This is a genomic window from Nitrospira sp., assembly GCA_029194665.1.
Classification (GTDB): domain Bacteria; phylum Nitrospirota; class Nitrospiria; order Nitrospirales; family Nitrospiraceae; genus Nitrospira_D.
Window position 1 is genome coordinate 284255 of record JARFXO010000004.1, and the last position, 115343, is coordinate 399597.

A 115343-nucleotide genomic window follows, 5' to 3' on the forward strand; every position below is an offset into this window, starting at 1 on the left:
TATTTGCGTTGGAGATCATCGAACATTTGACGTCACCGTTCCATTTGCTATCGGAAGCCTATCGCATATTGGGATCGGGCTGTCATGTGGTGCTTACGACTCCGAACGTGACGCGGATCGGGAACGTCTTCAAGCTGTTGATTGGTCGGACGCCGAACGACCGGCTTGCGCCGCCTGGTTATCACAACCTCGATGATGAATGGCGTCCGCACGCTCGTGAATACGCCATGCATGAATTGGTCGACATGCTGCGCCAAACCGGCTTCGGCATCGCGGAAACACGGTTTTTTCTCGGTGAGGACACACAAGAGTGCCATCAGCCATGGAGTCAGCACGGAATCGATTGGGCTAAATGGCCGTTCTACGTCGTACCCCATTTGCGCGGGAGCCTGTTGATTGTGGGGAGGAAACCGTGAAGCCGGTCGTTCTCGCAGAGCTTGCCGGCTCAGCCGGATACGGGGGAGGAGAACGGTACTTGGAATTGCTGTTCGACCGATTGGACCGCAGTCGATTTTCTCCGCTCCTAATTTGTCCGGAGCCTGGCCCATTCGTGGGGAAGATGAAAACAAGAGGGATTCCGACCAACGTGGTGCATTTGACGCCGCTTTTCAACCTCGTGGCGCTCCTACGTCTGGCACAGGTATTAAAGCGGAACGAGGTGACGGTTCTCCAAACTCACGGCCCTCGGGCGAACGTGTACGGGCGCTTTGCTGCCTGGTTGGCCGGAGTCCCTTGCGTCGTGTCGACCATACACAACTCCATCAAGGATTATGAGGTCAATTCCATCCAACGATATGTCTACCGCACTATTCTGCGCGTAGTGCTGCCGCTGACAGATCGAGTGATTTGTGTTTCGGAGGCGTTGAGACAAGACGTCATTGCCGACTGTCCCAGCGCGGCACCGAGGACGACTACGGTGTGGAATGGAATTGACCCCTCGCTCTTCTCCAGACGCGGAAATCGCAACAAGATCAGGTGGGAATGGTGTCGAGGCAGCGGACCAGTACTTCTCACCGTTGCCAGACTCACGGAACAAAAGGGCCATCGGTTCTTAATCGAAGCGCTGCCTGGGCTTCTTGCAGAATGGCCATTACTCGTCTGTTTGTTTGTCGGGGAGGGTGAATGTCAAACATCGCTTCGGGCCTTGGCAAGAGAGAAGGGCGTTGAACAATGCTGTCGCTTTGCAGGAGTACGGAATGACGCGGTCGATTGGTATGCGGCGGCAGATGTGGTCGTGTTGCCTTCTCTCTCTGAAGGATTTCCTTTTGTGGTTCTCGAGGCCTTGGCCATGGCTCGGCCTGTCGTTGCAACCAATGTCAACGGTGTCTCGGAGGTCATCCGTAATGGCATGCATGGTTTGTTGGTACCGCCGCGGAATCCCCAGGCGCTGCAAGAAGCGATTCGGACATTGCTTCATGATCCCTGTTTGGCTGCATGTCTAGGAAAGACGGGGCAAAGAGAGGTCGCAGCGCGTTTTACGTCGGAGAAGATGGTTCGGGGCACGGTCAAGGCAATCGAAGAAGCGATGCCGGTTTTGCGTGCTTCGCACAGCGTCACCCAGGGACATGTCCAGAAAAAGGCGGCATGACTACGGAAATTGCAAGCTACGGAACGGTTGTCGGCTGTCCTTGCGGAGCTATTCAGCCGGCCGTTGAGGCGTTTCATACCCCAACGCGACGATACGTTCGCTGCCCCGCGTGCGAGCTTGTGTTTCTGCATCCTCGCCCGACTCGCGAGTCGGTGGAAGACTATTTTCGTGAATCCTACGACGGCGACTACGGGGAGGTTGAAGCCTGCGCTGATCGGCAGCCGGTGTACCAGAGTGTGTTAAGGCATCTGTCCTCGCATCGGTCATCGCCGAGGACGTTGCTTGATGTTGGATGTGGAGACGGAGAGTTCTTGCTGCTCTGTCGACGAGCCGGATGGGACTGTTCGGGAATCGAGTTGTCGGAACGGGCTGCGACTCGTGCCGCTCGGAAAGGATTGACGATATTGTCGCCGCACGCGCTTGAGAGTGGTGAAGCGGTCCGGCATTTTGATGTGGTGGCCTTGATCAATGTGTTGGAAACCGTGGCGGATCCGTTGACCATGCTCCGGCAGGCGGTCGATCTCCTCGAGCCCAGAGGCTTGGTGATTGTACGAGCCACAAACGGACTGTTCCACCTGCCGATGAGGACCCCCGCTCGCTTGATCGGTTCGCGATATGACCAGGCGTTTCACTGGTATCTGTATACGGACAAGTCCTTGAAGATGCTTATGGAACGTGTCGGGCTTAAGATCGTCAGTCTGCGCAATTCCAGACCCAGTCGAGGACCTCTTTCGCCCATGCATCCTTGGTTCAGTCGATTAAAATGGACGGTAAGCCGCGCATTGCTGTGGCCGCTCACCCAGACTGTGTATTACGCAACGGGCGGCCGCATCGTCTGCGCTCCGTCGTTTGAAATCGTTGCTCAACAACCAGGAAATGGGTGATGAGTCAAGATCTCACGTACCGTCGGTCTTGGAAACGCACCCTGCGCGCGTGGGGCACGATTCTCTTTCTTTGTCTCCTGGGAGCAGTGGCGGCGCTCGGTGTGCGGGCTCTACTCGAGTCAGTTGGAAGCGCCAGGCATACTCGGTACGAGCCAGTGGACGTTCCACCTCAGTCGGTTTCGCCCCGTCATGAACGGGAGCGAGAAGAATTGGAACGTCGGGACCGTCTCGTGCTTGAAAGGGAGAAGTAGTGGAATGTGCGGCGTTTGTGGAGTCATAGGAGATGATGACGGTTTGGCACTCCAACCCATGCTGCGTCGCCTGATCCATCGTGGACCGGACGAAGAGGGAATCTATCGTCAGACTGGAGTCGTGCTTGGTGCTCGGAGGCTTCGGGTGATTGATCCGGTCGGAGGACGGCAACCGGTTCGCAATGAGCGAGGCACTGTTTGGGCCGTCATGAACGGTGAAATCTATAACTATCGAGAATTGACTCATGAACTCGTGGGCAGAGGGCACCGACTTGCGACACGCTGTGATACCGAGGTCTTGGTCCACCTGTATGAGGACGAGGGATTTGAGGCCTTTCGTCGATTGCGAGGAATGTTTGCGATAGCGCTGTGGGATCAGGAGCGCCGTTCTGCATGGTTGGTTCGCGATCGTCTTGGTATCAAACCGCTGTACTATGCGATCCGTCAAGGCCAAGCCGGCAGGGGGCGTTCCGTCATATTTTCCTCGGAGATTCCGTCGTTGCTCGAGGCCTTGCCGGATTGGCAGCTCCGGCCGGAAGGGATCGCCGAGTATCTGACGCATTTGTATGTACCGGGGCCTGCCACGATGATTGCCGACGTGCATCAACTGTGTCCTGGCGAAGCAATGAGCGTATCGGACGGACGGGTGGAGTTATTACGGTATTACCGTCCCGAAGAAACGCTCCGCATTCACGACCGATGGACCGCTGAAGAGGCAAGAGAAGAAGTATTGCATACGTTTGAAGAGACCGTGCAAACCCATCTGGTCAGCGATGTCCCATTGGGGCTTTTTCTCTCCGGCGGTATCGATTCGGCGTCATTGTTAGCCATGATGGCCAAGTCACAGAGCGGGCCGGTCAAGACCTTCTCGGTCGGCTATGAGCATCCTTCCGACCAATCATTCAGCGAACTGGAATCGGCTCGATTTTTAGCTGATCACTTCAAGACCGTTCATTCGGAGACGATGCTGAGACCGAATGCGGTCGCGCTGATTGAGAAAGTGGTGGAGGGCATGGGGGAGCCGTTTGCCGACTCGTCGGCTATCCCCACGTATCTCGTATCGGAGGTTGCGCGACAGACCGTCACGGTTGCGCTGTCGGGCATCGGCGGGGATGAGCTCTTCGGTGGATATCCTCGCTATTTGGGCCTCCGCACCGCAGCCCAGTATCAACGAATTCCTTTGGTGCTCCGTGAGCATATGGCTCAATGGAGCAGACGGATCGGCGAACATGGAAACGGTCGTGACCAAGCAGCCCGCATGAAACGATTTCTCGGGGATGGACATTTGTCGCTTCCCGAGCAATACGGTCGCTGGACTACGTTCATTCCCGCCGAATGGGACGGCATCCTCTGGGGAGAGCGATTGGCAACGATGTTTGTCAACGAGAGACCGCTTGGAGCTGGTGCGGATCTGTTCAACCAGTGGCCGTCGTCCGACCCGGCGGACTGTGCCATGGGTGTCGACCTGCAGAGTTATCTGCCTGACGATCTCCTGCGCATGGCCGACCGTATGAGCATGGTGCACTCGCTCGAGTTGCGTGTCCCGTTTTGCGATCATCATCTCTTGGCCGCAGCGCTACGAATTCCCTCGCGGGTGCGTCTGAGCGGTTGGCAATTGAAAGGGTTTATGCGGCGACTGTTGCGGGGTCTTTTGCCGGAGCGAATTCTTCGTGCACCCAAGCAAGGATTCATGGTGCCCATGGCTCGATGGCTTCGAGAAGACCTTCGCGAGATGGCACACGATCTGTTAACGGACGATGTGATCAAGGGCCGGGGGTATGTCAAACCGACGTACGTGCGGTGGTTGCTGGAACAACATGAGAGAGGCCGCCGAAACTTTTCAGATCAATTGTATGCGCTGATCGTGCTGGAACTTTGGCAGCGGGGTTTGCGCGCCGATTCTTCTGAACGAACGGCAGCAATGGCGAACTCATGAATATTCTATTGTTGGCTGAAGTGTCGGCGGAGCGAGTCATCGGTGGGGCGGAACGGGTTCTTCGCAACCAAGCTCTTGGATTGGCGAGGCTCGGTCATCACGTGAAACTGTTGACGCGGGCCCCTGAGCATGCTTTGGCGGACGTGTTGGAGATGAGCGGCATCAGCGAGTGGCGCTATTCGGTCAGTCGCAAGCACGAAGCGGCGTTTCTCTGGTCTTCAGTGCGCCGATCGGTTGAACAGTTCGATCGCTTATGTGCGATCGAACCGCCGGATGCCGTCATCATTCACCAGGCGCTGGCAGGCCTCGGGCCGATTCTGGCTCGTTATTATGCGGCATCCCGATGGATCTACATGTGTCATTCTCTCGCTCATGAAGAATATGAGACGAGGCAAGGGCAGACTTCTTCGACTCTGGCAAGCTTACGCCGACGTGCTAATCTTCGGGCAAGGCGCTCAGTAGAACGAGCGGTGATGTCTCGATGTCACCACGTGGCCGTCCTCAGTCAATTTATGCGTCAGCGTGTCATCGGCGGGCATTGTATTTCAGTCGATCGCCTAGCGGTCATCCCAGGGGCGGTTGATCCTCATGCCTTTGTCCCAATTGAGGATCGTCGATTTGCAAAGGCAGCGCTCAACCTTCCGGTCAATCGTAAGATCCTCTTTACAGTTCGAAACCTTGTGCCGAGGATGGGGCTCGACAATCTGTTGCGCGCGATCGAGATGCTGGACAGGGCACAGCACGAGCTGATGCTGGTAATCGGTGGGGAAGGTCTCTTGCGTGAACAACTCCAAGCAGACATCCAACGGAAAAGACTCAGCGATGTCGTGCGGCTGATCGGGTTCGTTCCCGAATCCCGGCTCGGTCAATACTACCAGGCTGCGGACCTTGTCCTGATGCCGAGCCTCCAGTTAGAGGGGTTCGGTCTGGTGATGGTCGAAGCAATGGCCTGCGGGACACCAGTGCTCGGGACGCCGATTGGGGCGATTCCGGAGATCTTGAACCAGGTTGATCCGATCCTGATCGCTGAAGGAGTCGATGGTCGGTCGATCGCACGGGCGCTTGAACGGGTCTTGAGGCGGCTACAGGAGCCAGGAGAGGCCAGCCGGCTGGCGAGGAAGGGCCGCGCGCTGATTGAACGCCGGTACAATTGGACACAACATTGTAACGAGCTGGTCGGCTTGTTGGAGGGTCCAAGGCAAGTTCGGCTCGCGGCCTAGCAGGCCAGAAAAACTATGATGGCTGTTCGAAAGGTCGTCCATATCATCACTCGGCTGGACCACGGTGGCTCTGCCCGGAATACCATGCTCACAGTGTTAGGACATGATCGGACTCAATTTGAGCCGGTCATGGTCACAGGACAAGCTGAAAGCTGGAACGCGCAGGGGGGACTCATCGCAATAATGGAAAATCTTCGGTTCTTGGACAAGGAGGCGATCCGTTACCACCTGGTTCCGTCGCTGGTTCGTCGTATCAGCCCGAAGGGTGATCTGGCGGCGCTGTGGAAGCTGGTTGCTCTATTGCGACAGGAACAACCCGACATCGTCCATACGCACACATCCAAAGCCGGGGTCCTAGGCAGGTTGGCCGCGTGGATCACGGGTGTTCCCAAGATCGTTCATACACCACACGGGCACGTCTTCTATGGTCACTTCGGTTCGATACGCTCGTGGATATTTTTGCAGATCGAGCGGGGATTGGCATGGATCACCGATGAGTTGATCGCACTGACACCAGTCGAAAGAACCGAGCATCTTGAGCGGGGAGTCGGGCTTCCTGATCGGTTTGCCGTCATACCAAGCGGTATCGATATCGATCGTTTCAAGCAGGCTCGGACGGCCGGAAAGGTGATGCCGGAGTGGTTCGACTGCCCACCTGACGCGACAGTCATCGGCTCCGTCGGCTGGTTGACGGGTATTAAGGGGCATCGGTTTTTGGTCGACGCCGTTGCTCAATTGAAGCAGGAGCATCCTCATCTGCACCTCGTTATTCTCGGCAGCGGAGATCAGCATGATGCCCTGCTACGCCAGGCAGGCCAAGCAGGAATCACTCAGGCCCTGCATCTGGTAGGTCGTCGAGAGGACGTCGAGCTTGCTTTGGCTGGGATGGATTGCTTCGTCTTGCCGTCGCTCAATGAGGGGATGGGGCGGGCCTTGATCGAAGCCATGGCGGCGGGACTTCCGGTGATTGCCAGCCGAACTGGGGGAATTCCTGCTCTGATCGAGGATGAGAAGAACGGCCTTCTTGTTCCACCAGGAGACAGTCTCGCGCTAGCCGTGGCGTTGCGACGGATACTGTTCGATCCTACCTGGGCCCGGACATTAGGACAGCAGGCGATGCTGAGCATTGGAACGGACTACGGCGTCCCTGCCATGATTCGAGCCATTGAGTTGATCTACCGAGAGGCAGCAGTGAGACATGCGTAGAGCCGGCCGTAGAATTGCGACCGGGCTATTTGTTGCCGTGATCGGCCTGGCAGAGGTTGTAGCTGGTTTAGCTGCTACGCCAGCCACGGGAGTGTATTCACTGCGGGCCGCCATTCATGTACACAGTACGATGAGTACGGGATCGCTCAACCTGGAATCGTTGGTCAGAAGAGCCGAGGACCAACAGCTGGATGTCTTGATTCTGTCCGAAAATTTCACGTTGCGATATGACTATGGACTTCGGCCGTTTGAAGGATTTCTGAAGTACCACGTCACATTGCCCTCGGTCATGGAGTACGGCGTACAACGATTTCTCGATGAAGTTCGAGCCGTGCAGCACCGCCATCCAAATCTGATTATTATTCCAGGGGTCGAGGTTGCCCCACATTATTACTGGACCGGTTCGCTGTTGCACGGGGACCTCACCATGCACAACGCCCAGCGGAATCTCCTCCTCATCGGGCTGGAAAAGGCCGAGGATTACGAGCAGCTTCCGGCTCGGGGGAACGCTAGCTCGTTTGTGTGGGGCCTGCAGAGCCTGGTCAATGGACTCCCACTGTTTCTATTGGTTCCAGCCGTCTGGTTGTGGAAACCTCATGGCTCACGATGCCTTGACTGGAGAGGGTCCTCCTCTCGCCAGCCCGTTCTCCTCATCGTCCTCGTGATCACCTGCGTCGTTCTGATGGCCAACGCATGGCCGATGAAGATGCCCGTGTACAGCTCTCATGACGGCACGGCTGGCTACCGGCCTTATCAAGCCTTGATTGATCGGGCAGTTGAACGGGGCGCGTTGGTGTTTTGGTCGATGACAGAGGCTCGCGATTTCAGCCGCCATTCATTCGGTCCGCTGGGAATCATAACGATCAAGACGGAACCCCACCCCGAAGCGTTGATCTTGACAAGGGGCTATACAGGCTTCGGCGGATTGTACCAGGACGCCAGGCGAGTGGTAGCGCCGGGTGGCGTATGGGACCAACTGCTGAGATCAAGGTCGGTATACGATCAGAGCGGGTTTCCCACAGTGATCGGGGAGGTGGCATTCCATGGAACTACGGATGCCGGAAAGGATTTGGATCGGGTGTATACGGTCATCCAGACATCCGAGCGAACTCCTGCCTCCATCATGGCTGCACTCAAAAGTGGTCGAACCTATGCGGTCGCGAGAGGTGACCAGAATATTCTGCTCCGGCTCGACGAGTTTCGCCTGTTGAACAACGGGCAGTCCGCTGGAATCGGCGAGACTCTTCGCGGAAACGGGAACGGCGACATCATCGTCCGTGTCGGAGTGTCCGCCATTGATGGGAAGCCGTATGCGGCAAAGCTTCGTGTCATTCGATCCGGTCAGGTCATCCGACAGATCGAAGGCCAGACTCCCATGCGGATAGAGCTTGCGGATCGTGAGGCTCAGCGGGGAGAGTGGCTAAATTATCGAGTGGAAGTAGTCGGCAAGGGAGGGGAATTGCTGACCAATCCGATCTATGTGTCACCGGCGGACGGCTCAAATACAAAAGTCCCTCGACGAATGGCCATTCGTCCAGGAACCATCACTCAGGAACAGACCGCAACAAGCTGAAAGCCGGAGTAACGCATGCGCGTGACGATTCACCAACCGCAATTCCTGCCGTGGCTTGGGTATCTCGACAAGATCGATCAGGCCGATGCGTTAATCATGCTGGATACCGTCCAGTTCAAGAAGCACGAATGGCAAAATAGGAATCGCATCCGGACCGCCAAGGGATGGCAGTGGTTAACGGTTCCGGTACTGCAACATTTTGGTCAACGTATCGATGATGTGCTGATTAATCCAACCACCTCATGGAAAACGCAGCATCTCCGAGCACTGGATATGCATTATGCTCGGGCACCGTACCGCGACCTGTATCTTCCGGAGTTGCGCGAACTGTACGCTCGGCACTGGTCTAGGCTGAGTGCTCTCAACAGGGCGATCGTACAATGGTTGCTCGATGCCTATGGCATCACCACACCGGTCCATAGCGCCGCTGAATACGCGGCTCGCGACGAGCCGACTGACCGGTTGAGCGATCTCTGTCGGGCGGTCGGGGCCACAGGGTATCTTGCCGGGCCGGGTGCTGAGCACTACATGGATAGGCCGCGATTTGAGTGCTCTGGCGTCCGGTTGGAAATACAGGTGTTCCAGCACCCCATCTATCGCCAGGTGTACGAGCCGTTTGAACCAAATCTGTCTGCGCTGGATCTCTTGTTGATGCAAGGACCCGACGCGCTCTCGACACTGCGCCGGGCGCGATCAAGGGATTGTTCGATGACCAGCGTCTAGGGGGATCAGGTATGAAGAGCGCCACCGTCACAGAACGCATGCGCATTCTTGCGCTGGGAGCCCATCCGGACGACATCGAAGTGGGGTGTGGCGGAACATTGATCAAGTATGCGGAGAACGGCCATCGCATTTTTCTTATGGTCATGACAGAGGGCGGAGCGGGCGGCAATGTCTCGGTTCGCAGGAGAGAGCAAGAGCGGTCAGCCGAACTCCTTCAAGCCGAAGAAGTATTCTGGGGAGGGTACCAAGACACGGAAGTTCCTCTTGGACGAGATCTCATCCAAACCGTCGAGGAGATCGTGCGGAAGATCGAGCCGCATTTTATCTTCGTTCACTATCATGATGATACCCATCAAGACCACCGGCATTTGGCCACGAGCACGATTACCGCCACGCGTTACACCAAAAACGTGCTGTTTTATGAAGGACCAACCACGCAGAACTTTGCTCCCACGGTTTTTGTGGATATCCAGCAGGCATTGGACCGAAAAATTCAGGCATTGGAAGCGCATGCCTCCCAGGTGAGGAAAACCAATATCGAAGGGATCGACATCGCGGACCTGGTGAAGTCCTCCGCACATTTTCGTGGGATTCAGGGCAGGGTGAAAACCGCAGAAGGCTTTGTGCCCTTACGATTGTTCATCAATATCGGAGTATAACGACGGTTGCCATGCTGGTTCCTCACTCGCGCCCCTTTATCGAAAGTGATGAACTCCAGGCGGCGATCGAAGTATTGCGATCCCGCCGGCTGGCCCAAGGTGGTATGGTCGAGCAGTTTGAGCGTGGAATGGCGGCCTATTTTGGCCTGGCCGGCGGAGTTGCCGTCAGTTCCGGAACGGCGGCGCTGGAGGTCACACTCCGAGCATTGGGAATCGGACCAGCCGATGAGGTTGTACTTCCAAGTTATGTCTGTGTCGCACCGCTGTTGGCCATCCAGCGTGTCGGAGCCATCCCACGAGTCGTCGATATCGATCTGGAGTCGTTTGCGATCGATCCGGAAGCAGCGCGACAAGCCCTCACCTCAAAGACTAAGGCCATGATCGTCCCTCATCTGTTTGGCCTTCCCGCTGATTTGACGGCTCTGGAACAGTTGGGAGTGCCAATCATTGAAGACTGTGCGCAGACGTTGGGCGCGATAGAACAGAGCAGAGTCGCAGGATCAGTCGGGCTGTTAACTATTTGCTCATTTTACGCGACCAAGTTGCTCTGTACAGGTGAAGGAGGGATGGTGCTGTCCCGCGATGAAAGTTTGTTGGAACGAGTTCGTACGCTGAGGGAATACGACGAGGCGCCGTCCCTCCACCCGGGGGCGACGAATCTCAAGATGACCGATCTCCAAGCCACGATCGGTTTGGCGCAACTGAATCGGCTGGCATCTTTCCTCGAACGACGAAGCTCTATCGCGGATGAATACCGAACGACACTGGACGGTACTGGACTTGTGCAGCCGATCGTACCGGCCGGCCGCACGCACGTGTACTACCGGTTCGTGGTGCGCATGCCGGACCTGCACAACCAGGTGAACGGCGTGAGTAGTGTGATCGCACGATTTGAAGGCCGCGGGGTTCAATGCCGGAAGCCGGTGTTCCGGTCGCTCCATCGCTATTTGGAATTGGACGGTTTCCCCGCGTCGGAAGAAGCCGAGCGCACCGCGCTCTCAATCCCACTATTCCCGTCGCTCACAGAGGAAGATGTGGCACAGGTGCATGTGGCCCTGCGTTCGGAGTGGGCGTGAAGGCACTGGAGACGGAACTCGCTCCGCGGTTCTACGCCACGACGTGGCGCTGGATGACTCCGGTCGTGTCCGCCCTGGCACTTGGGACCATCGTTCTGGCCATTCCGGCTGTTCGAGACCTCTTTCAACTTGAAGGTCTGCGATGGCTACATGTCTTTCTCTTTGCGTTTCTTGGTACCGGAGCCCTGACCCCGCTGATGGTCAGGATCGGCCATCGATGGAACCTTGTCGACATTCCGGCCGATCGTAAGATCCATGTTTTCCCCACTCCACGGCTCGGCGGTCTCGCTTTCTATGCCGGCTTCCTCGGATCGTTGCTGCTGAACTCCATCATACCCGATTGGATGGTTGCCGTTCTGGTGGCCGGCTCTCTCCTGTTGATCATCGGCGTCGTCGATGACATTCGAGAGCTGCCGGCCTGGACAAAACTGTTTGGACAATTGCTGGCAGCGGGTATTGTGATTGCCTCGGGCAAGATCTTGACATTGTTTCCGCTCGGACCAATTGGAGATGCGGCCAACATTGTTCTGACTCTTTTTTGGATCGTCGGTATTACGAACGCGTTCAATTTCTTCGACGGCATGGACGGACTGGCTGCGGGCCTGGCCGTTCTGATGGCAGGGTTCATGAGCGTCGTGGCGTTTGAAACGAATCAAGCTGGGTTGGGTTGGCTGGCGATCGCCATGATCGGAGCTGGTCTCGGGTTTCTGCCGTATAATTTTCGCGGCAGAGGACCGGCCGTCATTTTTCTGGGCGATGGCGGTTCGACGTTCATTGGATTCACGCTGGCCTGTCTGGCGGTGAAGGGGAACTGGGCGGATTCCAGCCCGATCGTGTCTTTCAGCAATCCGTTGCTGATCTTCGGAGTCCTGATCTATGACATGGTCCACATCACCGTCGAACGGGTTGCGAGCGGAAAGGTCAAATCCGTGAAGGAGTGGCTGGATTATGTTGGAAAGGATCATCTTCACCATCGCCTGGAGCGGGCCCTTGGTTCACGGCAGGCCAGTGTTGCCATGATTTTTCTCTTCACGATCTGTCTCGGACTGGCAGCGCTGGCGCTCCGACAGGCCGGGACCATGGAAGCCCTGCTGCTCCTCCTTCAGGCCGGCCTGATTGCCGCGATGATCACGGTACTGGAAATCAGCGGTCGCCGCCGATAAGGACTTGCACTCCTGCTCTATTCCCGCTAGAAGATCCCACCATGGTTCCCACCGTTGAATGGAAAGACGGCGCCGTTCGCCTGCTCGATCAGAGCCGGCTGCCAGAAGTAGTGGAATTCCTCGACTGTCGAGACTACCTCACTGTGGCGGAAGCGATCCGCACTCTGAAGGTTCGCGGAGCGCCGGCAATCGGGGTGACGGCAGCGATGGGTGTTGCCTTGGGTACTCATGCGATCAATGAGACCGAGTATTCTTCCTTTGCCTCGGCAGTTTTCAAAATCTGTGATGAGCTGGCGGCAACCAGGCCAACTGCGGTGAATCTCTTCTGGGCTCTTGAGCGAATGAGGCGGAAGCTTGAGTCCTTACGAGATCAGCCGGTCCCAGCAATCAAGCAGGCTCTTATAATAGAATCTCAAGTCATACTTGAGGAAGATATTAATCTCTGTAAAACCATGGGGCGCCATGGAGCGGAATTGATTGGGGACGGGCAGACGGTTTTAACTCACTGTAATGCTGGCTCACTCGCAACGGCAGGTTATGGGACGGCACTAGGCGTCATCCGTGCTGCATGGGAACAGGGCAAGAAAATTAAGGTGATCGCCGATGAAACTCGTCCTGTGCTTCAAGGTGCGCGGCTCACGGCTTGGGAGCTGATGCAGGATCAGATTCCCGTCACCCTCATCACAGACAACATGGCCGGCTCACTCATGAGGCAGGGGAAAATTCATCTCTGTGTTGTTGGCGCCGATCGGATCGCAGCGAACGGGGATGTCGCTAATAAGATCGGCACCTATTCCGTGGCGGTCTTGGCAAGAGTCCACAACATTCCCTTCTATGTTGCGGCCCCCTATTCGACCATCGATCTCAAGACGAAATCCGGTGAAGATATTCCGATTGAACAACGGAATCCATCCGAGGTGACGACTATCCATGGAAGTCATCCCCTGGCTCCCAACGGTGTGTCCGTCTACAATCCAGCCTTCGACGTGACGCCGGCCGAACTTATTACAGGAATCATCACCGAGCGAGGCGTTTTCAAGCCTGGTGACATCGCATCACAGTTTCAATCCAGGTAGTGTGAGCTTGTCCGTATGTTGCTGTTCTATGCATGCGGTGTACTTCGGCTCTCGCGACCTTGACTTTATGACTACTCTTGACTAGTATGTGACCATGAGTAACGTACGGGTGGCAGACTTAAAAAGTAGGTTAAGCCAGCATCTCCGCAACGTGCGGGCTGGACGGCCCATTACTGTTTTGGATAGAAGTACGCCGATCGCGCGGATCGTCCCTTACGAAGAAGAGGGGGCATCATTGACGATCCGACAGCCACTACTTGGGGCTCCATCGCTCAAGCAGATCTCGCTGCCTCCACCGCTTAAACTCCGTCGAGATATCGTCGCGCTTCTGTTGGAAGAACGTCAAGGCGAACGGTGATCGCATACCTCGATTCCTCGACAATTTTGCGGATCATCCTCGGCCAAACCAATGCGTTACAAGAATGGCGGTCGATTACTCAAGGAGTCGCGTCTGCTCTGGTTGAAGTGGAATGTCTGCGGACATTAGATCGATTGCGGTTGGCCGAAGATTTGAAGGATGCTGTGATTGCCGACAGACGGGAGACGGTGTTTCGATTGCTGGAGGCGATTGAAGTGGTCGAGCTGACGAGACCGATTCTCTCACGGGCGGCACAACCGTTGCCGACCGCGCTGGGAACGTTGGATGCGATTCACCTCGCAACGGCGTTGCTCTGGAAAGAGCGTACGAGAGCGGATCTTGTGATGGCAACGCATGATGAAGGATTGGCGACGGCAGCTCGGGCCAGTGGACTTCGAATCGTCGGTGTGTCGGCTTCTGCCTAGCCCAGCCGTCAAGTATTGGCACAGTGCACATCGACCCCGCCTCTGATACGACCTCGTTCGCGCCCGTTCCAAAGTGGCACACAATTCGATCTCCTTCCTCGTTCCCACTCTGAATCTTTTTCGATTCAGTCAGACCATATTTGGCCCGGACTCCGCAGTTGATCGGTTTTGCTGTAGAGTAGGCGGTCAAATTCTCCTGTAGGGATCGGAGGTTTGGCATGCGCGCTCGTCAGCCCCCCGCATCACTGCTCTACCCGAAGATTCGCTTCGCCTTCACCGATCATCCGATCACCGTGTGGGCGGGGCCATTCTGCTGCGGCTGTACTTCGAACTGATGGGACTGCGTGCCACGCTGGCCCCACTGCTGGTCCCTTTTGCGAAGACGTCCAACAATCAGATTCCCGCCGTGGACGTGCTATTGGCCTGGTGGTATGGGTTGGCGCTGGGTGCCGAACGGTTTGAACATCTGACGCGCTATCGCCGTGATCCGCTGCTCCCGCGCCTGCTGGGCCTTCCTCGGTTCCCGTCCCCCGATACGCTGCGGCGGTTCTTTCAGGGCTTCACGTACCGACGGACCACCGAGGTGGCAGAGGCCCTGATGCGGATGTCGTTGGGGGCGATGCGGCCGATTCAGCTGGGCATACCCTGGATCTGGATTCCACTGTCTGTGCTAGGCTCGAAAAAGTGGACGCCTTCAACCTACAATGAGAGGTCTGGAGGTGTGAGATGGAACAGGTGCCGCGACAGCAGTATACAAAGGAATTCAGGGAGCAGGCAGTGCGGCTGGTCCTGGAACAGCCGTTGACGATTCCGGAGGCCGCCAGACGCCTGAGCATGTCGGGCAGGACGCTCGAGGGCTGGGTGTGTCGAGCTCGGCAGGGCCAGCTCGCGACGCTGGGCGAGAGCCGACGGCCCGTGACGGAGCTGGAGGCCGAGGTGTCTCGGCTCAAGCGCGATCTCGCTGAAGCGCGGATGGAGCGGGACATCCTAAAAAAAGCCACCGCGTACGTTGCGAAGGCGCAGCTGCCCGGTACGCGCTCATGAGGACGCTGCGTCTCCACTACCCGCTGAGTCTGTTGTGTCGAGTGCTGGAGGTATCCCGAAGCGGCTACTATGCCTGGCAGCATCGGCGGCCGTCGAAACGCGCCCAGGAGAATGTGCGGCTAGAAGTGGCGATCCAAGCTGCCCATGTGCGCACCCGGCACACGTATGGCCCGGAGCGCCTCCAGGCGGAATTGCGTGCGGACGGCTTCCCCGCCGGGATTGGGCGCATCAAGCGGCTACGCAAGAAACTGAGCCTCCGTTGCAAGCAGGTGCGCCGGTTCACGACCACGACGGATTCGAAGCACGCGCTGCCGGTGGCGGAGAATGTCTTGGCCCAAACGTTTGTCGCCACGCGCCCGAACGAGACCTGGGTCACCGATATCACATATATCCCCACGGCAGAAGGGTGGTTGTATGTGGCGGGGATCAAAGATCTGTATACCTGTGAGGTAGTCGGGCATGCGATGGAGGGCCGCATGACGACGGACTTGGTAAGGCAGGCGCTGGTCATGGCACTGGGGGCGAAACGTCCGCGCCCGGGACTGATCCACCACTCCGATCGTGGCTCGCAGTATTGTGCCCAGGACTATCAGGATCAGCTGCGGCAGTTCGGCCTGATCCCGTCCATGAGTCGGAAGGGGAACTGCTATGACAACGCCCCGATGGAGAGTTTCTGGGGGACGCTGAAGAATGAACTGGTGCATCATCGTCGCTACGAAACCCGTGAGCAGGCTCGGCGCGAGATCACGGAGTATATCGAGCTATTCTCTAACCGGCAGCGGCGACATTCTCGACTCGGGAATTGCTCGCCCGCGGCATTTGCCCAGCAGTGGGCCCGTCAGCAGTCGGCGGCGTGAGGCTGCGACTCATGGCGTCCACTCTTGACAACCGGGGTCAACCTGCTCATGGGCTTTCGGAAGACCGTGCTCCCGTCCTGCTGGTTTGAGCGGCGGCTGCGGGCCGTGCGGGATGGGGTCTTTCTGGTCGGCGCCGATCTGATCCCGAAAGCCCGACGGCTCCGGGTCCGGTTCGCGGTGCCCCCGGAGGAGCGGGCCGCGTTTCTCCATCGTCTGCGGATGCTCTCAGAGGGCCTGCCGATTGCGGCGCAGTTGGACGGGGAGCTCAGCGAGGCCGACGATGCCCGTCAGCCTTCACCGGAACAGGCTGGCCCCCTCGTGCCAGCCCTCCATTCCCGCCGCACAATCCTGGCGCCTCCCCCTGACCGTCATTCAACTGCGGAATCCGGGTTAATGGCAGCTTCGGGGGGCGCAAGGTCACTTCGAGACTCGGTAAGGTCAGCGACTTGACCGCGAGGCATGCGTGGTATGACGCACCTGCAAAAGGTGGCACACACAAAATAGGGTCACCCATTAGAAGGCTCTGGTCAAGTGGGCACACATCGCCCCTGGTTCTAAGCGTTCTCCTGTGCTCCGACAACGTCCCCTCACGATCACCCACGACCCCCTGCGTCTTCGATTTCTTCCGCTGATAAACGCGTTGAATGTCAGGATCATACCGCACCGCGAAATTGGCCGCTTCAATAGATGCCCAGGCCAAATACGTGTTGCCATTCTTGGTATTGCCCTGGCCCTTGCGTTTGCCATTGCTGCGCGTGGTGCTGTTCACGCAACGACAAGAGGAGGCCCATTGGCCCACGGTGGGAAAGCGGTGCAGGTCACCGGCTTCGAGCATGATGGTCAAGGCCCAAGTTTGGCCCATCCCGGCCACGGTGAGTAACTGCCGAACGGTCGGGCGCAGGGCGACGCGTGCCTTGATCGCGTGTTCTATTGCAGCAATCTGTTCGGCCGCACCGCGCATCACCGCGAGGCGACTCGTGACCGCCAGGGCGAGGTCCGGGGTGGGCAGCACGTCGTGAACTGTCTCTGCCGTCAGGGTCTTGATGGGATTGCCGGTGGGCGCTGTGCCGGTGTTGCGTGTCACGAGATTGTGAATGCTCAGGAGATTACTCGTCTTCTGTCTCACCAATTGACTGCGTTTCCGCAGCAAGTCACGGATCGCTCGTTCTTCTTTCGGATAGATGGAGCCCGTGGGGAGAATGCCCACGCGAAGGAGCTGGGCTCACCACTGCGCATCGCTGTGATTATTGGTCTGTTTCAGACCTTCGTATTGTTGAATCGCAGCGGTGTTGGCCAAATGCACCGAGTAGCCGGCTTCCATGAGCCCATCAACCAGCACGATCACACTGTTGTTGGCATGGAGGTCAATCCCACCGTACAATTTCGTCAGAGCTCCTCCTTGGGTTGGAAAGGTTGAGAGATTCTTAACCAGTCTCCCACCTGTACTGCCCAGGCGGGGAGCCTTCTAGATGATCATCGGATCTTGAACTGTGCATTCTCGGATTCCTGAGAAACGAAGGAAACAGGCAAGGGTGACAGTTGTGAATCTCCCCTGCCTCACGTGCTTGAGTTGGACCGCACGGATACGCGCACGGAGCGAATCTCCTCAGCCATCTCTCTCGGCAACATCGCCGGGGGACTGTCGCTGCGCGCCATCCGATCCATCGTTTGAAAAGGGGCTGCGGCAGTCACGCTGCACCTAGAATGGAGAACGCGTGCGATGTGCCGGCCGTTTACATATCGCATTTATTGGATGAGGGATGCGCTACGCGGTTATTTGACGTGAGGATCTGTGTCGAGGCGGCCGCTAGAGCCAGCAAACGTTGGGCATTGGGAAGGGTGGGCAATAGCGTCGGGTACTGCCAGGGAGGGTGGAGTCCGGTCTTGATATCTCGACCAAACGTGAGATCGAGATATCGTGAGAGAAAAACAAACGGGGCATGGTTAGGGCGCCACAACTTTGAGACCTGGGATTTTCCCTGCGATGCGGCGGAATTCCAACACGTTACTGGTGATCACGGTGGCGCCGATTTCTCTTGCCGTCAGGGCAATGAGCATATCATTCATAGGCCCGAGGCGGTCGCGGAACCCGGGGGCGGTGCCATGCACGGCTCGAAAGAGTCGTCCGGCATGGTCGAGGATCGAGGGTGTGAGGCCGAGGGTGCGCCCACCTTGAAAGGCTTGTTGAATCCGGTCAACGGCTTTCTTGCGTTTGGGCGAGTCAGCGCCGAGTCGGAGCTCCAGTAGCACCACAGCCGAGATGAACCGCACGACGGGCCCATGGCCACCTAAGACCCACTCTGGGTGCATACCTGCGCGCAAAAAATCGATGAGGACATTGGTGTCGAGGAGAACCTTCCCGCCTATTGGTAGGGCCATGGTTTCTCATCACCCCTCAAGATCCCCTTCAGCGGCCGCAACGCTTTGCTCAGCCTCTGTTCCTCGATGAGCAGCGACAGGGCTTTGTCGATGGCTTCTTGCTCAGAATCCACTCCGAAGTAGCGCTTCGCTGCGTCGATCTTCCGTTGATCCAGCACGAGATGTTTATGCTTCAGCGCGGTACCCATTATCCCCCCATGTACATAGAATGTACATAAACTATAAACGGATACCTATAGGAATGGCAAGGGCTGCTTTTCGTTTCGGTGGGATCAGTTCACAGGGGGCCGGTGGGGCTGCGAGGACTGCAAAGGCGTCGGAAGTCTTTACGTGACCGTGAAGCAGACAAGAGGACGCTGAGCCCAGGGGGTAAGCAGGTTTGCCGGAGCGGCAGAGCCCCAGAGTGCGTTCAGTTGTGCGGCGCTTTGGGGGGCGCAGGGTTGATTCCCGCCTCGGCATGGCGGGCGACTTGATCACGAGGCATGCATGGTATGACGCACCTGCAAAAGGTAGGGATGACGGATAGCGAGCACGCAAAAGAGAAGTTCTGTCGCCTACTTGAACAATGTGGCGAGCGGCAGGCTCAGGGTTGGCAGCAGTGGCGTGGCGAGCTGCTCTTGGGCTTCGAGGCTGAGGACCGAAGCTTGGCCATAGCGCCCATCGGTGAGGCGGTAGATTTTGATCTGCTCCAGCTCCGGATCGATGATCCAGTATTCCGGGATACCGTAATGCTCGTACCGTTGGCGCTTGATGGTTTCGTCCAGCTTCCGGTTGCCTTCGGACAGAATTCCAACGGGGGGTCTGAAACAAAGGGGTCGGATGTCTTTATCTGCAAAGCAACGCTCGATGCCGTACGACCATGCCCTTCCCAATCCACTCTTGTCCTCGTCGGGCCTGCGCCTGTACTGTTAATTCCTCCGCACATCCGCTACAATACCGGCATCGTGAACCGGCGGGATTCGATGCGGCAGGCCAGGATCGAACTCGAACTCCGAGCCATGACGGTGGACGCGAACCCATCCGCACCGGACTTCGGCCGGCGCGTCATCAGGTTCGAGGAGATGCGTCGTGAGCCAGAGGTGGCGATCGAAAAGAGACAGTGCAATGGGAACGACAACGACGGGCGTGGTGTCGCAGGCAACCTTGAAGGCGATTGCGGACCGATTGCGGGATCGCTATGGGGCACAGCGGGTGCTCGTGTATGGATCCATGGCACGCGGGACGTCGACGGAGAACAGCGATATTGATCTCTTGGTGGTGGCGTCGACGACGGAACGTTTTTACGAACGGATGGGGTCGGCGCTGGCCGTGGTCAGAGACATCAGCCGGGGGCTGCCGCTGGCTCCGCTCGTCATGACGCCTGAAGAGCTCTCGGTCCGTTTGGCTCGTGGAGATCAATTTATTCAGGAGATCGTTGAGATCGGGGTGGACTTGTGACAGACCGAGCAGATTCGCTCTATGCCGAGGATTGGGTGAAGGTCGCTCGCCGAGATTGGCGCCGCCTCCATGTGCTGCTCAATGACGGCGATGCCGACGGAGCCGGGTTCTTTTTGCAGCAAGCGATGGAGAAGTATCTGAAGGGGTTTTTGCTGACGCATGGCTGGAAGCTCAAGAAGGTGCACACGCTGCAGAGCTTGCTCGATGAAGCGGCGGCTTTCGCGCCGCAAGTGGCTGTCTTTCGTCCGGTCTGTGAACGAGTGTCCGGGTTTTACATCGGGGATCGCTATCCGAGCGTTGGGGCGGAAGGGTTGCAAATCGAGGACATTCGGCGCGAATTGTCCGACGCCCGATTATTGATCACGGCGATATTCTCAGATGAACGATTGAAATAGACAAGAGGGGGAAAAGGAGGACTGGCAACTTAATTTTGGCAGAACGGCCTCGGGAAGTAGGCTCAACAAAGCCCGGTGAACAGCTGGTTCATCAGGCCCGACGCAGGAGCTTATTTGAACAATGTGGCTAGCGGCAGGCTCAGGGTTGGCAGCAGTGGCGTGGCGAGCTGCTCTTGGGCTTCGAGGCTGAGGACCGAAGCTTGGCCATAGCGCCCATCGGTGAGGCGGTAGATTTTGATCTGCTCCAGCTCCGGGTCGATGATCCAATATTCCGGGATACCGTAATGCTCGTACTGTTGGCGCTTGATGGTTTCGTCCAGCTTCCGGTTGCCTTCGGACAGAATTTCAACGACCAAGGTCGGAATCCCACGAATGTTTGCCTCGGTCACGATTGCAGCTTGTGCCGTAGCGACAAAAATCAGATCGGGCTGTACGACATCGAAGTCGGAGAGAACGACATCGCACGGCGCGACGAAGATTTCTCCCAGCCGATGCTCTTGAAGAAAACGGTGCAGCGCATGGGACAACCTCAGAGAAATACGTTGATGCTTAATGCTGGGCGAAGGCGAGATAACATGCTCTCCGTCGATCAACTCATGGCGTTTTCCGTCGTCCGGGATAAGCCGGTAGTCCTCGTACGTCAGTCTCAGATGCCCGGTCTGGGTTGCCATGTGCACCTCGCGCCCTATTCCACTGGTTTCTGGCCCACCTTAACAAGGAGAAGGGCAGATCGCAAGGTTCGCTCAAGACTGGAATGCCTTGATCACCCTACCAATCCATCATCCTTTCCCGCAGGCCGCCTCCCACAAGCTTTGATTGAGGGTTCCCGATTCAATGGCAATCCAGTGGCCTTCGCTTGTGTAGCCACCGCCACCGATCACTTCGCCTGTTCCCATGTGGCCGTAGAAGTCCGTGGCCGCCAGCGTCCGAACCAGCTTTTCCGTACAATCGAATTGCTTGGTAACTTTGGTGGAGTAAAAGCGGATGGGTGCCCGCCCTCCCTGCATCGCTTTCCAGTCGATCAGGGCTGAGAGCGCAACCAGATTACCCTCTCGGCGGATACTGTCGGGGTTGATGTATGCCGTTTGCAGTGGATGCGTCTGATACCGAGCTTCAATGGCTACCCATTCCGCTCGTACTGGTCCATGTGCCAGGATCAGCAGGGCAAACAAAATCCAGGGACCAACTCGATACGCAAGCATGGCCGCTTCCCCATCGAGGAGCATATTGTACCAGCCACACCCTTACGCGTGAAATAGGCACCCAGGCTCCTTCGGGACTGTCGATCAGCCCGGAGCAGCCTGCGGCTGTCTCAGCATTTATTGATCCTCGGTCTCGGCTGCATCTTTGAACGGATCTGGTCCAATCGATCGGTGATAAAGCTGAACCGTTTCTTCGGCGGATAGGGGAATCGATAGGCGATTGGTTCCGCTTGCGGCGGCAAGTGGTTCATGTCGCGATAGACATTGACCGGCGCCGAATCTGCCGCCAGGTGAAACATGGAGCGGTAGCCCAGTCCACAACCGGTAATGTTGAGCAACTCGCCGAACCCGTTTTGAGAAGCCCGCTGAATCGCCCGCTGTCCGATGGAACGATACGAATAGAACTGTCCCTTAGCCCACTTGTGCCCCCAGTATAATTGCTCAACGGTCATTTTGGCCGGCTTGTACACGACATGCTCGCCGGTGTAGGCGGTCCAATTCTCCGTGAGGATCCGTCCGGCCGCCTTGAGTTCCGCAAACTGCTTGGTGCCGGGATAGGGGGTCATAATGCGCCAGAGCGCTCCTGCTATGCCCATCTTCGTCGCCCATTCGGCAGTACGTTCGAAGTCAAAGACATCTTCATGGTCCAAGCCGCAGATAAATCCTGCATGAATATCGATTCCTTGGTCGTGAATGCGCTTGATCATCTCCTCATACAGCTTCGCCTGATTTTGTTTGTCGACGGACTTGAGCGAATCTTGATTGATCGATTCGATGCCCATGAACATTGCCGAGCAACCTGACTCTTTCAATGTCTTGAGCAACTCGGGATGATGAGCGACGTAGGTGGCGCTCATTTGGCTCATCCATTTCTTGCCGAGCGGCTTCATGGCCTGGCAGAGGTCCCGCGTATAGGCCGGGTCCGACAACAAATCGTCGTCCCAAAACATCACCATCGGCCCGTTCATTTTCTCGACCAGTTTGACCACGTCCGCCGGTGGCTTCTTCCGGAAGCCGTATGCGCCGCCTCCCAAGGCCAAATGAATCGAACAGAATGTGCAGCGATAATTACATCCTCTTGTCGCCGTCAGCGCATCCCGAAACATGTAGCCCGGCGGCAACAGATCCCAGCGTGGAGGTTTTTCGTCCCATTTCTCGACCATATGCGGCATGCGATACTGCGGTTGCATCTTGCCTTTCTTGAAATCTTCGATCAGCCGTGGCACGGTCAGCTCTCCTTCCCCTATGACGACTGCATCGGCATGTTTGATGGCTTCATCCGGCATGGTCGAAGGGTGAATACCGCCGAGCACGACCTTGGCGCCGCGTTCGCGGAAGAGACGAGCCACCTCGTATGCCCGCACAGCCACGACCGTGGTCACAGTGATGAACACCAAATCATAGTCACGCGTGAAGTCCAGAGGCCCGACGATTTCGTCTTGGATTTCGATGTCCCATTCGTCCTCGGGAATAAGAGCGGCGAGCGTTGGGAGGTTTAAATTGGGCGTACGGAATAGTTTCCAGACCGAATCCCATTTCTGATCTTCAGGATGTGGAATAATGAGACCGATCTTGTGATGCCCCATAGTGACCCTCCTAAAGTGGTTAGATGAATGTCTTGGTCTGAATGATGCCCCTACTAATTCATGCGTACACTAGCTTGTAGCGTCAGCGTTGTGCGTCCACGATCTGGCAATTCTCCTCGTGACTCGGCTTGTGCCATGTGGGGAAAGATGATCAAAGATACCGGCGAGTAGAAGTCTCATCATGCACCAGCCTCCTCCCGCATAAATTAGCCTGTTCGCTCGACCACAATCAAGAGTTTCGACGGCGACAAGCAGCCGACTACGTAAGAATGCGATAGGCCATTTGCGAAAAAAGTGACGGCGCTACGGAAAGTCTCCGAGATGGACACATCTACTGCGCCCCTGAATTCCTGTGATGCTCTGTTCGCCCCTGAGCGCTCGAGTGGTCCCGCACGAATGGAATGTCAGGACGCAATCCTACCTGACTTCATGCAGTTTGATGAGGTTGGTCCCGCCCGGTTCCCCCACGCGCGTCCCCGACAAGATCACGATTTTCCCTCCTGTCTTGGCCAGCCCCTCTTGCTTCAATCGTCGTTCCGCTTCATCCACGCGAGCATCGGTCTGCTCGATCTGCGGCATGGTGTACGGACGCACGCCCCAGTAGAGGGCCATCTGCTGCCGGACCCTCTCGAAGGGAGTAAAGGCGATGATCGGCGCCGTCGGTCGCTGCTTGGAGATCAGCCGGGCGGTCGCACCTCGCTCACTGAACGCCACGATAGCACCGGCGTCGATGGCTCTGGCGGCGGATGAGGCGGCGTTGCAGATCGCCTCAGAAAAGGACGCATTGGGGAGGTCGGTGTAGCGTTTGGGCACGATGCCTGGCTCGGTGCCATCCTCCGCCGCGCGAATGATGCGGTCCATGACTTGAATGGTGTCGATGGGATGGAGGCCGACGGCGGTTTCAGCCGAGAGCATCAACCCATCGCTGCCGTCGAACACGGCGTTCGCGACATCGGAGGCTTCCGCTCTGGTCGGACGCGAAGCCTTGGTCATCGACTCCAGCATCTGAGTGGCCGTGATGACTAGGCGACGCCGGCGATTGGCTTCCACGATGATGCGTTTCTGGAGAATCGGTACCGCTTCAGGACCCATTTCCACGCCAAGATCACCGCGCGCGATCATCACGCCGTCCGCCTGTTCCAGAATGTCGTGTAATGAAGCGATGGCTTCGGCCCGCTCAATCTTGGCGATGATCGGGAGGTGACCGCCATATCCCGCCAAGACGGTCCGCGCGGCCTCGATATCCTGTGGGCCTCTCACGAACGAGAGAGCGACATAGTCCACGCCCTGTGTGACACCGAATCTCATGTCCTCCCGATCTTTTTCCGTCAGGGTCGGAGCGCTGATGTGAGTGTCCGGCAGGTTAATGCCTTTGTGCGAAGTCATGTTGCCGCCGATCAGGACCGTACAGTCGATGGCATCATCTGTGACACGATCGGCGCGCAGTTCAATGAGTCCATCGTTGATCAACACCCTGGCGCCTGCACGAACATCGCGAGTCAAGAATGCGTAGGTCGTCGGTACTTCAGGTATGCCGGCGGATTTGGATTGAAGGTCGAACGGCCTCGAAGGAGACGACGAGGACAGCAGGCGTACCACCTGCCCGGCTGTCACGTCGATTCCTTCACTCGGCAAGAGCCCCACTCGAATCCTGGGACCTTGCAGGTCCTGGATGACCGCCACCGCGGCACCTCTGCGGGATGCCGCTCGACGAATCTCAGCGATGGCCGCAGCGTGAAATTCATGGGTGCCGTGAGAGAAATTCAAGCGAGCGGCATCCATGCCGTTTTCAATCAATCGGTCCAAGAGCGTCGGCGAACTGCTCGCCGGCCCGATGGTGCAGACGATTTTGGCCTTTCGCATGTTCATGTGGGAGGGCCTCCATGCTGTTGATCTGGAAGAGGGGAAAGAGGATATCACAGATCCATTCATCGAATACGTACAAGGCAAAGGTTGTCGGTAAGGACTTGTATGGTCAGTTGTGGCCAGCGTGGAATGATAATCGAGTTGTCCCGAACGGAATCCTCCATTTCCCTTTGTTTGTCCACAAGCCAGGGCAATGACTTCATCACGAGAGTCTGCTCCCTTCGGATTCTGCCTTCGATAATAGGCACTACTCTCCCGCAGCGAAAGGAAAGCGGTCATGGCAACCTTGATTCAGTGGCATCCGGCAAAGGCGCGTGGGCAAGAGTGTGGTGTCAGCCAATCTTGCGTTGGCGCCGGTGAAAAGCGGACGACAGGTCTTCCTTGTGGATAACTGGAGGAGGGTGTGGCCTTTCGGGTGCTGGCGGCGAACCAGCGGCCGGATTTCCGGACGCTCAGTGACCTTCGCAAGCAGCATCTGACGGTGCTGGCCGATCTATTTGTGCAGGCCTGCAACTGATGTCGATGGGCTCCTAGGCGGTCAGCAAGAGCAAAGGGCCTCCCAGACAAGCGTGCCGACATCACAAGCGAAAACGTTCCCGGTAGGCGGCATATCTCTTCTCTTCTTCTTGAAGATCCAACCCAAAGTCATGGAGGTGATACCGATGTTCCCCAAAACGGTTCTTCGGGTTCCTGGTGATGGATTCCCGAACCTTGTCCCGAAGTCCGTCGGGCAGGGGCAGGTCAAAATGTCCATAGACTCGTTCCACAGCTGCCACCGGGTCAGCGACTAGGTCGGTGTAGTAGAGATCGAGAAAGCGCTCCGAGGGAGCGCAGCCGCGCTCCCTCGAACGCAGAGCCCTGCTGACAGCTTCGGCCCACCTTCGAGTACACTCTCGTCCTACTTCAACAGGATCAACCTCGTCGCTGAAGGCAGATCTGAGGGTTGCCGTCAGACTGGCGTGGGAGGCGGTCACCTCTAGTGGCTCGCGGTGTGTCATCACGACACAGGCGTCAGGGTAGGCCCCAAACATCGCCTCGAAATCGAACATGTGAGCAGGTGCCTTCAACACCCAACGCTCCCCCGGACACCGCCACTGCAACTGCTGCAAGAATCTACGGTGCATCTCGTATGAGGGGCGGAGGTCCTGAGATTCAAGCCAGTCAAGATAGGACGGCACACGGTGGGTCGACGCGAACTGGTAGCTCATGAACGAATGGCTGAAGATCACCAGGCACTCCTCGGGAAGCCGTGCGCCGACGGGGTGAATACGGTTGAAATCCTGAACCATTCGATGGAACCAGCGGATCTCACGATCAACCAGGGCAATGCGCCGGTCAACGTGGTACGTCTCTGCCTCTGGCGGCGGGCTGGGGTATAGGGTCTCCCAGGTGCGTGGAACCCGGTTGGCTGGGTCAAGGGCAAGCAGGCCATGGAGAAACGTCGTCCCGGTGCGGGGCAGGCCCGTGATGATGATCGGTTGTCGAATTTGTTGCTCAGCGATACCGGGATGACGCCTGCGATCTTCCTGCAGCCGCAAGCGGTTGACGAGGAGCCTGGTCAGTTCGCGACGAGCGGCCAGTTGCCCTAAAGGGTGAAGATGAGCTTCCGCCTGAAGTGCCGAAAGGAGACGGCGGAGAGGTTCTCGAAAGGATGCGTCACCAAAGTCGTCATGGCCGGCCCGGTGGCATGCCGCCCTCATGAGTTCCTCTTCCTCAAGGCTTGCCGACGTTGCCGGACTGACAATGCCGCCCAGCCCGTTGGCTGCGTGGATGAGGAAAGAGCGTCTCACCCTCCAGCGCTGTCGGGGGGGTGCTGGCCAACCGCCGTCTGTTGGAGGGAGGACCGTGGGTCCCAGCGGATACGCGTCGACTTCTTTTCCCTGAGTCTCATTCATTAGTAAGCCCTGTTGATGCGCCGGAAGTGTAAGGATACCCCTGTCCCCGGCGCGCCGGACAACAGGGCCCACAGACCCATTCGATGAGAGATGGAACAGGAACCGATCCACAATTGAGGTTTTCCATGTGGCACTTTTTCTTCGTGAGATCGTTCAGGAGCATGGACAGGCCTTCACCGAGCGTCTTGGCGCCTGTTTCCAGAGGCACATCGGAGGCGAAGGTTTTCGTAGGGTGCTGAAGCCGAGATTTCTGTTCAGGTCGCGGCGTATGCTGTCATCGTCCAGCACAGAACAGTTGATCACGGCCTCTTTGTAACACGTTCCCTAGGGAGTTAACTAGGGCCATTTTCCCGTAGCGGACGAGTCAGTGAATCAGATCACACAGCTCTTGTACCCGTCCTCACCTGCCGGTTCTCGGCTGATCCTGGCCGCTCATGGCGGTAGAGGTTACTTTCTCTGCGTCTCATCAAAGCCTCGGTGCATCGGTGGTATTGAGTGGGACGCCGAGCCACACCGATGCGGCGGCCGTGAGAAGGAAGGCGAGCCCCTGGGGGTGAGTATCAGAAGAGCCTTGGACCTGCTTCAGAGACCGACTCTCTGGTGAAATCTCGAAGTCCGTTGAGATGGTTCTTGAGCGACCGCTCTAGCAGAAAAACCCGGGTGATGCCGACAATACAGCTGAAATGTTCCGTCCGGTGCGAATGCCAGAATAACTTCAGGATGCTCAAAATGGCTGCTGATCTCACCCACCCAACCCCGGCGCACCAAGGTGCGCCGTTCCACGGGCAAGGCTGCAGCGAGCGAAACGGCGAGGCGTACGCTTCGGTACGTTGAGCCTCTGAGCGATGCGAGAACGTCGCAGGCAGCTTTTTTTGAGCATCCTGTGAGGAGTTTCGGTTTGAGAAAGAGGGTCAGCTCAGGGCGACCCCTTTTCTATCCACTGTCCAGTCTTGGTTGTGCCCGCCAAATGAGCCAGAGATTGATCTTTGGCTCATTTGAATCTATCATTCCCCGCCGCTCGCTGCGGGCAAGTGATGCATAGGATTAGCTGCGGGTGATGGGTGGGTGGAACTTCAATTTATTAACCATTCAAATCGCGCTGATTGCGACCAGCACGGCAAAGTGAAATTCTTCAGATCGTTCTGATGGTCTGGGATCGGATTGGCCGGAGCGACGGTCGGAGGTTGGCTTGATTTGAGCTGGCTCGCGGCCCTCGGTATGGGCGGGCTCGCTTGTCACTATTGGCACGATGGGCGTGTATCTGGACACGACGAACGGTTTATAATCACGCGGCTCACGATTGCCTAGGAAGCTATCCGAATATCTATGGGCTCGGAATCGAAGCGTTAGGTAGGTAAAGGAAAATGACCGATCATCTATCGAACAGGGTCTTCGTGGTGGGGGCGGGCGGTATCGGATGTGCCCTGGGCTACGCGTTGCGCGCGGGCGGTATCGATGTAATCTTTGTCGAGGCCGACCCAGCCAAGGTGTGCTGGGGGCGCTCTCATGGCGTGGGTCTTGATGGGCATCCCTTGCTTCCGGCAAAGTTCGTCCATTTTGCGGAGTGGCAGCCGCCGCAAGAGGGCGTTATCCTGCTTTGTACGAAATGCTATGACAACAAGGCGGTGCTGAATCGACTGCCCTCGACAGTTACCGTCATTCCAGTTCAGAATGGCTTTGATCCCGACCTGATCGAACGCAGTCATATCGAAGGCATCGCCTCGTTCGTCTCCGAGTGTTTTCCTCAAAAAACGCACACGCGAATCACCCGAGGGGGGAGTCTGCATATTGGGCACACTGCCTTGAGCGAGCACCGCCGAGAATCTACCTCGGTGGAATTGCTGATCGAAGTACTGCGGCGACACGGTCACTTTCGGGTTCGGACAGTCGTAGAGATCTTGCCCTACAAGTATGCGAAATTGATGTATAACTCCGCCATCAGCCCGCTCGCGGCGGCTGCGGGACTTGATAACAGCCAGCTGTTGATCAATCGCAGGGCGCGGCAGCTGTTCTTTGCCATGTTGAGCGAGAATTACCGGATCCTAAAAGATGCCCGGGTGCCTTTGGGTAAGATCGGACCATTTCACCCCGACACAGTCAACCGTATTCTGCGCTTCCGAGCGCTCGCCTGGGCGCTCGCCTGGCCGTTTTCCGTGAGCTTGCGCAACACGTATTGTTCCATGTCGGGGGACGTTCCCAAAGGTCGCACCGAGATCGACAACTACAACGGCCATCTTCTGCACCTGGCGGGTGATCGTCCCTGCCCCCTCAATCGTCGCGCCTACGCGCTGCTCAAACGCATGGAAAGTGAAGCGCTCCAACCAGCTCTGGAGAGGTTGGAGGAGCTGATCCTATGAAGCCCTGCAGGGTCCTCGTCACGGGCGGCGCGGGATTCATCGGCTCGCACCTGGTGCGGCAGCTCGTCGCTGCGAATCATGCGGTGCTTGTGCTCGAGAAGCCGGGAGCGCCGGTCTCGCACTTGCCGCAAGACCAGATCGAGATAGTCTTCGCCGACATCCGCGATGGAGCGGCTGTGGCGCGGGCGACGGTCGGCTGCGACGTTGTGGTGCACCTGGCGGCTAATCCCAACCTGTGGGCGCGTAACCCGGCTGACTTCGAGCAAGTCAACCACCAAGGGACGCGCCACGTGCTCGAAGCTGCCCGGATGGCCGGCGCCCGCCGCATCGTTCATGTCTCCACGGAATCGATTCTCGCGACGGCGCATGGTCAGGAAATGATCACGGAAAAAACCCAGACCTCACTGAGCGATATGATCGGGCCGTACTGTCGCAGCAAGTGGCTCGCCGAACAGGCTGCCCAGGAAGCCGTGGAAGCCGGACAGCCGGTGGTGATTGTTCGACCCACCATACCTGTTGGTCCGGGCGACGTGAACTTGGGGCCACTCTCCCGTTTGATCTGTGATTTTTGCAACGGTCAGGTCAAAGGCTATCTGGACGGCGGTCTCAATCTCATCGACGTTCACGACGCCGCTGCCGGCATCTGGGCTGCTGCCGAGCACGGCGAGATTGGCCGTCGCTATCTGCTGGCCGGTGAAGACTGGAGTATCCTTGGCCTTTTGAGTTTATTGGCCAAGCTGAGCGGTCGGTCCGCGCCCCAATGGCGAGTTCCCTACGCGATTGCCCTCGCCTTTGCGTATTTCGAAGAACAGGTTTGCCGTCACTTCGCCGCAACTGTGCCCATGGCAACGGTCACGGGGGTTCGACTGACGCAGAGACACTTTCGCTTCGATGGACGTCAGTCGGCGCGGGATTTGAGATTGGAACCCATGCGTGACTGCGGCGACGCTGTGGGAGCAGCCCTGGGCTGGTTTCGGGCTGCCGGTTTGATCACGACGTAGGCCTGAGGCCGGCAATCGAGTCAGGCGAAGCTGAGACCATCCGATTCGGGGCGGAGAAACAATCAACACACCAGCGGGCTAGAGGAAGGTGTGGAGATCATCAACATTTGCTCTTGAGCGATCGTGTTTTTCCCTCCGCATATCTGTGACGCAGTTTGATCGGTGGAGCGGTACGCGCTCGGATTCGTAGGTTAACCATCTCAACTGCGACGGAAAATGCCATCGCGAAATAGATATAACCCTTAGGCACATGGACATCGAAGCCCTCCACCATCAACGTTACCCCGACAAGGATAAGGAACGAGAGCGCTAAGATTTTAACCGTCGGATGGGCATCGACGAAATCGCCGATGGGCCGAGCGGCGACCATCATGACGATCACGGCCGCGATGATCGCCGTCGCCATGACGGACACCTCATCCACCAACCCGACTGCAGTGATGACGGAATCCAACGAGAAGACGATATCCAGCAGCGCGATTTGAAGCAGCATCATTCCAAGGCCGGCTGGAACGGCCGAGAGCTCCTGTTCGTCCGGCCCTTCCAGGCTGTTATGGATTTCGTGCGTGGCTTTCGCGAGGAGAAACAGTCCGCCGATGATGAGAATCAGATCCCGCCCCGAGAGGGCTTGGTTCAGCACCGTAAACAGTGGAGCCGTGAGTTCCATCATGAGTGAGATGGAAAATAACAAGCCCAGCCTTGTGACCATCGCAAGGCCGAGCCCGAGGCGTCGCGCCAGATTCCGTTGGTGCTGAGGAAGTCGCCCCACAAGGACCGAAATAAAAATAACGTTATCGACCCCGAGGACGATTTCGAGCGCCGTCAGGGTGCCCAGCGCGATCCACATGTCTGAATGAGTCAGCCAATCGAACATGCGATTCTCCAGGTAAAGAACGGATAGTGAACTTCGGAATTTTCCTCAGGGTAAGTACTCTCTTTCATCGCGATAGGTCAATCAGGGAGGTCAAGACGATCTGGACTTGATCTGCCATGGCACCGCATGATCAGCGACAAATCAACTTGTGAACCGATCCCTATTCCTTCTCGGGTATCTGATGCTCCTTGTCCAAATATTGATCGAACGGTGCACCAAGATCACCTGTGTCTAAATGGTTAGATTCGTATGGCCCTAGCCGAGAGCCATCGAGAGGGGCCATTACGCACTAACCGTTCCTGTGAGCGTAATGCTACTTATAGGGAGAAATGCCTGGAATCCGGTCAAACAGAACAGAGTCATCCAGAGAATTCCAGTACATGCGGAACGGTTCAGGTAGTTTTACTAGATCCGTCATGTCGATTCGTGATATACGTATAAAGCCGTCTGTAGGGCGCAATGTCCTCATTCACGCGGCATGACACTATGCCTGAGCGAGGCCTCTATTGGAATGGGGCTTTCAAGACTGTTGAACGCAGAGTCACGTCCGATCGTCTAGCGGACATACACTTCATGCAACCCAAGGTCCCAGGGACGGCACTGTAGGAATCTACACCAGGGAGGTACCTGTGGGAACCGGCGACGAAATGGTGGGAGCGAGTCCCTCCATCCGCGCAGTCTTTGATTTGGTTCGCAAAATGGCGAGCACCGAGATGCCGGTCCTCATTACCGGTGAGACAGGCACCGGGAAGGAATTGACCGCGCGAGCGATCCATGCGCGAAGTCCCCGGAAGCACGGGTCGTTTGTCCCGATCAGTTGTGGAGCCATTCCGGAAACCTTGTTGGAATCGGAACTGTTCGGTCATGAACGTGGCGCCTTCACAGGGGCCGTTCAACAAAAGAAGGGTAAACTGGAAGCGGCGGCCGGCGGCACATTATTCCTTGATGAAGTGGGCGATCTGTTGCCCGCCCTACAGGTCAAGCTGCTGCGATTTTTACAGGAGGGCACGTTCGAACGGGTCGGAGGACAAGAGACGCTCCATGTCGATGCGCGTGTCCTCGCCGCGACCAATGTCGACCTGAAAACGGCGATCGAAAAGAATCTCTTTCGGGAAGATCTCTATTACAGGCTCGACGTGTTGCATATTCATCTGCCGCCGCTGAGGGACCGAGGCGAGGACACCTTGCTCATGGCCATGGTCTTTCTCAGGCAGGCCGCGACGACCTATCGCAAGCAGATCCGAAGCTATACGCCCCAGGCCGTCGATGTGTTGCGTGCCTATTCTTGGCCAGGAAATGTGCGAGAGCTGAGCAATCGGGTCCGACGCGCCGTGGTCATGGCGGAGGGAATGGACATTACTCCGTATGACTTAGACCTGCCCGTTGAGAAGCTCCAAGCCGTGGATTCATTGGATTCTCTGCGGGCGGCTCACCGACGGATTGAGATGGAGTTGTTGGTGAAGGCGATCAGTTTACATCGAGGGAACTTAACCCGGATGGCCCGAGACTTGGAGGTGAGCCGCTCGACGTTGTACCGTAAACTTCGAGCCTATGGGCTTGAAAAATTTGTGCCCGCCGCGACGCCGTTGTTATTCGGCTCCAGATCCGAGTCCAAAAAGTCGGCAAAGCTCCCCTCTCAGGATAACCAGGGCGGGATCTCGCCTGAACCTACAGTAGGGAACCTTCCCTCGGAGCCGTTGCATCAATTTCCCCAATCGGTCGAGCCACCGGTTTCGTTATGAACGAGTCTTTCCTGAGAATACCCTTTACCACACCTATGACATCTATCTCGAAAATCGACGGCAACTGAAAGCGGCGTGTATCGGTGAAGAAGCGGAAATACTCCGAAGGGCAGACCGTCGAATCTCTCGATGAACGAGCTGTGCCAGCAATACAGGATTGCCTGGTAGACCTTTTATCCCGGGGAAGGGAGTAGCCGCATCTGGGATCGAGCGAGCACATCCGTTCGCGCACATGAGAGAAACGTTTCATCATGAAACACCATAATAAAACAGAAAACTGCGCCAAGCATATATATAAGTATTCAAGATGATTCGTATTCAATCTGAATCTCATGCTGCATCGATCGAGACCGGGCGGTCGTAGCACGTTCAAGAAATCGGGTCATGGTGTCTAATGATAGGACATCTTGCGATCAATCACACTCATCATGCATGGTGAAGAATAACCCTTCAGATTGTCGAAATTCCGTGCAATTCAACTATTGTTTCCGCGTGCGTGGTCTGTTCAAGCAGGAGAGGGGAGTGTTACTGGAACATGATCCCTGTTCCAACATAAGACAAGTGAAGACGATTTCATACAATCGAGCCACTCGGCCATCACGAAATGTTTCACAACGCATCAGCAAATAACAATATTGTCTCCGGGGCACCCGAATTGCGCATGTTGCTCATGAGGAGTTGCTTGAAACCGGAGTAGGCCAATACCCCGTATGGGATGAGGGACATAGTGGAGAACTTAAAGCGGAACGAGCAAGTCTGCATGCTGCATCAACGGACGATACCTGGGCGTCGTCAGATGGATTGTAGACCAATGAGACAGCTTCAGACGTTACCGGAGTCATTCAAGAGATGCGCAGAAGGAGAGCATGCACCAGACTGGTGGTTTCATAGATTTGAGCCGGTATGGGGATCGTTTATTCGTCGACTTTGTCGTCAGAGGGCTGTGAGTTTGTTCGAGTTCGAGCGAGCCGCTTCTCAAGCTCCTGGTCTGACAGCTATTGAGAAAGCAATTGCCGTCTCCGCGTTCCGTCAACAACAAAAGCGGGGACTGGTGCCTCGCTCGAATACGACCGCGTTCCGCAGTGAACACAACCTGTCCGCCGTTTGACCCACTCTCGTTACTGATCTGCAACGAGTATCTAGATCTTAGCCCACACTGACCTTCTCATATCATCGCCTGCCGGCCCGTCGCTCCATTGATCGCGGAATTCAATTCTTCGCTTTCTCTTCGGCTGCTCGGGCGATGGTGTTAGGCTGTGTTTCAGCCTATGCCTCTTTCATCTCTTCAACCTCCAATCGCTGAAGCCCCGACTGCTCCTCCGCTGCACCCTGCGGTCTCACAAGCGGCTGCGACAGCACTTGTGAGAGGCCAGATTGTCGATGCTATCAAGTTGGTTCGCTTGGAGCAGCACATCGGTTTCAATGAAGCCAAGGACTTGATCGATACGTATCTTCGATCACAACCGAACCTCAAGATTCGAATCGACGAAGCTCAAGCTGATGCGCGAGAGGGATTGCTCCGCTGGCTTACCTTTCTGCTGGCCGGCGGTGCGGGGCTTGCTTATTTTCTGATGTGAGGAATGGGAGTCCGCCGGCACAATGGATGCTGATCAAGTCCTGCTGGCATTGATCGGGGTTGGCGCATCATTCGTGACATTTTGTCTCATGCGGTTTCCGCGGATTCGGCGACCTCAGTTCCAACCATACGGTCCTTTCTCTCTCTCAGCCTCTCTCTTCGGTGCCTTGATGATTCTCCTCATCTCCGCCTTGACCGTTTACGCACAAGCTGTTTGGCCCTGATTTCTCCTTCTCCGACCTGGTGTGCAATTCCAAAACAAGTCGTTGCTTCTCGATAGACAGCCATGTTCTCCACGTCAGATAATTGGTTCGGTATGGAAATCGCCATGCTGATCGTTGTAGTTGTTGTGGCGCTTGCAACCTGTCTTGGGAAGGCAATCATCTGGACTGACTCAACGACTCGACCTATTCACCACGTGAGAATCATTCCTCTTGACGCCCGATATGATATGCTGCATCCCGCCCCATGACGACTGAGACGACTCTACTCGGCGAGCTCGCCGCCGCTACCGCGCGGAGGCGGACCTTTGCCATCATCAGCCACCCGGATGCCGGGAAAACGACGCTGACCGAAAAGCTTCTCCTGTACTCCGGCTTGATCCGAACCGCAGGCATGGTGCGTGGACGCAAAGGCGGTAAAACCACCGCCTCGGATTGGATGGGAATGGAACAAGAGCGCGGCATTTCCATCACCGCTTCGGCCATGCAGTTTCCCTATAAAGAGACCGTGGTGAACTTGCTGGATACGCCCGGCCACCAAGATTTCTCCGAAGATACCTATCGCACCTTGACGGCCGCCGACAGTGCCATCATGGTCATCGATGCAGCCAAAGGTGTGGAAACCCAGACTCGGAAACTCTTTGCCGTCTGCCGCATGCGGCGGATCCCTGTTCTGACGTTGATCAACAAGATGGACCTGCCGGGGCGTCCGCCGCTCGACCTGATGACCGAAGTAGAGCAGGCATTGGACATTCACGCCAGTGCGATCAACTGGCCGATCGGGTCCGGCAGTGACTTCGTGGGCATTGTCAGTCGTGCCGACAGCCGGGTGCAGCTGTTCAGCAAGACGATGCACGGTGGGGCGACGAAGGTCGACACGGACACCTTGCCGCTGACGGAGCTTCACTCAAATGGCAGAGTGTCCCAAGATACGATGGCGGAAGTCCAACATGATCTGGAGCTTTTGGACATTGCCGGGAATCCCTTCACGCGTGAGCAGTTTCTCCAGGGGGAGGTCACCCCGGTCTTTTTTGCGTCGGCACTCACGAATTTTGGGATTGAAAGCTTTCTCGACGCGTTTGTGAATCTCGCGCCAAGTCCCGGCATGCGGGCTGCTGACCGCGATGACGGATCCGAGTTCTCTGTGAATCCGATCGATATGCCGTTCAGCGCCTATGTATTCAAACTGCAGGCGAACATGAATCCCAAACATCGAGACAGCACCGCCTTTCTTCGGATCTGTTCCGGACGGTTCGAGCGAGATATGGTGGTCAAGCATCATCGGTTGGCTCGGGATATTCGATTGGCAAGGCCGCACAGTCTGGTGGCGCAGGAACGCAGTACGGTCGAAGAAGCCTATCCTGGCGACATCATCGGAATAATCAACCCTGGGGTCTTCGCCATCGGCGATACGGTATCATTAACAGGGGGCTTCAATTTTAAACCGCTGCCGCAATTCCAACCGGAAATATTCGCGCGTCTCAGACCAACGGACGTCGGCAAACGCAAAGCCTTCGATAAGGGCCTATTCCAGATGGCACAAGAGGGGACCGTGCAGATCATGAAAAGCTTCAACGACCAGGAGGCTCTGATCGCTGCGGTCGGTCGTCTCCAGTTCGATGTGCTGCAATATCGACTCCGCCAGGAATATCGCGTGGAAACCATCCTCGACGCGCTGCCCTTTACGTGTAGTGCGTGGCTGGATGGGGATCCCTCTACCTTCAAACCGCCATCGGCTTCGATGCTGGTGAAGGATCAACGGGACCGAGTCGTTATCCTATTCGGCGATCCGCTCATGAAGACCATCGCACGTGACCGGAATCCCGATCACAAACTACGTGAAATGGGATAGGCCGGAAGCCCATAAGACTCTCACCATGACAACGTTGCAAATCGGTTCGAGCGGTCCCGATGTCATGAAGCTTCAACAAACCCTCAAGGAGCGGGGGGTCGATCCGGGCAACATCGATGGTTAGTTCGGGCGTGGAACGGAAGCGGCGGTGCTTGCGTTCCAGAAGAGCGAAGGGCTTTATTCGGACGGCGTTGCCGGTCCGCGTACGCTTGCGCTGTTGGGATTGGCGGAACCGGCGGATGTGGTGAGCGCAGTTCCTGACGTCACCGTCACGGTGGTGTCGGAAATGTTCCCCCTACGCAGATCGGCAACATCAAGGCGAATCTTCCGCCTGTCCTCCATTCCCTCGTAGACCGCGAGCTGACGGACAAACCCATGGTGCTCGTTGCGCTTGCGATCATCCGGGCAGAGACGGAGAGCTTTGAGCCGATCGCGGAAGGCCGATCACGCTATAACACCTCGCCCAATGGTCATCCCTTCGACCTCTACGATTATCGCAAGGACTTGGGCAACCAAGGCCCTCCGGACGGCGAACAATATCGTGGACGAGGGTAGATTCAGCTCACAGCGCGCCTGACCTACGGCAAATACGGGACGACGATCGGTCTCGGCGATCGAATGACTACGTCGGCATGGCGCTTTTCTCGACGATGAGTTTGGGAGTACCATGAAATCTCCCTTAGAACGTAGTGCGTCCTTTTTTTCCTGTTTGCTTTTCCCCCGGTTGGTATCCTAGACTCCTCAAGTCAAGGCCGGCGAGGAGCGTTACTTCTTCGAACAAATGTCGTGTTGCGCATGAGCCGGATTCTCCTTGTCCCACTCCCCCTTGCCTGGTTTCTGCTCGGTGTGACGTGTTTGTCTGCTCTTGCGAAACCTCTCCTTGCAGCACCAGGGGGAATGACAGAGACCTTCCCTGTTCAGAAACCCGCACCAGTCGCGGTTGTGATTGAAACAACCGGGAGCGAGGCCGAACTGCGGCAGCAGATGCGTGTCAAGAATCATGTCGGTGAACTCTCGGCGGGAACCATCCGGTTTTCAGAGGCACCGATCGGAAGCTTCGGCTTCATCGCGCCACAGTCTCTCGGAATGGCCTTGGTCACGCAAAGTCCCGATCTTGAATTGGATCGGGTGGCTTCAACAGCTAATGCCTATGAAATCCATAAGGTCTCGGATGGCAACGGATTGTTGGTTGGATTCATGACTAGGGAAGCGGCATCGCAGATTTCCCCCAGCGAACGGCCTAAGAACCTGCGCATTGCGCTCTGCTCCAACTCCGTGGAGAAGGCGTCCACCATCGTCGCGGTCCCTTTAAGTAAGTTGATGGTAGACCGAATGCCGATCAGGCTTGACCCCAAAGAATCAGAGAGTCCGGTAATGCTGAGCATGGATTTGCTCACTACGGCCAACCGGAAGTCGACCACCGGACGATAGCCAAATGAAAATGTGCAGAGAGGCAGTGCTCCGTAAACGTATTGACAGTCCATGCGGAGTTGAGTATCTTGCGACTCTTACTATCGACGAATAGCGAACGTGAACATCACATCTTTCGGTCAGGTCGGTTGGTTGTTACCGAAACTATTTTGTCTTCTTGCACATGGTTGATGGAGGCCGGCTGAGTAGCCTTCGCTGCTCACTTACACTTAATGTTATGAAGGAGGGTCGGTTCATGTCTCACCGTCATTACACATTCACCCGAGTCTTGAGTGGACTCGCCGGCATCGCGCTGTTCGTGGCGCCGTCGGCCCTGCTCGCTGAGACTCCATCGCATGTGGCGATGAATCATCAACAGGCAGGTTGGGCCGAACAACTGAAGGGGCAGACGATCATTGAAGATACAATGGAAGGCCGACCGGAGCGTACTTCCATGGTCGAGCGGCAACACCAGCGCATCATGGAACAAATGGACCATGACGCGACCGTGCAACGCACCGGCGGGTATTACAACGATCTGAACATGATGCACCAGTACGGCGCCGGAAATCAGGACGTGCTGCTCATGTCGAACTCCGGCGTCGAACCGGTGTCGATGTCGGGCGGGCGCTGTCCGGCATCCGCGCCGGTCCGGAAGTACGACGTCTCGGCGATCAACGTCGAGATTTCGCTCAACATGTGGCTCGACTTCTACCCTGGGTACATGTACGTCCTGACCGAGAACCTTGAAAAAGTGCGGGCAGAGGAAGCGGCGAATCGAGCGGCCCGCGAGAAGGAAGGTTATGATCCCGGAGCAGTCAAGAACGGATTGCAGAGCCAGTGGATTCAGCCGTTGGTGATCCGAGGCAATCAGGGCGATTGTGTCAAGTTGACGCTTCGTAATCAACTGGAGGGCGGCGAGGAGGTCAGTCTCAACATTCATGGCTCCAGCATGATCGTCGCCTCCACGGGCAAGCCGGCGACAACCACGAATCCGGACAGCATCGCGGCCAAAGATAAGTCCGTGGATCTGGAGTGGTACATTCCGCCGAGCCAACAAGAGGGCGGCCGGCAGTTTCACTCCTACAGCAACGATCGTGAGCTGACGGTCATGGGCCTGTTCGGGACGTTTGTCGTTGAGCCCAAGGGGTCTGAATATCTCGACCCGTTGGGAACCGGCGAGCCGACGCAGATGGCCAGTGGGTGGCAGGCCATCATCAAGAACGGGGCAGGGCCTGACTTCCGAGAATTCGTGATTTTCTATCACGAAGTCGGAGACGAGGCGTTTCGACCGCTGAACAAGAAGGGCGATTTCATTCCCCAGCGTGATCCCTTGACCGACGTCTATCGGCCGGTGGCCCGTGCCTTAAATTACCGGAGTGAGCCCTTCGGCGTCGACAACATGCAAACGCAGCACGAGTACTTCGGGTTCGAAGACGAATCCATGGCCTACAGCGCCTATACGTTCGGTGATCCGGCGACGACTATTCCTCGCAGCTATCTGGGTGATCCGGCAAAGTTTCGCCTCGTGCACGGGGGGTCTGAGGTGTTTCACTCTCACCATCCGCACGGAGGATCGATTCGTTGGCCGCGGAGTCCGCGCGCCATCGACGAAATGCCTCTGTGGCATACAGCCAAGAACGGGCCGGTCAAATATCCCGTGATTCGGACCAAGTCCGACCGCGTGGACGTGGAAGTCATCGGACCGTCCGAGACCATGGACCTGGAAACCGAATGTGGCTCCGGCCTTTGCCAACAGTTGGCCGGGGACTTTCTGTTCCACTGTCACGTCGCTCACCATTACATCGCAGGGATGTGGGGCTATTGGCGTGTGTACAACACGCTGCAACAGGGAACGTATCATAATGACGTGATGCCGGATCTGCGTGAGCTGCCGGACCGGGCCGGCCGTATTCAAAACGGTATTACTTCGGACCAGCTCATCGGTCGCACCGTGGACTGGTTCGGAAAGACCTTCACCATCGTCAAGGATGGGAAGACCAACTGGAAGGCGTCGCCTGCCGTCGTCAATCTGAAGGACTGGGTCAACATGCAGCTGCCGCCGCAGGGACAGCCTGGACACCAGAAAGATGAGCGCGCCCAGACCCGTTCCTACGACGCAAGCGTGCTGGATTGGGCTTGGCAGGGTGATCGTGCAATGACCGAACGCGAAAACACTGTGGACAATCCGCGGTACAAATCGCCGTCCCCCGGCAACCGGCTGCCGATTCTTTTTGAGAGCGCCACCGGAAAAATTGCCTGGCCGCATTTGACGCCCCATTTCGGGCGCCGTGTGATCTTCTCTCAGAATCACAATCCTGCTCCATGGTTGGATATGATCCATCTTGAGGAGGACGGTTTGCCCAGTTCCTATCCGGCAAAGCCTGGAGAGAATGGGCGATGGAGCATGTGCCCAGAGAATGCCGGCTCCAAGAAATACAACGTGCATTTCATTCAGACACCGATCACGTTGTCCGATAAGCAGGGCGATACGCCGGCTATCGTGGACAAGGACGGGCTGATTTACGTGCTACATGAGGAAGAAGCGCAGACCAGGAAGAGCGACATCAAGTATCCGCTGGTGGTGCGCGCCAATATTTATGATTGTATCGATTGGATGTTGACCAGCGAGTGGCCGGACGATGACCATGTCAACTTCCAGGCGTCGAAGATCAATACACATTGGCACTTCTTGCAGTTCGACAATCAATCGTCCGACGGCGTCATCAGCGGCTTTTCGTATGAGCAATCGGTGCGTCCGTTCACGATGCTGGAGAAGAAGTTGAAAAAGGGCCTGCCTGTGCCGATGAATACGGTTTTCACCAAACCGGCGAAGAAGGGCGAGCGGGTCATTACGGTCAAGAACGCCGCTCAATACCATCCGAACGTGGAACTGCTGATCGGAGCAGACAATGTCGAAGGTAACGAGATCGGTCGGGTCAAGTCGATCCAAGGCAATCAGATCACCCTCTATCGTCCGCTGAAAAATGCTCATCCGGCCAACGACATCGTGACGGTGGAATTCGTCCGGCAGCGATTCTGGGTGGATTCCGACGTCGGGACGGTCTTTTGGCACGACCATGCGTTGGGCCGAGTCACATGGCCTCACGGAGGGTTCGGCACGATCATCATCGAGCCGGTTGGTTCGACCTATCATAATCCAAAGACCGGCAAGGAGGTCCGGAGCGGCCCGCTTGTGGATATTCGAACAGCGGAGCCGGTTGGATATGGGGTGAACGGCAGCTTCCGGGAGTTGCTGGTGCAGCTCAATGACACCGTGCCTCATACGGTGAACATCGTGACGGCTGGCAATCCTCCGGGTCAGCCGATTGAAGTGGCATTGGAAGCCGGGAAAACAGTATCTTTCCCCATGCCGGAAAAAATGCCGATGGTGCCGATGTCCTTCCTCAACGGAGGAACCCATACGACAGGTGGTGGGCTGAATTTCAAGGCCGAGCCCATCGCGAGTCGTTTGGCCGCCAATCCTGATTCATCCAAGTTGTTCAGCAGCGCCGTCCACGGCGATCCCTATACGCCGATGGTACGAGCGTATTTGGGCGATACAGTGGTGTTCCGGTTGCTTCAGACCATGGCGAACGAGACGATGGTATGGACGGTTTCAGGCCATACCTATTTAACAGAACGTTATGCGGGCGATGCGAACCGGAAGAACTCGATCCATATCGGCATTGCCGAACGGTACGATCTGGTGGTGCCGCAAGCAGGTGGACCACGGCTGCAACCTGGAGACTACATCCACTTCAACGGTCGCGGGTCGAAGTTCTCGGAGGGTGCCTGGGGCATCATGCGGGTGTTAGACAAGGAGGCGCCAGACCTCCAAAAGCTCCCAGCCGGATACAGCCGTCGCAATGAGATTCCGAAGCCGATGGCGGTCTGTCCGGCAGAGGCTCCGGTGAAAAATTTCAACGTTGTGGCATTGGATTATCCTTCGATGAAGTTGAACCCGAAGGCGCCTGATTCCATCGAAGTCGACTTCGAACGGACGATCCAGATGGTCAATCCGAACGCCAAGATTTACGCGTTGGAAGAAGATGCCACGAAGGTGGCCGCTGGTGCCCAGCCGATGCCACTGACCTTGCGGGCGAATGTCGGGGATTGTCTCAAGGTGAAGCTGACCAACCGGATGAAGGAGAGCCGAGCCTCGTTCTCCGCCATCGGATTGGTGTTCAACCCCAAAGATTCGCTCGGTGCAAACGTCGGGAACAATCCCGGCGATCAGACCATCGCGCCGGGAGAGAATCGTACCTACACTTACTACGCGGATCCCTTCCTGGGAGAGACCGCATCATTGGTGTGGGACTGGGGCAATGTAGTCACCAATCCACGGAACGGCCTTTATGGAGCAGTGGTGATCGGCCCGAAGGGGGCCCAGTATCGCGATCCGAAGACCGGCGCGGATATTTCAACGAAGAACAGCTGGATAGCCGATGTCATCGTTGATCGGACGATTCAGGGTTATGAACATCGCGTGAATTACCGCGACGTGGCCCTGTTCTTCCAGGACGAGGACAATATCATCGGGACCAGTTTCATGCCCTATGTGCAAAACACCGCGGGCTTGACGGCCGTCAATTATCGAGCGGAGCCCTATAAATTCCGCGAAGAGAAGGGCTGCACCCTCGGGAAGGTGTTCCAGCCTTGTGTCGTCGACAAGCCGGAGGATCCGGCGACGCCGATCATTGAGGCGCATGCAGGGGATCCCGTTAGAATCCATGTGTTCGGTGCGAGCAACGAACAGAACGGTATGTTCAGTGTCGAACGCCATGAGTGGCCGATCGAGCCGTTCATGCGCGGAGCAGACATGATCAGCGTGGTGGAGTTCTCCGGGTCGGAGACGCTGGATGCGTTCCTCCCGAGCGCCGGGGGGCCGTTCCGCATGCCGGGTGATTATGTCTGGAGCAATCAACGGTTACCCTACTCGCAGTCGGGACAATGGGGCTATCTGCGGGTGTTGCCGACTGGAGATCAACGGGTATTGCCGCTCTCCGGTGCTGTGACAGGAACGAAGAGTGCTGCTGTTGGTGAACCGGTACAGGTCGTTCCGGTAGCAACAAGGTAACTTGATTGCCTCTCGGAGAGGCAATCACAACTTCGAAGAGGGGGAGGCCTGCGCTCCCCCTTTTCCTTTATGACAGGCATCTGGTAGCATCAGAGAAACTGATCTGAATTGAAAGCGAGAATGCCATGAAAACCACGTTGGTTTCAGCCTTGCTCGTGATGGCCTGTGCTTCTACGGCCTGGTCCTATCAAGAAATTGAAGTGAAAGATGGAGGAACCGTCGCAGGAAAAGTGAGAATGACCGAAGGAAAGCCGATCCCCAAAGGGTTCAACCTTGTCACCTTTCCGGATCCTGTCTATTGCGGAAGAATTTCCACAGGGACCGGGTGGAGGATTTTGGACGAGTTCAGCGTTTCGGCAGATCGAGGCCTCAAAGACACAGTTGTGTTGCTGGTCGATGCGGAGAAAGGAAAGCCGTTTAAGTTCGTTCCGCCCACCATCGAGGCCCGCGACTGTCGGTTTTTGCCTTTTGTCAGTGTGGTGAAAGACCGAGCCGAGGTTCGAGTCGTCAATATGGATCCGGTGTTTCATGATATTCAGGCGTATGAAACGTCGGATCTTGGTCCACGTGTGTTATTCAACACACCGCTTCCGATGAATCCCCTGCACGTGCGGGATGCCGGGTCCGAGAGTCATGAGCATCTGGCCGGACAACCGATGGTCGAAGTCGTCAAGATGACGAAGAACCGTCGGTTTTTCGTCATGCAGTGTGGGTTTCATGCCTACATGGAAAGCTGGGGGTTCGCCGTGGACAATCCCTATTACACGGTGACCGACACGGAAGGACGGTTTTCGCTGTCAGATGTGCCTGCCGGCGAGTATACCTTGATGGCGTGGCATCCTGGAGTAGGGACGGTGCTAGAAAAGAAAATATCCGTGTCGCCGAAACAGACGCATCAAGTAGATTTCACGTTTGAATCTCCCAAAGGACGTCGAAGTGTCCATGAAATTGCAGAAAATCCGCATTACGGGTTGGAGGTGCTGGGAAAATCCGTGGAGATTCGTCCGACTCTCCAACTGCAGACCCCGTAACGCCGTTCGGTGGAATAGGAGCATGGCCTGTGAGTAGAGTCGCCTGCATGTCCGGCTTGACCGCAGCCCTTGTCTTTGCTGTAGCCATTCCAGCACTCACGCCGGCAAGCGCGTATGATGTGGTAACGGTACGGCAGGGAGGAACCATCGAAGGGACGGTGACGCTCGATGGACCGGTGCCGGACCCGAAGGCGTTCAGTCTGATCACGTTTCCGGATCCCGCCTATTGCGGCCGGATCTCCAATGGCAGCGGGTGGCGCTTGCTGCATGACTTTGTTGTCGGTCATCAGGGAGGACTGAAGGATGCCATTGTGCTCCTGGAAGGGGTCGAAGCTGGAAAACCGTTTGATGTTTCTGTCCCGTTGATCGAAGCCCGCGACTGCATGTTCCAGCCGTTCATGACCATTGTCCGTAATGGGCATGCGGTCGAGGTCATCAATATGGATCCCGTGATGCACGATATTCAGGGCTATGAGACGTCGCTGGAAGCGGGTGCGCGAGTCTTGTTCAATAGCCCGTTAGTCATGAATCACCAGCATCGTCGAGGGGATATCCATGCAACGCACGACCATGCTCCAGGTGCATCGTTGGTCGGGCCGATTTATTTGAACAAGGGGCGACGTACGTTCTACATGCAATGTGGCTTCCATGCCTACATGGAGAGCTGGGCCATGGCCGTGAACAATCCCTACTATGCGCTGACAGATGCCGAGGGGAAGTTCTCGATCACCGGCATTCCTCCCGGCACCTATCAGTTGGTGGTATGGCACCCGCAGACAGGACCTGGAACGACAAGGACGGTTGTGGTGCAACCGGATGGAAAGTTGCGTGAGCAACTGTCGCTACCCGCTCCCAAGGGGAATCGAACCGCGTATAAGGTCATGGATAGCCCTCGGTTCGCCCCTGAGTCGTTAGGGTACCCTGTTGACATCCAGCCGTTCGTCGAACGTCAACATTGATAGTCATGCACTTCTCTACTGTGAAGCGGCCTTGCCGATCCGTATCTCTCGGCTTCCTCGGCGTTGTTTCAATAGATACCCGGATCAAGTCTGAAATGCGACAACCGCCCATCCCATGAGCCGGAATTCTCCGGCACGTCCGTCAAACGGGTAACAGATAAATACGATCACACAGGCATGAGTGCAACCGGCCGGCGGCGCGAAGGGTAGAGGATGAATCCGCTGAACATGCGTCAACGTGCGATTGTCTTGGTTGCCCTTGCCTGCTGTATTTCTCTGGCTGGGCCTGCGTTTGGCGGAACGGCATCGCAGATTCAGCAGGTTCAGGCACTCTATGACAAGAAGGAGTATCAGAAGGCTCTTGAAGGGCTGGACAATCTCGATTCTCAGACGTTGGGCGTAGTGGATGTTCGTCGACTCAAGATTCGCACACTTCTGAGACTGGGCAACCCGAAGAATGCCCTTACAAACTATGACGAGCTTGTGCAGGTCTTGAAGCATGAGGATCCGTCGATCCTTCGTGAGGTCTCACTCGGATTTGTTCTTGTCCTGACGAAGGATATGCGCGAGCAAATGCGTGGTGCGGCCTATACTGCCCTCAAGGAATGGCACAGTCCTGAGTCGATTCCATTCTTGGAAGATGGGCTCAGCGACGGATCCGGTCTTGTCCGAGCCTTAGCGGCTGAAGGGCTTGCGAAGCTGGACGAGGGACGCCGTTCGTCCCGATTCCGGCAGGCCTTGGACGATCAGGCGGCGTTGGTGAAGGTGGCGGTACTCAAGGGTTTTGCAACGTCCGGTGATCCTTCCGTCATCCCGCTCGTCGAGCCCCTACTGAGTGATTCCGAGATACGGGTGCGAGTCGCAGCCGCCGAGGTGCTCTGTAATTTCAAACGACCCAGGGGCTGTGAACTGCTCTTTCAGTATGCGAAGGCACCAAATCCAGATGGGCGGGCCTCGGCGATTCGTGCCCTGGTTGATCGGCGGTCGACAGAAGTTTTGCCGATTCTCATCGAGTCGAGTGAAGACAAGCAGCCATCGGTACGGGGGGCTGCCGCCACAGGGTTGGTCCATGTGCCTACTGCCGAAGCAGTCACTGTTCTGACCAGACTGCTGAGAGACCCCCTCCCACCAGTGCGGATCGCTGCAGCCGTCAGCCTGGGGCAGCTGCGCGGATTTGATGTACGCGCGCCTCTGAATAGGGCTCTCGATGATCGTGACCCGGCAGTCAGAGCCTTCGTCATCGGCGCGTTGCTGGAGCAGGGTGAACGCTATGAGATGGTAGCCGGCCCTGTGCAGGCTCTCAGGAACACGAATGAGCCGGCCGTTCGCGCTGCCGTGGCACGAGCCTTGGGGCATGCCGGAGAATCGAATCGAGAGCCGGCACGATCGGCCTCGATGCTGCTGGTTCAGGATACGGTGCCTCGAGTGAGGATTGCGGCGGTCAAGTCAATGGCAAAGATTGATGGGGTGGATGCGATCCCCCTCCTCAAACAGAGTCTGCACGACGAGGATGATGCAGTTCGGGCAACGGCCGGAGGAGCGCTGTTGAAGGTTGTGCTCCCGAACAACTAGGCTAGGGACGTACCGTTGCGCCGCTACGTTCATCGATGTCGTTGAACCGGAGTCGTTCCCTATGCGATGGTTCGATGAACCAGTGCTGTTCCTGTAGAAGGAGTTGTGTCCATGGCCATTCGAGTCCTTGCTGTGTTGGCGCTGTTGGGCTTCTGGCTCAACGCCTCTTTTCTGTTCGCAAATGAGCCACCGGGGCACGATCCGATCGAGCCGCCGACGAGTCAAGACGGCGCGCCGATGATTGTGGTCCCGGCCGGCTCGTTCCCGATGGGTGTGCCGGCTGGAGCCCGTGACGGAGGACGCGATGAATATCCACGTCATGACGTGTTCGTCGATACATTTGCGATCGATAAATTTGAAGTCACAAACGGCCGGTATTTGGAATTCGTGAAGTCCACAGGACATCGCGTTCCACAGAATCCAAGAAATCCGACAAGAAACCTTTGGCAAGGGGAGAGCATCACCGATTCGTTGACCGATCGACCAGTGATCAATGTTGATTGGTTTGATGCCGAAGCCTACTGTAGATGGGCGGGTAAACGACTCCCCACCGAAGCCGAATGGGAAAAGGCGGCCAAGGGGACGTCCGATAGGCGATTCCCTTGGGGGAACGTTGAACCGACCTCCAAACATCTTAACTACAACCAACCGTGGATCGGGGAGAAGACTCTCATGCCGGTCGGAAGTTATGAGGCGGGCAAGAGCCCGTACGGTCTGTATGACATGGCCGGCAATGTTTGGGAATGGGTCGATGACTGGTACGATGCTCGATATTATGAGAAGAGCCCGAAAAAGAATCCGAAAGGTCCGGACACAGGCACGAAGAAAGTGATCAGGGGCGCGGGTTGGCAAAACGAGACGCCCACGGTCCGCATCTTTACTCGTGTCGAGAGCGATCCAACGGTCCGAAATGAGTCCACAGGATTTCGTTGCGCGGCCAGCACACCGATGAAACGCTGAACCGGGAATCTCTCGACTACGTGATATCGAGGGGACTCCGTTAGGTTAAGGGGAGTTAGAGATCAATGATCGCGCGCACCGGAAGCCGATTGTCGCAGCACGTTGGTCTGGAGGGGCACCGCCTCTGGTTGCCGTTCGAAGCATGACGCGGTGGCTTTTCCAAGAGCCACCCCGAACACTCTTGTAGCGCCCGGTGGTTGGGCCTGGCGGATTGCGTTCCGGCATGTACGCATAGTAGTCGAACCCGAACCAATCCTGTACCCATTCGGCAATGTTGCCCGCCATATGGTGCAAGCCATAGGGACTCTTACCTTCCTCATAGGAATCGACTGCTGCAAGAATAGGAATCTCATGGACATGATGTTGCCCGAACATCGCGAGTGTGGAGCTGGGAATCGCTTCACCCCATGGGTAGGAAATCCCTTCAGGCCCCCGCGCCGCCTTTTCCCATTCGGCCTCGGTCGGTAGTCTGGCGTGCTTTGCCGCGCATAGATCGTTCGCTTCTGCCCATGTGACATAGAGCGCAGGCCAGCGGGTCAAGGTCTGGTCGGAGATGGAATGGACGGTGATGACGTGCCAGAGGAGTTTTTGCAGTTCGCCCGAGGGATGAAACTTCTGTTGCTGCAGAAAGGTCACGTATTCTCCGAGGCTCACTTCATCTCGATCCATCTCATAGGCATCCAGCCAGACTCGATGTTGGGGCAGTTCCGTATCGTCGAACTGGGTCCGGTTGCCATAGGGTTCGTTGTCGACTCGGTTGCTTCCGAGCAAAAACGTACCAGCAGGGATGGTGATCATCGGCGATGATCTGGCCAACCTCACGATTCCTGTTAAATGACGGGCTAGTTCTGGTGATGGCTTTGAGCCGGCCTCTCCGATGGAGGGTCTTCCCATGGTGACTACGAGCGCAAATGTGATCATAGCCAATACACAAAGGAGGCGGAACGACTTGTCCGAGAGATTCATGACGAGTCCGGATCTCGTTGCACTATAAAGCGGACATCTGTAGCTTACAATAGTTAGGGCTGAGGATCAGGACGTTCTGAGTCATTCGACATCCTTCAAAACGGATAGTATGCGGCCCTGATCCGTACATGGCTATGGAAAGGAGCAGGGAATGAGAACGGATCACCTATTCACCTCTCACTATCTGCGCCCTTCCGTGTCCTGTGTGTGGATCGTCACGATAATGCTCACCCTCCCGCTCCATGCGGAACCAACACCGCTTAGCCAGGACACGCTTCTTCGAGCAAGGCAGGTGACGGTGGGCATCCTAGCAGACACACAGGATCAACGAATGCCGGAGAAAGCCGGAAAGGTGATTATCCGAGGAACAGGATTTCATTTGCGCGAAGGCTATGTGATTACCGCGAGACATACCGCAGAGAAACACGAACTCTCGACGGGTACCATCGTTCAGAAACAGATTCGCCTGCTCACGAATGATCTCCACGAACTTCCCGCCGATCTCGTGGGCGAGAGTACGTTCATGGATGTTGTCTTGTACCGAGTGGTCGAACAGCATCGTTCGAAATTGCAGGCAGGGACGTCCTTTGCCTCGGCCGAGGCATCATCCGGGATGGAAGTCTTCACAATCGGTTATCCGCTTGGTTGGGGGCCGACCATGGCCTTTGGGAAAATCGGAAATACCAATACATTTCTGCAAACCGTCGATACCCGTCTCATTCAGGCCGATCTTTCGACCTGCAGTGGAAATTCAGGAGGTGGGTTGTTCAACCCCCAAGGAGAAATTGTCGGCATCGTGCATGCCGTGATCCAAACCGATCAAGAAGAGACCCAGGCTCACTGCAGTCGCCTGACCTTTGTCGTTCCAGGAACCCTTGCGGAGCGCATCATTAACGCAGCTCTTTTAGGTAAGCCTCTTGCCTTCTCCAGACTCGGGGTCCACATGACTTCGATAAAAGACGGCACGAAGTTGCGTGTTGCCGTGAAGGACGTCGCGGAACCGGCAAGATCTGCAGGTATTCAGAAACACGATATTTTGTTGGCCATCGAGGATACGGAGATTCTTGATGCAGCCCAATTGAAGAATTTCCTCATCGAGCGGACAACCCCTGGCCAGGAAGTGTCGGTCAAAGTGCGCCGAGTCGATGTTGATCTGACGTTCCATGTCGTGCTGGGCGGTGAGGGGAGCAAGGCCAAGTAACAGGTGAATTCATTTGCAAGCGAACGATCCTCAAGTGGATGACGAAATTTAAGGGCCTGTTACGATCATTGTTCGGCACAACGGCGGAGGCGATCCATGATCGCGACTCCGAGCCCTTCCTCGTTGCACGGTTCCGTATAGATCCTATCCAGACCGAGGGAGTCCAGCCTCCGGAGTGCTGCAAACAGGTGTCGCGCAGCTTCCCTCAGATCGCCCGCAGCAGATAGCACTTCAACAGCGGCAAAGCGACTGTCTCTCCGACTCGCTTGTGAGAAAACCAGCAAGCCGGCCCGTTCGTCAGCTTTAAGGACCGGTCTAGCCCCGGCCGATGCCATGATGGTGACCGGGGTTTGCGTTGCGTAGTGACGTGATAATTGGCCTGGTGCGATCGGCTTTTGGTTCACGGACGGCGATCGGCGAATAGAACCGATGACACTGCTGAGTTGTTCGATGGTGATGCTGCCTGGACGCAGCAATTCCGGCTGTGCTCCTACCAGTGAAACGATCGTCGATTCGATCCCAACAGGACAGGGTCCGCCGTCGAGTATGAGATCCGCGTTGCTTCCAAGTCCTTCAGCAACATGTTGAGCGCTCGTGGGGCTCACATAGCCAAAGGGGTTGGCGCTGGGACCGGCGATTGGGGTACCTGCTTCCCGAATCAACGCCTGTGCCACTGGATGATTCGGCATTCTGACTGCAACCGTCGGGAGTCCGGCGGTGACGAGATCTGGAACGATCGATTGCTTCGGCAAGACCAAAGTCAGGGGGCCGGGCCAAAACTTATCTATGAGTCTGTGACCTTTGGGAGGCAGGGAGGTGATCACAGTATCCAACTGGCTGAGATCAGCGATGTGGACGATGAGCGGGTCGAACTGAGGACGTCGCTTGGCTTCGAAGACCTTCGCTGCTGCATCGGCATTCATCGCATCGCAACCGAGTCCGTAGACCGTTTCGGTTGGAAACGCAACGAGTCCACCTGTTTTGATGATCCTTCCTGCCGACCGGATGGATTCGGGATCTGTTGCCGAGAGGATGGCACCCGTCAAATGATTGGTCGCTCCATCCATAGGAGTGCCTCACCGACGCCTGAGCGCCTACTCCTTCACGGTCATCATGATCCTGATCGGATCGAGGGGGTTGTCTCGCTCGTCGCGCGGGACCGCGACAATCTTGTCGACAACCTCGATCCCACGAAAGACCTCTCCAAACACGGAATAGCGCCGATCTAACCCGCCGTTCTCTCCCACGCAGATAAAAAATTGTGAGCCGTTGTCATTGAAGTCGCGCGTACTGTTGCTCTCACGGGGCATTTTTGCCATGGATACTGCGCCGCGCTTGTGTGGATGGTCGTTCGGTTCGGGCGAAAGAAAGTACCCTGGTCCACCCGTACCGTGGAGTATGCGGTCGGGAGTCTTGCTCAATGGATCGCCGCCCTGAATGATGAACCCAGGCACCACCCGATGGAACGTCGTGCCGTCATAGAACCCCATTTTGACGAGATTGATAAGGTTCTCCACATGCCGAGGCGCTGCGTCGGAGTAGAATCGAATCTTGATCTCACCGAATCTCGTGGAGATCGTGACGCGGGGATCTTTCTTTCGAAACTCAAGTGCCATCGTCATGAATGTAGCAAGGCGATGATCGGAGTGGCAAGGTCTTCCAACAGTGCTGAGTCCTGAGAGTACTGCTCAACACTCACGTCTCAGCACTCAACACCGTCTTTTGCGAGTCCGTCTCCAGGCCGGATGCGTAACCACATGATTCCACCCAGAAGAGAAATGAAGGCAGCGAGGCCGAGAGAAGCTCCCCAACCCCACTGTTGGGCGAGCCACGGCGTGAGTGTCGGAGAAATCGCCCCGCCGAGATTGGCACCCATATTCATGAGACCTGAGAGACTTCCGGCATGGGTCGATGAGAGATCGCTCGCCGAGGACCAATATGCGCCGACTGTGAAGTAGAGCCACCCGGCACCCAGTGATAAGCTGGCGAGGGCGAGATAGGGAGATTCTACGGCGGCACCGAAGGCGATGGAGCCGCTGGCCAGCCCCATACCTATCATACCCACGATCCGGCGTCCCTTGGTGATGCCATGCCGCATGGCCAATCGATCAGTGACCCATCCGCCCAGAGGACAGGACACGAGAATCGTAAGAAACGGGGCGGCAGCAAACAATCCACCTCGTAGAACATTGAAGCCGCGCTCATTGACGAGATAGAGATAGAACCAAGACATATAGACATAGGCGACATAGCCCAAGCATCCGTAACTCAGCATCAGCCACCAAACGCTCGGTGTCCTTCGTAGGATAGCCCACGGGGTTGAAGGATGCATTGGAGCGGTTGGAGTCGTGGACGAGGCTGCTTTGCCATGAGTGTGCCATGGGTGAAGGGATGGACGATCGGCGGCCAAGAACCACCAAATGACTGCGAGGGCGAATCCTATCCCGCTCGAGAGGTAAAAGGCGGACTGCCAACCGTAGTTGACCATGATCCAGGCCGTTACCGGCGGGGTAATCGCTGCACCGATCCCGATTCCGCCGATAGCGATGCCGATGCCAAGACCGCGTTCATGAGCGGGAAGCCAGTCGGTGACTGCGCGATTAAAGGTCGGCAATGCCGCTGCCTCGCCAACACCGAGAAGAAATCTGACAAGGACCAGTGCGCCGACGATTCCGATCGGCGCGGCCAGGAAAGAAGTGGCGGCAATCGCCGTCCAGGCGGTAAAGCAGGACCACCAGATCAGTGCGATCATGAGGACGACGCGGATGCCCCATCGATCACCGAGCCACCCCCCGGGAATCTGGAACAAGGCATACCCGATGACGAAGGCGGAGAAGATAAATCCCATCTCCTGCTCAGTAAGCCCCAACGCCGGCATCATCTGCCGTGCGGTGACCGAAATGTTGACGCGATCGATGTACGTGACGACACTGATGGCAAAGAGAAGCCCCAGAATCAGCCAACGTAGAGGTGAAGGTGGTGCGCTGGCTTCGCGATTCGTGAAGGTCTTCTCGCTCACAGGAGGTTCACTACCAGATTCATCCAGATTCATTGGAACAGCGGTCGTTATTGGGTTCGGCAGGTGTCGGAGGATTGAAGAGCTTGCCGCCTCTGCGAAGAGGCGGCACAGCGAAGTGGTCAGTTGGTGACGATGTCGAGTAACTCGACTTCAAAGACCAAGGTGGCTCCCGGTTTGATGGTCGGCGGCGACCCGCCGTCGCCATAGGCCAGATTGGAGGGACAGACCAGCCGGCTTTTCCCTCCGACTTTTATCTGTTGAACCCCCTCTGTCCAACACTTAATGACTTTATTCAGCGGAAATGTCGCCGGCTCCCCTCGCTTAATGGAACTGTCAAATACCGTCCCATCGGTCAAGGTACCATGGTAATGAACCTTGACCGTATCCGTTGCCTTTGGTGTGGCTCCGGTGCCGGGCTTGATGGTGGTGATGACGATCCCTGACTCCGTCTTCGTTGCTCCCTTTTCCGAAGCCGCTTTTGCCGTGAATGCAGCGCCTGCTTTCTTCTCACCCTCAGCTGCGACAGCTACTCGAGACTGTTGCAGCTGCTGAATCTTGGGCCCAAATGTTTGGAGATCAACTTTTTGAGGGCGCTTCAGTACGCCGTCGGTGATGCCGTTTTTGACCATGTCGAGCTCGGTCTCGCTTAAGGCAAAGGTCCCCAACGATTGGCTGATGGCCAACCCAAGTGCATACAAGGTTTTCTGATCATCATTTACCGGATCTAGTGAGGCAGCCGATAGCGGGGTTGTGAGAAGGAAAAACCCTATGGCAAAACATAATAGACGAGATCTCATGGAGTAGTGGTCCTTTCTTGTGATGAGGTGTGGGCAAATGTGGTGCGTAAGAATACGATAGGCTTTCCGATCTCACAACAGAAATCTCACCGAAAAAGGTACCGATCAGCGAGGCGAGATTCTATGCTTCGCGTAAATACGAGCTGATGGCGGTGGCGGAGAGGGAGGGATTTGAACCCTCGGTAGAGATTTTGTCCCTACGACGGTTTAGCAAACCGTTGCCTTCGGCCACTCGGCCACCTCTCCACGTCATCGTTAAAAGGATCACGCCGCATCCACGGCGGAAAGTGTCGCCAGGGCGGGAGTCACCGACGAAGCGGCATCATACCTCAGCCTAGGGGAAACGTACAAGAGAGGAGTGCTGCTTCAGCTCAATACGACACCTGATCTCCAAACGGTTTTCGATAGGCCTCGTGCTGCCGGCGGTTTCAGGAGCAACTCGTCCCATTTCATCGACAGACAGGGGTGTCAAAAGATGATGAACGGACGGACGCACGTAGGGACACTTCTACGGAGTCTGAGGCGGTTGTTGCGGGATAGGGGGTTGCCAGGGTGATCGATCATTCCTTGCAGGCCAGGTCATCAGCTCGAAGAATTTTTGCAGGAGGTTCGCCGATTGGACTGCAGTTATAGGGTTTTTCTGACATGAGCTAGATTCATCTTCATTGTTCAGAAGCGGGATCGCATAGCGAAGTTCGACATGGCTTGGTCGTACGACACCGCTGAGGGCCAGCATGTGAAGGGCCTTCCGCTTTTGCCGAGTGCCCTCGATGTACGATCGCAGTTGACGAAGCGGCATACGGTCACCTCCGATTTCGTTAGCCCAAACTGCTCGAACTCAGATCCATAGGACGCTCTTGAAGTCCGTGTCCAGGCTTCGTGGGTGACCGCATTGGCGACAACGAACGAATAGGCTCGAGTCGTCAGGTGTCCCGGAAACTCGAAGGACAAGTTGGTAGGTCTTTCCCCCACAGAAGGGGCACGCTTTTCCAGGAAGGTTCTGTCGTACAGGTCCCAGTCGGTTGAGTTGTTTGTCCATTATCAACCCCCAATCCGTTCGCTATTTTGTGATCGGTCCGGTATCAGAATAGGCCTATCCCCGGTGCGACGGAAATACCGTGAATGTATGCTCATATTGAGCCAAAGAGGACTGATCGATCGTGGCTGCACCATAGTCGTCACCGGGAGAGGCAAAAAACTAGGTGAAGGTAGATTTCTTCTGGAGGGAGAAGAAATCTCTTACTGCTCGCAGGTGGGCATCCGCGAGCAGCTACCTTCACCCAGGTATTATTCCATCAAATGCTCTTGCTCATGACAAGCTCGTAGTTGTCCTAGTCTGACGGCCGCTGAACGTTGGAGTTACTGTCACGCGCGAATCATGATTTGTCCGTCCACCTTCGCTGATGCCGGCAAGGGGTTTTCTGCGGACCCCACGAACTGCCGGAGCCGCGCTTGGTCCGTCGGTGAAACAAGAAGCAGGTCGAGCTTGATCCACTCATTCTTGACCCACTGAACCTCCGCCAGTTCGATCGCGCTATACGCGTTGTCCTCGGGAAACCACAGGCGGAGTTTGACATAATCTCCAGGCCGTAGCTTTTCAGGATTTAGGATGACCGGATGAGAAGACGATAATTCATACACACAACCATCGCCCCTCAAACCGTCGTGTCCCGTTGAAAGCATACAATCGATCCCAATTTTTGATAGGAGTCCTGCAGGCATGCTCGCTCCTCTCGTAAAAAATCTGAACAGTGAGAACACCGTAATACAGGAGTGAGAGTGAGGGCTACTATCCTGGCAGGTGGAAAGACCTCACTAAAGAGGCATTCGCCGTGATTCTCGTATATTGCAGAGTGAAGCACGCCACGTGCCCATAAACATTTTAAAAACTAATGCTTTATAAATCTCATCTGATGTTTGGGGCCTTGCTGTAATCATGTAATCCGTTTTTATCTCCTTGTCGGCAACCAGATGACATCGGTTGGGCTAGCTCGCCTTTGTTGCATCTGATTAGAGCGAATGATCATAACCTTCCGGCTAGCCCAACTTCCGCAGTTCGCGATGTCAGAGTGAGGGATTTCAATGGGTTGTGCAAAAAGTCGGCACTACACCGGGGTGGCCATCGCAAGTGGCGGCGTCAGCCGCAATCGGTGTGGCAAGTCCAGGCCCAACCGGTCGAGCAAGGCGGCCTGGGCGTGATCCGGCCGCACCACGCAGCGCAGCCGGACCTCCCGCCATCCGTCCTCGGCAACACCACATCGGTGCTCGGAATGGTCCGGAGTTCTTCTAAGATCGTGCGCGGACTGTGGCCCAGCCCAGCCCGCTGTTGCCACTGTTCCAGGGTCTTCCACAGCACATAGGCCAAGAAGCACACCAGAATGTGAGCCTGGACCCGATCCGCTCGTTGATGCCAGATGGGACGCAGGGCCAAGTCGCTTTTCTGAATCCGGAAGGCGGCTTCGGCGTCGGCGAGTTGGACATAGGTGCGCCACAAGTCCTCCGGACTCCAGTCCGGAATGTTGGTGCGGAGCACATAGCAGCCGTCGCTGACGCGAGCCCAGTCGTCCCATTCCGGCCGGCTGGTCCACGTCACCCGAAGACCCGACGCGGTGGTCGGGTCTGCCACCACGTCGATCACGTACCGCCCGGCGGCACGGGGATTGTGCGCGAGGAGTCGGCCGATCTGTCGCTCGATGGGGCCCCGCTCCAGGGGACGGCGCGCCCGACTGAGTCGTCGGGCCAAACGGGCCACCCCGCTCTCAATGCGCTGCCCGAAGCGCGTGTGCATCGCCCGCTCCTTCTCGCGCCGCTCGACGGATCGGACCAGCAGGAACGTTTCGGCGCCCTCGGGCCCGAGGCAGGTCTTCGCGTCCACGCCCTCCCGCACCGTCGTCCAGTCGCGCTCGTCGGTCAGCGCCCGGGCCCACTTGCGCAACTCACTCTTGGGCGTCCCGAGCAGATACCGGCGCCCGCTGGCCCGCAGCCAGGCCAGATTCTCTTCGCTCGTCATGCCCCGATCCATCACCCAGATCCGCTGCGCGAGCCCATAGCGAGCTTCCATCGTCCCCACGATCTCCTCGACCGTCGTCACGTCGGTGCGGTTGCCGGCGAAGACCTCATAGCCCAGGGGCAGCCCCTCCCGCGTGACCACCAAGGCGATGCAGACTTGCTTGCAGTCGGGCCGATGATCCCGGCTGTAGCCCCGGTGTGCTAACGGATTCGCGGCCGCCGGCCCTTCGAAGTAGGTGCTCGTCACGTCATCGAGCAGCAGAAAATTGCCCCAGTTATGGTCATCGAAAATTCCCCACCCCGTTAGGTTGTCGTTGACGCTTCTTCGACCCGCACAAGTCCGGCTTTGAGTTTCTCCTTCAGCCGGTAGGAATGGCCCCGGATGTTGATGGTGATCGCGTGGTGGAGCACCCGATCCAGGATCGCAGTCGCCAGCACCCGGTCGCCAAACACCTCGCCCCAAGCCCCGAAACTCTGGTTACTGGTCAAAATCATCGGCCCCTTCTCATAGCGGCGTGAGATGAGCTGAAAGAACAAGTTGGCCCCGGTGCGGTCAATGGGCAGATAGCCGATCTCATCAATGATCAGCAACCGGGGAATGGTATAGAGCTTCAGCTTGTCCTCCAGCCGATTCTCCGTGAGCGCCCGAGTCAGCGTAGCGATCATGGCGGCGGCTGTCGTGAACAACACCCGATAGCCCTGGGCAATGGCTTGCAGCCCTAGCCCGATGGCCAGGTGACTTTTGCCCACACCGGGCGGCCACCCTATCGCAAGATCACGACATTCTCGCCGTGCTCGATGAAGTGGCAGGTCGCCACCTGCTGAATCTGCTTCTTATCCAACGAACTGGTAGCTGAAGTCGAAGACCTCCAGACTCTTGACGAATGGAAATCGCGCCAAACTCGTCCGCATCGCAATGTTCTTCGCGGTCTTGGACGCGACTTCTTCGCCGAGCACCTGGTCGAGGAAGTCGGCATAGGGCAGCTCCTTGACGGCCGCTTCTTGTAAGAGGGCCTCCAGCCACCGCTCCCGACTCTTCAAGAGCCGTAGGCGCGTGAGTTGGTCACGGAGCCGTTCCAGTTGCGCCGCGTTCATGGCCGCCCCTCCTGCGACGCCGTGCGCTCACACACCGCCTCGTACCAGGCCAGATCCCGCACTTCGACCTCCGGCAAGGCATCGGGGCGAGGGGACCGATCGCTCACCGTGGACCGACGGTGGCGGGCGAGACGCGCACTGGCTCCAGGGCCGTGCTCGGGCTGGATTCGGAATTGGTGCTGGCCCGGGAGCACCGGGTGCGTCGCGATCTCTTGGTCACGGTGAAAGATGTGGACCGTGTCCCCCGTCGTTGCACTTCAACCCGCTGACCAATGAGCCGGAAGGGCACGGAGTAGCGGTTCGTCGCCAGGCTGACCAAATAGTCCTCGGCCACGATCCGTGAGACGCGCGCCTCCTGCTGGAAGGCGCGCTGGTCCGCCAGCGGGACCAGGTGGTTGCGTTCTCGCGCAAACCGGACGAGTGGCTCCTCATGCGTCGTGCCATGGATGCGGCGGTCGGCAATTGTCGCGGTCCATTCGTCAAGTTGGGTTTGAAAGTCCACCAGATCGACAAACGTTCGTCCCGGCAGAAAGTTCCGTTTCAGATATTTCACGCCGGATTCGACCTTACCCTTGGTCTGGGCCCGATAGGGCCGACACACGCGCGGCTCAAAGCCCCAATAGTCGGCGAAGGCTTTGAAGGTGGGATTCCAGAGCCGCCGCCCCGTCTCATCCGCATAACAGACGGTTCGCGGTCGGTCATACAGATGCTCTCGCGTGTGGCCACCGAAATGCGCAAAAGCCCGTTCATGGGCCTCGAGAAACTGCGCCAGCCGCTCATCGGCACAGGCGTAATAGAACCCACGTCGGCTGAACCCCAACGTCAACACGAACACGTGCACCACCGTCGGGCCGGCGCGGAAGGGCACGGTGGCTTGGCCCCAATCAATCTGACTCTGCTGGCCCGGCGGTGTCTCAAAGCGGAGGAGGGCCCGCTCCGCCTGCAGCTGACCCTCACGCAGCGGCGCCACCCCTCGCTTCACCGTCTCATAACTGCCGATGTACTCGTGGCTCGCTCGCAGTTCCTGATAGAGAATCCGCGCCGAATAATTAACCTGCGACGCACGGGTCCGCACAAAGTCGGCATGGGCGGTCAGCAGCGTCTCCGTCATCGCCGCTCGGCGATAGGGTTGCCACGTCGTCTGCTGCAGACTGCGCCGCACGGTCTTCCGATCCAGGTCCAACCGCCGCGCAATCCCTGAAATGGATCCCCGCTCTTCATGACGCAACCGTCGAATCTCCGCCCACCGCTCTTGATCCACCATACATACCTCCCGAGTGTGGTCTACCTGGGACGGTATGATCGTTGTCTCCTTGCTATCGTCAAGTTCCATCACATCCCTCCTTCGGTGAGAGGGTGGGGATGAATTCATTGACCAGTATCTGGGGATTATTGCGGGGCTTGACAAGCAGATCATAGTCCAACGCGAACAGCTCCCGGGTCGGGCCACCACTGCGATCCAGCGGATCGGGGGCAGCTCCACCACGCGATCACCATCAACATCCAGGTCAGCCGGCACCGGCGAGCAGAAACTCCAGCCGGACTTGTGCCGGTCGGAAGCGTCAACGACAACTCACTCGGGGTTCACACAATTTTCGAGGACCATAACTGGGGCATCGTGACCCTTGACGCTTCCCGGCCCGCTGGCAGCAGCGCCGCCAACGCGGTGTCCAACCGCAAGGCGCGCCACAGCGTCCAGCCCAGCCACACATCGCCGAAGCGGCGGTTGCGTTCCAGCCGCACCTGATCCAGCCGGACCGGAACGACCGTTTCCTCCGCCGTCTCCGGTGTGAACAGATCCGGTTGTGTGACCCCTCCGACGAGCACCTGAGCCAGCGCTCTCGCACGGGCACAGCCTTGGGCATCCAATTCGCCCAACTGTGCCACCGTTTGCTGGACGACCCGGCGGCCCATCCGCACCGAGCGGACCAACCGCCAATACGTATGAATCTTGCCATCCTTGCGGCGTGTCGTATGGCGCAGATACATCCTGCGTTCCATATGGACTGAGCGCCCCGTTCACGTCAATGGGGTTGGTCGGCACTACATCGTGGTTTCACGTAGGTGGTCTTAAGTCTGTCGCGGGGTTGCGCGAACGCAGAGGGCGAAAAAAGACTCCGAGGTGACCGAACTGCGGAAGTTGGGCTAGCTCGGCTGCCGGCCTGTCAGCGAGCCCGAACCGACCTGTTCGTACTAAACCTTTTCGACAGACCTGTCCTGAGCCAATCGGATGGCTCAGGACAAGGGGGAATATCGAGAAACGGGACGCTCTACTCTAAAGGTTCAGCGGGACCATGATCATGATGGCGCCCATCACGTCATTCTGCTTGAAATCGTGCCTCGGACTATCCTGATGCGCGTTGTGGCATCCGATGCAAGCTTGCGAAACAGCCCTGTCGGCATAGATGGCCATAAGATACGAGTCCGGTCCGTTCATGACCACTTCGGTGTACGGACGATTCGGGTTCTGTTGGGTTGACATCAGGCCCCTTTGCTCAGATTCGGATTTTGGCCCGTTCTGCTTGTTGATGGGCCAGAGACTGATGAGCTTATAGCCGACTTTAGCCTTCGAATTGACCGATAGGCGAGCGGTTTCCTGTAGAAATTGGGCTGGAAGGGGCAAACTTTTTTCAGAGCGCCAATTCTCTGACGCAACCGCAGCGCCTTTCGCTTGCATCCGCTCTACAACATGCTCCGCATAAAACGTGCGGTTTGACTGGATCACGGCATATAACATATCCGCCACCTTCTCAGCAGGAATGCCCCCGGCATCCTTGGCGCCGGACGATACTCCCACATAGACAACAGACGTAAAAAAAAGTAGTAATGCGGTTCCCAGCACCAAGCTCTTCCTGATCATCATGGGCTCTCCCTTCCGTTAAGAGGTTGATGGCCTGAATATTCCTCGACGAGGATGTGCTCCCCCTGGCCTGGTTGACCTGAGGGTATCGCACACCAGAATCTGAATGATTGTCCATCGACGTTTGAACAGGTGGTAGACAAGAAAGGATGGCTGCAGAGGAGCGGAATACGTCTCATACCCACCTCAGGGATGGGAACGCTGGGAATTCGGTCGGGCTGACGGTAGCAGAAAACCTGATACGGGGACAAGTAGACGCACACCACTCTTGCTTTGACTTACTCTTTCGAAATTGACGCGCTCTGAGCAGGATGCTAGAATCCCAAAGTTCTTGCGCCTCCAGCACGGCTGTGTCTCGCCGTTGTCCATACAGGTAAGGGTCGCAAAAAAACACAGAGCGAATTAGGAGAACGGAATGGCTGTTCCGATTTCCCAGATGTATACCGTGGCGAAGTATGTGCTCTCACAGAAGCTGAAGGGAGTGAAGCGATATCCCTTGGTTCTGATGCTTGAGCCGCTCTTTCGGTGCAACCTGGCTTGCGCCGGTTGCGGGAAGATTCAGTATCCCGACCATGTGCTCGATAAGCGGTTGACCCCCGAGCAGTGCTGGACAGCGGCCGAGGAATGCGGGGCGCCGATGGTGAGCATTCCGGGAGGAGAACCGCTTATCCATCCTGAAATCGCCCAGATCGTACAGGGGCTAGTGGATCGAAAAAAATACATCTATCTCTGTACGAATGCTATTCTCTTGGAGCGGAAGTTGGAAGAGTACAAACCATCCAAGTACCTGACCTTCAGCGTCCATATGGACGGGCTTAAGGACGAGCACGATTTGGCGGTCTGTCGCGACGGAGTCTATGACGTGGCGGTCAAGGCCATCAAAGCGGCGCTCAAACGAGGCCATCGGGTGACGACCAACACCACCTTGTTCGACGACGCGAACCCGGAGCGGGTCAGAAAATTTTTCGATGACATGATGGCGCTGGGTGTTGAAGGTATGACCATCTCCCCGGGGTATAGTTATCAAAAGGCTCCCGATCAGCAACATTTCTTGAAGCGAGCGCGGACTCAGGAGCTCTTCTCCAAGATTCTTGCTCGCCCCAAGGCTGGTTGGCAGTTCAATCAATCCCCGCTGTTCTTGGATTTTCTCATGGGTCGACGTGAATACCAATGCACTCCTTGGGGCAATCCGACCTACAACGTGTTTGGATGGCAGAAGCCCTGCTATCTGCTGCAAGAGGGATATACAAAAACATTCCGGGAACTCATGGAGTCGACGGAGTGGGAAAACTATGGAACGGGCCGAAACGAGAAATGCGCCGATTGCATGGTCCATTGCGGCTATGAGGCCTCGGCTGTTGAGGATACGTTTAGTACCGTGTCGGGATTTGCACGGACTGCCAAGCTGACGCTGATGCCTACATCTCGTTAATCGTTCAACGTTAACCGCAATCCTCGCAACTTTTTTCGTTTCACGAATAACGATTTACGGTTACCGGCCTCCCCCATGACTGACACCAAAAACCACAGGTTGACCAATCTCGGTTCTCTTGAAGGGCGAGTGTTCAAACCAGCCTCTGCGGCGGAAACAATGGAAGCCGTCGAGCTCGCGTTCGACTATCGTGGGGATGTGACCTTGACGTTAGGATCAGGCGAGTCGGTGGCCGGATATCTCTTCAATCGTCAAGCGGCAGGCGACGATCCTTACCTCGAATTGTTTCCCGTCGATCAGCCGAGTCCTCAGCGCATTTCCTACCGATCCATCGAGAGCATCGCGTTTACCGGCCAAGACACTGCGAACGGCAAGTCGTGGGAGGCTTGGGTCTCGAAGAAAGACTCCGAGCGTCGAGCAGAAGCTGCAAAGATTGAGGCGGCTGCGCGTACGAAGGGCTATCTCTAAGTTCTTCTCCATTCTTCTTCGGTTGATCCCGATACTTTCGCGGAAGAAATCAGCTTTCCATCACATGGGCCAAGGCTATGCGCTTCAACTTTTAAACGTCCCCTCACCGATCGTGAGGCCGGTTCCTCGTGCCACGCATTCCTCAGTCTCAGCCCGCCCTGCGACCGTCGTCGAAAACCAAACGGCTCTACGTCCGGATTGAAGGGCCAGCCGTTTCGTTGACAAAGATTTGAGTGCTGTGCTAGAAACCTGTGCCCGAATGTAGAGTGCTCGTTGTACTGAGCGAGCACGACCTCGAAGGAGCAAACGACGAGTCAGCGATCTAGTTTGAAGCTTGGGAGCAGAATTCCAGGCGGACTGTTTTTCCTAGCTTGCTGTTTCGTCATGAATGTTGCGTTTCCACCCCTGGCTCAAGCCACGCATGAAGCGGATCATCGTTTCATGGTGGAGGGGTATGTTTGCGATCAAAATGGGAAGGGACTTCCGAATACAGACGTTCTCGTCAAGGACACCAGGATTTCATACGGTCAGGTTGTTCGGACGGATGGAGATGGTTACTACAAAGCGATGTTTCATCTGCACAACGACAATCTTGACGATCCCCTTCTGGTAGAGGCGAGAGGTGAACGGCAAAACCTTAAGATTCAATTTGATCCGAAAGATCTAGAGAGCGAACGAAAGATTCGGGTTGACTTTGGAACTGGCTGTGAGGCGAGTGGGCCTCCCGCTTGGATTTGGTGGAGCAGTGGGGCGGTCTTTGCCACAGCCTGCGGTATTTTCGGGATGAAGTTTGTCCGTTCTCAGCGGAAGCCGGAACGGATCAAGGCGAAATCCCAGGGAAAGAAAAAATCATGATCGCCGATGACGGTCCTTGGGGCTACAAGGTATCTCGCCGAATCGGTTGATTAGGTCGGCGAGGGCCCGTGATACAAGCTGAATGGGCGACTGTAATTTCGACGCTCTTGCAGGGGCAGGTGATAGCTCTGCAAAAGCGTTTTTTTTTGCTTGTCGGTCCGTTTCTCGATCGCGTTGCCGCCCGGACGAGAATCTCTCTTAATGACAGCGTGATGGACGTAATGAACATACAGGCAGGCTCGATTCGCGCTGTATTCATCATGAGCGCGGGACTATTGGCGAGTTGCGGAGACCAGGGTGGAGAGGGGCCGATTGTGCCGCCACCGCCGGCTCCTGCTGAATATGCCGAGAAGCATATGCCGGCAGATTGGTGGGCGGATGCTCAGAAGCTGGAAGAGGGACGCAAGCTCTTCATCGGTGAGACGAATCCCGACGTAAACTGTGCCAGTTGTCACGGGAAAGACGGGAAGCCCGTGAAGGCAGGCGCCACTGATTTCAGAAACCCTGAGCGCATGAAGCTGTATTCGGACTCTGTCTGGTTTTGGCGTATTTCCGAAGGAGTGCCGAATACCAAGATGAAAGGGTGGAAGAGCAAGCTCTCAGAAGAGGATCGATGGAAGCTCGTGCTCTATGAGCGGAATTTTGGACTGGCTGGGAAGACATGGAATGAAGAAATGAAGCAATGGGCCGAGGCCGTCATTAAGTGACTGTAGGGTAAGGTTGTCGGTGGCAGGATGCTTCGCGCCTTCCGGCCTTTCCTCTTGTGGAATCATAAGGTGAGCCTTTTGTATGCGATTTGAGGCCGTCAACCATGTGTCGGGTTTTTTGCGGGCTACCAGGGGATTCTCCTAGCGGTAAGGCTTGGGGACTCTGGGATACTCTAGCCGGTCGATAAGGTCGTATGAAGTAGGGTTGCGGCAATCGCATGGAGCTTGACCTGTAATGGCGAGATCTTAGCGCTCTCAGGGGCTTCAGGCGCTCTGGTCGGGTGGTGGCCGAGACCCATTAATGTAGAGAAAAATATCCTGTGGAAATTCGAGTAAGTATGAAAGCAAGATCCTTGACCAAGTTCTTAAAGTAGGGGGGCATCGAGGCATCGTGAAAAAACTGTCGAGCGGTCTCATGGCTCTCATTGTGTTGTTCTCCCTGTGCGCGGCAGCCACCGGTGTCTGCGCTCAGGAGGTTGGGGCGTCTTCGGTGGAGCTTCCGTATACAGGCAATCGGACGGCTGTATGGGTCGTCGCTCAACTCCATATTTTATTTGCCGCGTTTATCCTCGGTGCACCGATCTTCGTCGTCATTTCAGAATGGTTGGGTTACCGCAAGCAGGACCCTCGGTATGATCGCCTGGCTAAAGAGATCACCAAGGTTACGGTCATTCTCTTTAGTATGACGGCTGTGACGGGCGGCTTGTTTATTTTTGTCCTTCTTGCCGCCTACCCACAATTCACGACCTCATTCATTAATCAGTTTTATATGGTGTTCGCGGTCATGTATCCGGCGCTGTTTATCGCCGAGACGATTTTGATGTATGCCTACCTCTACACCTGGGATGTGTGGAAGGGTGAAAGGAAGGGGCGTCACATTGCTCTCGGCGTGCTCTTGAATCTTGTCTGTCTGCTCATCCTATTTGTCATCAACGGTCCCACGTCGTTCATGAATACACCGCCGAAGGCCGAAGGAGTTTCGCCGCAGGATTTCATCGCGGCGGCAACCTTGTGGGACAAGATTGCGAACCAAAGTTGGTTCCCTCTGAGCCTCCACCGAATCGATGGGAATGTGGCATTCGGTGGGTTTATCGCCGGGATGATCGCCGCCTACATGTACATGGGGGCGAAGTCGCAGGAGGAGCGAGCCTACTACGATTGGATGGGGTTCGCCGCCATCTGGATCGCCGTGGGTGGGTCGCTCTTGCAGCCGTTCACGGGACTTTTGTTGGCCTATGAAATGTGCGATTACGATTTTTCATTCTGCCCATATATGATGGCCGATCAGCTCTCCATGTTTTTTGAAATGCAGGGCATGATGATCGGGTTGCTGTTCTTGGCCATCAACTATTACAGTTGGCTCAGCGTCAAGCGAATTGAAGGGGCCGAAAATGTTCGGATGACGATTCTGGCTCCCATTGTCTTGGTGGTCTTGCTACCCGTCACGATGTGGGTCATGAATAAATATTGGATTCCGGATCCAATGTCGTTGGTGTTCCTTCTGCCCTTAACGTTGTCGCCCTTCTTATTGAGCCGGTTCGTTCCGAAGACCGTCTCCGCACGGACCGTCATCAAGGTCGGCTTTATCGTCATGCTCGTGAGCGACGCGGTCTGGCTTACACCCGGTGGGTTCGTGGCCACCGGCACCGATATGCCCGATGAGCTGAAATTGCCGGAAGGGTGGGATTTTCTGGCATCGATGCCGGCAAAGCTTTCTGCGATCTTGACGTTGGTGTTCGTGACGGTCGTCAATTACGTCTTGTATAACAGAACCATCAAGCAGGGCACGATCCTCTGGGGGAAAATCGATTTCGTGTCCCAGTTTGTTCTGATTTTCTTGGCGTTCATCTCCACATGGACGATGGGGTTGATGGGGGCGGTCCGGTCCCTGCTCAAAAAATATTTCCACACCTATAGTCTGGTCTCGGACCTCAGTGCGGAGTCTTTTACTCCGACGCTCTCCTATTCGGCCTGGTGGATCACGGCGATTACCGTGTTCTTTATTGCCATCGTCAGTGTGGCTGCCCTAGTAGCTCTTCGGCCTTCAGTTTCGAGGGTGCGAGAGCCTGAGGGGAGTCCGGTCCCGGTCGGGGCCAAATAATCACAGCGTGAAGCATTTGGTGAGCCAATTGGAATTCGTATGAGGACAATGTGTTCAAGAAGCTAACAATCGGGCTTGTGGTCGGTGGCGCACTTGTGGGTATCACGCACTCGCAGGAGGTACCGTTCGATTTCCAAAAGTTGTTCTTTATCTTCGCGCTGATCGGGGCTGTTGTCTTTGTGATGCTTGACGCGCAGCCGATCGGAATAATGAGCGGCGGGAAGTCCGTCTTTGCGGTCACCGCGTTCTGGGTCCTGCTGATTACGGCCTGCATCGCGGGCGCTTCCCTGTTGCCGCAGTTTAATCCCGAAGACGAACGGGCCAAAATCGACAAGCTTTTGGGAAAGGAACGGGCTGCCTCGCAGAAGGGCAAGGCTGAGGAATTGATCGCTCGGGCCAAGGCACTCGATGAGCAGGTCAAAGCCCTGGAAGAGCGCCTCAAGGGATTGGGGGGAGGTCAGGCTGCATCTGCATCACCGGCGCCTCCGGCCGGGGAGAAGCCTTCTTCGACAGCAGCCACGTCTGCTGGAGGGGGTGGGGATTTCATGAAGGTGGGCGAGGAGCAGTGGCAATTGCAAGAATGCTACAACTGCCACAAGTTGAGGGGTGAGGGCGGGAAGAAACGAGGTCCTGAATTGGATAACATCGGCTCGTTCTTGACGGTCGAGGAGATTCAACAGAAAATCTACGACCCCAAGAGCATCATGGCTGAGGGGTATGAGAAGGAATGGCAAAAGGGCATCATGCCGGACAAGTTTAAGGACCTCATGGAGCCCAAAGAAATGCAGGCCCTGGCTGCCTGGTTGGGTACCTTCAAGAACACCTCGGTGAATACCCCGAAGCCGATCAAGAAAAAATGATGCTGCAACCGAAGTTGAAATCCAAGGTCCGGTGCACCGACCTCGACATCGGCGAAGTCACGAAAGTCGTGCTCGATCCGCTTTCCCACGAGATCAGCCATATCGTGGTGTCTATGAATGGGAGCGGTGAGCGACAAGTCGCCATGGGTCATGTCCAGGCCGTGACGGACGACGTCGTGCAGTTGCGCGCGCCGTCAACCGATATTCTGGCCTTGCCTCCCTTCAAGCGGGAAGATTATGTCACCACGCATGAAGTGGAGATCTCCCACCTCGAGGACAACATCCATGTGACGCCAGGCGAGGTGTTGGTCCCCTTGCCTGATCTGGAAAAAAGCGTCAAGCGCCGCACCTTTTTCATGAATTTCACGCATGTCATTGGGTTCTTGGTCGGCCTCCCCATTGCCTATCCAATTCTCCGCTATCTGATGAAGCCGATGTATGCGGATTTCGACAACGACTGGCTGAACGTGGGGAATGTCAGCAAGATCAAGCAGGATGATGTCGGAGTGCAGTTCAAGTACAAGAAAAAGGTCAAAGAAGTTTATATGCCGGAGAGCGAAATCGATAAAAACGTCTGGATCCTCCGAGCGACCCCCGAGCTTCTCGAGAAAGTTTACAACGACAAGGACATGGAGTTTCGAGATGCCAAGGGGAAAACGATCTGGGCCAACAAGCGAGACATTCCCTATGTGGCGTTCTCCGGCAAGTGCCCCCATTTGGGATGCGCATTCAAGTGGCGACAGCACAAAACGCTCGGACAAGTGTTTCTCTGCCCTTGCCACCTCAGTATCTACGACGCAGCAGGGAAAGTGCTTGACGGCCCGGCCCCACGTGGCCTTGACGCATTACCCGTGAGGGTTTCTGCAGCTGGGGACGTGGAGATCATCGACATGGAATTCAAGGCCGGTACAAAATCACAAATCCGGATCATTTGAAAACTGGCGGCATGGATAGCAAGCAATCATCATCGACGGTAATTCCTGATCATCAGCCCAGCGCCATCGAAAAGCTCGTGGCGTTCCTTGACGAGCGGGTCGGGCTCAAGGAGATGCAAGCCAAGATGCTCAATGAGCCGATTCCCGGCGGCTCTCGTTGGGCCTACGTGTTCGGCTCCATCTTGTTGTTCATCTTTGCCATGCAGGCACTGACCGGCATGTTGCTCATGTTCTATTACGTGCCGACAGCCGACCATGCCTACGCCAGTACGCAATATATCATTCACGATGTCGATTATGGGTGGTTCATTCTGGGCTACCATTTTTGGGGATCCAGCGCCATGGTCGTCTGCGTGGTGGCCCATATGTCTCAGGTCTTTCTCTGGGGGGCGTACAAGAAGCCGCGAGAATTGCTGTGGCTTGTCGGACTCGCGCTGTTTGGTGTTGTGATCACCTTCGGTTTTACAGGCTACCTCTTGCCCTGGGACCAACGGGCGTTCTGGGCAACGACCGTGGGTGTCGAAATCTTGGATAAGACTCCCATTGTCGGTGATTTTATAGCCCGATTTCTGAAGGGTGGCCCGACCCCCGGGCAGATGACCTTAAGCCGATTTTTCGTCCTCCATGTGATGATTCTCCCGGCGGCACTCATGGCCTTGGCCGGATTGCATCTGTTCCTGTTTCGTGTCGCCGCCCCCGCAGGACCCTTCACCGGTACGGTGGAGGAGATCAAAGCGAAAACCGACTATTTCTTTCCCCGTCAAATTTGGAAAGACATGGTCGGGATGGCGTTTGTCTTCGTAGGGATTTGCGCCTTGGCCCTCTGGGAGCCGGTCGTCTTATTGGATGAGGCGGCGCCGGATCCAGGGGACTACCATCCCGAGCCGGAATGGTATTTTCTATTCTATTTTCAGCTGCTCAGATTGAAACTGTTCGCCGGTGAGTCCGGTCAATTTCTCGGTGCCGTGGTGTTGCCGGCCGTCTTCATGGCATTGCTCGTCGCGCTCCCGTTCATCGACAAAGATCCCGAGCGGAATATTTTCAAGCGACCGGTCGCCCTCATCAGTTGGATTGCGATCATGGTGGTGATTGTCTTGTTCACGGTTGCATCGGTGATTAACCGAGCGTTCCTGGACTGATCCTTTGAGTAGGTTGGTTATGGCGGAAGAACGCGAATCGATGTCTCCGACGAAGATAGGGTTCGGTATTCTGTGGCCGGCCTGCTGGACGGGCATTCCCATTAAGGCGGTGTTTGCGGTCCTTGCCATGACGATGGGATTGGTGCATTTCGAAGGACGGTTCGGTCTTGCCTTTTTAATGCTGTTTGCCAGTCCCGTCACCGTCTTCGCCGCTCCCATCATCATGGCCGTCTTTGAGACGCAGTTTGGTGAAGGGGTCGGTTTGCCGCTCATACTCGGAATGTCCATCCCCGTCGACATCTGGGCGCTGGGCCTGGTTGGGCGAACGTTCTTCTTGGAACGACTTCGGAAAGAGCCACCCGACGATGGGCTTGGTTTTGCGATCTGGTGGAGAGCAGCGATCATTGGAACGTTCTTTCTTCCGCTCCTCTGGTGGATCGTCAGCCGTGTCACGGAGATCGCGATTACGGCATCGCACTCCATGGCTGAAATGGACAGCATGCGACATCTCTTCGACACCGGCCTTCCGATCGCGGAACGAATCGGTCTCGAACTCACAATCTGGGGATCCATCTCGTCGGCAGTCCTGATCGTCTTGGCGATCATCGGGATTTCCATCCTTGGACAAATCATTCGACGCATGGCGGAAAACGCTCGTCCAGCGTCTGAAAATTATCAAGGACTCGTGACTCGCTGGGATTTGATGCGTGTGCCGACCGATCAGGGGTTGTTGCTGGCCTCATTGGCGGGGGTTGGCGTGGTCCTGTCGCTGGTCTTTTGGGCTATCCTTCCGGTGACGACTCCGCATCCCCATGATTGCTGTAAGAAGCCGGAGGTCCAGGTCGAACCGGTGTTCAAACCGGTTGAGTCGTTGAACAAGACGGCGCAGCGGATCGCATCTCTTGCGGCGCAAGTTGATGCGATGGAGCACCAGAGGACAGAAACAAAAGTGCAGAAAGAAAAGGGCAAGGGAAAGGTGGAAGGCGCAACGGCCAAGAACTCCCCTGTCAACACGAAACCGTAATTTGCGAGGTGATGAGGTGAGTGCCATGCGACAAGAGGTCGGAACGATTCAACGAGCTCTCCGAGCCGTCAGCGGGTGCGGCGGATCGCTCGCAACTCTCTTGTTGACGGCTGGGTGGCTTGCACTCCCTTCGATCGGATTCGCGGCGGAAGGCACAGCGGCCGGACCGACCGAATATCGCGATATTGGTTATATCGGCAGTCGGAACTTGGTCTGGATCGTCGCGCAGCTGCATCTTCTGCTTGCAGGGTTCGTCTTAGGAGTGCCGATCTTCGCCTGGTTATGCGAAGTCATCGCGTGGAGGGGAGGCGAAAAGCGTTACGACAAGCTCGCCAAGGAGTTTACGAAGCTCCTGACTTCGGCCTATGCGACCACCGCCCTGTTCGGCGGCATTCTCTTGTTTCTCTTGGTGGCGTTTTACCCCAAGCTCATGAATTATTTGACGGACGTTTTCTTCCCGTCTTTTCTCCTCTACTGCCTCCTGTTCTTGCTCGAAACCGCCACGCTCTATCTGTATTGGTATGGGTGGGATGCCATGCAAGGTGGAGGCAAGAAGACGTTGCATGTGTTTCTGGGGTTTTTGCTGAACTTCTTCGCCTTATTCATCATGATCGTGCCCAATGCCTGGGCCACGTTCCAGGCCAGCCCGGTTGTGATTTCAGAAGGCACGGCTATCGAGCGTGCCTGGGCGGCAACGTGGAACCCGACCTGGTGGCCGATCAATGTCCATCGCCTCATCGCCAATGTCGTGCTCGGTGGATACATTTGTGGGGCCTATGCCGGAGTCCGGTATTTGTCGGTCAAGAGCACTGAGGAACGGGAGCATTACGATTGGATGGGCTATGTCGGCAACTTTATCGGCGTGTTCGGCCTGTTGGCCCTGCCGTTTGCCGGCTACTGGCTCATGCGGGAAATCTACCAGTACAACCAGCAGATGGGCATTACACTGATGGGAGGATTCCTGTCCTGGCTCTTCATCATCCAAGCCATGTTGATCGGAGTCCTGTTTCTTGGTTCGAACTATTACTTCTGGCTGGGGATTACCTATCGCATTCCCGGATCGGAGGCAAAATATCGGCGGGCCATGTTGCTGATGCTGATCAGCTTGCTGTTCTGCCTTGCTGTGTGGATGACGCCTCACTCCCTCGTCGCCAGCATTGAAGAGGCCCAGAAGATGGGAGGAGCTCATCATCCCCTGCTGGGCGTCCTCGGCGTTATGTCTGCCAAAATGACGGTGGCGAACCTCATGATTCTCATTACGTTCATGAGCTTTGTCATGTATTGGCGGGCCGGGAAGCAAGACACGGCCAGGTGGGCGAAGTTGGGAAAGGCGGTCATGAGCGCTGTGTTAGTGTTGGCCAGTCTTGCTGTCATCGTCCTCGGGGTGTGGGGATACTTCGTGCCGGCGATCGTCCGCATCAATTATTTCTCCACGTCCCAGGTGCTGATCGTCATCTTCGTCATCCTGACGATTGCGCCGTTGACGGCACTGTTGCTCAAGAGTGCCAAGACGACGACGGAGATGGTATGGGGCAGTATGCCTCCGCGTGCAGGGTATGCTCTGGTCCTCAATGCTGTCATGATCATCCTCCTCATGGCGCTGATGGGCTACGCGCGATCCTCGTCCCGCGTCCATTGGCATGTGTACGGAGTCATGCGTGATTCATCGCCCTATGCCTATTCGCCGGCCCTCGGCAGCGCGTCGCTGATCATGGGCTTCTGCACCTTTTTCTTCTGTATCCTCGTGGCCTTTATCTTCTGGGTCGCCACCATGGGTGACAAGGCCAAGGCTGCGGCACCAACAGGGAAGGGAGAGTTGCCGCACGGCATTCCCGCGATGGCCGGAGGATCTCCAGAGGAGCGACACAGGACGTGAAGAGAGTTTTGAATTATGAGTTTTAGGTTTAATACGCGGTAGGCAGCATTCAGCACATAACATTCGAGGGCCCATGAGTGAAGTCGCACAACTACAATTGATCTCTCTCGGTATTGTCGGATTCGGGATACTAATCCTTCTTTTCATCAGAGCCACTTTCCTCCGAGTCACGGGATTTGTTGCCATCGTGCTTGGGTTGTTTTCGCTCACGTGCCTCGCAGTGCCGCAGATGGCCTCTCTCCCTCCGGCTGAGGAAAAGATCGACATCGCCAGTATCAAGACCCCGACCGATATCGCGGCCATCGGGCAGACAGTGTTCTTCAGCAAAGGCCAATGTGCACTGTGTCATTCCATCGGCCCGAGTGAATCGGCCCGTTGCCCGGATTTGAAGGGAATCGGTGCAAAATTGAGCCGGGGATTCCTCTATGAAAGTTTGACGGATCCGCAGGCCTTCGTGTATCACGACTATCGGCATGGAGGGGTGCCGAAGGAATATCCGGCCACGATGCCCGCTATCAACAAGGATCCGATCGGCCTCTCGAAGAATGAAATTTTGGCCGTCATCGCGTTTCTACAACAGATGAGCGGGGAGCCGATCTCCATCAGCGCATCGGAACTCGAAATTCCGGGCCAGGCCCCATCAGCTCCAGTCAAAGCAGCCGAATCCGCACTTGTAGCCGACGCACACACGCACTAGGGAGGAACGTATGGGCGCGTTAGGTAAGCCGATCATCCTCATGGTAGCCATGTACTTGTTCTTGAAGTTTGTGCTGCCGAACATACCGGGCTCGGCGCCCCTTCCTTCCAGCTTGATTTTCCTCTACCTCCTCCTGACTGCCTCGGGTATCGTGATCTACGAAACATTGAGTGGAGAATCAAAAGATGCCTTCTGGGGACCGATGCAACGGTTCTTGACGGGAGAGGGTAGCGGAGGCTTGCAAGTGCTTCGCTACGGTGTCCTCATTCTGTTTCCTCTGCTGGTGGGGTGGGAAACGTATGGCAGCACAGCATCGAGCGATCTTCCACCGACGGAGGGCAGAACGATTCATCCTGCACCGCCTGGGGAGTACACAGGGCTGTCGAATCCTGTTCCCAAAACCCCTGAAAATATCATGCAGGGGAAGGGGTTCTACGCGGCCTTTTGCTCTCCTTGCCATGGTGGAAACTTCGATGGAAAAGGACCAGCCGCCCGCGGCTTCAACCCTCCTCCCGCCAATTTTGCCGATCCAACCACGATCGCGATGCTGCAAGAAAGCTATTTGTTCTGGCGCATTAAAAAAGGTGGCGTCGGACTCCCGATCGAAGGGGCGCCATGGAAGTCCGCCATGCCCCGTTGGGAAGTGGAATTGCCGGACGAATGGATTTGGAAGATCATCATGGGCGAATACGATGGGGCGCATCAATCTCCACGAACCTGGGAATAAAGGAGAGGAACAGCGCGAGAGAGTGAGTGGTGTAGAGAGAACGAGGCCAGCATGAAGCCGGTGAATCATATGATGAAGCAGGTTCTGTGGGGTGGAGCGGCCGTAATTGTGACCCTGGTCCTCTACGGAGCACCGTTCAGCTTTGCCCAAGAGAGCGTGGCGGTTCGAGCCGCGCTCGTGACCGGCGGGCTGCCCCTTGACGATCCGAACGCCGCAGCCTGGAGCAGTGTGGCACCGGCCTCCTTCCCAATGTCGCCACAGGTGCATTGGCCGAACCGGATTCAAGAAGTCACAGTCAAAGACGTGTCCGTGCGCGCGCTGCACGATGGGAAACAGGTCGTTTTTCTTCTGGAATATGCCGATCCCACTCAAGATCCGGACGATGGCGCGGCGCTCGAGTTCATGGTTGGGGACAAGAAGGCACATTTTGCCCATGGACAACCGATGCTGCAGGTGGAAGGTGGACCGGTCAACATTTGGTTTTGGAAGAATAAGGCGAACAAGGCCGTCGATATGAGTGCGAAAGGATTCGGCACATTGAAGCCGCAAGTGCATCAAGACGTGAACGCAAAAGCCGCCTACTCAAACGGCAAGTGGAAGATAGTCTTTTCCCGCAATCTCTCGAACGAACATCCCGATGAAGATGTTCAAATTACACCGGGGCAATTTATCAGCATCGCCTTTGCGGTGTGGGACGGCCGAAAAGATGCCGCGGGTGAGTTGGTCGAAAAGGGATCTCAAAAAGCCGTCTCGTCCTGGTGGTATTTCCGAGCCGATGCGCCGCCGGACTATTCCAGCTATATGTATGCGGCGGTAGCCGTTGCATTGGCCTTGGGGTTTCAGTTTGTCTTGATCAGAAAACTCAAGAAAGGGCAGTGAGCATGAAGGCGGCACGGCTGGGTGTCATTGGGTTGGTGGTTGGGGTAGTGGGGGGCGCGACCTTGATCACGGGAGGGTGCGCGAACGAGCAAGAGAAGCGGGGACACGAGCTCTATACTCACTATTGCAGTGACTGTCATGGTGAGAGCGGTAAGCAAAACCAAGGGTTTAATTGGTCCGCCATGCCGGATCCGAAACCGAAAGATCTGTCCAACAAATCCGAAATGGGGACGTTCAAGGACGAGGACCTCTTCAGTACGATTTCACGCGACATGTTGGACACGAGCGAGGAGGGCGGCGATCCGATCGGAGACGACGACTTTGCGGTTCCGACGATGCCGACGTTCAAATATACGTTGTCCGAGGATGAAATTTGGGCGATCGTCGGACACGTCCGCACGTTGCACGGGATGAAGATGGAATTCAATGTCGCGGGGCGCAAGACCGTGCTTGAAGAAGGGCTGAAGGCAGCCCAGGCTAAGTTTGAGCAGACCAAGCAGGCCTATGAAGCGGCAGAGAAGAAAGCGAGCGACGAAGCCGAGCGGAAGAGTGAGCAGTTGAAGAAAGATGTGGACGTAGACGAATCCGCCTATGCGGCTGAACAAGCGGCGATGGTGCAAGCCAAGAAAGAGATGGATGCGGCACAGGTTGCACTCAACAACTTCTCCACCAGGCCGGGCAAGGGGGTCAGTATCCCAAGACCGGATCTGACGGTCAAGCCCGCGGAAGCTGCAAAATTGGCCGATCGTGGGAAAAGACTCTACGAAAATAAGTATGGTTGTAACGGGTGCCACAATCTTGCCGGTGAAGGCGGCAAGATCGGCCCTGCCTTGGATCGAGCAGGATTTCGGCTGAACGCGACCTGGATCTACCGCTGGCTGAAAAATCCTCAGGCTATGGATACACACACGCGTATGCCGGCATTGGGATTGAATGACGCGGACGCAAAGGCCGTGACCCTGTATGTCGCCACGTTACGTGCACCCAAGGCGGAGCCTGTCGTGCAGAAGCCGACCGAAAAGCCTTAGCAGGCTGCGGAAAAATTGGGTGATGTCAAAAATATGGACGGGAGTCTCCGTCAAACTCATTTCGGGCTCCTCAATAAGACGGTTGATCTCACCCTCTGACCCCTGGCGCGCGCAGACGCGCCGCTCCACAAGCAAGGCCGCAGCGCGATCCGCGGTGCGACGAATAAGGAGACGCAGGGCGCGATGAACAGAGATCGCCATGTCTGTGCGAGTCGCAGAGTTGACAGTGTCACCTGATCCCCAGGGTCTAAAGGCGAGGCGTATTCTTTTCACCCACCTCCCCCGAGCGGGTAGAGCAGCTCTCTCGCGGTTCGGTACGTTACCCCGCTGAAGTTCACGCCGCGCCGAATAAGGCACGGCACGCCCGTGAACGCAGCCGAGATGGTAGGACGGCTGTGTCCCCCGGGAATGCCAGAGGAGGATTTTTGTAAGCAGCCTGCTACCGTTCTGAGTCTGAAGTGAGTTGGATAGGTCCAGCTGGTCGAGTGGTCGTCAATCAAACAATTGGTTGTGAAAATTATAATGTGAACTTCAACCCCACGATAGTGGGGTCATTCAACCCTAGTTAACGAAAGCGCATCCATGCTAAGCATGAAGGGCCATTTGGCTCTTGATATTTGCTCGGCTAACAGATTCTGACAGCAACAGCACCTCCCCTGGCAGCTGGCAGAGTAACGTTGGAGCGACGAGTGGGAATTTCGACATTGCGCTGGGCACGTCCTTCACGATCGAGCCCTTTGCATGAACAGGGAGTACAGATTTTGCGCCTCGCAATCATGGTCATGCTGACGATCACAATACACGCCGCCGCTCCTGGACTATCGGAAGCGTGTCTTGGTGGTCGGGAAGGAGATGCAGGTTTGAGTCCAGGTAGCACATTGCTCGAGTCAGCGTTGCAAGGACCGATCATGCTTCGCGCTGAAGGGGTCCGTATCGTGCTGCGTCCACCACAAGATCTCGCACGGCTCGCGCCAGGCGAATTGCTACGCCGGGCAGTTGTAAGTCGGCGCCTGATTTTGCTGCTGTGCGACCTCCGCGCTGCGGAGACTCCCGAAACGTTGTTCAGTATCTACCTCAACCTGCTGGAACGGGCTGACCAGGCCTCGCGCGCGAGTCACTTACTCGCTCAATTCAACTTCTTCTCGGCGGTACGGCCCGGTGACACGACAATGCCCGTCTGGCAGAGCTTTGACATCACTCATGCGGTCGGCACATTGGCCGAGCAGGGTGTGCTCGATACGGAGGCTACCCTGACCATCTTGGCGGCGCGGACGTTTGATCCCGAATCCCGGCCGAGCGTCGGGCAGATCGCAATCGTCCAGCAGTAATGTTTCTGTTTGTTTAGATATAGGAGGGAATACCAGTGAGCTCTTTAGACCGTCGGACATTCCTCAAGGCCGTCGCAGCAATCCCATTTGCTGTATGGTTAAAACAAAATGCCCTCGCTCAAACGAGTCCTTCATTCGTACGTTACAACGTGAACAGCTCGCAGGGACAGGCGATGTTGGCAATCTATGCGGAGGGTGTCTCTAAAATGAAAGCTCTATTTGAGAGCGACCCCCTCAGCTGGACGTTCCAGTGGTATATCCATGCGGTGCGCGGCGATCGTACTAAGACGGCGGAGCTCAACCGGATCTATCCCGCGGCCGCAGGACCAGAACAGGTGCTGGCAAGCACCGTCTGGAGCACCTGCCTGGCACACTTCGACAGCACCAAGCGGTCGTTCTTCCTCCCATGGCATCGCATGTACCTCCTCTGGTTTGAGAGGATCATACGCAAACTCACGAACCAACCCCAGTTTACTTTGCCCTACTGGGACTATTCGGAAGCAGGACCAACGCATGGGATCATCCCAGAAGCGTTTCGAGCATCGACTAGTTCGCTATTCATGCCAAACCGAAACTCATCGGTCAACGCAGGCAACCCAATCGACGCAGCAAGTCCTGGATCGCTCGACACGACAGCCCTTTCCCAGTGCAGCTACGATCAGCAAGGCGCAATCCCGGGGTTTTGCCGAATGCTCGATTCTGGACTACACGGAAATGTGCATGTCCTCGTCGGCAACAGGACAAACATGGGGTCAATACCCTGGGCAGCGCGGGACCCAATCTTTTGGCTGCACCATTGCAACATCGATCGGTTGTGGGCAAGCTGGAATAAAGGTGGCCGTAAGAACCCAAGCAGTACAGCGTTTCTTAACACGACATTTACCTTCGCCGACGACAAGGGACAACAGGTGGTGGGGAAGGTGAGCGAGATGCTTTCCATTTTGCGTCTGGGCTACAACTACAGCTATTACAACCCGGTGCCATCGTGTCAGCAGCCAAGCACGGCCCAGACAAAATCGGAGCCACTCACGGCCCAGACAAGATCGGAGCTAAGCACAGCTCAGGAAGAATTGGACTCGCGCACGGCTCAGGAAGAATTGGAGCCACGCACGGCTCAGGAAGAATCGGAGCCAAGCATGGCTCCGGAAGAATCGGAGCCACGCACGGCCCGGGAAGAATTGATGCGAAAAGCCACGCGCGTGCTTGCTGCTGCTGCGCCTGTGCGGCTTGCGTCCGAGCATGTACGGGCCCAGCTGATGCCCGATGCGTCTGATGCCCCTGGGGCTGAAAGGGCTTTCGACAGGCGGATACGTAAATTGGCGCCGAGTACAGGCGTGTACCTCATTCTTTCCAATCTGCAAACAGTCGCACAGCCGAACGTCCTCTATGATGTGTACCTCGCGCCCTCCGAGGAGGCAGCGGCAAAACCACATGCGAGGCGCCGAGTCGGAACAATTAATTTCTTTGACGCCGAGAGCCATGGTGAGCACGCTCAATCCGGCGCAAACGACGAACGCTTCATCAGCCTCGAGGTTACGGGCCGCGTACGTCGCTTGCAATTGGAAGGGCGGTTCAAGAAGGCCGAACCATCGGTGATCCTCGTTCCCGCAGGTGAGCCCGCACCCGACGCGACACCTATTATTGGGTCGATGGAACTCGTAGTCCAGTAGGCGATCAAAATCACGGGTTCACTCGTGAAGGAATTTGGTTCGAGTTGAACGTTGGAAAACGATAGATTGGCTGTAAATGTTGCTTGCCATCCTTGCGGCGTGTCGTAGGGCCTAGAACATTCTGCGCCCATATGCATCGGATGCACCACCCGCGTCAATGGGGCAGGTCGGCCATACATCGTGACTCAACGTGGATGGTCCTCGGTCTGTCACGGGGTTGCGCAAGTGCAGAGGCCGAAGAAAGCCCCTGAGGCCACTGAACTGCGGAAGTTAGGTTAGACCAGCAGGCCTGCAAGGAGTCCGACGAGTATCGCGAGACCGACCCAGACGTGGCTTCGGAACATATCAAATGCCTGAGCCTGTGTAACCGGCCTTCGCAGCTGGCCGACCTGGAATAGAAAAAATACCGCCACGCCCAAGAGACCCGCATAGTATGGCCATTCCAGCTGGGCGAACCATCCTGCTGCGGTCAAGAACGTCAGCATGATCCCGAACGCTAAGCCCACTCCTCGATGGACGGAAGACCCGAAGTAGAGGGCGGACGACTTGACTCCAATGCGTCGATCATCCTCCTGATCCTGGATCGCGTAGATTGTGTCATAGGCCAATGCCCATGCGACCGTTGCTCCAAAGAGACACCATACCGGTGCATTCAATTGTCCTCGCACCGCAGCCCATGCCATGACCGTTCCCCAGCCAAACGCAATGCCAAGCATGGCTTGAGGGATGTGGATCCATCGTTTGGAGTATGGGTAGAGGGCTGCGAGAAAGAACGCGATTGGCGCGAGCCAGGTCACGATAGGCCGAAGGAAGAACAGGAGGCTTGCCGCCACGACAAGGAGTAGGGCCAGTAGTATAGTCGCCTGGCGTCGCGATACCTCACCTGAGGCCAGGGGACGAGTTTTGGTACGAGTGACCTGCTGGTCGAATGATTGATCCGCCAAATCGTTCATGATCACACCCGCGCTCCGCATTAAGAACGATCCGCCGATGAAAATCGCTAATAGGTGGGCTGGGGGAATTCCGCGGGCGGCCAGTACTAACCCCCACATCGTGGGCAGCAGTAGGAGATAGGTACCGGTCTGGTTCGGCAGCCGGATCAATCGGGCAAGAGCAGACCAAGGAATCTCCGAGGAAGCAGAGGATGATACCGCCGGATTGGACATGAGGCGACCTTAGCCCAGGGCAAACAGGCTGTCAATGCGTCATCTCCGGTTGTGACGTCCGGGCGAATTCGGTATAACCTCAAGGTGAACAAGCTGCAACCCATGCTGATCCTCAATTTTTCGCCATGGCGACGCTTCATCTCTTTCTATCTTGTGATGGCACTCGCCCTGTCAAGTGTTGGCTGTTCCTTACTCAAGCGGGGGAAGGAGCCGGCCAATTCCCAACCGATTCCCTTAAGACCGGTCATCTGGTTCTCTCCGAGCGTAACCACGGCTGAGGTGCCATACCTCGATGGTTGTGGGGAGGCGAGATCGTTCGCTCTGGCGGACATGCTTGTCGCCTCTGTCCCTAAGAAGTTGACGGAAGTGTTTACCGGCGTCACGACCCAGGCTCAGACTGATGATACCATCGCGTCGGATGGCGTGATTGAGGTCGGAGTAGGACTCAGGCGGATGGAGCTTGCGGCTTCAAAGAAAACGCAAGGAACATACCCGGCGACGGCCACGGTGGGAATCGAGATGGCGTTCTTGGCAAAGGAGCGAACGGTGCTCTTTAGTAAGAAACTCGAAGGTGCCGGCCGTGGTACGGTGAAGGTCGGGGAACAGCCGTGTCAGGTAGTGGGGTTGGAGGGGATTGTCCAGGACGCGATCGATTCGGCGAACAACGAGTTGGTTCAACAGATCGCGCAATCCGTGCAGATCCGAGAATACGCGTCTCAAAGAGGCGCTGGGGCTCCAATGGCGGCACCGGCAACAGGAGCCGCGACGTCGCTTTCTACAGCGGTCGAGACTGCGGCGGAACCGCCGCAGGCCGCTTCCACCACAACGGCTCAGCTGAGTTTCCGTGCCATCATACGGGATGAGAATCGAGACCAATTCCTTCAGCCGGACGAATCCCTCACGATCGAAATCGAAGTGAAGAACGAGGGAACGGGAGAAGCAAAGGACGTGACCGTCACGGCTGAAGGAAAAGCTCAGCTGGCTTCCTTGTTTCCCCCGGAAGTCCACATCGGCATCCTCAAACCGGGAGAGAGCAAACGCACCTCGATCACCCAACGGGTGACGGCATCCCAAGAAGACCCTCATGGAGAATTGACGTTGAATGTGCGGACGAGCAGTCCGGTGGCGTCCGTTCCCCCGCCCAAGACATTCACGTTTGGAGTCAAACCAAGAGGCATCGACCCGCTGTTGGTTCCGGATGTCGACAACATGCCGAATTCGTTGCCGGCGTTTACTCAGCCGAAAGCCGTCATTATTTCGATCGGTGTCGGGACGTTTCGAGACGCACAGGTCCCAGCGGTCAAGTATGCCCGCCATGATGCGGAAGTCATGGCCGAATATTTGCGCATCATCGGCGGTGTCCCTGGCGAACGCATACGAATACTGCTCGACCGACAGGCTCTCGTACGGGATTTGGAAGACACGTTTGAACGATGGCTTGGAAAGAAGGTGGACCGGGAGACCGTTGTCTATGTATTTTTTTCCGGACGAGCCCTGGTGGAGGCAGGGACCGGTGCGATCTCGCTCGTGCCGTATGATGGGACACTCTCCGGGGCAAATCAGCTCTATTCCCTCGTCCGGCTACAGGAAGTTCTCTACCGGCTTCCGATCCGACGGGCTATTCTGATGTTCGACGTCTCGATGGATCCCTCTCCAGGTGCCGCCCTTGCCGACATCCCCTCGCCTGCCTGGGAATCACCCATCAGCGAGGGAAGGAAGGATGTGGAAATGTGGATGGTGGGCAATCGAAGCCTGCAGGAAGCACATGCGTATGACGAAGGTAAGCACGGGTTGTTTACCTACCATCTGCTCAGAGGGTTGCAAGGTGTTGCCGATGTGGATCGAGACGGGACCGTCATTGCCGGCGAACTCTGTACCTATGCTCGAGGCCAGGCGGCGCGTGTCGCTAGTGAACAATTCGGCAACAAGCAAGAGGCGCTCTGTTTTCCGGAAACCGGACGGGGAGGCATGGTGCGAATACATCCGGTGGCGAGGGGCAATAACCCAAAGCCGGTTCCGACGCAGAAACCACCAAACCTTCCAGCCGACTCATCAGGACCGGCCCCCAATCCGATGCAGATCGGGCCATAAGGATGACAAGGCTCGGTCTGCTTCGTTGACACACTCTTCGGTCGTCGTTATCATGCCGAACTGGGCCCTGTCTCGTCTTTCTTCAGTCTCACCAAGGTGCCGGCGTAGCTCAGTTGGTAGAGCAGCGGTTTCGTAAACCGCAGGTCGCCCGTTCAATCCGGGTCGCCGGCTCCAAACCGCCAAACCTCGATCTGTTCAAACATCTGCCAAGGGATGCGTAAGGGACTCCAGCTAGCGTGGAAGAACGGGCGATCTGCGGATTCGAAGGGGATGAGCCTTCTTCGTGGGGATCGTACAAGGGGCTGGCCAATGTTTCAGGCGGACAAATGCTGAAGCTCAGGGGCGCCGCGTGTCCGGCTGCGCTGCTTTTGCCAGAATGGGATGTTTGCCCATGGCTTCTTCAATGGCGCGGAGGACCATCAGCGGGCTGGCGTCATCAGGCGACACGAGTGACGTGTAGCGGTCTTGGACCATGGAGAAGAACACCGGCTGATCCTCCGGTGCGATGCCAAGCAGGGTAGCGAGTGAGGACAGATGCTCGCCTTGCCCCTGTGCCATTTCCTGTTTCAGGCTATCAAACGTCGTTGCCGCCAAGTTGATACGTTTGTTCTTCATCACCACGCCGTCGTTCGTGCATCCTGAGGTGCCAAACGAAATGCCGAAGGTCTGGCTTCCAAATGTCCCATTCGTCGTCGCCATGAAGACTTGCGGAGCAATCTGCTTCTGGCCTCCGTAGTCAGACCAGGCGAGCTTTCCTAGTCCACATCCAGGCCCTTGGTCTGAATTTCCCATCGCGGCCGCGATGCCGGTATGGGTGATTTCCGCGCATACCGTGAGGCAGACAATGATCAACGCTCTCATGGATCCCTCCTATTTTCTGTGATTAAGAGAGGTACGATGAGCAGAACATGAACGCTCTCATGGTTCATCGCCTAGCTGAATAGTATCGCGATCCCGCACATCGTCAAAGCTATTCGGTAGATGGTGGCGAACCTATCATCGACGATAATGGAGCGGATCGGTACCTGTTCCGTTGCGATTCAGAAAGCACTTCCCGAAGTTATGAAGGTCATGAGTCGGCTACGGGACAAATGAGCCAACCATTGGCCCCTCACCTGTAACCACAGCATATTCTTCTAGGTCTGCGGTCGAACGGCGAGTCTGGTTGCGAAGTATTTCTAAAGTTGGTTGGCTTGGAATGATTGTCCAACAGTCCCATGGCCATCATGACGGAATTGGCCTGGGAGCCGCTCAGCAATGGGGTTCGGGCATTGAGCGCTACCGACTTTCTGGTAAAGCGGAATCAGCTTTGTTCTTCCGGTTAGCTTTCGTACACCACAGGTCGCTGGTTCGATCCCAGTCGCCGGCTCCAAAAAAGAAAATTGAACCAGCGACCTGATGGGATTCCAAGAGGATGTGTCCGCTTCGTGTGGATTATCCAAGGGGGCTGGTCCCCTTCGTAGGAATCGGTTGGGCAGGTTTCAGGGCCGAACCGATGACTGGTTGCCCGTTCAATCCGGGTCGCCGACTCCATACCTCCCACCACTTGCGATAAAAACCGCTGCACAAGACCCACATTTGCGTTTAGGTTGCCCCTTCCCATGGCCCTCCAGGTCCTTGTTCCATCAGATGCTGCTTCAAGACGTCCGCCAATAGGGCTGAAATATCCAAGAGCCGGCTCTTCCCGTTCTGGGCTCAAGTCAGTGGCAAGCTCGATCCAAACCGGCAATTCGTCGTTCTGTCTCTTGCGGGCTCGTTGGATTCTACTTAGAATGCGTTCTTCGTATAAGTCAGAGTCGATAGCATATGCCTCACTATGACTTGGCAGGAATAGTCGCTCGTTTGGCAGCCCAAGCACGTTGGAAGTAAACAAAGCGCAATAGGCGTTTTCTTCTTGTTTAGCCTCAAGAACCGTTTCTGAAATGCAGAAGAAGGGGAACCCTGACAAAGTGCGTTAGATATGAAGAAAATGGACTTCTCCCCTTCCACAGTAAGCAGAGTATTTCGGACCTCCTCGTTGATAAACGAACTGAAGCAAGGCTGTCTTTGGGCAAATCTTGAACGGGGACGAGCAACTCGCTATGCGAAGCTTATCGGCGAGTATTTTGCTGGTGCAGGAACCAGCCGCGAGCATGTTTTGGCATATCACGATGCCATGGAGATTGCCGAGATTTACAAATTGTGGGTGGGTAGAGTTGATAAATTCCCAGGTCTCAAAGAGAAGATTGCAGAAGCCCTAGCAAGTGGGCCGACCATTCAGGATGATGAAACCCCGCGCAATAGCGGACCTCGCAACTACGCATTTAGTTATTTTGTAGCCGGCAAACTGCTGGCGGCAGGATGCGATGTCGTTTGTGTTGATGGCATCAATCGCGAAGATGAGTCGGGACGGTGGTTTGGTGACGTGACACTTCGTCATGGCGATATTCTCCTAGACGTACAATGCAAGCGACCTCACCTAGCCGACACCGTGGAAAGGAATGTCCACCGAGCTCAAAAGCAAATCTTGAACGTCTCTCCCGGCGTTGGGATCATTGCCATGGATGCTTCGGTGTTGATCAGACCACAAGGCACTCTGGTACCTGCTAGTAGTGACAGTGCTGCCTCTGAAAAGCTAAGCAATCTCATTCAACCGCATGCCGAACGTATGGCTGTCCGAATGAAGACTCCAGAGATCGCTGGCCTTATTTGGTTCGGGCGGCTCCCGTCTGCGGTTTCTCAACTTAGTCGCATTCTTAAACCAACTGGCGGGCGATATGAACTTCCCACCAGGCTATATAGTGCCTATGAAGTTGCTGCTGTCTTAAACCCTTCTTCACCGATGGCGCACGTTTTATACGACGTGACAGATCGCTTGAAAGTCTGGATGCAATCATCGCAGAACTGATCTCACATTACCGAATCCTAACCATTAACCGGCCACCCGCACCACTACTTTCCCCATCGGTCCCCGTGCCAATCGTGCGAATCCTTTCTTGACCTCTTCGAATGAAACGATGCTGTCTACCAATGGGTGGCGTCCGATCTTCTCCAGCCGACGAACGATCTCGTTCCATGCAGCCTGGGCGGCTTGAGCCGTATAGTCTCCGACCGAGACACCGCCCATACGAATGCGGCGGAACAACAACGTCGCCGTATTGAACTCCGGGACCAGGCCTCCACTCCTGCCGACGATGCTGATCTTTCCACCATAACCGAGAAGGGCAATGACTTGAGGTAAAAGCTTGCCACCAACGCAGTCGATGGCCAGATCCACTTTCCTCGGACTGATCGAAGCAGAGACAGACTTCGCTAGATTCCTATCTTCCGGATCAAACACAAAATCAGCTCCGAGCGCTTTCAGTTTGGTTCTCTTCCGCGCGTCACGTGATAACGCAACCACGATCAAGTCCAGCGATTTCCCCAGTAAGACTGACGCCACACCGACTCCACCTGACGCGCCGGTCACGAGAAGAATTGATCGTTCCGGTGGAGGAGCGGGTGGATCGTTCCACTGAGTCAAGGCCTGCCAGGCGGTTAAGAAAACCAACGGCGCGCCGGCCATTTCTTCGAGAGACCAACCAGCAGGGAGACGGACGAGACTTTCCGCAGACACCACGACTTTCTCGGCCAGTGTTCCAGGCTTTTCCACTCCCGCGTCACAGCGAAGAATCCCGACTGTTTCACCTGGGCGGATGTCTGCCACGCGCAATCCAACGGCTTCGACATCGCCCACGCCATCACGCCCAAGAATATGCGGCAGAGCTGGTTTGGCCGGATAGAGTCCTTGCGCAAGAAACGCATCAGCTGGATTGAGCGCGGCATATCTTACTTTTAGCCGCACCTCGGTCGGGCCTGGTTGAGGATCCGGGACCTCGCCAAGCTGCAACTGTTCAACTCCGTCATAGGAGCCCATCAACCAGACGCGCATAGACTCACCCCCTCTTGGGGAGGCCCCGTGGCGGTCACAGTCATTACCCATGCGTCCGCAATGATATTACAACACACGCAACAACTGTGGCGCATAGACAATGAAGCGATTCTCAGCTAGGCTACGGTCTGAGTGGAGACCCTGGGAGCGTGAAATGAGCGAGGAAGCCAACACAGAAGCAGTGTCGAGGTTGAGAGAACTCGCCCAGCGTTTCAGGGTTCGCTTGATCCTCCAGTTTGGATCAACGGTCACAGGAACAACCCATGATCGCAGCAATCTGGACCTGGCGGTTCAATTTGAGTCCTCTCACGCGTCGTTTCAGACCGTTCTGGAGATGCAAGAGGCCTTGCAGGCGCGGTTCCCTGGATCGAAAATAGATTTGGCTATCCTCAATCGGGCGGACCCCCTCTTCCTCAAGAAAATCGTTGAGTCCTGCCGGATCCTGTTCGGGATGCCCCAAGACCTCGCCCGTCTGCGCCTCCATGCCTTCAAAGCGCACCAAGACTTTCGGCCTTACTTGGAATTGGAGCGCCGGCATGTCGCCCGGCGATTGTCAGCGCTGGTCGCGGAGCCTTCCCGCTCATGATCGACCGCGAGCTTATCATCAGAAAGATGAGCCTCATTCTCGAAGACGTAGCCGCGATGACCAGGCTGTCCCGATTGTCACGCGCGCAGTACTTGGAGGATTCCACCAATGAAACCCTGGCCGAGCGGTATCTCGAACGGGCCATCGGCCGCATGATCGACATCAATTTCCATCTGATCACCGAGTCCGGTCACGCGCCGCCCAAGGACTATCACGAATCCTTTATACGCCTTGGCAGGCTCGGCGTGATGACGTCCGATCTTGCCAAAGAGACGGCCATGGCCGCCGGGCTCCGCAACCGGATTGTGCACGAATACGATGACATCGATCCTGAGCGAGTGTATGAAGCCTTGCCTATCGCGATCCGCCGGATTCCTGTGTACTTGGACCACATTCAGCGCTTCATTGAGAAGTTGCCGCAGGGATGATGAGGTGATCGTCCAAGCGAGTAGTCTTGAAGATCACGCCGGATGATTCCACTGGTAAGCGAAGAATACCGACCGCTGAGGGCTCTTTCCCCAACCGCCGCCACCACGGTATCCTGATTGCGGATCAGTCCCTTGATGGCTTGTTCGACACGTTGCTTGGCTTGCCGAAAGCATTCTTCTGCGAGCTCCCACACTTCCGGATGCGCAGCAATCCGCTCCTGTGTCTCGGCATAGAGAGCGGTCGCTGCGATCACCAGGAGGTCTTCTCCGACCATCTCGATCCGATTTTGTCGGCCTTGATCGTCTCGAAGCGTCTGCCGATGGAGGAGCATCGCATAGAAGATCGTTCGTGCCAGGCGACGACTCGCACGTTCGACGAACAGCAATTGAGAGCGGACCTTTGGATGTTTGAACTCCGAGCCGGAGGGCAATCGGCCACCTGCCCATTGGCTTCTGAACCAAGGAATGTAGAATTTTGAGAGTTGCCACAACTCGGTCAGCTGGCGACCAGCCGTGGCCTGTTCGTCGAAGAGATGTCTCGTCCGCTGAAGATGCATGTCGAGCCCCTCGCGCGCGACGAACGGTCTTAAGATATCGGTGGCGCCTTCTCCGATTCGGTACATCTCCGCGTCGCGGACCAGTTGTTCGATGCCGAACGCAGGCTCTCCACGAAGCCACTTAGAATGGGCTGTTTCGTACCCCATCCCTCCGAAGATGACTTGGGCGTCTTTCAAGAACTGAATGGTCCTCTCGGAGCAGAAGAGTTTCGCCAGGGCCGCCTCGATCCGGACATCGTAGGTATGCTGATCCGCCATTCGCCAAGCAGTGAGCGCGAGAGCCTCCATAGCGAAGAGGTTAGAGGCCATACGGCCTAGCCTCATACGCTGTGTCTGTCTGGTACCGAGAGGCTTCTGGAAGGTGACTCGCTGATTGGCCCGATCGAGTGTGGGTTGCCACGCTTGTTTGGCCATGCCCAAGCAAATGGCAGGGATACTGACCGCCCGACCCACATTGAGGATGGTCAAGGCGTACTTGAGTCCACGACCTATTTCCCCGATGACATTCCCGGCCGGGATGTGCACATCCGTGAACGTCATATGAGCATTCTCGATGCCCCGGCAGCCTTCAAATTGACATCGTTGTCGGACATGGACACCAGGGGTCCGCATATCAAGGATGAAGGCGGTGTGAACCAGCTCGTCTGCTCCTTGCCCCTTGGGAATCGGTTCCCATATGGTTTGCCCCTTCTGTTGTGTCCTCTTGGCCGGTACCCGTGCGATCAACGTCACGTAGCGGGCGATGGGACCGTTCGTGCACCACAGTTTTTCGCCGTTCACGACAAACGTCGTCCTGGTGGAATCTAAAGTTGCCTCTGTCGCAATGTTTGCGGCGTCAGAACCAGTCATCGGCTCCGTGAGTGCGAACGCCGAAACGGCTTCCTGGGCTACAAGGGGGAGGTATGTGCGCCGCTGTTCCTCATTCCCGAACAATAGGATGGGCATGGCGATGCCGATCGATTGTGGCACGGCGACGGTCAAAGCCAGGATGTTGCTCCAACTGGCCATCAGCATAAGCGCCCGACCGTAGTTCGTGTAGGAGAAGCCGAGTCCTCCATATTGGGGTGGGATTTTCATGCCGAATGCGCCCAGTGCGAAGAGCCCCTTCAATACAGAATCGGGGATCTTCGCGGTCCGTTCGATTTCATCGGGATCGACCTGCGTCGTGAGGAATGTCTCCAGTCGTGGGCGGAATTCCTCCCAGACAGCCTGCTCTTCGGGTGACTCCTTCGGCATGACGAGGAGTGAAAAATCGGGCCTTCCGGCAAATAGCCCCGCCATGAAACTGTGGCCCGCAAGCGACTCTCGGGCTTCTTCGATCCGTTCGAACCCTTTGAACAGGGTGGCCATAATATTCCCTCAGGTGGTCATCGGCTTCGCCTCGCGGAGCAACCGCTCTCGCTCCTCGCGCGTGGTTCGGCGTATGGGTTCCACGACCTTGGTCTTGAATGGCTCGGAAGGAAATCTCATCGGACGGATCTCTGGAATCGTGTCAGTTCCGTCTGGAATGAATGGGGTCCTCCGTATTCAAACACATACCGGGTCATGTCGAAGAGCGGGGCCGGATCGAGATCCCGCAGCAAGTCCGGTTTCCACGTGATCTCCAATTGGTTGATCATCGTAATGGGTGTCGGCGGGCCGACCACGCCCAACTGCGCTTGGCCGTAGGATTGAGAGAAAATGAGAATCTCCCCGTCAAACATGGCGGCATTGAGATCTCTCGCTGCACCCTGTCGCCTGTAATCCTCCTCAAAGCGCTGGAACGTGGGAGCGCGTTCCAGCTCTTCCCTGAACGCGTAGAATATCTTGATCCCGGCTCGCTGCTGATCCTCCATGACCTGTATGGCATCCGCTACATCCGGTTCCTGCCTCATTTGCTCTTGCGCCAACACCAACAGACGTCGAACGATGACGCCGCGTTTCACTGCCTCCTGGTTCGCCAAGAGATAATTCGGATAGAGGGCCTCGCCTTTCTGCCAGATATTCCAGCGTTCCATCAACGCATCGATCGAACGTTCGGCGGTTTGGACCAGCCGGACCGCCTCGGCGTTGGCTTCCGCCCCTTTGTACGTCAGCGTTTGCGTTTCAAGCTGGCGGAGTTCTTGTCCGATGGCTGCCACCTTCCGTGGGATGTATTTCGGGCTTTTCGGGACATGAAGCATGACATCGACGGCCGTCTGCGCGAGGGTCCAGTATTCCTTGGCCTGCCGAGGAGCCTTGTCTTTCTGCGCCGCCAGCAAGAGCTCCACCGGATTCTTGTCGAGCAGTTTGGCGATTCTGATGCACACTTCCGGTTTGGGAACTTTCAGCCCGCGTCGCATGAGGTTGGCTTCCGGCTGGGCGATTCCGAGTTTCTTTGCCAAGGCGTAATCGCTGCTCAATCCATACCGACCCTTGACCAATTCAAAGTATCCTGCAATTTCCGTCATGCTGACCTCATCGGGAACTGCTCCCCCCGTCTGGGTGCGCTCGGGATGAAACGACTCACCCCTTCTTACGTCGCTCAATGCTTCATTGGAAAGTCCGCCAACTGTTCTTCCATCGTGGACGCGAGCCGGTCATCACGGCTATGTCCGTCCTGGTGCCAGGGAAGAATTCCCTCTTCCAGCCACTCAGCCTTGCCGGCAAGAATATCCTGCGCTAAGCGGAACACATGCGAGTCGTCCTGCCAGAGGGATTGCCTGAAAGAGAGTAAGGGCTTCGGATTGAACTCGTCTTCGATCTGTGAACCAAAGTGCTGCAAGAGCCTATCGGCCAACGGATGAGTCCGTATGGGCTGTTGCGCTACGTACCACAATAGCGATTCCACCGCAAAGAGTTGCATCCCGGCTTTGACCAGGTGTGTCGTCAAGAGTTGCTTACGCGCCAGGCTTTGACGATGACGGGCAGCGGCCCACAGCGACTTCTGGGCGAGTTCGCGTGACTTCTTCGTAACAAACCGTTCCCATCTCGATGTTGGTGCTGTGGAAGCAAGCCATTCTCTAATCTGAGGGGCGCGGTTGAGGGAGCGGCTCGCGACTTTGGCGAAAAAAGGCAGGGCACGCACCATTTCGCCGATCTGGAAATCCAAGAAAGCCTTACCGTGAGATACATACTCAGCCAGTCCTTCCCGTCCGATCCAGAGAGTCAAAATACCGTTCGTTCCTTCCCAAATCACATTGATCAGCGCATCTCGGACCATGCGCTCAATCGGTGCCGGCAGGTCCCCATGAAGCCGGAGCGATTCCGACGTTTCGAACCCGCGCCCCCCGTAAATGCGGAAGAGGTCGAGCACTGAGTCGAGTAGCCATTCGGTGGCGAGAATTTTTGCAGCAGCCGACTCAAGCCGCACATCGATCTTGGCGTCGGCCCAGGCCCCTGTTATGGTAACTAACGCTTCTAGCGCCAAGACCCGCGTGGCCATGCGCACAATCTTGGCCCCGATATCTGTATGTTCGCCGATCGGACGATCATATTGCACGCGTTGTTGCGCCCGGCTTCGTGCCAGCCACAAACATTGTTTTAGATTTCCCAAGCAGGCAGCGGGCAGGGTGAGCCGGCCTATCGTCAAGCTTTCCAGGGCCCGTCGTAATCCCTCTCCCTCCTCTCCCAAACGATCGGCTACTGGGACGAAGACATTGTCTAACCGGACTGTGCCGTTGTAGATGCCGCGCACACCCATATAATGGAGCCTGGCGCAGTGACATCCAGGTGTGCGGGTGTCGACGACGAAGGCGCCGAACCGCCGTTCCGGTTTGGGGCGAGTGACCTCCACGGGGTCGTTTACGATTTGAGCAATCACCACCAGGAGCGACGCTAAAAACTCATTATCCTGGCGAGGCGCGTTGGTCGTGTACAATTTTTCTCCGGTGAGTCGATAGCCTTCCAAGGTGCCCTGCTCTTGCATCGGGATAGCATAGGTTTGGAGATCCCAAATATCGCAGCCGGCTCCCCTTTCCGTGAGCGCAAAGCCTGAAATGTCGCCACGAGCGAGGCGCGGCAAGAATCGTTGTTGCTGCTCGCGGTTCCCGATGAGCTTGACCGGTTCCGCGACTCCGATCGAGTTATGCGCCGAAATCAACACCGTGGTCGCTGGGTCATGGCTTCCGAGGAGGGTCGCCACACGGTGATACTCCGATTGAGTGAAGCCGAGTCCTCCGTAGATTGTGGGTATTTTCAGTCCAAAGGCACCGATGTCCTTGAGCGCCGTGAGCACATCTTCGCCGACGTCCCCTTCTCGGTCGATGTCCTCTGCGTCAACTTTCTCGATCAGAAGGAGGCGAAGCTGTTCAAGGAACTCCTTCGCTCTGTCGCGGACCGGCGGGATCGCCTGCGTTCGGAGGAGTTCGCGGCGAACCACTCCCTCGAAGAGACCGGCCAGAAAACCTGAATAGGGAGTTCGATCCCGGGAGGCCTCCGCCACGGCGAGCGAGCCTTGAAAGAAAGGGTGCTTTTTCACTGTCGTCATCGCATCCTACTTGGCTTGGTACAGAGCGGTTCGAGCGGCGTCGAGACCAATCTTCACGCCTGTGACCGGTCGCTGTGGAGGAGAGGAGGCCGCCACGATCTGATCGAAGCGCGCCATGCGTGACGCAACACGAGGCTCAAAGCTGGTTTGTTCGACAACGATCCCATGGCGTGCGAACTGTGCTTGAACGTTCTCGTATGCTTCGCGCACCAATGTCACGACAGACAGATATCCGTCTCGCAGGAGATGTACGCGGTCCCGATAGCTCAGAAAACTTCGCTCAAACAGCAGCGCATCGTTGGGACCAGGTGTGACCATCAGCAGTTCTTTATCCGGATAGTCTTGTCGGAACATGGTCAGCGCTTGAGACACACGGGCATTGAGATTGATGCGGCCGGCCTGGTCCCCGATCGTCAAGAATCCCTTGTCCCGAAGGCGACAAATACGTGGAGCGTCACCCGATTCGCGCCATGCCGCACAGGGTGGCGGCATGCGACCCATCGGGTTGATCATGACCATGAGATCCACCTGCTTGGCAACGGCCAGGTCAAAGTACGCAGGCCGACCGATTCCCGCGTCGATATAATCGCGGCCCTGGATGCGGACGGGGCAGAAATAGACCGGTGCAGCGGAGGAAGCGGTGACGGCCTGGGCGATGGAAATATCCCGTAGGCCTTCTTCGCCGAAGATGACGCATTCCCCGGTTTCCAGGTCGATAGCCGGGATATACAGGTCTTTGCGGAGGTCGGAAAACCGCAACCCCAGTCCCTTGGTCATGAACGTTTTTTCGAGGTATCGGGCGAAGGGCTCCAATCGATAAATGCCGCTGGGTAGCGCATCTTGAGCCTCGTCCAAGAGGTCGATGAGCGTCATCTCCTGGTAGTTGCGGGCATAGAGCTTCAGCAATGGGATCAATTGTTTGGTCGCCCGCCAGATCGTTTTCACACCTTCCCCGATGGCCGGTCTGAAGATATCTCGGTGCTCAAAATAGTAGGGGCGTTTTCCGGACAGATTCGTATCGAGGATCTCTTCCGGCTTGACCCCTTGTGCAAGTAGGGCGGCGACAGCCGATCCGGCGCTCACGCCGACATACATGTCGAAATCATTGCTGGTGAACGACTCACCGAAAAAATCGTCCAGCCCGGTCAAGGCGCCGACTTCGAAGAGATAGCCCGTGAAGCCGCCACCCGTTAGGGCCAATCCCAATTTTGTCGATCGCCGAGTTAGCATAAAGCCTTCTCGCTGCTTCCTGAAGGCCTAACGGTTCTTGAACCGAGGCTGTCGTTTTTCCAAGAAAGCGGCTGTTCCTTCTTTCCGATCATCGGTATCGCAGAGTGTTCCGAAAAGCCGGGCTTCCAGATCCAAACCATCTGAAAGATTCACCTCACTCCCCTGACGAATCGCTTGGAGCGACGTTCGGAGCGCCACTTGGCTTTTCGCAGCCATCGTGCGCGCCAGTCCCAGCGCTTGTCGCAGGAGGTCATCGGCGGATACCACCTGAGACACCAAACCCAGACTCATGGCTTCTTGAGCTGAAACTGGCTCGCCTGTCAGGATCAATTCCATGGCCTTGGATTGGCCGATCAGCCGAGGAAGACGCTGAGTGCCGCCGAATCCCGGCATGATGCCCAGGTTGATTTCCGGCTGGCCAAGTCTGATGCCTTCTGCTGCAAGGCGGATGTGACAGCACATGGCCAATTCCAATCCTCCTCCCAAACAAGCCCCGTTGATCGCCGCAATGACCGGTTTTTTAAGAGCCTCTATCTTGTTCAAAATCATCTGCCCTCGACGAGCCATCGCTTCTCCCTCAACTGACGACGGAATGGAGGCCAGCACTCGAATATCAGCACCTGCGACAAAAAATCGGCCGGCGCCCGTGAACACCACAGCCTTCACGCCTTCGTCGTTCGCGAGCGAGTCGAACGTGGTGCTCAACTCCGTGAGGAGTTCAGGTGTGAGGGCGTTGACGGGCGGATGATTGAGGGTCACGAGCGCGACGCCTTCTTCAATTTTGCAACTGTGCATGGCACCTGTCAGGACAGTCATGATGCGTTTCCTTCCTCGTCCTATTCAGAGGCCGATCCGGCGACATTCAGTATGTAAAGAAGCCTCGTCCAGCCATCTGTCCTGTGAATCCGGCATCCACCATTCGGCGCAACATCGGCGCAGGCCAAAAGCGTGGACCCAATGTCTCCGCAAAATCTTCAAGCTCATGTAGAGCCTGATCAATCCCCAGCTGATCCGCGAAATGCAACGGACCTTCCTTGTCCTTTGGATAGCCGATTCCGGCCATCATCGCCAGGTCGATATCTGCTGCAGAGGCGACTCCTTCTTGGAGCGCGATAACTGCCTCATTGGTCATGGCTAGGAGCAATCGTGATCGACTCCATCGCGCCGCAGCATGATCGGCATCAGGTCTGAATACTTGGAGAAGTCGTTCAAGTTCTTGATCTCGATCGCCTTCCTCTCCGCTGACATAGTTGTAAAAGCCATGACCCGATTTGACTCCTAGCCGACCCGCCTTCAGCATGGCTTCAAGCAGGGGAGCCGGCATCATGCGTGGCCCATAGCTGCGGTACAGAATGCGAGCCACCTCGAAGGAGATATCGAGACCCACCGCATCCAGGAGGGCAAGTGGACCGACGGGCATGCCGAATGACACCATCTCCCGATCGATTTCTTGTACCGTGGTCGCTCCGTCCTGCAGCGCGCGAACGGCTTCGTTCACATAGGCCATCAGCAGGCGATTGACTAAGAATCCCGCACATTCCTTCACGACGATCGGCAGTTTCCCGATGCCTTCCACGAAGCTGGCAGCATCATCCACGGTTTGTGGAGAGGTGGCCAACCCTGGCACGACCTCTACGAGTCGCATGACATAGGCCGGATTGAAATAATGGAGACCGACCACCTTGTTCGGCCGCGTCGTAGCTGCGCCAAGAGCCGAGATGGATAGTGCCGACGTGTTGCTGGCCAAGATCGTGCTGCGCTGGCAGATTTGGTCCAACTGCTGAAAGACCTGTGCCTTGAGTTTTAGGTCTTCCGACACTGCCTCGATCACCACATCGACGTCCTTGAGCCCGTCGAGACCGGAGGAGACGGTGACGAGCAACATCTTCTCCTCAAGTTGCTCAGCGCTCATTTTCCCCTTGTTGACCCGTGCCTGATAGATCGCTCGTACCGACTCGACGCCCCGTTTCGTCAAGGAATCATTCGTGTCGGCGAGTACGACCGGCAGTCCCGCATAGCTCACCACTTCCGCGATCTGCGCTCCCATCGTCCCTGCGCCGACAACCCCGACTTTATAGACGTACATGTCGCACTCCTGTTCTCTGTCATCCCAACATCATGACGGATTCCATTCGTTCGGGTGATGCTTGACGCGTAGAAAGTTCATACTTGCTCCAACACCATTGCCGCCCCTTGTCCTCCACCCACGCACATCGTCACGGCCCCCAGCGCTGCCCCGCGTCGGCGCATTTCGTGCAGAAGCGTGATGACGAGACGAGTGCCGGTCATCCCGACCGGGTGACCCAAGGCGATTGCGCCGCCGTTGAGGTTGACGAGGTCTCGTTTAAGACCCAACAATCGCTCGACGACAAGGTACTGAGCGGCAAACGCTTCGTTCACCTCGATCAGTTCAAGATCGGCCAAACCGAGGCCGGCTCGTTTGAGTGCCGCCGGGAGTGCCTCCACTGGCCCGATGCCCATGCGTGCCGGGTCCACGCCCACAAACGCATAGCTCTTCACACGGCCGAACGGATGCATGCCAAGTTCCTTGGCCCGTTCAGCCGACATGACGAGCGCAGCAGCACCTCCGTCGTTGAGCGGACAGCTGTTGCCCGCAGTGACGGTGCCTCCCTCCTTGAAAAGTGGAGGATAGAGGGTCAGTTGAGGTTCGGTCAGGCCGACATTCGGACCTTCATCCTGAGCTACCACCAACGGAGCAACCTCGCGCCCTGCAACCGACTTGGACAGGGTAACGGGCACGATCTCTTCTTTCAGACGACCTTCCCGTATGGCTTTGAATGCGCGTCGGTGGCTGTCGATCGCAAACTGGTCTTGCTCTACGCGACTGATACCAAACTCCTCAGCCAAGGTTTCCGCCGTCCGGCCCATGAGTTGGCCGCAGAATGGGTCCGTCAATCCTTCCCAAATACTGTCGACGAACTCGGCATGCCGCAGGCGTTTACCCCAGCGCATGTCTCGGGAGAGATAGGGCGCCCGGCTCATGCTCTCGACACCGCCCACGATTTGCACATCGGCATCCTCACTTTGGAGATTTTGGTAGGCGTTCACAATGGGCTGAAGGCCTGAGGAGCAATTCCGTTGAACCGTATAGGCTGGAGTTCTGAGGGGGAGGCCGGCCTGGAGGGCGATGACACGGGCGATGTTGTAGGCATCGCTCGGCTGCCCGACACAACCGATGATCACTTCTTCGACCAGTTTTGGATCCAGGCCGGTCCGTCCGAGGATTTCGCGCACCGTCAGTTCTCCGAGCTTTTGAGCCGGCACATCCTTCAATGCGCCTCCGAAGTTGCCGATCGGGGTTCGTACGCCGGCTACGATCACGAGGTCTTTCATGAGTCACCTACGCCCACTGCTTGATGTTGAACGGTTTCCACATCGTTCGCTCGGACCGCCTGATCGCGCAACGTCCGCCGCAGCACCTTGCCGATGACCGTTCGCGGCAGATCCTGACGGAATTCCACGGTCGACGGGATCTTGTATCGCGCCAGCAGTCCGGCGCAGTGCGTGATCAATGTCCGTTCGGTGACGAACGATCCAGGTTTCGCCACGACGTAGGCCTTGATGGCCTCCCCGTACTCGTGGTCCGCAACCCCAACCACTGCGGCTTCATTCACCGCGGGGTGTTGACGCAAGACTTCTTCGACCTCCTGCGGATACACCGTTTCTCCCCGCGACTTAATGATGTCCTTCTTACGATCGACAAAATAGAAATACCCGCGATCATCCCGCCGGACGAGGTCGCCGGTGTGCAGCCATTCGTCTCGCAGTACGGCGCCGGTTTCGTCTGCCTTGTTCCAGTATCCCAGCATTACCTGCGGTCCTCGCACGATCAATTCACCTGTTTCGCCATCCGGCACATCCTCCAGTCCAGTGGCCGGGTCCACCACTCGCGCCTCGGTATCGGGAAAGGGGAGTCCCATCGAACCCGGCGGGTGTTCCCCATGTATCGGGTTACAGTGGGTCGCGGGACTGGCTTCCGTCAGCCCATAGCCCTCTGAGATTCTTGCTCCGGTGAGGTTTTCGAACCGCTTCTGCACATCGGCAGGAAGCGAACTGGCCCCGCTTAGACACACCCGCAATGAGCGTAAGTCATAGCGCTTCGCATCCGGATGTTCAGTGATCATCGAATACATCATGGGTACGCCGGAAAACATGGTAATGCGATGGGTATGGATCGCCTTGATGACCTCATCTGGTTGGAACCGAGGGAGAAGGACCACCGCACTTCCTGTCGCGATGGCCAGGTTCTGACAGGTGGTCTGACCGTAGGAGTGAAAAAATGGAATGGCACCCAGAAAGATTTCGTGACCCTCACGAAAGTTTGGAGACCAGTATCGGCCCTGAAGCGTATTCACGACCACATTACGGTGCGTGAGCATCGCGCCTTTGGCTGTTCCAGTCGTCCCACCGGTATATTGCAATTGCGCGAGATCGGTCGGGCGTACGAGAGGCAGACCGGCGGTACGATCCGCAGCGTTGACAGAGTTGGTGCGTAGGAGTTCGAGAAAACCATAGACAGGTGGAACTTTCTCGATGGGAACCCAACGTTTGGCTAACCGAGCCTTGATGGGATAGAGGAGTTTCTTGAAGAAGGGGAGATAGTCCAGAACGCTGGCCACGATGATCCGCTTCAGGAGTGTCGTCGCGTCCTGCACCGCTCGAACGCGAGGATAGAGTAGGTCGAGGACCACCATCGTCTCCGTTCCTGCATCGGCCAGTTGCGTCTGAATCTCTCGTTCAACGTAGAGCGGATTAGTCGGTACGACAACGGCGCCGGCTTTCAAGATTCCGTAATAGGCGACGACCGTCTGGGGAATATTGGGAAGCATGAGAGCGACGCGATCGCCGGGACTGACGCCGAGTTGCCGCAGCGCGAGTGCAAATTGAGTCGTGAGGTCATCCAGTTTTCCATAAGAGATGCATGTGCCGTAAAACAGAAGAGCAGGGGAGTTTGCAAAACGATCCGATGAGTGTCTCAGGAGATCCGGAATAGTCCAGGCTGGATAGGTGATGGTTGAGGGCACCCCGGGATCATATTGGCTGATCCAATTCTGTTTCATAGGACCCTACCTCACTATCACACGCACACGCAAGTCAGTCATATCGCTCACGGCGCTAGCTCGCGCGCCGCTGGGCTAACCTGGTCCAGGTGGTATCAGAGCTCGTCTTCCGTTGCTCCAACCCTGCCCAGAACGCCTCCAAATAGCCAAGCACCGCATCGACGCCGAAACGAAAATCTTCTTCATCCTGTTTGGACATCTCGGTCTCATCCGTTCCTTGCATCGCCGTGACCGCCTGTTCCATTGCTTTCTCGTGAGTGACCTCCAGTTGCCGGTGAAAGGTGAAATAGGTCAAATCCATGTGGGGATAGCGAGTTGCTTTCAGTTGTGTGAGGCCTGGGATTAAATGATCCCACATTGTGATGGCCATGTTTTCAAGGCCGAATGAGGCGCCCAAGGCCCTCGCATGATTGCCGTCGCTGTACAGCTTTTCCATCCCGTCGATATAGGCGCGGGTTGAGGGCAGCATCGGGCGAGTCATGGCGTCGTGAATGTCGATTCCGAGAGACCGCAAAAAGTCGCGATACAGCAGTTCGTGGCGGCGCCGAGCCTCTCCGTCCCCCAGTTCGGAGTACAACACTTTGGTCAGTTCGTCGGCGATCTGCTCGTCCTCGGTATTCACGAGCTGAGCCACTAAAACCTGCGGAAAAAACCTGGCGAAGTTGTAGAACTCCACCGCGAATTCTTTGAGTGCTTTGTCTGTGAGGTCGCCGGAACAAAAACTAGTGAGGTAGGAATTGTTGATGGCTCCATGTTCAAGGACGAGTTGTCGCATTTCCTGGTAGAAAGTCATAGGCGCCTCCAACGTTCTTGTCTAACGAAGCTCGTCTATGTAGATGATAACGTTTTTATATTACAATCGCAACATGTAGATTATATAGAAACTGAGCATTCCTAGATCGAAATATACAAGATTCTCCTTGTAATGAGTTTAAAAAGATTGTATTGTGCCATTGCGCAATGGTAATAAGTTATTATCCGAAAGCATTTGGAGAAGGCATTTGGATTTGGGATTGTTGAATTGGAATTGGGGATGGGGAAGGTAATGTGGAGGCGCCATGGAGCAGACGACGGGGTTCGATCACGTCACGCTCTGCGTTGACAATCTCGAAGCCGCAGAATTTCTGTTCGCCAAGATCCTTGGTTTTGAGGTGATTTGGTCGGCGAAAGATGTCGGTAGCGATACATCGTCAATGGACACTGTCGTCGTGCAGCGCGGGGCTGCCAAGATCGCTCTCATGCAGGGTCGAGACAAGTCGGGGATGTCCCAAATCAACGAATTTATCGGAAAGTATGGACAGGGCGTGCAGCACGTTGCGCTCGCGGTCGACAACATCGAGGCCGTGTGTCGAGAATGGGAGGCGCATGGTGTGAAGTTCAGCGGGCCGGTCAAAGAGGGGAGAGACGGGTTTGGACCGCTCAAGCAACGCTTCACCTATCCTCTTTTCCCGAACAGCGGACTGTTCATCGAGTTGACTCAACGGCAGCAGGGCGAAGAAGCGGCGCGGACGTTTGTCAGAAGTACGGTGGAGTCACTCTACAAGGATATCGAACGAGACCAAACCTCCGGGGTCGAGAAGACGATCATTGATTACGATTCATCTTCGATGTCTGGGCAAGAGCGAAGGAAACAGCTGAAAAAGGCGTCATAACCGGGCGATCCACTTGGTGGGAGCCGGCCATGTATCTCACACGGAGAGGAAAGGTTCCCAATCAAGCCCATGTCGGCATTCCCGAAGGGCTTCATGAAGAGGAACATGGGCGAAACGGGTTTTTAGGGTCAGCTTCTCACCTCTATCGGAAGCATCCTCCAACGGCGTGGATCGCTATCGACGGAAAGCTGAAGCCGCGGGCCTTTGCTTGTTCGCAGCTTTCCGAGTCTCCATTATCCATCACCACTCAATCAGTGCCGATGATGCAAAGCCAGGATGCCGCTCTCCACCTTTCCTGGCGACGGGAGACGATGCCCTATTTTGTGCGCAATGCGGATGGGGATGAAGCTCATTTCGTGCATAAGGGCATAGGAAAATTTGAGAGCGACTATGGGGTTCTGACCTACGAGCCGGGCGATTACGTCCTGATCCCCAAAGGGACCACCTATCGGACTCATGTCGATGCAGGGCCTTCCGTCTTTTTCATCATTGAAACACCTGCTCCTTTCATGGTTCCGGATCGAGGCGCTCTCGGACAACATGCGCTTTTCGATAAGGGTGTGCTTGTTGCTCCCGACTTAGAAACGGCGGAGCCGGTAGAAACAGCCGGTCAAGCATGGGAGGTTCGCATCAAGCGCCAAGGCGAGTGGACGAAGGTCGCCTATTCCTTCTATCCGATGGATGTGGTCGGGTGGAAAGGGGACCTCTGGGTCGCAAAGCTCAACGTGAGGGATATCAGGCCGGTGGTCAGTCCCCGCTATCATCTGCCGCCGAGCGTCCATCAGACGTTCCAGGCCGGCGGATGTCTCATTTCTACTTTTGTTCCGAGGCCTTTGGAAAGTGATCCAGAGGCCTTGCGCGTCCCCTTCTACCATCGAAATACCGACTACGATGAAGTGCTCTTCTACCATGATGGTGAATTCTTCAGCCGCGCGGGGATTCAGGCAGGGATGCTCACGTTGCATCCTCAGGGTATTCACCATGGGCCGCAGCCACAGGCCGTCCAAGCCGGCAGAACGAAAACATACACGAGCGAAGTGGCGGTGATGGTGGAGTCCAAAGCTCCCTTCACGGTTCGACCGGAGATGGAAGCGGTGGAGCTGAAGGACTACGCACTGAGTTGGAGTCGTCGATGAAACTCGCCAGCTTCCGAGTCAGAACCTCTATCGGCACCTTTACGAGAGTAGGAGCGATACACCATCAACAGGTCGTGGACTTGAACATGGCCTATGCCCGTTGGTTGGCAGATCAACAGGAAGCGCAACCATGTCGCCTGGCCGATGCGCAGGTTCCATCGACGATGTTGGAGTTTCTCGAAGGAGGAGCTTCGACAATGGCGGCAGCATGCCGGGCAAAAGATTACGTAACCGCACTTCCCGCTTCGGTCAAGGGCCCGGGAGAGGGAATGATCGTGTATTCAGCCACCGATGTTCAACTCTCCGCTCCCCTTCCGAATCCGCCTTCGCTCCGCGATTTTATCGCGTTTGAGGACCATATTGCCGCGACATCGAAGAAGCGGGGACAGCCGATCCCACCGGAGTGGTACAAAATGCCGGTCTACTACAAGGGAAACCATCGCACGATCATCGGGCCGGACGAGACTCTAGCGTGGCCGCTCGACACGACGAAGTTGGATTACGAGCTGGAACTCGCCTGTGTAGTCGGGCGCAAGGGCAGAGACATCCCTGAACGGCAGGCGGAATACTACATCGCCGGTTACACGATCATGAACGATTTCAGCGCGCGCGACATTCAATTCCAAGAAATGGCCTGTCGGCTGGGGCCGGCCAAAGGCAAGGACTTCGCAACCGCGTTGGGTCCCTGTCTCGTGACTCCCGATGAGATTGCCGACCTCGGTGCCTTGACGATGATTGCCAGGGTGAACGGAGAAGAGTGGTCGCGGGGACGATTCGGGACCATCCACTGGTCCTTTCCCCAGATGATCGCGCATGTGTCGCGAGACGAAACCATCTATCCAGGCGATATCTTCGGTTCGGGAACGGTCGGAGGAGGATGTGGCTTGGAAATGGATCGCTACCTGAAGCCGGGTGACGTGGTGGAGCTGGAAATCCAGCCGATCGGCGTTCTCAGAACCCGTGTGGTGAGTCAAGCAGAAAGGGGGTGAAAATGCCGGTCGGCACGGCTGAGCAGGCACTCGCAGAGATGGCGGAACGGCATCGAACGCTCTATGCCGAGCCGATGATCGATGCAAAGCTGACAGGCCTTATTCGTGCCGGTTCTCACACCATTCTGACAAAGAAGGACATTCTGGAGATTCTCCGTACATCTCGATCCGTCTACTTCGATACCCATGTGGAGGTTGTGTCAGGTCACCACACGGGTACATACCTCCGGTTCGAATCGATCGCGCGTTTTCCGGAATTGATCAAGCGGTTGGTCGTCGATATGGCGGCCTGGATAAATCTGACGTTTCAACACCATCCAATCACCGGTCTCGTGGCGACCAGCTCGACAGCGGAATTGCTTGCACGAGGAATTGCAGATGTTTTTGATGACACGATGGAACCGCGTGTGGCACTGACACCGTACAGCTGCCAGACAGGACGAATCGGGACGGACATTGCGGTCGGTGCGATCAAAGCCGGCGAGCGTTTTGTGGCTCTCAACGATGTCACCACGCGCGGCAATTGTGTCAGCAAACTCGGCAAGGTCATCACGGACAATGGAGGTCTGTTGGCAGGGTTGATGGTCTTTGCCCGCCGCGACAGCGGCCAGTTCCCGCTGATGAACGAATTAATCGCACGGCATCCGTTCTACTACACGACGGATCTCGACATGCCGCAGTGGGAGCCGGCGCACTGTCCTCTATGCCGGGCACACAAACCTTTGCTGTCATGGAAAGATATGCCGGTTTTATAAGTCAGCGATTCGGAGGTTGTCATGGATGTTGCCGCCATCGCCAAAGAGATCAAGCGAGATGATATGCTCCAGATGTACCACTACCTCAGGCTCACCCGAGCGCTTGAGGACAGGGTCACAGCACTCTACAGACAGGGACGTATCGTTGGAGGAGTCTATACCAGTCATGGAATGGAAGCGATCGCCGTCGGGTATGCTTCCGCCTTGGAAAGAGATGATGTCATCGCTCCCTACCATCGGGACATGGGGGCCTTCCTCATTCGAGGCTTCACGACCGGCGAGATTCTCGCCCAGTATCTTGGGAAGAGGACCGGGCCGACCAAAGGGAAAGACGGGAATGTGCATATGGGAGATCTCAGGCGAGGAGTCTTCGGGTTTGTCAGTCATTTGGCGGACAACCTGCCGGTGGCAGCCGGTGCAGCTCTGGCATTCAAGATGAGAGGCGAATCTCGCGTAGTCTTTACGGGAACCGGTGATGGAGGATCCAGCAGGGGCGATTTTCACGAGGCGATGAATTTTGCGGCGGTGCGGAAACTCCCCGTCGTCTTTTTCTGTACCAACAACCAATATGCGTACTCGACGCCGCTTCGTCTGCAGATGGCGATTCCGAACGTCGTGGATCGATCCAAGGCCTATGGCATGCCCGGTGAGATTGTGGACGGTAACGACGTGGCGGCGGTCTATCTGGCGGCAAAACGGGCGATTGCAATCGCCCGCGAGGGGAAAGGGCCGACCTTTCTCGAGTTCAAGACGATGCGGATGCACGGCCATTCCGAACATGATCCGGCCAAATACGTGCCGCGTGAACTGTTGGAGGACTGGAAGCAGAAAGACCCGATCCTGAAAGCCGAGAGGCTGCTCAAAGAACTCGGCTATGGCGAGGAATCGTATTTCCAAAGAGTAGCCGAGCAAGTAAAGAGCGAAGTCGAGGCCGGTGTGGAATTTGCGGAACAGAGTCCTCTGCCGGAAGGACCGGAAATGTTGGAAGGCGTGTTCGCGGACGGAGCTGACAGCTATTAGTTGTTGGCTTTCGGTCCAGAAGGAGCCTCATATGGTGACCACGGCTCGAGCTACCGAGGAAGTCAGTTACTTGGAAGCGATTTCACAGGCCTTGGATGAGGAAATGGCCAGAGATGAGCGGGTGTTTTTGATGGGGGAAGATATCGGCACATACGGGGGTGCCTTCAAGATCACCGAAGGGTTTCTCCAAAAATACGGTGAGTGGCGCGTGTTGGATACTCCGCTTGCCGAGTCCGGTTTTGTCGGCGCGGCCATTGGTGCGGCCATGATGGGTCTGCGTCCGGTGGTGGAGATGCAGTTTGCGGACTTCATTTCCTGCGCTTTCGACCAGATCACCGAAGTCGCGGCCAAGAATCATTATCGATGGGGAGCAGCGGTGCCTATGGTTATCCGCGCACCGTTCGGCGGAGGCGTGCATGGTGGGCCGTTCCATTCTGAATGTCCGGAAGGCTGGTTCTTCCATTCACCAGGCCTCAAGCTGGTCGCCCCATCCACACCATACGACGCCAAAGGCCTCCTCAAGGCGGCGATTCGCGACCCCAACCCGGTGATCTACTTCGAACACAAATTTCTCTACCGCCGCATCAAGTCTGCCTTGCCCAACGAAGACTTTGTTGTGCCGATCGGAAAGGCCGATGTAAAACGGGTCGGGAACGATATCTCGATCATCACGTACGGAGCAATGGTGCACCTGGCGCTCGATGCCGCTCAGGCATTGACGGAGGAGGGGATTGACCTGGAAGTGGTCGACTTGCGCACATTGATCCCGCTCGACAAGGAAACGATCTATTCGTCCGTACGCAAGACCAGCAAAGTCATTCTTCTGCATGAGGACAACAAGACCGGTGGTATCGGAGCCGAAATCGCAGCACTGTTGGCTGAAGACTGTTTCGATTGCTTGGATGGGCCGATTGTGCGCATCGCGCCGCCGGACACGCCGGTGCCCTTCAGCCCGCCGTTGGAGGAGTTTTTCCTCCCGAAGACGAGCGACATCGTCTCAGCAGCGCGGAAGCTGGCGGCGTACTAAAAAGAACTGAGGACTGAGTTATGAGGCATGAGAACCAAAGCTCCTCGCATGTGCTGGATGCCCATCTCAGTCCTGAGCGCTCATCACTCAACACATGAGCATGGCTACCGAGATCATCATGCCGCAGCTTGGAGAGAGCATCGCCGAGGGAACGGTCGTGAAGTGGCTCGTTCCAATCGGAGGGACGATTCAGAAGGACGAGTCCCTCTTGGAAGTTGAAACTGAAAAGGTGACATTGGAAATTCCCTCGCCCGCCACAGGCTTGTTGAATGAGGTCGTCGTGCATGAGGGTGAGACGGTTCCTGTCGGAACCTTGCTGGCCAGAATCGAGAATGCTCCGCCCTCGGAAGTGATCAATCGGGTCGGCGGGGTGGTCGTCCGTCCCATGGGACCGACTCCAGGGGGCGAACAACATCATTCCCCGGCGGTCCGGCAGCTGGCGAAGGAGCGCGGCATCGATCTTTCACAGGTGAAGGGGACCGGGGTCGGTGGTCGGGTAACCAAGAAGGATGTGCTCGACTGTATCGCTCAGACCAGTTCTCAGGTCAAAGTTGCCGTTGCGGGCGACGAAGTTTCCGTGGGCGAAGAACTTCTCCCCTTCACGCAGATGCGCAAGACCATCGCCGATCGGATGGTCAAGAGCAAACAGACGTCAGCCCATGTCGCCACCTTTTTCGAGGCGGATTTTTCGCGCATCGTCAAATTCAGGGAAGGTCGAGACCTCACCTATCTTCCGTTTGTGATCCGTTCCGCGACAAGGGCCATTCGCGAGGTCCCAGTCGTGAATTCGTCATGGAGTGAGCAAGGCATCGTGGTGAAGAAGGACATTCACGTGGGGATCGCCACGGCGCTCGATGACGGGCTCTTGGTGCCGGTTGTTCGGTATGCCGATCGAAAAGGACTGACGCAGCTGGCGAAAGAAATCAGTGATCTCGCCGAACGGGCCAGGTCCAAAAAACTGAATCCTGAGGAGGTTCAGGGCGGGACGTTCACGATCACGAGCCATGGGGGGTTCGGCAGCCTGTTCAGCACCCCGATCATCCATCAGCCGCAAATCGCGATTTTGGGCATCGGCGCCATTCAGAAACGTGCCGTCGTCATTGACGATGCGATTGCCATTCGACCGACGGGCTACCTCAGCCTGTCCTTTGACCATCGGGTCATCGACGGTGCAACGGCGGATCAATTCATGGCAAGAGTGAAACACTATCTCGAACAGAGTCATTGGGAGCAGATCTTGTGAACCGGACATCACGTGCAGGGATCGTCAGCGCCCTGTTGAGGTCGATGGGGGGTAATGGCCGGTTCAACCGGTCGGGGTAACGAGCGAAGGTGGTGGTTTCTTACTATGAAACTCGACGACATCACGATGATCGGCATTGTAGGAGCCGGCCAGATGGGTCGCGGCATCAGCCAGGTCTGTGCCACCGCCGGCTACGAAGTCTTGCTCGTGGATGTCGCCGAGCCCCCGTTAGCAGAGGCCATTTCCAAGATGCGTGTCGGATTGGAACGTGCAGTTGCACGAGGCAGCCTCACAGACCGTCGAGTAGGGGAGGTGCTGGCACTCATTCACCCATCGGTGAAGCTCGACCGCTTGCGGGACGTTCAGTTGGTCATCGAGGCGATTCCGGAAGATCTCACACTGAAGCGAGACCTCTTCGCCCAATTGAATCGAGTCTGCGTACCGCAGACAGTGTTCGCGACCAATACCTCATCCATTGCGATCACGAAGTTAGGAGCCGCCTCCGGCCGGCCGGACCGTGTTGTGGGTTTGCATTTTATGAATCCCGCACCGGTGATGAGACTCGTGGAAGTTGTTCGGGGACTGGGAACAACCGAACCAACGACGCAACTTGTGCTCGACTTGGCCAAGCGCTTAGGGAAAACACCGGTCTTGGCCAAAGATGTACCGGGATCCATCGTGAACCGCATCCTGATTCCCATGATCAATGAGGCAATTTTTGCGCTGGAGGAAGGCGTTGCATCTGTCGAGGATATTGATCTGGCGATGACGCTGGGGGCCAATCATCCCGTGGGGCCGCTAGCGCTGGCGGACCGCATCGGGTTGGATACAGTGTTGGCCATCTGCGATGTCTTGTTTCATGATCTGGGCGATCAAAAATTTCGACCTTGCCCGTTGCTTCGCCGGTATGTTGAAGCAGGATGGCTTGGGAGGAAGAGCGGCCGCGGGTTCTACGTCTATGAAGAGAGGAACGAACAGCAGGCAGCCATAAGCAGGTCATGATCTTGATCCCTGGTTCCTCGCCACGAACCGGAGTAGAGCGATGCAAGAGCGTAAATCGAGATTCACCTCCCTCTCAGGATGCGACATCAACCGTCTGTATACCTATCACGATCTGAAGGACTGGTCGCCCGAGGAGGAACTTGGAGCACCGGGCGAGTTTCCGTACACGCGAGGTGTGTATCCGACCATGTATCGCGGTCGGCTCTGGACAATGCGGCAATTTGCTGGCTTCGGATCGGCGGAGGACACGAATCGTCGCTTCAAATATCTCCTCCAGCATGGGCAAACCGGCCTGAGCGTGGCGTTCGACATGCCGACGTTGATGGGAATCGACGCAGATGATCCTCGCGCTCACGGCGAGATCGGTCATTGCGGCGTCACGATCTCGTCGCTCGACGATATGGAGAGACTGTTCGACGGCATTCCGCTTGATCAAGTCACTACGTCGATGACGATCAACGGCCCGGCCGCCGTGATCTTTGCGATGTACCTCGCGGTCGCGGAGAAGCGCGGCATCGGTCTCGAGCGGCTGGACGGCACATTGCAGAACGATATTCTGAAAGAATACATCGCTCAGAAAGAGTGGCTCTTTCCGCCGGACCCTTCACTCCGCCTGATCACCGACACCATGGCATACTGCGCCGACCATGTGCCCAAGTGGCATCCGGTCAGTATCAGCGGGTATCACATCCGGGAAGCCGGCTCGACTGCGGTGCAAGAACTGGCCTTTACCCTCTACGACGGCCTAACTTATGTGGACGCGGCGGTCAAAGCCGGTCTTCCGGTAGACCGGTTTGCTCCCCAGCTCTCGTTCTTTTTCAACGCCCACAACGACTTTTTTGAGGAAGTCGCCAAGTACCGTGCCGCCCGCCGACTGTGGGCTCGAGAAATGACGCGTCGGTATCGGCCCAGCGATCCCCGGTCGGCGCAGCTCCGGTGCCACGCGCAGACGGCCGGCTGTTCACTCACAGCGCAACAGCCCATGAACAACGTGGTCCGGACGACGATTCAGGCCCTCGCGGCCGTCATGGGCGGTACACAGTCCCTCCATACCAATTCGATGGACGAAACGCTCGCGCTGCCGACCGAAGACTCGGTGAAACTCGCGCTGCGCACCCAGCAAATCATCGCGCAGGAGAGCGAGGTCACCAATACTGTCGATCCTCTCGGCGGCTCCTATTATGTCGAGACTCTTACTAATCGACTCGAAGAGGCGGCGCTGGATTACTTTCGTCGGTTGGACGAGATGGGCGGCATGGTCAGGGCCATCGAGCGGGGCTTCCCTCAGCGTGAAATTCTCGATGCCGCGCAACGGTACCTACGTGAGGTGGAACGGAAGGAGCGAATCATCGTGGGGGTCAACGAGTACATGGAACCGGACGCACGCCAGATCTCGATCCTCAAGATCGGACAGGAAGTCGAGAATGAACAGGTGGCGCGTCTTTCGGATCTGCGGAAGTCTCGCGACTCGTTCAGAATGGTCGGCGCCGTCGAGGCACTGCAGGAAGCGGCCACGTGTGGGGAGAATGTGATGCCGTATCTCATCGAGGCGGTGAAGGCCAAGGCGACGTTAGGTGAAATTTGCCTGGCTTTGAAAGAAGTGTTGGGCATGTATCGTGATCCGGTGGTGTTGTAGAAGGACCTCGGCTGAAGCTATGAAACTCGGAGCGTTTGACATATATCCCGTGAGCGATGGTCGGTTTCGACTGGATGGAGGAGCGATGTTTGGTGTCGTGCCGAAAGTCTTGTGGGAGAAATGTTGTCCCACCGATGAGTCGAATCGAATCTCACTCAGCCTAACAGCTCTCCTAATCAGAGCGAACGGCAAGAACATTCTGGTTGATACGGGGCTGGGGCCTAAGGAAGACGAGAAGTTTCACCGTCTGTTCGCCGTCGAGCGAACGCCGACGATCCTTGAATCCTTGAAGAGACTAGGCCTAGGACCGGAGGACATCCATCTGGTGATCAACACGCATCTGCATTTCGACCATGCCGGCGGGAACACGGTGCAAGAGAACGGATCCGTTGTGCCCACCTTTCCCAACGCCAAATACTTCATTCAACTTGGTGAGTTTGAAGATGCGGCTCGCGCCAATGAACGGACCAAGGCCAGCTACCGCCGCGATAACTTTACACCGATCGCTCACGTGAACCAGTGGGAATTCTTGCACGGGGATACTGAATTACTGCCCGGTATCACCGCCATGGTGACCGCCGGCCATACGCGCTGTCATCAGAGCGTCAAGATCGAATCGGAAGGGCGGATTGCATTTTTTCTGGGAGACCTGATTCCGACCGTATCGCATCTGCCGCTTCCCTACATCATGGGCTACGATCTCTTCCCCATCCAGACACTGGAGACGAAACGGTGGGTATTGGATCGGGCGTTTGAAGAGCAATGGCTGCTGCTCTTCGAGCATGATCCACTGGTTCAGGCTGGGCATGTCAGGAAGGATCAGGAAGGCAAGTATTTTCTTCGGGAGGTGGCGATATGACAGTAGCGAGCCAGCCTCTTCGGATTTTGATAGGCAAAGTTGGCCTCGACGGCCATGACCGGGGTGTAAAGCTCATCGCGCGAGCATTACGAGACGCTGGAATGGAGGTCATCTATACCGGGTTGCATCAGACGCCGGAGCAGATCGTTAATAGCGCGATCCAAGAGGATGTGGATGCGATCGGGTTGAGCATTCTTTCAGGAGCGCACAGGACGCTGTTCCGTCGCGTCCTCGAACTGCTCAAAGAACAGGATGCTGAGGACATCGCCTTGTTCGGCGGCGGCATCATCCCCGATGAGGATGTGCCCACGCTCACGGCGGCCGGCGTGAGGGCTCTGTTTAGGCCGGGAGCACCCATGGAGGAGATCGTGACGTTTGTGAAAGGGCTCAAACCACAGGGCTGAGGAACCATGCGTACGTTGACAACTTCAGTCGTTGCCACCTCCGGCGAATTCGCGTCGAATCGTGCGCACTATGAAGGGCTGGTGGCTGACCTTCAAAAGCACCTCGCGCTCGCTCGAGCCGGGGGATCTCCGGAGGCTATCGCGCTTCATCAACAACGAGGCAAACTGACCGCTCGTGAGCGGATTGCGAAGTTGCTCGATCCGGATGCGCCTTGGCTCGAACTCAGTCCCTTGGCGGCATCCGGGATGTACGACGACCAGGTCGCAGCTGCCGGTCTGATTACAGGAATCGGTTACGTGTCGGGACGGCCCTGTGTCATCGCCGCCAACGATGCGACGGTCAAGGGCGGGACCTACTTCCCCATGACGATCAAGAAACATCTCAGGGCTCAAGAGATCGCCTTGGACAATCGGCTGCCCGCGATTTACCTGGTGGATTCCGGCGGTGTGTTCCTGCCGATGCAAGCCGATGTCTTCGCCGACAAGGAGCACTTCGGACGGCTCTTTTATAACCAGGCGCGCATGTCCGCTCTCGGAATTCCTCAAATTGCCGTCGTCATGGGGATGTGCACGGCAGGCGGTGCCTATGTGCCGGCCATGTGTGATGAAAACGTGATCGTCAAAGGGACCGGCACCATTTATCTGGCAGGACCCCCGCTGGTCAAAGCGGCAACCGGCGAGGAGGTCACCGCCGAAGACCTTGGCGGGGCAGATCTCCATACCAGGTTTTCTGGTGTGAGCGATCACCTCGCAGACGATGACCAAGAGGCGCTCGCGATCTGCCGGTCGATCGTCGAGACCTTGCCTCGACGGCCGGTCCTTCGCAGACCAGCTCCGATCGAAGAGCCGCATTACTCGGCTTCTGAATTGTACGGATTGATTCCGAACAATCCACGTCAGACTTTCGACGCCGGTGAAGTCATTGCCCGCTTGGTGGACGGCAGCTGCTTTCATGAGTTTAAGGCCCGTTACGGCAGGACGCTTCTCTGTGGCTTTGCCCGTTGGATGGGACATCAAGTCGGCATCGTCGCGAATAACGGCGTGTTGTTCTCCGAAGCTGCACTGAAAGGCACGCACTTTGTGCAACTCTGCGCCCAGCGACGACTACCGCTCGTATTTCTGCAAAACATTACCGGATTCATGGTTGGGAAGGAGTATGAGGCGCGCGGAATCATTAAGGACGGCGCCAAGCTGGTGCAAGCGGTGGCGACCGCCGAGGTTCCGAAGTTCACCATTATTATCGGCGCCTCTCATGGCGCTGGTAACTATGCCATGTGCGGGCGCGCCTACGATCCGCGCTTTCTCTTTCTCTGGCCCAATGCCCGGACTTCAGTGATGGGGGCGCAACAGGCGGCCCAGGTACTCTTGACGGTGAAACAGCAGCAGCGAGCCCACGACAACGGGTCCCTGTCGGAAGACGAGCGGCGAAAGATCACGGATTCTATACGAGCCCAGTATGATCGGGAGTGCAGTCCCTATTTCAGCACCGCTCGTCTCTGGGATGATGGGATCATCGATCCAGTGGATACAAGGAAAATTCTCGGTCTGTGTCTGGACGTTGCGATGACGACGCCGGTCCGCCCGTCGCACTTCCCCGTTTTTCGCATGTGAGGCCCGGATGAATCATCCTACGTCGATCCTCGTTGATTTGTACGAAGGCGGTGCAAGGGTGACCTTGAATCGACCCGATCGACGAAACGCGTTCGATGCCCGCATGGTGGCCGAGATCTGCGAGACCTTCGAAACATTGGGACAAGACCATTCGGTGCATGCAATCGTCCTAACCGGTAGTGGTCCGACGTTTTGTGCAGGTGCAGACCTCGCCTGGATGGGGACGGACCGAATCGTGTCCGCACCAGAAGCGCAGCAGGACGCCGATCGATTGCTCACCATGTTCCGGACCGTCGATGATTGCCCCTGTCCGGTGATCGGATGCATTCAGGGAGCTGCCTATGGCGGAGGAATCGGGTTACTTGCGGCGTGCGACATCACTGTGGCTGCTGCGACTGCGACCTTCGCGTTCAGCGAGGTTCGTCTGGGATTGGTCCCGGCCGTCATCGCCCCTTTCGTTCTTGCGAAGACCGGGGACTCGTTCGTGCGACGATTCTGTTTGACCGGCGAGTCGTTTTCCGCACGGACCGCTCAAGCAGCTGGGCTGATTCATGATGTGGTTGAGTCGGCTGCGCTTGACGCCCATGTCGCATCATTGGTTGAACAGATCGCCCGTCTCGCTCCGCAGGCCGTACGGGACACGAAAGCGCTGTTTCACCGGCTTCACCATCTGTCCCATGAGGAGCGCTGGAAGACTTGTGTCGAAGGGAACGTTCGGGCTCGCCGCTCATCTGAAGCGCGGGAAGGGCTTCGCGCCTTTCGTGAACGGCGACCACCGGACTGGGTTGCATCAACAGGTGGAGAGTAAAAGGTGTTGCTGTGGAATGGCGCATGATGGCCGACAGCAACGGACCAAAACAGAGTTCGTCTGTGATCCGGATCGTCGAGGTTGGTCCTCGAGACGGGTTGCAGAATGAATCAGAGGTCGTTCCCACGGCAATCAAGGTGGCGTTTGTAGATGCTCTGTCCAAGAGCGGTGTGACGGAGATCGAAGCGGGATCGTTTGTGTCGTCTCGTGCCATTCCGCAACTGGCGGATTCCGATGAGGTGTTCCGAAGGATTGAGCGGCGGCCCGGCGTCATCTACTCAGCGCTGGTGCCGAACGAACGAGGATTGGAACGGGCCAGGGCAGCGGGCATGAACAAGATCGCCGTCTTTACGGCGGCCTCCGACACGTTCACCCGGCAGAACATCAACTGTACAATTGACGAGTCGATCGAGCGGTTCAGGCCGGTGGTGTACGGCGCGAAACGTGACGGCATGGTCGTCCGGGGGTACATCTCTACCGTGACCCATTGCCCCTTCGAGGGTGCCGTCCAGCCGTTGCAAGTTCTGGACGTGGTGCGGCAGTTGCTTGATCTTGGAGTCGACGAAGCCTCCCTCGGGGACACCGTTGGAAAAGCAGCTCCTCGCGACATCCGGAGGCTGCTGGATGAAATAGTGCCCCGCATTGACCGAAGTCGTCTGTCCCTTCACTTTCATGATACCTGCGGCATGGCTGTGGCCAATGTCCTGACCGCATGGACCGAGTACGGCATTGAGGCGTTCGACACGGCTGCCGGAGGACTGGGAGGCTGTCCGTACGCTCCAGGAGCGTCGGGGAACGTTTCAACGGAAGACGTGGTCTATGCGCTAAGGGCATCCGGCGCTTCGCTTGCTGTGGATGAGCGGAAGGTCATTGCGGCGGCAAGCGAAATCGGTAAGGTTCTGAACCGCCGACTCTCGTCGCGCCTATCGCAGGTACAGACAGAACGAACTACGTATGAGGGTGCGGCATGAGCCCTGCTGGACCGCACCTGTTCATGCGCGACATCGAAGGCATGGCGACCTTAGCCGAACAGGTCAGACGCGGTAATATCCGTGCCGTTTCACGGCTGATCACCCTATTGGAGAACCATCGGGACAACAGACAAGCGCTACATCTCCTCAACGGCACCTCGCGCGGGGCGACGGTCATTGGAGTTACGGGATATCCAGGAGCTGGGAAGAGCACAGTGGTCAACCGCTTAGTGAGCTGCTATCGACGGCAAGGTTTAAAGGTGGGAGTTTTGGCGGTCGATATCAGTAGCCCTATCACAGGCGGTGCCCTGTTGGGTGACCGCATCAGAATGCAGGAACACGCGCTGGATCATGGGGTGTACATCAGAAGCATGGCCACTCGCGGACATCATGGAGGGCTTGCCCAAGCGACTGCCGATGCAGCGCTGGTATTGGAAACAGCTGGATTTGAGGTGATTCTGATTGAGACTGTCGGGGTTGGCCAGAATGAAATCGACATCGTCGATCTCGCGCCCATCGTTGTGGCCGTGGTAGCGCCGGGCCTGGGCGACGAGGTTCAAGCGATGAAGGCTGGATTATTGGAAGTTGCACACATCGTCGTCGTCAACAAAGGAGACCTTCCCGGTGCGGATAACACGTTACGAGATCTGCGGGAATGGTGCCCCAATGTGTTACGCACGGTCGCGACGACAGGCGAGGGGATTTCGGAGCTTGCTGCCGCAATCCTGGTGCATCGACCATCCAGCGATATGAGCTCCGTCGGTGAAGTCCGAAATCGCTGACCAGGCTCATGTGACGTGTTGCGTGGGGGATGTATGCAGCATCAGTCTTGGAGAAGCGGCAGCCGAAATTGACTGAAACAGAAGCATGAGCTCGTGGAGAGTCGACCGTGAGGGGTAACGAGATGGCATAGTTCGTAAAGAGGCAGTCAATGCTCGCGGATCGCTTCGCTCGATATGGCAGGTCTTTGCGCTACCGTGATTTGCCGGACGCTGTTGTGCACGAAGTCAAACGGCGCCTGCTCGACAGCCTTGGCTGCGCGCTTGGGGCGTGGAACGCACCGCCATGTCGGATCGCCCGCCTGATTGCCCAGGTCGCCAAGGTGCCTCAGGGGGCCACCCTGTGGGGCACAAGTCACAAGACCCTACCCGATCTTGCGGCCTTCGCCAACGGCGGGCTGGTCCGGTATCTGGATTTCAACGATACCTATCTTTCGAAAGAGCCGGGGCACCCTTCCGATAATATTCCAGCCATTCTTTCGGTCGGCGAGGCAATGCATGCGTCTGGTACACGTACCATCGAAGCCGTCGTGCTCGCCTATGAAATCCATTGCCGTCTCTGTGACGCTTCGGCGCTACGTCCCCGCGGCTGGGACCATGTGACGTACGGCCCATTTTCTTCTGCCCTCGGTGCCGCCAAGCTCATGAAACTTTCCAACAAACAGACGGTCCAGGCAATCAATCTGGCCGGCATTGCAAATGTGGCTCTTCGGCAGACGCGGGTCGGGGATCTGTCCATGTGGAAGGCCTGCGCCTTCTCGAATGCCGCCCGAAACGGTGTGTTCGCCGCCATGCTGGCGCAGGCTGGTATGACAGGACCGTCGCCTATCTTCGAAGGAGAAAAGGGCTTCATGAAGCTGGTTTCAGGACCACTGGAGCTGGCGTCATTCACTGCAGAACGGGGACATTCCCAGATGGGGGTGGAGTCTAGCGGAAAGGGGTCTGTCTCCGCGAGCCAGTATCCTCAGTTCAAGATTCTCGATACCTATATCAAACATTACCCAGTCGAATATCACGCGCAGACTGCGGTCGAAGCAGCGTTGGCACTTCGCGATGAAGTGACGGAAGCAGAAGGAGTTCGTGCGATCGATCATGTAAAAGATGTTGAGATCGGTAGTTATGACGTGGCCATCGAAATTATCGGGCGTGATCCTGAAAAATGGCAGCCGGCCACGAGGGAGACGGCTGACCACAGCTTCCCCTATTGCGTGGCAGCGGCATTGCTCCACGGTCCTGTGACGTTGCAGTCATTCGATCCGAAACGATTGCGCGATCCGGCTGTGCGGAATTTGATGAAGCAGGTCCGTGTTGTGCAGCAGCCGGAATTCGTGGGACGGTATCCGAGGACCATGCCGACCAGAATCACGGTCAAGACAGAAGCAGGGAAAACCTACATGAGTCAAGTCGATGTACCGGTAGGACATCCAAGCAATCCGATGTCGGATCGGGATCTGGAAGCAAAGTTTCGCCGGTTGGCCGTCGGACGGTTGAATCGCTCTCGCATCGACCGGCTAATCGAATTCGTGTGGAACCTTGATCGGGTCAGAGACATCAGTACGCTCATGCCGATGCTGAACGTGAAAGGCGGAGGTTGAGTGTAAGGTTTAGGAGAATCCCGACGACGATGGTGGAGCGAAAGCGGTCGCCGAAGACATCTCGCCTGCGCGAATTGTTGGCTACACGTACCCTCGCCATTCCCGGAGCGTTTAATGCGTTGGTCGCGATGCAAATCGAACGAGCCGGCTACGAGATCGCGTATGTCTCAGGCGCTGCCATATCTGCTTGCCGTGGAATGCCGGACATCGGCCTGTTGACGCTGAGTGATATGGCGTCGGAGGCGGGAAGGAT

General features: G+C 56.5%; 102 protein-coding genes, 2 tRNA genes and 2 pseudogenes (2 of these 106 running past the window's edge). 72 read left to right on the plus strand and 34 right to left on the minus strand.

Annotated features, from left to right (window positions below):
• The 17 genes from P0119_14750 to P0119_14830 form a co-directional block, all read left to right on the plus strand.
• Positions 1 to 416, plus strand: the 3' end of a protein-coding gene (locus P0119_14750) for a methyltransferase domain-containing protein (GenBank protein ID MDF0667317.1). It extends 430 nt beyond the left edge of the window; only the last 416 of its 846 coding nucleotides appear in the window; the start codon falls outside the window, past its left edge; its stop codon occupies positions 414 to 416.
• Positions 413 to 1588 carry a glycosyltransferase family 4 protein gene (locus P0119_14755; protein ID MDF0667318.1) on the plus strand — a complete coding sequence of 392 codons (1176 nt, stop codon included), beginning with the start codon at positions 413 to 415 and terminating at the stop codon, positions 1586 to 1588. The genes P0119_14750 and P0119_14755 overlap by 4 nt, the downstream gene beginning before the upstream one ends.
• Positions 1585 to 2472, plus strand: coding sequence for a class I SAM-dependent methyltransferase (locus tag P0119_14760; GenBank protein ID MDF0667319.1), 888 nt, complete (start codon positions 1585 to 1587; stop codon positions 2470 to 2472). Before P0119_14755 ends, P0119_14760 begins: the two co-directional genes overlap by 4 nt.
• Complete coding sequence (locus P0119_14765) at positions 2472 to 2723, plus strand: hypothetical protein (protein MDF0667320.1); 252 nt, start codon at positions 2472 to 2474, stop codon at positions 2721 to 2723. Before P0119_14760 ends, P0119_14765 begins: the two co-directional genes overlap by 1 nt.
• Positions 2724 to 2727: 4 nt before the next feature.
• Positions 2728 to 4659, plus strand: coding sequence for an asparagine synthase (glutamine-hydrolyzing) (asnB, locus tag P0119_14770; GenBank protein MDF0667321.1), 1932 nt, complete (start codon positions 2728 to 2730; stop codon positions 4657 to 4659).
• Positions 4656 to 5879 carry a glycosyltransferase family 4 protein gene (locus P0119_14775; GenBank protein MDF0667322.1) on the plus strand — a complete coding sequence of 408 codons (1224 nt, stop codon included), beginning with the start codon at positions 4656 to 4658 and terminating at the stop codon, positions 5877 to 5879. Before asnB ends, P0119_14775 begins: the two co-directional genes overlap by 4 nt.
• Before the next feature lie 15 nt (positions 5880 to 5894).
• Positions 5895 to 7085 (plus strand): glycosyltransferase family 4 protein, encoded by a 1191-nt coding sequence (locus P0119_14780; protein MDF0667323.1) that lies wholly within the window; start codon positions 5895 to 5897, stop codon positions 7083 to 7085.
• A complete protein-coding gene (locus P0119_14785; protein MDF0667324.1) occupies positions 7078 to 8658 on the plus strand; it encodes a hypothetical protein in 1581 nt (526 codons plus the stop codon). Before P0119_14780 ends, P0119_14785 begins: the two co-directional genes overlap by 8 nt.
• Before the next feature lie 15 nt (positions 8659 to 8673).
• Entirely contained in the window at positions 8674 to 9381 is a 708-nt protein-coding gene (locus P0119_14790; GenBank protein ID MDF0667325.1) for a WbqC family protein, read from the plus strand.
• Positions 9382 to 9392: 11 nt separating this feature from the next.
• A complete protein-coding gene (locus tag P0119_14795) occupies positions 9393 to 10040 on the plus strand; it encodes a PIG-L family deacetylase (GenBank protein ID MDF0667326.1) in 648 nt (215 codons plus the stop codon).
• Positions 10041 to 10051: 11 nt separating this feature from the next.
• Positions 10052 to 11116 carry a DegT/DnrJ/EryC1/StrS family aminotransferase gene (locus P0119_14800; GenBank protein ID MDF0667327.1) on the plus strand — a complete coding sequence of 355 codons (1065 nt, stop codon included), beginning with the start codon at positions 10052 to 10054 and terminating at the stop codon, positions 11114 to 11116.
• On the plus strand, positions 11113 to 12279 hold the full coding sequence (locus tag P0119_14805; protein MDF0667328.1) for an MraY family glycosyltransferase: 1167 nt from the start codon (positions 11113 to 11115) through the stop codon (positions 12277 to 12279). The genes P0119_14800 and P0119_14805 overlap by 4 nt, the downstream gene beginning before the upstream one ends.
• 41 nt (positions 12280 to 12320) lie before the next feature.
• On the plus strand, positions 12321 to 13355 hold the full coding sequence (gene mtnA / locus P0119_14810; GenBank protein MDF0667329.1) for an S-methyl-5-thioribose-1-phosphate isomerase: 1035 nt from the start codon (positions 12321 to 12323) through the stop codon (positions 13353 to 13355).
• Between the two features lie 94 nt (positions 13356 to 13449).
• Positions 13450 to 13713 (plus strand): type II toxin-antitoxin system prevent-host-death family antitoxin, encoded by a 264-nt coding sequence (locus tag P0119_14815; protein ID MDF0667330.1) that lies wholly within the window; start codon positions 13450 to 13452, stop codon positions 13711 to 13713.
• Positions 13710 to 14138, plus strand: a complete 429-nt coding sequence (locus tag P0119_14820) for a PIN domain-containing protein (protein MDF0667331.1) — start codon at positions 13710 to 13712, stop codon at positions 14136 to 14138. The genes P0119_14815 and P0119_14820 overlap by 4 nt, the downstream gene beginning before the upstream one ends.
• A gap of 295 nt (positions 14139 to 14433) precedes the next feature.
• Positions 14434 to 14943, plus strand: a complete 510-nt coding sequence (locus P0119_14825; GenBank protein MDF0667332.1) for a hypothetical protein — start codon at positions 14434 to 14436, stop codon at positions 14941 to 14943.
• Positions 14865 to 16039, plus strand: a protein-coding gene (locus P0119_14830) for an IS3 family transposase (GenBank protein MDF0667333.1) whose coding sequence is annotated in 2 segments (ribosomal slippage) — positions 14865 to 15141 and positions 15141 to 16039 — 1176 coding nt in all. Because the reading frame shifts where the segments join, the coding sequence is not laid out codon by codon here. The genes P0119_14825 and P0119_14830 overlap by 79 nt, the downstream gene beginning before the upstream one ends.
• Positions 16040 to 16304: 265 nt before the next feature.
• On the opposite strand, the gene P0119_14835 is transcribed toward P0119_14830, so the two are convergent.
• The 4 genes from P0119_14835 to P0119_14850 all read right to left on the minus strand — a co-directional run bounded on the left by P0119_14835 (position 16305) and on the right by P0119_14850 (position 18606).
• Entirely contained in the window at positions 16305 to 17246 is a 942-nt protein-coding gene (locus P0119_14835) for an IS110 family transposase (protein MDF0667334.1), read from the minus strand.
• Between the two features lie 15 nt (positions 17247 to 17261).
• The gene (locus P0119_14840) at positions 17262 to 17420 is read right to left on the minus strand and encodes a hypothetical protein (protein MDF0667335.1); all 159 of its coding nucleotides are present in this window, start codon (positions 17418 to 17420) and stop codon (positions 17262 to 17264) included.
• 563 nt (positions 17421 to 17983) lie between these two features.
• Positions 17984 to 18418: a type II toxin-antitoxin system VapC family toxin gene (locus P0119_14845; GenBank protein ID MDF0667336.1), complete on the minus strand. Its 435-nt coding sequence runs from the start codon at positions 18416 to 18418 to the stop codon at positions 17984 to 17986.
• Positions 18403 to 18606, minus strand: coding sequence for a hypothetical protein (locus P0119_14850; GenBank protein ID MDF0667337.1), 204 nt, complete (start codon positions 18604 to 18606; stop codon positions 18403 to 18405). The genes P0119_14845 and P0119_14850 overlap by 16 nt, the downstream gene beginning before the upstream one ends.
• 303 nt (positions 18607 to 18909) lie before the next feature.
• On the opposite strand from P0119_14850, the gene P0119_14855 reads away from it, so the two are divergent.
• From P0119_14855 to P0119_14865, 3 genes are read left to right on the plus strand one after another with little or no spacing between them, the layout of a single operon-like run.
• Entirely contained in the window at positions 18910 to 19665 is a 756-nt protein-coding gene (locus tag P0119_14855; GenBank protein MDF0667338.1) for a hypothetical protein, read from the plus strand.
• Positions 19616 to 19855 carry a nucleotidyltransferase domain-containing protein gene (locus P0119_14860; protein MDF0667339.1) on the plus strand — a complete coding sequence of 80 codons (240 nt, stop codon included), beginning with the start codon at positions 19616 to 19618 and terminating at the stop codon, positions 19853 to 19855. The genes P0119_14855 and P0119_14860 overlap by 50 nt, the downstream gene beginning before the upstream one ends.
• Complete coding sequence (locus tag P0119_14865) at positions 19852 to 20250, plus strand: HEPN domain-containing protein (GenBank protein MDF0667340.1); 399 nt, start codon at positions 19852 to 19854, stop codon at positions 20248 to 20250. Before P0119_14860 ends, P0119_14865 begins: the two co-directional genes overlap by 4 nt.
• Positions 20251 to 20360: 110 nt before the next feature.
• Here the strand turns inward: P0119_14865 and P0119_14870 are convergent, their stop codons facing one another.
• The 5 genes from P0119_14870 to P0119_14890 form a co-directional block, all read right to left on the minus strand.
• On the minus strand, positions 20361 to 20921 hold the full coding sequence (locus P0119_14870; protein MDF0667341.1) for a Uma2 family endonuclease: 561 nt from the start codon (positions 20919 to 20921) through the stop codon (positions 20361 to 20363).
• Positions 20922 to 21029: 108 nt separating this feature from the next.
• Positions 21030 to 21452 carry a hypothetical protein gene (locus P0119_14875; GenBank protein MDF0667342.1) on the minus strand — a complete coding sequence of 141 codons (423 nt, stop codon included), beginning with the start codon at positions 21450 to 21452 and terminating at the stop codon, positions 21030 to 21032.
• A 110-nt stretch (positions 21453 to 21562) separates the two neighbouring features.
• Positions 21563 to 23038, minus strand: coding sequence for a radical SAM protein (locus P0119_14880; protein MDF0667343.1), 1476 nt, complete (start codon positions 23036 to 23038; stop codon positions 21563 to 21565).
• Positions 23039 to 23455: 417 nt separating this feature from the next.
• Positions 23456 to 24907 (minus strand): pyruvate kinase, encoded by a 1452-nt coding sequence (gene pyk, locus P0119_14885; protein ID MDF0667344.1) that lies wholly within the window; start codon positions 24905 to 24907, stop codon positions 23456 to 23458.
• Between the two features lie 575 nt (positions 24908 to 25482).
• The gene (locus P0119_14890) at positions 25483 to 26694 is read right to left on the minus strand and encodes a sulfotransferase (protein MDF0667345.1); all 1212 of its coding nucleotides are present in this window, start codon (positions 26692 to 26694) and stop codon (positions 25483 to 25485) included.
• Between the two features lie 1469 nt (positions 26695 to 28163).
• Between P0119_14890 and P0119_14895 the strand changes: the two genes are divergently transcribed.
• The gene (locus P0119_14895) at positions 28164 to 29156 is read left to right on the plus strand and encodes a ketopantoate reductase C-terminal domain-containing protein (GenBank protein ID MDF0667346.1); all 993 of its coding nucleotides are present in this window, start codon (positions 28164 to 28166) and stop codon (positions 29154 to 29156) included.
• On the plus strand, positions 29153 to 30157 hold the full coding sequence (locus tag P0119_14900) for an NAD-dependent epimerase/dehydratase family protein (GenBank protein MDF0667347.1): 1005 nt from the start codon (positions 29153 to 29155) through the stop codon (positions 30155 to 30157). The genes P0119_14895 and P0119_14900 overlap by 4 nt, the downstream gene beginning before the upstream one ends.
• Before the next feature lie 100 nt (positions 30158 to 30257).
• On the opposite strand, the gene P0119_14905 is transcribed toward P0119_14900, so the two are convergent.
• Complete coding sequence (locus P0119_14905; GenBank protein ID MDF0667348.1) at positions 30258 to 31031, minus strand: TerC family protein; 774 nt, start codon at positions 31029 to 31031, stop codon at positions 30258 to 30260.
• Positions 31032 to 31660: 629 nt separating this feature from the next.
• Between P0119_14905 and P0119_14910 the strand changes: the two genes are divergently transcribed.
• From P0119_14910 to P0119_14960, 11 genes and pseudogenes are all read left to right on the plus strand, one after another.
• A complete protein-coding gene (locus P0119_14910; GenBank protein ID MDF0667349.1) occupies positions 31661 to 32773 on the plus strand; it encodes a sigma-54 dependent transcriptional regulator in 1113 nt (370 codons plus the stop codon).
• A 1361-nt stretch (positions 32774 to 34134) separates the two neighbouring features.
• Positions 34135 to 34350, plus strand: a complete 216-nt coding sequence (locus P0119_14915; GenBank protein ID MDF0667350.1) for a hypothetical protein — start codon at positions 34135 to 34137, stop codon at positions 34348 to 34350.
• A 467-nt stretch (positions 34351 to 34817) separates the two neighbouring features.
• Entirely contained in the window at positions 34818 to 36422 is a 1605-nt protein-coding gene (locus P0119_14920) for a peptide chain release factor 3 (protein ID MDF0667351.1), read from the plus strand.
• Between the two features lie 139 nt (positions 36423 to 36561).
• Positions 36562 to 36774: pseudogene (locus P0119_14925) on the plus strand (peptidoglycan-binding domain-containing protein).
• A 23-nt stretch (positions 36775 to 36797) separates the two neighbouring features.
• Positions 36798 to 36977: a hypothetical protein gene (locus P0119_14930; protein MDF0667352.1), complete on the plus strand. Its 180-nt coding sequence runs from the start codon at positions 36798 to 36800 to the stop codon at positions 36975 to 36977.
• Positions 36978 to 37319: 342 nt separating this feature from the next.
• Entirely contained in the window at positions 37320 to 37853 is a 534-nt protein-coding gene (locus P0119_14935) for a hypothetical protein (GenBank protein MDF0667353.1), read from the plus strand.
• Between the two features lie 235 nt (positions 37854 to 38088).
• On the plus strand, positions 38089 to 42912 hold the full coding sequence (locus P0119_14940) for a hypothetical protein (GenBank protein ID MDF0667354.1): 4824 nt from the start codon (positions 38089 to 38091) through the stop codon (positions 42910 to 42912).
• 125 nt (positions 42913 to 43037) lie between these two features.
• Positions 43038 to 43943 (plus strand): carboxypeptidase-like regulatory domain-containing protein, encoded by a 906-nt coding sequence (locus P0119_14945; protein MDF0667355.1) that lies wholly within the window; start codon positions 43038 to 43040, stop codon positions 43941 to 43943.
• Positions 43944 to 43972: 29 nt separating this feature from the next.
• Positions 43973 to 44902 carry a carboxypeptidase-like regulatory domain-containing protein gene (locus P0119_14950; protein MDF0667356.1) on the plus strand — a complete coding sequence of 310 codons (930 nt, stop codon included), beginning with the start codon at positions 43973 to 43975 and terminating at the stop codon, positions 44900 to 44902.
• Between the two features lie 213 nt (positions 44903 to 45115).
• The gene (locus P0119_14955) at positions 45116 to 46474 is read left to right on the plus strand and encodes a HEAT repeat domain-containing protein (GenBank protein ID MDF0667357.1); all 1359 of its coding nucleotides are present in this window, start codon (positions 45116 to 45118) and stop codon (positions 46472 to 46474) included.
• Positions 46475 to 46585: 111 nt separating this feature from the next.
• Positions 46586 to 47434, plus strand: a complete 849-nt coding sequence (locus tag P0119_14960) for an SUMF1/EgtB/PvdO family nonheme iron enzyme (protein MDF0667358.1) — start codon at positions 46586 to 46588, stop codon at positions 47432 to 47434.
• Positions 47435 to 47479: 45 nt separating this feature from the next.
• Here P0119_14960 and P0119_14965 read toward each other — a convergent pair whose 3' ends face one another.
• Complete coding sequence (locus P0119_14965) at positions 47480 to 48250, minus strand: formylglycine-generating enzyme family protein (GenBank protein MDF0667359.1); 771 nt, start codon at positions 48248 to 48250, stop codon at positions 47480 to 47482.
• Positions 48251 to 48551: 301 nt separating this feature from the next.
• On the opposite strand from P0119_14965, the gene P0119_14970 reads away from it, so the two are divergent.
• Positions 48552 to 49601, plus strand: a complete 1050-nt coding sequence (locus P0119_14970) for a S1C family serine protease (protein ID MDF0667360.1) — start codon at positions 48552 to 48554, stop codon at positions 49599 to 49601.
• A gap of 65 nt (positions 49602 to 49666) precedes the next feature.
• On the opposite strand, the gene P0119_14975 is transcribed toward P0119_14970, so the two are convergent.
• The 11 genes and pseudogenes from P0119_14975 to P0119_15025 form a co-directional block, all read right to left on the minus strand.
• Positions 49667 to 50668 carry an L-threonylcarbamoyladenylate synthase gene (locus P0119_14975; protein ID MDF0667361.1) on the minus strand — a complete coding sequence of 334 codons (1002 nt, stop codon included), beginning with the start codon at positions 50666 to 50668 and terminating at the stop codon, positions 49667 to 49669.
• A 27-nt stretch (positions 50669 to 50695) separates the two neighbouring features.
• Entirely contained in the window at positions 50696 to 51223 is a 528-nt protein-coding gene (locus tag P0119_14980) for a peptidylprolyl isomerase (protein MDF0667362.1), read from the minus strand.
• 80 nt (positions 51224 to 51303) lie between these two features.
• Positions 51304 to 52620, minus strand: a complete 1317-nt coding sequence (locus P0119_14985; protein ID MDF0667363.1) for an MFS transporter — start codon at positions 52618 to 52620, stop codon at positions 51304 to 51306.
• Positions 52621 to 52739: 119 nt separating this feature from the next.
• Positions 52740 to 53417: an FKBP-type peptidyl-prolyl cis-trans isomerase gene (locus P0119_14990; GenBank protein MDF0667364.1), complete on the minus strand. Its 678-nt coding sequence runs from the start codon at positions 53415 to 53417 to the stop codon at positions 52740 to 52742.
• A gap of 153 nt (positions 53418 to 53570) precedes the next feature.
• A tRNA-Ser gene (locus P0119_14995) sits at positions 53571 to 53663 on the minus strand.
• 1119 nt (positions 53664 to 54782) lie between these two features.
• Positions 54783 to 55100: a hypothetical protein gene (locus P0119_15000; protein ID MDF0667365.1), complete on the minus strand. Its 318-nt coding sequence runs from the start codon at positions 55098 to 55100 to the stop codon at positions 54783 to 54785.
• A 454-nt stretch (positions 55101 to 55554) separates the two neighbouring features.
• The gene (locus P0119_15005; protein MDF0667366.1) at positions 55555 to 56718 is read right to left on the minus strand and encodes an IS1634 family transposase; all 1164 of its coding nucleotides are present in this window, start codon (positions 56716 to 56718) and stop codon (positions 55555 to 55557) included.
• 11 nt (positions 56719 to 56729) lie between these two features.
• Positions 56730 to 57521 (minus strand): annotated as a pseudogene (gene istB, locus P0119_15010) (IS21-like element helper ATPase IstB).
• Positions 57522 to 57624: 103 nt separating this feature from the next.
• A complete protein-coding gene (gene istA, locus P0119_15015) occupies positions 57625 to 58785 on the minus strand; it encodes an IS21 family transposase (protein MDF0667367.1) in 1161 nt (386 codons plus the stop codon).
• Positions 58786 to 59105: 320 nt separating this feature from the next.
• Positions 59106 to 59522: a hypothetical protein gene (locus P0119_15020; GenBank protein MDF0667368.1), complete on the minus strand. Its 417-nt coding sequence runs from the start codon at positions 59520 to 59522 to the stop codon at positions 59106 to 59108.
• Between the two features lie 274 nt (positions 59523 to 59796).
• Positions 59797 to 60384, minus strand: a complete 588-nt coding sequence (locus P0119_15025; protein MDF0667369.1) for a DUF3365 domain-containing protein — start codon at positions 60382 to 60384, stop codon at positions 59797 to 59799.
• A gap of 412 nt (positions 60385 to 60796) precedes the next feature.
• Here P0119_15025 and hpnH point away from each other — a divergent pair, with 412 nt between their 5' ends.
• From hpnH to P0119_15105, 16 genes are all read left to right on the plus strand, one after another.
• A complete protein-coding gene (gene hpnH / locus P0119_15030) occupies positions 60797 to 61813 on the plus strand; it encodes an adenosyl-hopene transferase HpnH (GenBank protein MDF0667370.1) in 1017 nt (338 codons plus the stop codon).
• A gap of 75 nt (positions 61814 to 61888) precedes the next feature.
• Positions 61889 to 62281 (plus strand): hypothetical protein, encoded by a 393-nt coding sequence (locus tag P0119_15035; protein ID MDF0667371.1) that lies wholly within the window; start codon positions 61889 to 61891, stop codon positions 62279 to 62281.
• A gap of 384 nt (positions 62282 to 62665) precedes the next feature.
• Positions 62666 to 63136: a carboxypeptidase-like regulatory domain-containing protein gene (locus P0119_15040; protein ID MDF0667372.1), complete on the plus strand. Its 471-nt coding sequence runs from the start codon at positions 62666 to 62668 to the stop codon at positions 63134 to 63136.
• A 221-nt stretch (positions 63137 to 63357) separates the two neighbouring features.
• Positions 63358 to 63843, plus strand: coding sequence for a c-type cytochrome (locus tag P0119_15045; protein ID MDF0667373.1), 486 nt, complete (start codon positions 63358 to 63360; stop codon positions 63841 to 63843).
• A 391-nt stretch (positions 63844 to 64234) separates the two neighbouring features.
• Positions 64235 to 65944, plus strand: a complete 1710-nt coding sequence (locus P0119_15050) for a cytochrome ubiquinol oxidase subunit I (protein ID MDF0667374.1) — start codon at positions 64235 to 64237, stop codon at positions 65942 to 65944.
• 50 nt (positions 65945 to 65994) lie between these two features.
• Complete coding sequence (locus P0119_15055; protein ID MDF0667375.1) at positions 65995 to 66804, plus strand: c-type cytochrome; 810 nt, start codon at positions 65995 to 65997, stop codon at positions 66802 to 66804.
• Positions 66801 to 67739, plus strand: a complete 939-nt coding sequence (locus P0119_15060) for a ubiquinol-cytochrome c reductase iron-sulfur subunit (GenBank protein ID MDF0667376.1) — start codon at positions 66801 to 66803, stop codon at positions 67737 to 67739. Before P0119_15055 ends, P0119_15060 begins: the two co-directional genes overlap by 4 nt.
• 11 nt (positions 67740 to 67750) lie before the next feature.
• Positions 67751 to 68878 carry a cytochrome bc complex cytochrome b subunit gene (locus P0119_15065; protein MDF0667377.1) on the plus strand — a complete coding sequence of 376 codons (1128 nt, stop codon included), beginning with the start codon at positions 67751 to 67753 and terminating at the stop codon, positions 68876 to 68878.
• A gap of 19 nt (positions 68879 to 68897) precedes the next feature.
• Positions 68898 to 69902: a hypothetical protein gene (locus P0119_15070; GenBank protein MDF0667378.1), complete on the plus strand. Its 1005-nt coding sequence runs from the start codon at positions 68898 to 68900 to the stop codon at positions 69900 to 69902.
• 25 nt (positions 69903 to 69927) lie between these two features.
• Positions 69928 to 71778 (plus strand): cytochrome ubiquinol oxidase subunit I, encoded by a 1851-nt coding sequence (locus P0119_15075; protein ID MDF0667379.1) that lies wholly within the window; start codon positions 69928 to 69930, stop codon positions 71776 to 71778.
• Between the two features lie 73 nt (positions 71779 to 71851).
• Positions 71852 to 72475: a cytochrome c gene (locus P0119_15080; GenBank protein ID MDF0667380.1), complete on the plus strand. Its 624-nt coding sequence runs from the start codon at positions 71852 to 71854 to the stop codon at positions 72473 to 72475.
• Positions 72476 to 72485: 10 nt separating this feature from the next.
• Positions 72486 to 73202, plus strand: coding sequence for a cytochrome c (locus P0119_15085; protein MDF0667381.1), 717 nt, complete (start codon positions 72486 to 72488; stop codon positions 73200 to 73202).
• Between the two features lie 51 nt (positions 73203 to 73253).
• Positions 73254 to 74081 (plus strand): ethylbenzene dehydrogenase-related protein, encoded by an 828-nt coding sequence (locus P0119_15090; protein MDF0667382.1) that lies wholly within the window; start codon positions 73254 to 73256, stop codon positions 74079 to 74081.
• A gap of 2 nt (positions 74082 to 74083) precedes the next feature.
• A complete protein-coding gene (locus P0119_15095; protein MDF0667383.1) occupies positions 74084 to 75109 on the plus strand; it encodes a c-type cytochrome in 1026 nt (341 codons plus the stop codon).
• Between the two features lie 860 nt (positions 75110 to 75969).
• Complete coding sequence (locus tag P0119_15100; GenBank protein ID MDF0667384.1) at positions 75970 to 76437, plus strand: hypothetical protein; 468 nt, start codon at positions 75970 to 75972, stop codon at positions 76435 to 76437.
• A gap of 35 nt (positions 76438 to 76472) precedes the next feature.
• Positions 76473 to 78107 carry a tyrosinase family protein gene (locus P0119_15105; GenBank protein ID MDF0667385.1) on the plus strand — a complete coding sequence of 545 codons (1635 nt, stop codon included), beginning with the start codon at positions 76473 to 76475 and terminating at the stop codon, positions 78105 to 78107.
• 275 nt (positions 78108 to 78382) lie between these two features.
• On the opposite strand, the gene ubiA is transcribed toward P0119_15105, so the two are convergent.
• Positions 78383 to 79273 carry a 4-hydroxybenzoate octaprenyltransferase gene (gene ubiA, locus P0119_15110; protein ID MDF0667386.1) on the minus strand — a complete coding sequence of 297 codons (891 nt, stop codon included), beginning with the start codon at positions 79271 to 79273 and terminating at the stop codon, positions 78383 to 78385.
• 84 nt (positions 79274 to 79357) lie between these two features.
• Between ubiA and P0119_15115 the strand changes: the two genes are divergently transcribed.
• Both P0119_15115 and P0119_15120 read left to right on the plus strand, forming a co-directional pair.
• Entirely contained in the window at positions 79358 to 81364 is a 2007-nt protein-coding gene (locus P0119_15115) for a hypothetical protein (GenBank protein ID MDF0667387.1), read from the plus strand.
• A 98-nt stretch (positions 81365 to 81462) separates the two neighbouring features.
• Positions 81463 to 81538 (plus strand) — tRNA-Thr (locus P0119_15120).
• A gap of 162 nt (positions 81539 to 81700) precedes the next feature.
• On the opposite strand, the gene P0119_15125 is transcribed toward P0119_15120, so the two are convergent.
• A complete protein-coding gene (locus tag P0119_15125; protein MDF0667388.1) occupies positions 81701 to 82225 on the minus strand; it encodes a DUF3015 domain-containing protein in 525 nt (174 codons plus the stop codon).
• 1099 nt (positions 82226 to 83324) lie between these two features.
• Here P0119_15125 and P0119_15130 point away from each other — a divergent pair.
• Complete coding sequence (locus tag P0119_15130; protein MDF0667389.1) at positions 83325 to 84251, plus strand: hypothetical protein; 927 nt, start codon at positions 83325 to 83327, stop codon at positions 84249 to 84251.
• Positions 84252 to 84275: 24 nt separating this feature from the next.
• Here P0119_15130 and P0119_15135 read toward each other — a convergent pair whose 3' ends face one another.
• On the minus strand, positions 84276 to 85274 hold the full coding sequence (locus P0119_15135; GenBank protein ID MDF0667390.1) for a zinc-binding alcohol dehydrogenase family protein: 999 nt from the start codon (positions 85272 to 85274) through the stop codon (positions 84276 to 84278).
• Positions 85275 to 85428: 154 nt separating this feature from the next.
• On the opposite strand from P0119_15135, the gene P0119_15140 reads away from it, so the two are divergent.
• Positions 85429 to 85860: a nucleotidyltransferase domain-containing protein gene (locus P0119_15140; GenBank protein ID MDF0667391.1), complete on the plus strand. Its 432-nt coding sequence runs from the start codon at positions 85429 to 85431 to the stop codon at positions 85858 to 85860.
• On the plus strand, positions 85857 to 86288 hold the full coding sequence (locus P0119_15145; protein MDF0667392.1) for a DUF86 domain-containing protein: 432 nt from the start codon (positions 85857 to 85859) through the stop codon (positions 86286 to 86288). The genes P0119_15140 and P0119_15145 overlap by 4 nt, the downstream gene beginning before the upstream one ends.
• On the opposite strand, the gene P0119_15150 is transcribed toward P0119_15145, so the two are convergent.
• The 9 genes from P0119_15150 to P0119_15190 form a co-directional block, all read right to left on the minus strand.
• On the minus strand, positions 86255 to 88195 hold the full coding sequence (locus P0119_15150; protein MDF0667393.1) for an acyl-CoA dehydrogenase family protein: 1941 nt from the start codon (positions 88193 to 88195) through the stop codon (positions 86255 to 86257). The genes P0119_15145 and P0119_15150 overlap by 34 nt on opposite strands.
• A gap of 116 nt (positions 88196 to 88311) precedes the next feature.
• Positions 88312 to 89274: a helix-turn-helix transcriptional regulator gene (locus P0119_15155; GenBank protein ID MDF0667394.1), complete on the minus strand. Its 963-nt coding sequence runs from the start codon at positions 89272 to 89274 to the stop codon at positions 88312 to 88314.
• A 74-nt stretch (positions 89275 to 89348) separates the two neighbouring features.
• Positions 89349 to 91292, minus strand: coding sequence for an acyl-CoA/acyl-ACP dehydrogenase (locus P0119_15160; protein MDF0667395.1), 1944 nt, complete (start codon positions 91290 to 91292; stop codon positions 89349 to 89351).
• 6 nt (positions 91293 to 91298) lie between these two features.
• Positions 91299 to 92522 (minus strand): patatin-like phospholipase family protein, encoded by a 1224-nt coding sequence (locus tag P0119_15165; protein ID MDF0667396.1) that lies wholly within the window; start codon positions 92520 to 92522, stop codon positions 91299 to 91301.
• A 27-nt stretch (positions 92523 to 92549) separates the two neighbouring features.
• Positions 92550 to 93338: an enoyl-CoA hydratase gene (locus P0119_15170; protein MDF0667397.1), complete on the minus strand. Its 789-nt coding sequence runs from the start codon at positions 93336 to 93338 to the stop codon at positions 92550 to 92552.
• A gap of 46 nt (positions 93339 to 93384) precedes the next feature.
• Complete coding sequence (locus tag P0119_15175; protein ID MDF0667398.1) at positions 93385 to 94608, minus strand: 3-hydroxyacyl-CoA dehydrogenase; 1224 nt, start codon at positions 94606 to 94608, stop codon at positions 93385 to 93387.
• Between the two features lie 77 nt (positions 94609 to 94685).
• Positions 94686 to 95876, minus strand: a complete 1191-nt coding sequence (locus tag P0119_15180; protein ID MDF0667399.1) for a thiolase family protein — start codon at positions 95874 to 95876, stop codon at positions 94686 to 94688.
• Positions 95873 to 97603 carry a long-chain fatty acid--CoA ligase gene (locus P0119_15185; protein MDF0667400.1) on the minus strand — a complete coding sequence of 577 codons (1731 nt, stop codon included), beginning with the start codon at positions 97601 to 97603 and terminating at the stop codon, positions 95873 to 95875. Before P0119_15185 ends, P0119_15180 begins: the two co-directional genes overlap by 4 nt.
• Before the next feature lie 55 nt (positions 97604 to 97658).
• Positions 97659 to 98396, minus strand: a complete 738-nt coding sequence (locus P0119_15190; protein MDF0667401.1) for an iron-containing redox enzyme family protein — start codon at positions 98394 to 98396, stop codon at positions 97659 to 97661.
• A 265-nt stretch (positions 98397 to 98661) separates the two neighbouring features.
• Here P0119_15190 and P0119_15195 point away from each other — a divergent pair, with 265 nt between their 5' ends.
• The 17 genes from P0119_15195 to prpB form a co-directional block, all read left to right on the plus strand.
• Positions 98662 to 99255 carry a VOC family protein gene (locus P0119_15195; GenBank protein MDF0667402.1) on the plus strand — a complete coding sequence of 198 codons (594 nt, stop codon included), beginning with the start codon at positions 98662 to 98664 and terminating at the stop codon, positions 99253 to 99255.
• A gap of 29 nt (positions 99256 to 99284) precedes the next feature.
• A complete protein-coding gene (locus tag P0119_15200) occupies positions 99285 to 100391 on the plus strand; it encodes a homogentisate 1,2-dioxygenase (GenBank protein MDF0667403.1) in 1107 nt (368 codons plus the stop codon).
• A complete protein-coding gene (locus tag P0119_15205) occupies positions 100388 to 101380 on the plus strand; it encodes a fumarylacetoacetate hydrolase family protein (protein ID MDF0667404.1) in 993 nt (330 codons plus the stop codon). Before P0119_15200 ends, P0119_15205 begins: the two co-directional genes overlap by 4 nt.
• Before the next feature lie 2 nt (positions 101381 to 101382).
• A complete protein-coding gene (locus tag P0119_15210) occupies positions 101383 to 102135 on the plus strand; it encodes a hypothetical protein (GenBank protein ID MDF0667405.1) in 753 nt (250 codons plus the stop codon).
• Between the two features lie 21 nt (positions 102136 to 102156).
• Positions 102157 to 103155 carry a thiamine pyrophosphate-dependent dehydrogenase E1 component subunit alpha gene (locus tag P0119_15215; protein MDF0667406.1) on the plus strand — a complete coding sequence of 333 codons (999 nt, stop codon included), beginning with the start codon at positions 102157 to 102159 and terminating at the stop codon, positions 103153 to 103155.
• 31 nt (positions 103156 to 103186) lie between these two features.
• A complete protein-coding gene (locus P0119_15220; GenBank protein MDF0667407.1) occupies positions 103187 to 104182 on the plus strand; it encodes an alpha-ketoacid dehydrogenase subunit beta in 996 nt (331 codons plus the stop codon).
• Between the two features lie 100 nt (positions 104183 to 104282).
• A complete protein-coding gene (locus P0119_15225; GenBank protein MDF0667408.1) occupies positions 104283 to 105425 on the plus strand; it encodes a dihydrolipoamide acetyltransferase family protein in 1143 nt (380 codons plus the stop codon).
• A gap of 105 nt (positions 105426 to 105530) precedes the next feature.
• Positions 105531 to 106427: a 3-hydroxyacyl-CoA dehydrogenase NAD-binding domain-containing protein gene (locus P0119_15230; GenBank protein ID MDF0667409.1), complete on the plus strand. Its 897-nt coding sequence runs from the start codon at positions 105531 to 105533 to the stop codon at positions 106425 to 106427.
• A gap of 40 nt (positions 106428 to 106467) precedes the next feature.
• On the plus strand, positions 106468 to 108063 hold the full coding sequence (locus P0119_15235) for a methylmalonyl-CoA mutase family protein (protein ID MDF0667410.1): 1596 nt from the start codon (positions 106468 to 106470) through the stop codon (positions 108061 to 108063).
• A gap of 85 nt (positions 108064 to 108148) precedes the next feature.
• Complete coding sequence (locus P0119_15240) at positions 108149 to 108922, plus strand: MBL fold metallo-hydrolase (GenBank protein MDF0667411.1); 774 nt, start codon at positions 108149 to 108151, stop codon at positions 108920 to 108922.
• Entirely contained in the window at positions 108919 to 109326 is a 408-nt protein-coding gene (locus tag P0119_15245; protein MDF0667412.1) for a cobalamin B12-binding domain-containing protein, read from the plus strand. Before P0119_15240 ends, P0119_15245 begins: the two co-directional genes overlap by 4 nt.
• 6 nt (positions 109327 to 109332) lie before the next feature.
• Complete coding sequence (locus P0119_15250; protein ID MDF0667413.1) at positions 109333 to 110937, plus strand: carboxyl transferase domain-containing protein; 1605 nt, start codon at positions 109333 to 109335, stop codon at positions 110935 to 110937.
• A 7-nt stretch (positions 110938 to 110944) separates the two neighbouring features.
• Positions 110945 to 111745, plus strand: a complete 801-nt coding sequence (locus tag P0119_15255; GenBank protein ID MDF0667414.1) for an enoyl-CoA hydratase-related protein — start codon at positions 110945 to 110947, stop codon at positions 111743 to 111745.
• Between the two features lie 23 nt (positions 111746 to 111768).
• Positions 111769 to 112716 carry a hydroxymethylglutaryl-CoA lyase gene (locus P0119_15260; protein ID MDF0667415.1) on the plus strand — a complete coding sequence of 316 codons (948 nt, stop codon included), beginning with the start codon at positions 111769 to 111771 and terminating at the stop codon, positions 112714 to 112716.
• A complete protein-coding gene (gene meaB / locus P0119_15265) occupies positions 112713 to 113498 on the plus strand; it encodes a methylmalonyl Co-A mutase-associated GTPase MeaB (protein ID MDF0667416.1) in 786 nt (261 codons plus the stop codon). The genes P0119_15260 and meaB overlap by 4 nt, the downstream gene beginning before the upstream one ends.
• Before the next feature lie 149 nt (positions 113499 to 113647).
• Positions 113648 to 115090: an MmgE/PrpD family protein gene (locus P0119_15270; GenBank protein MDF0667417.1), complete on the plus strand. Its 1443-nt coding sequence runs from the start codon at positions 113648 to 113650 to the stop codon at positions 115088 to 115090.
• 29 nt (positions 115091 to 115119) lie between these two features.
• A protein-coding gene (gene prpB, locus P0119_15275) for a methylisocitrate lyase (protein MDF0667418.1) crosses the window boundary here: on the plus strand, positions 115120 to 115343 show its beginning. It continues 1840 nt past the right edge of the window; only the first 224 of its 2064 coding nucleotides appear in the window; it begins with the start codon at positions 115120 to 115122; its stop codon lies off the right edge, out of view.

What these genes read in the sequence shown, in the direction of transcription:
- P0119_14760 (MDF0667319.1), top strand. Translation starts at nt 1,585, where the DNA reads ATGACTACGGAAATTGCAAGCTACGGAACGGTTGTCGGCTGTCCTTGC.
- P0119_14765 (MDF0667320.1), top strand. Translation starts at nt 2,472, where the DNA reads ATGAGTCAAGATCTCACGTACCGTCGGTCTTGGAAACGCACCCTGCGC.
- asnB (MDF0667321.1), top strand. Translation starts at nt 2,728, where the DNA reads ATGTGCGGCGTTTGTGGAGTCATAGGAGATGATGACGGTTTGGCACTC.
- P0119_14775 (MDF0667322.1), top strand. Translation starts at nt 4,656, where the DNA reads ATGAATATTCTATTGTTGGCTGAAGTGTCGGCGGAGCGAGTCATCGGT.
- P0119_14780 (MDF0667323.1), top strand. Translation starts at nt 5,895, where the DNA reads ATGATGGCTGTTCGAAAGGTCGTCCATATCATCACTCGGCTGGACCAC.
- P0119_14785 (MDF0667324.1), top strand. Translation starts at nt 7,078, where the DNA reads ATGCGTAGAGCCGGCCGTAGAATTGCGACCGGGCTATTTGTTGCCGTG.
- P0119_14790 (MDF0667325.1), top strand. Translation starts at nt 8,674, where the DNA reads ATGCGCGTGACGATTCACCAACCGCAATTCCTGCCGTGGCTTGGGTAT.
- P0119_14795 (MDF0667326.1), top strand. Translation starts at nt 9,393, where the DNA reads ATGAAGAGCGCCACCGTCACAGAACGCATGCGCATTCTTGCGCTGGGA.
- P0119_14800 (MDF0667327.1), top strand. Translation starts at nt 10,052, where the DNA reads ATGCTGGTTCCTCACTCGCGCCCCTTTATCGAAAGTGATGAACTCCAG.
- mtnA (MDF0667329.1), top strand. Translation starts at nt 12,321, where the DNA reads ATGGTTCCCACCGTTGAATGGAAAGACGGCGCCGTTCGCCTGCTCGAT.
- P0119_14815 (MDF0667330.1), top strand. Translation starts at nt 13,450, where the DNA reads ATGAGTAACGTACGGGTGGCAGACTTAAAAAGTAGGTTAAGCCAGCAT.
- P0119_14845 (MDF0667336.1), bottom strand. Translation starts at nt 18,418, where the DNA reads ATGGCCCTACCAATAGGCGGGAAGGTTCTCCTCGACACCAATGTCCTC.
- P0119_14850 (MDF0667337.1), bottom strand. Translation starts at nt 18,606, where the DNA reads ATGGGTACCGCGCTGAAGCATAAACATCTCGTGCTGGATCAACGGAAG.
- P0119_14855 (MDF0667338.1), top strand. Translation starts at nt 18,910, where the DNA reads ATGACGCACCTGCAAAAGGTAGGGATGACGGATAGCGAGCACGCAAAA.
- P0119_14870 (MDF0667341.1), bottom strand. Translation starts at nt 20,921, where the DNA reads ATGGCAACCCAGACCGGGCATCTGAGACTGACGTACGAGGACTACCGG.
- P0119_14875 (MDF0667342.1), bottom strand. Translation starts at nt 21,452, where the DNA reads ATGCTTGCGTATCGAGTTGGTCCCTGGATTTTGTTTGCCCTGCTGATC.
- P0119_14880 (MDF0667343.1), bottom strand. Translation starts at nt 23,038, where the DNA reads ATGGGGCATCACAAGATCGGTCTCATTATTCCACATCCTGAAGATCAG.
- pyk (MDF0667344.1), bottom strand. Translation starts at nt 24,907, where the DNA reads ATGAACATGCGAAAGGCCAAAATCGTCTGCACCATCGGGCCGGCGAGC.
- P0119_14895 (MDF0667346.1), top strand. Translation starts at nt 28,164, where the DNA reads ATGACCGATCATCTATCGAACAGGGTCTTCGTGGTGGGGGCGGGCGGT.
- P0119_14900 (MDF0667347.1), top strand. Translation starts at nt 29,153, where the DNA reads ATGAAGCCCTGCAGGGTCCTCGTCACGGGCGGCGCGGGATTCATCGGC.
- P0119_14905 (MDF0667348.1), bottom strand. Translation starts at nt 31,031, where the DNA reads ATGTTCGATTGGCTGACTCATTCAGACATGTGGATCGCGCTGGGCACC.
- P0119_14920 (MDF0667351.1), top strand. Translation starts at nt 34,818, where the DNA reads ATGACGACTGAGACGACTCTACTCGGCGAGCTCGCCGCCGCTACCGCG.
- P0119_14930 (MDF0667352.1), top strand. Translation starts at nt 36,798, where the DNA reads ATGGTGCTCGTTGCGCTTGCGATCATCCGGGCAGAGACGGAGAGCTTT.
- P0119_14935 (MDF0667353.1), top strand. Translation starts at nt 37,320, where the DNA reads ATGACAGAGACCTTCCCTGTTCAGAAACCCGCACCAGTCGCGGTTGTG.
- P0119_14940 (MDF0667354.1), top strand. Translation starts at nt 38,089, where the DNA reads ATGTCTCACCGTCATTACACATTCACCCGAGTCTTGAGTGGACTCGCC.
- P0119_14945 (MDF0667355.1), top strand. Translation starts at nt 43,038, where the DNA reads ATGAAAACCACGTTGGTTTCAGCCTTGCTCGTGATGGCCTGTGCTTCT.
- P0119_14955 (MDF0667357.1), top strand. Translation starts at nt 45,116, where the DNA reads ATGAATCCGCTGAACATGCGTCAACGTGCGATTGTCTTGGTTGCCCTT.
- P0119_14960 (MDF0667358.1), top strand. Translation starts at nt 46,586, where the DNA reads ATGGCCATTCGAGTCCTTGCTGTGTTGGCGCTGTTGGGCTTCTGGCTC.
- P0119_14970 (MDF0667360.1), top strand. Translation starts at nt 48,552, where the DNA reads ATGAGAACGGATCACCTATTCACCTCTCACTATCTGCGCCCTTCCGTG.
- P0119_14975 (MDF0667361.1), bottom strand. Translation starts at nt 50,668, where the DNA reads ATGGATGGAGCGACCAATCATTTGACGGGTGCCATCCTCTCGGCAACA.
- P0119_14980 (MDF0667362.1), bottom strand. Translation starts at nt 51,223, where the DNA reads ATGACGATGGCACTTGAGTTTCGAAAGAAAGATCCCCGCGTCACGATC.
- P0119_14990 (MDF0667364.1), bottom strand. Translation starts at nt 53,417, where the DNA reads ATGAGATCTCGTCTATTATGTTTTGCCATAGGGTTTTTCCTTCTCACA.
- P0119_15000 (MDF0667365.1), bottom strand. Translation starts at nt 55,100, where the DNA reads ATGCTTTCAACGGGACACGACGGTTTGAGGGGCGATGGTTGTGTGTAT.
- istA (MDF0667367.1), bottom strand. Translation starts at nt 58,785, where the DNA reads ATGGTGGATCAAGAGCGGTGGGCGGAGATTCGACGGTTGCGTCATGAA.
- P0119_15020 (MDF0667368.1), bottom strand. Translation starts at nt 59,522, where the DNA reads ATGGAACGCAGGATGTATCTGCGCCATACGACACGCCGCAAGGATGGC.
- P0119_15025 (MDF0667369.1), bottom strand. Translation starts at nt 60,384, where the DNA reads ATGATGATCAGGAAGAGCTTGGTGCTGGGAACCGCATTACTACTTTTT.
- hpnH (MDF0667370.1), top strand. Translation starts at nt 60,797, where the DNA reads ATGGCTGTTCCGATTTCCCAGATGTATACCGTGGCGAAGTATGTGCTC.
- P0119_15035 (MDF0667371.1), top strand. Translation starts at nt 61,889, where the DNA reads ATGACTGACACCAAAAACCACAGGTTGACCAATCTCGGTTCTCTTGAA.
- P0119_15040 (MDF0667372.1), top strand. Translation starts at nt 62,666, where the DNA reads ATGAATGTTGCGTTTCCACCCCTGGCTCAAGCCACGCATGAAGCGGAT.
- P0119_15045 (MDF0667373.1), top strand. Translation starts at nt 63,358, where the DNA reads ATGAACATACAGGCAGGCTCGATTCGCGCTGTATTCATCATGAGCGCG.
- P0119_15060 (MDF0667376.1), top strand. Translation starts at nt 66,801, where the DNA reads ATGATGCTGCAACCGAAGTTGAAATCCAAGGTCCGGTGCACCGACCTC.
- P0119_15065 (MDF0667377.1), top strand. Translation starts at nt 67,751, where the DNA reads ATGGATAGCAAGCAATCATCATCGACGGTAATTCCTGATCATCAGCCC.
- P0119_15070 (MDF0667378.1), top strand. Translation starts at nt 68,898, where the DNA reads ATGGCGGAAGAACGCGAATCGATGTCTCCGACGAAGATAGGGTTCGGT.
- P0119_15075 (MDF0667379.1), top strand. Translation starts at nt 69,928, where the DNA reads ATGCGACAAGAGGTCGGAACGATTCAACGAGCTCTCCGAGCCGTCAGC.
- P0119_15080 (MDF0667380.1), top strand. Translation starts at nt 71,852, where the DNA reads ATGAGTGAAGTCGCACAACTACAATTGATCTCTCTCGGTATTGTCGGA.
- P0119_15085 (MDF0667381.1), top strand. Translation starts at nt 72,486, where the DNA reads ATGGGCGCGTTAGGTAAGCCGATCATCCTCATGGTAGCCATGTACTTG.
- P0119_15090 (MDF0667382.1), top strand. Translation starts at nt 73,254, where the DNA reads ATGAAGCCGGTGAATCATATGATGAAGCAGGTTCTGTGGGGTGGAGCG.
- P0119_15095 (MDF0667383.1), top strand. Translation starts at nt 74,084, where the DNA reads ATGAAGGCGGCACGGCTGGGTGTCATTGGGTTGGTGGTTGGGGTAGTG.
- ubiA (MDF0667386.1), bottom strand. Translation starts at nt 79,273, where the DNA reads ATGTCCAATCCGGCGGTATCATCCTCTGCTTCCTCGGAGATTCCTTGG.
- P0119_15125 (MDF0667388.1), bottom strand. Translation starts at nt 82,225, where the DNA reads ATGAGAGCGTTGATCATTGTCTGCCTCACGGTATGCGCGGAAATCACC.
- P0119_15130 (MDF0667389.1), top strand. Translation starts at nt 83,325, where the DNA reads ATGAAGAAAATGGACTTCTCCCCTTCCACAGTAAGCAGAGTATTTCGG.
- P0119_15135 (MDF0667390.1), bottom strand. Translation starts at nt 85,274, where the DNA reads ATGCGCGTCTGGTTGATGGGCTCCTATGACGGAGTTGAACAGTTGCAG.
- P0119_15140 (MDF0667391.1), top strand. Translation starts at nt 85,429, where the DNA reads ATGAGCGAGGAAGCCAACACAGAAGCAGTGTCGAGGTTGAGAGAACTC.
- P0119_15145 (MDF0667392.1), top strand. Translation starts at nt 85,857, where the DNA reads ATGATCGACCGCGAGCTTATCATCAGAAAGATGAGCCTCATTCTCGAA.
- P0119_15150 (MDF0667393.1), bottom strand. Translation starts at nt 88,195, where the DNA reads ATGGCCACCCTGTTCAAAGGGTTCGAACGGATCGAAGAAGCCCGAGAG.
- P0119_15155 (MDF0667394.1), bottom strand. Translation starts at nt 89,274, where the DNA reads ATGACGGAAATTGCAGGATACTTTGAATTGGTCAAGGGTCGGTATGGA.
- P0119_15160 (MDF0667395.1), bottom strand. Translation starts at nt 91,292, where the DNA reads ATGACGACAGTGAAAAAGCACCCTTTCTTTCAAGGCTCGCTCGCCGTG.
- P0119_15165 (MDF0667396.1), bottom strand. Translation starts at nt 92,522, where the DNA reads ATGCTAACTCGGCGATCGACAAAATTGGGATTGGCCCTAACGGGTGGC.
- P0119_15170 (MDF0667397.1), bottom strand. Translation starts at nt 93,338, where the DNA reads ATGACTGTCCTGACAGGTGCCATGCACAGTTGCAAAATTGAAGAAGGC.
- P0119_15175 (MDF0667398.1), bottom strand. Translation starts at nt 94,608, where the DNA reads ATGTACGTCTATAAAGTCGGGGTTGTCGGCGCAGGGACGATGGGAGCG.
- P0119_15180 (MDF0667399.1), bottom strand. Translation starts at nt 95,876, where the DNA reads ATGAAAGACCTCGTGATCGTAGCCGGCGTACGAACCCCGATCGGCAAC.
- P0119_15185 (MDF0667400.1), bottom strand. Translation starts at nt 97,603, where the DNA reads ATGAAACAGAATTGGATCAGCCAATATGATCCCGGGGTGCCCTCAACC.
- P0119_15190 (MDF0667401.1), bottom strand. Translation starts at nt 98,396, where the DNA reads ATGACTTTCTACCAGGAAATGCGACAACTCGTCCTTGAACATGGAGCC.
- P0119_15195 (MDF0667402.1), top strand. Translation starts at nt 98,662, where the DNA reads ATGGAGCAGACGACGGGGTTCGATCACGTCACGCTCTGCGTTGACAAT.
- P0119_15200 (MDF0667403.1), top strand. Translation starts at nt 99,285, where the DNA reads ATGTATCTCACACGGAGAGGAAAGGTTCCCAATCAAGCCCATGTCGGC.
- P0119_15205 (MDF0667404.1), top strand. Translation starts at nt 100,388, where the DNA reads ATGAAACTCGCCAGCTTCCGAGTCAGAACCTCTATCGGCACCTTTACG.
- P0119_15210 (MDF0667405.1), top strand. Translation starts at nt 101,383, where the DNA reads ATGCCGGTCGGCACGGCTGAGCAGGCACTCGCAGAGATGGCGGAACGG.
- P0119_15215 (MDF0667406.1), top strand. Translation starts at nt 102,157, where the DNA reads ATGGATGTTGCCGCCATCGCCAAAGAGATCAAGCGAGATGATATGCTC.
- P0119_15220 (MDF0667407.1), top strand. Translation starts at nt 103,187, where the DNA reads ATGGTGACCACGGCTCGAGCTACCGAGGAAGTCAGTTACTTGGAAGCG.
- P0119_15225 (MDF0667408.1), top strand. Translation starts at nt 104,283, where the DNA reads ATGGCTACCGAGATCATCATGCCGCAGCTTGGAGAGAGCATCGCCGAG.
- P0119_15230 (MDF0667409.1), top strand. Translation starts at nt 105,531, where the DNA reads ATGAAACTCGACGACATCACGATGATCGGCATTGTAGGAGCCGGCCAG.
- P0119_15235 (MDF0667410.1), top strand. Translation starts at nt 106,468, where the DNA reads ATGCAAGAGCGTAAATCGAGATTCACCTCCCTCTCAGGATGCGACATC.
- P0119_15240 (MDF0667411.1), top strand. Translation starts at nt 108,149, where the DNA reads ATGTTTGGTGTCGTGCCGAAAGTCTTGTGGGAGAAATGTTGTCCCACC.
- P0119_15245 (MDF0667412.1), top strand. Translation starts at nt 108,919, where the DNA reads ATGACAGTAGCGAGCCAGCCTCTTCGGATTTTGATAGGCAAAGTTGGC.
- P0119_15250 (MDF0667413.1), top strand. Translation starts at nt 109,333, where the DNA reads ATGCGTACGTTGACAACTTCAGTCGTTGCCACCTCCGGCGAATTCGCG.
- P0119_15255 (MDF0667414.1), top strand. Translation starts at nt 110,945, where the DNA reads ATGAATCATCCTACGTCGATCCTCGTTGATTTGTACGAAGGCGGTGCA.
- P0119_15260 (MDF0667415.1), top strand. Translation starts at nt 111,769, where the DNA reads ATGATGGCCGACAGCAACGGACCAAAACAGAGTTCGTCTGTGATCCGG.
- meaB (MDF0667416.1), top strand. Translation starts at nt 112,713, where the DNA reads ATGAGCCCTGCTGGACCGCACCTGTTCATGCGCGACATCGAAGGCATG.
- P0119_15270 (MDF0667417.1), top strand. Translation starts at nt 113,648, where the DNA reads ATGCTCGCGGATCGCTTCGCTCGATATGGCAGGTCTTTGCGCTACCGT.